Origin of the sequence: Sphaerisporangium siamense (assembly GCF_014205275.1) — a bacterium.
GTDB classification, from domain to species: Bacteria; Actinomycetota; Actinomycetes; order Streptosporangiales; family Streptosporangiaceae; genus Sphaerisporangium; species Sphaerisporangium siamense.
Window position 1 is genome coordinate 5,298,204 of the sequence record NZ_JACHND010000001.1, and the last position, 114,635, is coordinate 5,412,838.

Sequence of the window (114,635 nt, forward strand, 5' to 3'; positions counted from 1 at the left end):
GGCCGCTCGGATGAGCGTGGCGGACGTCCCTATCGGTCGGATGACCGTGGTGGCAGCTGGCCGTTCCAGAAGGACGAGCGCAGGGGCGGGTTCGGTCCGCGCCCGTTCGGCCGGGAAGGGCGTGGTGACGACGCGGGCCGCCGTCCGTACGACCGTGGGGAGCGTGGCGACCGGGAGGCCCGTTACCGCGATGACCGCGGGGCCTCCGGCGAGGGCCGCCAGGGCCGTGACGACCGTGGCGCCCCGGGCGGTCGCCGCCAGTTCCAGAGGGACGACCGGCGGGACGACCGCTTCAAGCGTGAGGATCGTGGCGGATCGGACCGTGGAGAGCACGGTGGGTTCGACCGCGAGGGGCGTGGTGGCCCGGCGGGTCGGTTCGCCGGCGGCGACCGGGCGTCCTATCGCGACGAGGGCCGCGGCGGTCGTGAGGACCGCAGGGGCCCGGGCGCGCGTCCATTCGCCCGCGAGGGTCGCGACGAGCGGGCCGGTCGAGGGGATCGTGGCGGCTACGGTGACCGCCCCGCCTACCGTCGTGACGACCGTCCGCAGGGACGTGACGACCGCGGCGGCCGCTTCGAGCGCGAGGACCGCCGTGGCGCGGGGCCGCGTCCGTTCAGCCGCGAGGGCCGCGAAGCGCGGGACGAGCGCTCGCCGCGCGGCGGCCGGGCGTTCGGCGATGACCGTCGCCCTCAGTCCGGTGAGCGCGGCACGGGTGACCTGCACGGATCGCCGTCCGAGGGCGGGGGCACCCGTGCCCGGTACGGACGTGAGCGTGGCCGTCCCTTCGAGCGCGAGACGCCGCGCGGCACGAGCAACGTGGAGCACGCGCCGATTCCCGAGCTGGCCGCGGACATCACGCCCGACGAGCTGGACAAGGAGATCCGCGACGAGCTCCGTTCCCTGCCGAACGACCTCGCGGACAAGATCGCGAGCCATCTGGTCGCCGCCGAGCGGGCGCTGGGCGATGACGACCCGGGGCTGGCCTACGAGCACGCGAAGGTGGCACGCAGGTTCGCGGCCCGGATCGGCGTCGTCCGTGAGGCCGTCGGGCTGGCCGCCTACCGCGCCGGGCAGTACGCGGAGGCGCTCAGCGACCTGCGCGCGGCGCGGCGCCTGACCGGCTCGGACGCCTTCCTGCCGATCATGGCGGACTGCGAGCGCGGCCTCGGCAGGCCGGAGCGCGCGCTCGACCTGGTCCGCTCGCCCGAGGCCGAGCGCCTTGACCGGGAGGCGCGCATCGAGCTCGCCATCGTCGAATCCGGAGCGCGGCGCGATCTCGGGCAGCACGACGCCGCCGTGATCACTCTGCAGCGGCTGCCCGAGCTGCGCGTGCAGGAGTCCCGTCCGTGGTCGGCCCGCCTGACCTTCGCGTACGCGGACGCTCTCGCTCAAGCCGGTCACACCGAGGCGGCGACCGACTGGTTCGAGCGGGCGATGACGTTCGACGAGGACGGTGAGACGGACGCCGCCGAGCGGTACGCCGAGCTGACCGGCGCGGTGATCGAGGACGTCGAGGAACTCGACGACGAGGACCTGGACGAACTGGACTTCGCCGACTTCGGTGACCTGGGCGAGACCGGCGATGAGGGGGAGCGGGTCGTTGACGACGCCGACGCCGACGCCGCAGCCGGGGATCTCGACGACGCCGAGGACGTCGACGCGGACGAAGACGTTGACGATGATCTCCAGGAGACCGGAGTGGTCGACGAGGACGCTTCCGACGTGACGCCGCGGCCAGGCGCTGAGGCGGCGGACGCGGACCCAGGCGAGGCCGATGACGCCTCCGCCGTGGCCGTGCGGGACGCGGGCGAGCGCGCGTCCGAGGCCGGACCGCCGTCCGGCATGGATGTCGCCGGCGATGTCCTGAGCCCCGAGCCGGGCGATTCCTCCGTGGGCGGCGCCCTGGGTCCCTCCGGCGACAAGCCCGATGACGTTCCCGGCGACCGGACGGCCGGTGCCGCTGGCGCGTCCCCGGCGGTCAAGGCCGAGACGAAGATCTCGGGGTTGGAGCCGGGCATGGCTCCGGCGTTCATCGAGCCTGATTTCGGCGACGTGGACCCCGGCGACCCGGACGACGGCCTGGACGAGCGCGACATTCCCGCCGCGGACGAGCAGGGCAAGCGCAAGGCCTGAAAGACCTGGTAAAGGGGTTGGTGGGCGCCGCCTAGCGTGAAGGCGCGCGGCGCCCACCGTTCATCATTCCCCCGTCGCGTCGTTTTTATGCGCGCCCATGCGAATTCGAGTGCGGCGCGGGTGTTTAACCAGTCCTTATTCGCGACGCGCTCATGTGGCGGCCGGGCGGGTGCGCTCCAGCCAGTGCATGATTCCCGCCACGTTCGACGGCGCGCCGCTGAGCAGTTCGAACCGCTCGGCCGTTTCCTCGTTCTCCGTGGCGAGGGCGGCGTAGCGCTCGCGGGTCCTGTCGCGCACCATCGCGACGGCATGGTCGAGGTCCATGCCCGCCGTGTGGGCTTGCGTCGTGAGATCAACCCAGATGCGAAGTTCCTCCGCCGACCGCTCCAGCGTCGAGTCGACATCGGTTACCGGTCCATAGTGGCTGAAAAGCAGCCGCTGGGGGCCGAGCTCGCCGAACAGCGCAACGGAGTTCAGCGCCGTCTGGAGGTCGAAGTCCGGCGGTGGCGTGGCGGGCCGCAGGTCGCCGGTCTCCGGCAGGTAGACGCCGGCGGCGTCGCCCACGTACAGGTCTCCGGTGAAGGAGTCCAGCAGGCCCACGTGGTGCTTGGCGTGGCCGGGGGAGTAGTGGCCGGAGAGGGTTCTGCCGCCGCCGAGGTCGATCGACCCGGTGTCGCCGAGGGTACGGATGCGGGCCGCGTCGGTCGGGGCGAGCCGGCCGAAAAGCCGGTCGAGCTGGTCGCCCCAGACCATGCGCGCGCTGGCCATCAGACGGGAGGGGTCGGCGAGGTGCCGCGCGCCCTTCTCGTGGACGACGATCTCCGCGGCCGGGTAGTGGCCGGCGATGTCGCCGACGCCTCCGGCGTGGTCCAGGTGGATGTGGGTGACCACGACCGTGGCGAGGTCGTTCGGGCCGACCCCCAGGGACGTGAGGGCCTCACGGACCACGGGCGCGGAGGTGGAGGTGCCGGTCTCGACGAGACAGGGACGGTCGCCGAGGATCAGGTAGCCGGCGGTGATCCCGGAGTATCCGGCCATCCGCGTGTCGATCTCGTAGACGTCACCGCCGAGCGGCGTCACGTTGTCCACAGGTCACTCCCTTGCAGGCCGACGGGGTCGGGCGTGGTCCGTTCACGAGCGTAGGGCACGGCTCGGACGGGACCTATGCCGGTTCGGCGGATCGCCGCCTTGCGCGGCGTGGGGTGATGTGGTGGTTCGTGCGCTCTCATCTGGTGTCTTTTCCCGGGCTTGCTCGGTGTCACCGGGAGGGGGAAATCTGGATGAACGTCATTCGACTGCTGTAAGGCAGCGATTTCGCGATTTTTCTACTATTAGCTGGATATGTCGACTATAGGGATATCGAGTTATCCACAGAACGACGCTCGGCCGCCGTGCGCGTCGTCCGCGGTCCGAAGAATGGTGCCCGAACCGATCCGGCCAAATCGAGGGGGCATTCCGATGGAAGCGATTCCGCACCGCAACATGGTCACGTTGGTGGGGCGCGTGTCCAAGGTTCCCACCATGAGAGAGCTGCCCAGTGGCGACCGGGTGACGAGCTGGGGGCTCGCCGTCCGGCGGCCCGCCGGGCATCCGAGCAACAAGAAGTCCGACGGCATCGCCTGCGTGGCCTTCGACTGCGAGGTGTCGGCCGTCGTGACCCATTGGGAACTGAACGACGTCGTCAGCGTCGAGGGAGCGCTGCATCACCGTTTCCGAGGGACCTCCGGCATGGGCGCCAGCACCTACGAGGTCGAGGTCCATCGGGCCCGAAGGGTCCAACAGGCCCCGACCTCCCGCAGGACCACCACGGGAGCCGGTGCCATGGCCGAGTCCGAGGTCGCGGCGGCTGCTGCGCGTGAGGTGGCCTCGGCCAGGAGGGCCGGCTCGTGGGCGCCGCTACCGGTCGCCATCGAGGTCGGGGCAGGTCAGGGACTGATCGCGGGGACGGGCAAGGGGTTAGTCGGTGGTGAAGGTACGGAGGATCAACCCGGTGCGAGGCTTGGGGCCGAATGACGTGGACTTGCGGGGCACGCGTTCGCCCCCGGCGGCGATGGCGTACACGTCCTCGACGGTGAGCGAGGGCACGATCACGGCGGTCCCCGATTCCCGGCGGGCCATCTGGGCGGCGAGCAGGGGGTCGTGGTGGACGATGCGCACGGTTCGTTCGTCGTCGTGCAGGCCCCAGACCTTCGGAAGGAGGAATTCGGACAAGATGGACGTGTTCAACGACTTCCAGCGCGTCGATCGCGACGGGGGCATCGCGTGGGTGACCTGCACGGGGTCAGGGTCGGTGAGAAGGTGGCTCGGCCCGGCGCCCGCCAGCACGAAGGCCGGCCCCTCCACCGTGGCCAGGGCCGCCAGGGCGTCCTCCAGGCGGGCGTGTTCGTGCACCTGCCAGGAGCCTTTGGCGCGCGCCGCCGCCTCCTTCAAGGGCAGCCCGGGGATGACCCGGTGAATCGCCTGCAGTTGCGGCGGGTAGGCCGTCGAGTCGACCAGCAGGGCGAGACCGTAGTCCCAGGGCCCCTGGCCGCGTCCCTGGGCGTGGTAGTCGCGCTGCAGCGCCAGGTAGGTCGCGTAGCGGTGATGACCGTCGGCGATCAACGCTTTGTGCGGACGCAGCCCGGTGGCGACGACGTCCAGCTCGGCGGAGTCCGTGAGGGCCCAGAGGCGGTGGTCGATGCCGTCGTCGGTACGGACGTTGACGAGCGGCGGACGTGTGGCGGTCTCCGCGATGAGCCGTGCCAAAGCCCCACCCCTGAGACCTCCCTCGCCCGCGTCGCGTCCGCCCCTCTCGCGTCCGCCCTCGTCGTGTTCGATACCCCCGGCATCCCGATGGCTGCGATCGAGGGTGTCGTGGCTGACTGCGGGGCGGTCGGGGCTGAGGTGATCGACGTTGCGCTGGGGAGTGGTGCTGTTGCCGTCGTAGAGGAGGAAGATCGGTTCCAGGTTGCTCTCGGTCGTCCTCATGAGGGCGAGCCTGTCGGCGACCGTGCCGGGCATCACGTCCTCGTGGGGGAGCACGATCCCGTCCTTGGGGTCGGAGAGGGCGAGGTCGCCGATGAGGCCGCGCAGCAGGAGACCGGGCCCGCTCTGCTCGTACACGTACACGGCCGGGGCCTCGTCCACGGCGAGCACGCCGGATCGCAGCCACGCGAGCAAGGTCTCGCGGGCCTCGCCGTATCGCTGCTGGTCGGTGCCGGGAAGGATCAGCCGCACCACGTTGTTCGAGTGAACGTCAAGAAGAGGCCGCACGTCTTCCCGCGTGATCAGGTCATACGGCGGGGAGGTGACGGCGGCCAAATCGTCGACGGCGAAACGCACGCCGCGGAATGGCCGTAGGACCAGTCCGTCCGGCGACGGCAGTTCAGAAATCGCCATACCGGGCATGGTGCCATAAGGTCCTTGGTCGCTCAGAGACTGCCCCGACATCGATTGCGTTGCCCGGCTCGCAGGAAAGCCGGTAATGACAGGTCGCCTGAAGGAGGCTTCGAGGAAATGACGCAGGGACGAAGCGGCCCGTCTGATCCCCCCGGCAACGAGCCGAGCGCTCCCGCGGGTGATGTCTACGAGTGGTTCCAGCGAGGAATCAAGCTGCTGAAGGACGGCAGTCCCGCGGCGGCGGCGGCCATCCTCGCACGGGCGGCCGACGCTGAGCCCGAATCCCGCAGCATTCGCGAGGCCCTCGCCAGGGCGCAGTTCAACTCGCGTCGCTACGAGGACGCCGCCGACAGTTTCCGCTGGATCGTCGCCGCGAACCCTACTGAGGACTACGCGTACTTCGGCCTCGGCATGTCCCTGTGGCGCACCGGCGACATGGAGGCCGCCCAGGAACCCCTGGCCATCGCGGTGGCCATGCGCCCCGACTTGCGGGACTACGTCTCGGCCCTGAAACAGGTAAGAGCCACCCTACGAGCAAGAGGCGCGTAACAGCCGTTAACCACCCTGGACCCGCGAATCCGGAGCAGATACGTGGCTCCCCCGCCGAATCACATACCAGCGAAGTGCTGCGAGACCGTCTGCCTTTCCACCTGTGGTCCCGGCACTTATGACCTTGGCCGGCTCTGCGCTCAGCGTCCCGCTGGTCACGCACCGGTTTTCCGATGGTTCCGCACGGTCACACACCCCGCGCCAGGCGTGGCCGGCGTCGGCATCGCGGTGACTGGAGCGTGGAGCGACGACCCCAACGTCTGCCTGCCTCTGCGCCTGTGACCTTGGCTGGGCTGTCACGGCTCTCGTAGCGGGCACGTTATGGGGCGGGGCTGGGGTGGTTGTTCACGGTCGCGGGTTGTGGGCCGGTGGGGCGGCTGAAGTGTGATCGGAGTTGGCATTCGGAGATAGTGGGGGCATGGATTCTGTGTTGATCGGGTCTTATGACACGTTGTTGCTTGATCTGGACGGGGTCGTCTATTTGGGAGGGCAGGCCGTGCCCGGGGCGCCGGAGGCGCTGGTTCGGGCGCGGGATGCCGGTGTGCGCCTGGCATATGTCACGAACAACGCGTCGCGTACCCCGGCCGCGATCGCCGCGCACCTGGCCTCGCTGGGTGCGCCCGCGTCCCCTGACGACGTGGTGACCTCCTCGCAGGCCGCCGCGCGGTTGGTCGCCGAGCGGATGCCCGCGGGGTCGGCCGTGCTCGTGGTCGGGGGGATGGGATTGCGGACGGCCGTGCGGGCGCAGGGCCTGCGGCCGGTGTCGACGGCGGCCGAGGAGCCGGTCGCGGTGGTACAGGGCATCTCGCCGGATCTTTCGTATGGACTTCTGAGGGAGGGTGCGCTCGCCGTGCGCCAGGGGGCGTGGTTCGTCGCCGCCAACGCCGACATCACCATGCCGACGAACCAAGGGCAGGTTCCGGGCAACGGAGCGATGACGCGGGTGATCGCCACCGCGACCGGCGTGGAGCCCGTGGTGGCGGGGAAGCCCGAGCCTCCTCTGCACAGGGAGTCGATCCTGCGGACCGGGGCCGAGCGGCCGCTGATCGTGGGGGACCGGCTCGACACCGACATCGAGGCGGCGACGCGCGCGAAGGTGGACAGCCTGCTCGTGCTGACGGGAGTGACCGGGCCGATGGATCTGCTGACGGCGCCGCCGGAGCACCGTCCCACGCATATCGGGGCCGACCTGTCCGCACTCCTGCAGCCGCCCGCGCCCGTCGCCCATGAGGGGGATCGGTGGACCAGGGAGGACTGGACAGCGCGATGGGAGGACGGTCGTCTGCGTCTAACAGGGCAAGGGCAGACCCTGGACGGCCTGCGGGTCGCCTGCGCGGCGGTCTGGGCCCACACGACCGCGGACAGGCCTGACGAGGACACCCTCAAACAGGCCGCAGAAGCACTGGACCTCTGAGGACCGGAGATTATCCGGCGGACCACCTTGGCGGGAGGATGACGCTGCACGGCGGGACAGCGGCAACGCACAGCGGGGTAGCGACGCGCTCGGCGGGGCCGGGGAGTGTCTGGCGGACCACCTGGTACGAAGGTGACACAGCACGGCGGGACAGCGACAACGTATGCGAGGACGCGCGATGGGACGGCGGCAGCACTCGGCGGGGTAGTGACGGCGCTCAATGGGCCGGCGAGTTCTTCGGGTGCTGTGAGCTGCTGGGGGCTTCGGGCGGTGGATGGGCGACTGTGGTTCGGTTCGGCTTACGTGGTCACAGGAGTTTTCTGAGGCGGAGGAGGTCGCCGAGGCTGGCGTCGATCTTCACGCGGCCGCCGAACAGCGCTCTTCCCATGTCCAGTTCGCCGTTCACCAGGGAGAGCAGGTCGTCGCTGGAGATGCGGATGCGGACCTCGGCGGGCCGCCCGTTGTCGGGGGGCACGTCGGTGAACGGTTCGAGGCCGTCCTGGTGGATTCTGCCGTAGAAGGTCACGTCCAGATCGGTGATGCGGCAGCTCAGGCTCCTGTCGACCACATGCTTGGCGCGTGCCTCGTCGTCCAGCTCGCCGAACTGCTCGGTGAGCTTGTCCAACGCCGCCCGGCACTCATCGACGGTCGCCATGCGTCCTACCCCTTCTCATGCGCCGAACTCCTCTGACCAACGGAAGGTAGCGTCTCCCTTGAGTACTACGCGAAATTCGGCGCGCGAGAGCGCCCTGGAAGAGAAGAGCATCGCACTGGTCGCGGCTTCCGATACGGTCAGGGTCCGACGGCGGTGGCGCGGGCGGCGGTTCGCCCGCGCGTGAGCACACCATAATGGCCGGAATCCGTGCCGCGACCAAGAGCGACACCGCTATATGGACGCTCTCGGACGGTGGATTTGCCCGTCCAACGGGTGAGCGTCGAGCCGGAGGGACGCCGGAGCGCCCGGCATGGCGACGTGGCCGTACCGGCGGCACGGACGTGGCCACGAGGCGACGTTCTGCCGACGGCAGTAGGCCGCGGTGAGAGGGCGGATCCGGCAAGGTCACGGGGTCGTGAGGGCCGGGACGCGGGTGGACGGCGTCCATGGCAGGCTCGACACCACGTCGGCCGGGTCACCGGCCTGGCCGTACGGGAAGGCAGACCGCCACGCGATACGCGGTGGTGGACGAGGCAGGGCGGTGGAGAAGGCGGATGACGGAGAACGGCGAAGCGCGCGTGGCGGCCGCCCTGGGTCGGCTCGGCACCCTGGGCGACCTTCCCGTGCGAGAGCACGTGCCGGTGTTCGAGGAGGCGCTGGGCGGACTGGAGGCGATCCTGGCATCGGCGGACGACACCTCGCCCGACCCTGCTCGTACGGACCATGCGCAGCCGAACTCGGGAAGGGAACACGGCACCTCTCCCCACCCTGCCCTAACGGACCATGTGCAGCCGAATGCGGGAGGGGAACACGGCGCTCCCGCCGACCTCGCCGGCGGTAAGGACGTTTCCGCTGACCGTCGAGAGGACGACCATGCCTCCGCCCCTTTTAGGAGGGGAGAGGGTGGGGCCGCTGACAGTGGACAGACCAATCCCGATCACGGAAAGGGCGACTACGGGCGCGCTGACCATTGGGAACGGACGGTGGGGCGGTGAGAAGAGAACCCGCTCGTCCTGGAGCGGCTGGACACGCGGCTGTCCGCCTCAGGCAGGTCGGCCCTCATGAGGACGCGCAGAGCACGCCGGGCGGTCTTGGAGACGTGAACCCGCGAGGTCACGACCCTTTCAGAGGACGACGCACCGCGGGCGGGTCGCCGGGCGCGCGCGATGCGCACCGGCAGACGCTCGTGGACGGCCGGACATGGACCGCCCGAGCACGAGACGTGTGCTGGCGGGCGTCGCCGAGCGGCCAAGTGCAGGGCATGCATGCGTGAGGGTCTGCGGGTGCTCAGGCCTGGAATGTGGGGTGGGCCGGTGTTGGGGTGGCCCGGTTGGCGGGGCGCGCGGCCCGGACTTCGTGGGCGGCCGACTGTGGCGCGCGCATGGGTGAAGATTTGTGGGGCTTAGGCCAGAGATGTGTGTGGGGTGTTGGCGGGTGAGCCGACTCGCGGGGTGCGTGGCCGGGCCTTGGCGGGCGGCTGGGTGTGGGGCGTGCATGGTGGAGGCTCGCGGGTGTTCGGGGCCGGGATGTGTGTGGGCGGGTGTTGGCGAGTGAGCGGACGTGTGGCGCCGGGGCTTCGCGGGCGTGGGTGCTCGTGCGGAGGCGACGTCGGGCACGGGGGCTTTTGCGGGGGCGACGTCGGGCGCGGGGGGTTGTGGGGGGATTGGTGAGTCGGAGGGTGCGGCTGGACAGGGAGCTTGTGCGGCGGGGGTTGGCGCGGTCGCGGGAGCATGCGGCGGACCTGATCACCGGTGGACGGGTGAGCGTGGGCGGGCGTACGGCGGACAAGCCGGCCACGCAGGTCGACACGGCCTCGGCGATCATCGTGGCCGAGATGGCCGAGGGGCCGGACTACGTCTCGCGTGGCGCCCACAAGCTGATCGGCGCCCTGGAGGCGTTCGGCCCGCGCGGCCTGGCCGTCGAGGGACGGCGCTGCCTGGACGCGGGCGCTTCGACCGGCGGCTTCACCGACGTCCTGCTGCGCGCCGGCGTGGCGCACGTCCTGGCCGTGGACGTCGGGTACGGCCAGCTCGCCTGGTCGCTCCGCACCGACGACCGGGTCACGGTGATGGAGCGCGTCAACGTCCGCGAGTTGACGCCGGACATGGTGGGCGAGCCGCCGAGCCTGGTGGTGGGCGACCTGTCGTTCATCTCCCTTCGGCTGGTGCTGCCCGCGCTCGCCGCCTGCGCGGCCCCCGCCGCCGATTTCGTCATGCTGGTGAAACCGCAGTTCGAGGTGGGCAAGGAGCGGGTGGGGGCGGGTGGCGTCGTGCGGGACCCGGCGCTGCGGGCGGGCGCCGTGCGCGACGTCGCGGCGGCGGCGTCCGCACTGTCCCTGGAGGTGCGCGGCGTGACAGCGAGCCCGCTGCCCGGCCCCTCGGGCAACGTCGAGTACCTGATCTGGCTCGGGCGCGGTCCCGGACCCGCGCGAGTGGGCGATCTCGACACCGAGATCGAGCGCGCCGTCGCGGAAGGTCCCCAGTAGTGCGCAGGGTGTCCGCGGGGGAAGCGTGGAAGATCCGTAGTAGTGCGCGGTGTGTCCGCCGGGGGAGCGGGGGCGAGTGTGGAAGGTCTGCAGTAGTGCGTGGAGTGTCCGCCGGAGGGGCGGGGCGAGCGTGGAAGGGGCCCGGTAGTGCGTGGGTGCCCGTGGGGGAGTGGAGTTGAGCGCGGGAGGTTTCCAGTAGTGGGTGGGGTGTCCGGCGGGGGAGCGGGAGTGGACGTGGGAGGGGCCCGGTGATGGGCGGGGTGTCCGCCGGAGGGGCGGGGGCGAGCGTGGAAGGTTCGCGGTAGTGCGTGGGGTGCCCGCTGGAGGAGCGGAGTCGAGCATGGATGCGGTCAAGCGGACGGTGCTGGTCACCGCGCACACCGGGCGCGCGCCCGCGGTCGAGAGCGCCCGTAGGGTGATCCAGCGCTTCCTGGAGGCGGGCTTCACGGTCCGGGTCATGGAGCAGGAGGCCGAGGAGATCGCGGCCCCGGGCGTGGACGTGGTGCCCGCGCGCCCGTCGGCCGCCGAGGACGCCGAGGTGATGATGGTGCTCGGCGGTGACGGGACCCTGCTGCGGGCCGCCGAGCTGGCCCGTCCCGCCGGGACGCCGCTGCTCGGCGTGAACCTCGGGCACGTGGGGTTCCTGGCCGAGGCGGAGATGAGCGACCTCGCCGAGGCGGTGGACCGTGTCGTGAACGGCCACTACACGGTCGAGGAACGGATGACGATCGAGGTGCGGGTCCGCGCCAACGGCGAGGTGCTCGCCGAGACGTGGGCGCTGAACGAGGCGAGCGTCGAGAAGCGGGACCGCATGCTGGAGGTCGTCGCGGAGATCGACGGCCGCCCCTTGTCACGGTGGGGATGTGACGGCGTGATCTGCGCCACGCCCACCGGCTCGACGGCCTACGCCTTCTCGGCGGGCGGCCCGGTGGTCTGGCCGGAGGTCGAGGCGCTTCTGCTGGTGCCGAACAGCGCGCACGCCCTGTTCGCCCGGCCGCTCGTGGTCTCGCCGCGCTCGGTCATCGCCCTGGAGATCCTGCCCGGCACGACGGGCGCGGTGCTGTGGTGCGACGGCAGGCGGCGCTTCGACCTGCCGCCGGGCGTGCGGGTCGAGGTGCGCAGGGACGCGCTACCGGTCCGGCTGGCGCGCCTGCACGGCGCCGACACCACCGGGGCCCCGTTCACCGACCGCCTGGTGGCCAAGTTCGACCTGCCCGTGCAGGGCTGGCGGGGACGCGCGCGCCGGTAGCGCGTCGACATCTTCGGGGTTGCGTTCACTGACTGGCTGGTGGCCGAGTTCGATCTGCCCGTGCAGGGGTGGCGGGGGCGCGCGCCTCGGTAGCGCGTCGACATCTTCGGGGTTGCGTGCGCTGACTGGCTGGCGGCCTAGGTCGACCTGCCTGGGCAAGGGGGCGGGGGCGGGCGTGCTGGTCGGAGGTCGCGACACGGGGGCTGGTTGTGGAGGCCCGTGCTCGTGGGGTTTACGCCCCTGGTAGGGCCCTTGTGCGAGGGTAGTCATCGAAAACCTTGGCGATTTCCGCGTAGGATCGGCTCCGCACGGAGAGGTGACCGAGCCATGCCCCATACGGTCGGCGAGGTGCCCGATCGGGAGGCGGCAAGGCGATACGGCGGGAGGGACCCAGTGCGGCCACGGGTCGATGAGGTCCGGATCAAAGGCCTCGGCGTGATCGATGAGGCTGTCCTGAAGCTCTCGCCCGGGCTGACCGTCGTCACGGGCGAGACCGGCGCGGGCAAGACGATGGTCGTGACCGGGCTGGGGCTGCTGTTCGGCGGCCGGGCCGACCCCGCGCGCGTCCGGCCGGGGGCCGACCGGGCGACCGTCGAGGGCACGCTGGTCGTCGAGGCCGGCGGCCGGGTGGCCCAGCAGGTCGAGGACGTGGGCGGCGACGTCGAGGACGGCGAGCTGATCATCGCGCGCACCGTCTCCGGTGAGGGCCGGTCGCGGGCCTGGCTCGGCGGCCGGTCGGTGCCGGTCGGCACGCTCACCTACCTCGCCGAGGACCTCGTGGCCGTCCACGGCCAGATGGACCAGCAGCGGCTGCTCCAGCCGGGCCGCCAGCGCGCCGCCCTCGACCGCTACGCCGGGGAGGACCTGGTCAAGCCCCTGCGGGCCTACACCCAGACCTACAAGCGTCACAAAGAGGTCGCCGCGCTGCTCGACGAGCTGACCACGCGGGCCCGCGAACGCGAGGAGGAGGCGGACCGCCTGCGCTTCGGCCTGGAGGAGATCGAGAAGGTCGATCCCAAGCCGGGCGAAGAGGCCGAGCTCAAGCAGGAGGAGGAGCGCCTGGCGCACGCCGACTCGCTGAAGAGCGCCGCTGTCTCCGCGCACACCGCCCTGCTCGGCGACCCGATGGCGAGCGCCCAGGGCGCGCAGGACGCGGTGTCCCTGCTCGGGCAGGCCCGCGCCGCGGTGGAGGCGGTGCGCGAGTTCGACACGGCGCTGGGTGGCATCGGTGACCGCGTGGCCGAGGCGGGCTACCTGGTCTCCGACGTCGCCACCGAGCTGGCCGCCTACGCCGAGTCGGTGGACGCCGACCCGGCGAGGCTGGCGGCCGTGCAGGAGCGCAGGGCGGTGCTGACCGGGCTGCTGCGCAAGTACGGCGAGGACTCCGCCGCCGTGCTCGCCTGGGCGAGGGACGCCGCCGCCCGGCTCACCGAGCTGGAGGGCGACGACGACCGCATCGCCGAGCTCACCCGCGAGCGCGACGAGCTGGCCGTGCGCCTGACGGAGGTGGCCGGCGAGGTCACCCGCATCCGCACCGCGGCGGCCGAGCGTTTCGGGGAGGCCGTGACGGCCGAGCTGGCGGCGCTGGCCATGCCGCACGCCCGGGTGGTCGTGGTCGTCTCGCCGGCGGGCCAGTTCGGCCCGGATGGCGCCGACGAGATCGAGTTGCGCATGATGTCCCACCCGGGGGCTCCGGCGCTGCCGTTGAACAAGGGCGCCTCCGGGGGCGAGCTCAGCCGGGTCATGCTCGCCATCGAGGTCGTGTTCGCGGGGGCCGACCCGGTGCCGACGTTCGTGTTCGACGAGGTCGACGCGGGGGTGGGCGGCAAGGCGGCCGTCGAGATCGGGCGGCGCCTGGCCCGCCTGGCGAGGACGGCGCAGGTGATCGTGGTCACCCACCTGCCCCAGGTCGCGGCCTTCGCCGACCAGCATCTGGTGGTCGAGAAGGCGAGCGACGGCAGCGTGGTGCGCAGCGGGGTGACCGCGCTGGACCGGGAGGCGCGCGCCCGCGAGCTGTCGCGCATGCTGGCCGGCCTGGAGGACTCCGAGCTGGGGCGGGCGCACGCCGAGGAGCTTCTGGAGATCGCAGCGGCCGACAAGGCCGCCGATTGATGCGTGTTTCCACGGGTAAGTGAGCAGCCTCCGGCATCTCGGGGGCCGCGGGGACAGGGGTGGATCCTCCTTGTCCGTGCGCAGTGACAAATCTGACACGCCGTGAAGCGAGCCCGTCTTGGTCTCAGCCTCTGGCAGGATGGTTCGTGATGAAGGTGCCGACCTTGAAGGTTCAGGGCCTCCGCCGCAGGAAGGTGTCAGACCTTCCCGGGGTGACGGCAGTGGCGAGGATCGATCGGCGGACCAAGAGGCTGACCAAACGTCTCAGGCCCGGAGAGATCGCGATCATCGATCACGTCGATGTCGACCGGGTGAGCGCGGAGGCTCTTGTCGCGTGCGGCGCGTCCGTCGTGGTGAACGTGGCCTCCAGCATCAGCGGGCGCTACCCCAACCTCGGGCCGCAGATCCTGCTCGCCGCCGGGATCACGCTGGTCGACAACGCCACGCCCGACCTGTTCGACCGGGTGCGCGACGGCGATGTCGTCCGCGTGCACGACGGCGCGGTCTATCTGGAGGACGAGCTCGCCGGCAAGGGCGAGCCCGCGACGGCCGAGTCCGTGGACGCCGCGATGACCGAGGCGCGGGCGGGTCTGTCGATCCAGATCGAAGACTTCGCCATGAACACCATGGAGTACATCCGCCGCGAGCGCGACCTGCTCATCGACGGCGTCGGCGTGCCGGACATCCGCACCGACATGGACGGCAGGCACGTCCTGGTGGTCGTGCGCGGCTACCACTACAAAGAGGACATCGCGGTCCTGCGTCCGTACATCCGCGAGTACCGGCCGATCCTGATCGCCGTGGACGGCGGCGCGGACGCCCTCATCGAGGCCGGCTACCTGCCCGACCTGATCGTGGGCGACTTCGACTCGGTGTCGGAGCGCGCGCTGTCGTGTGGCGCCGAGCTGGTCGTGCACGCCTACCGCGACGGCCGCGCGCCCGGCCTGGAACGGGTGCAGCAACTCGGCCTGCCGGCGGTGGTGTTCCCGGCGACCGGCACCAGCGAGGACATCGCGATGCTCCTGGCCGACGAGAAGGGCGCGAGCCTCATCGTGGCCGTCGGCACGCACGGCACGCTGGTGGAGTTCCTGGACAAGGGACGCTCCGGCATGGCGAGCACCTTCCTCACCCGGCTGCGCGTCGGCGGCAAGCTCGTCGAGGCCAAGGGCGTCAGCCGGCTCTACCGCAGCCGCATCTCGATCGGCTCGCTGCTTCTCCTGGTCGCCACCGCCGTCGTCACCATGGGCGTGGTGCTCTGGTTCTCCCCGATGGGCAAGGTCTGGCTGAACGGACTTCGTGACGCCTGGAACGGTTTCGTCTTCTGGTTGGTCGGGCTCTTCTCGTGATCGATTTCCGCTACCACATCGTCTCCATCGTCGCGATCTTCCTCGCGCTCGCCATCGGCATCGTGCTCGGCAGCACGGTGCTGAACGCGCCGCTGGTCGCCTCGACCGAGAAGGTCACCGCGCAGCTCCGCGGCAACAACGCCGAACTGCAGGACCGGATCGTCCTCGCGCAGACGCGCGGCGGCGCCAGCGACACCTTCGTCGCCGACCGGCTGCCCCAGCTCGTCCAGGGCGCGCTGGCGGGCGAGCGCGTCGTGGTGGTGGAGGCGCCCGGCGCCGACACCAAGCTGCGCGAGCCGGTCGAGAAGGTGCTCGCCGACGCCGGCGCCGTGATCAGCGGCCGGGTGACGCTCACCGAGAAGTACCTCACCACCGGCCCGGCCACGGCCGTCGAGCAGCTCGCCACGGTGACCGGACCCACCCCGTCGATCTTCCCCTCCGACGCCACCCCCTACGACAAGGCGGCGGCCATGCTCGCCGGCGCGATCGTCACCACCGACAGGACGCAGGCGGGCAAGGAGAACCCGGCCGCCGCGGGCGTCCTCGACGGCTTCGAGCGGGACGGGCTCGTGTCCCTGGAGGGCGAGCCCGGCAAGCGCGCGACGCTGGCCCTGCTCATGGCGCCGGCCTCCGCCTACGAGGGCAAGGAGGCCGAGGCCCAGACCGCCGCCGTCGTCGCGCTCGCCACCGGCCTGGACACCGTGAGCGAGGGCGCCGTCGTGGCCGGGATCGTCCCGACCTCCACCGCCGCCGGGGTCATCGCCGCCGTCCGCGCGGACGCCGAGGCGGCCTCCGACGTGTCCACCGTCGACAACGCCGATATGGCCTTCGGCAAGGCCGCCGTGGTCTACGCTCTGCGGGAGCAGGTGGCGGGGGACACCGGGCAGTACGGCCTCGCCTCGGACGCCGCGGCGATCGGCCCGTCCCCCGAGCCCACCCCGCCCCCCACGCCCACCCCCACGGCGGGCGCGGGCGGCTGACCTGCCCCGACGACCACGCGTCCGCGCCCCGGCGCGGGCGCTTCCCGACGAAGAGGGATCCGCTGTGGCCCATCGCACCTGGCTCGGCGCCCTGGCCGGCGCCGCCATCGGCGCCGTCGCCGCCCGCGCCGCGTACGCCGCGTTCACCCGCCGCCCCCCGGTCGGCGACGAGAAGACCTGGACGCGTACCAACCACCGCGGCGAGCCGATCACGCTGCTGGAAGGCCCGGCGTTCGTGGCCGGGGCCGGCGCGGCGGCCGCCCTGGCGCCCGGCCTGCCCGCGCGGGTGCGCGCCGCGGCCGTCGTTGCGGGGCTCGGCGGCGGCGCGCTCGGCGCCTACGACGACCTGCGCGAGACCGGTTCTTCCAAGGGCTTCAAGGGCCACCTGACCGCCCTGGCCAGGGGAGAGGTCACCAGCGGGGCAGTGAAGATCCTCGGCATCGGCGCCGCGGGCCTGGCCGCCGCGGCGCTGCTGCCCGGGAAGCCGGGCCCGCGCGGCGGGGGCGTCGTGACGCGCCTGGCCGACACGCTGATCGACGGCGCGCTGATCGCCGGCGGCGCGAACCTGGCCAACCTGTTCGACCTGCGGCCGGGCCGCGCGGTCAAGGCGGGGCTGCTCGCGGGCGGCCCACTGCTCGCGGCGTCGCTGGTCAAGGACGCCCCCGTGGGCGCCGCGCTCGCCGCCGTGCCGCTCGGCGCGGGCGTCGCCCTCCTCCCCGAGGACCTCGGCGAGCGCGCGATGCTCGGCGACGCGGGGGCCAACGCCCTCGGCGCGCTGCTCGGCGTCGCCGCCGCGGCCACCCTCGGCCGTCCCGCCCGCCTGGCGGCGCTCGGCGCGGTGGCAGGGCTCACCGCCGCGTCGGAGAAGGTCAGCTTCACCAAGGTGATCGCCGGGAACCGCGTGCTGCACCGCCTCGACATGCTGGGCCGCCGGCCGCGATGATCAGGCGCGCGGGCCAGGGGGTCGCGGCGGCCGCGGTGGTGATCGGGGCCGTCACGGTCCTCGCGCGCGTGGTCGGCTTCGCCAAACAACTGGTCCTGGCCCGCGTCGTCGGCACCAACTGCCTGACCACGGCCTACTTCACGGCCAACGGCCTGCCGAACATCGTCTTCGAGATCGTCGCCGGCGGCGCGCTCGCCGGCATGGTGGTCCCGGTGATCGCGGGCGCGTCGCGCGACGGCCGCCCCGACCCCGAGGCGGCCGGGCGGATCGCCTCGGCGCTGCTGACCTGGGTGGTGGTGCTGCTCGTGCCGCTGGCCGCGCTCACCGCGCTGGCCGCGGGCCCGCTCGTCGCCCTGTTCGCCGGAGACGTCCCCGGCTGCGACCCCGGCACGTTCGCCGCCGTCGCCACGCGCATGCTCGTGGTGTTCGCGCCGCAGATCCCGCTGTACGGGGTGGCGGTCGTGCTGTACGGCGTGCTGCAGGCCCACCGCCGGTTCGTCGGCCCGGCCGTGGCGCCGCTGGTGTCCAGCCTGGTCGTCATCGCGGCCTACCTGACTTATGTGCCGCTCGGCGGGGGCGCGGGCGCCGACCCGCTCGGCGTGCCCCGCCCCGCCGAGCTGGCCCTGTCCGTGGGCACCACGCTCGGGGTGCTGGCCCTGGTCGTCACCGTGATCGGCCCCTCCTCCCGGCTGGGCCTGCGCCTGCGGCCCACGCTGCGCTTCCCCGGCGGGGTGGCGCGGCAGGTGCGCGCCCTGGCGCTGGCCGGTCTGGCCGCGCTGGTGGCCCAGCAGGTCGCCACGGCGCTGGTGATCTGGCTGGCCAACCACCGGGCCGGCGGCGGCGCGCTCACGGCCTACAACTACGCCTGGGCGATCTACCAGGTGCCGTACGCGGTGCTGGCCGTGCCGATCGCCACCAGCGCGTTCCCCGCACTCGCCGCCCGCGTCGGCGACCGGGAGGGGTTCGCCGCGCTGTCCGCGCGCACCACCCGCGCCGTCCTGCTCGTGTCCGGGCTGGCCGCGGGCGTGCTGGCGGCGGTCGCGGCGCCGGTGGCCGCCGTCTTCGTGGAGGGTCTGGCCGGGGGTGCGCGCGCCACCGTCCCCGCTGGGGAGCTCGCCTGGGCGATCGCGCTGTTCGCGCCGGGCCTGGTCGGATACGGGCTGATCGCCCATCTCGGCCGGGTGCTGTACGCCACCGGGCAGGGGCGTGCGGCCGCGGCGGGGACCGTCGGCGGCTGGCTGGTCGTCATGGCGGCGCAGGCCGTCCTCACGGTGGTCCTGCCGGCCCCGTGGCGGCTGGCCGGGCTCGCGCTGGGCAGCGCGATCGGCATGACGGCCGGGGGAGCGCTGCTGCTCGCGGCGGTCGCCCGTTCGCGCGGCGGCGCGGCGCTGGCGGGGGCCGGGCGCGCGGCTCCGGCCGCGGTGCTGGGCGGGGCGGCGGGGTTCCTGGCGGGACACCTGGTCGCCGCGGCGCTGCCGGTCCACGGGACGGTCGCGAACGCCGGCGTCGCGGCCCTGTCCGGTGTCGCGGCGGCGGTGGCGGCGCTGGCGGTCGCCGCGCTGGCCGACCGGCCCGACCTGGCCTGGCTCATGGCCCGGCGCCGCGGCTCCGGCGACGATCCGCGCAAGGTCCCCGCGCCCGCGGGGGCGGGCCATGAGAGGGAGGACGCCGATGGCTGAGACGGCGTGCCGCGTGCTGCTGGTGCTGGGGACGAGCGCGGGAGGCGTCGGCCGCCACGTGCGCATGCTCGCCGAGGGGCTGGCCGCCGCGGGCCACCGCGTGGTGGTGGCAGGGCCGGCGAGCACCGACCGGGCGTTCGGCTTCTCCGGCGTGGCCCGGTTCGCCGAGGTCCCGATCTCCGACCGGCCCCGCCCGGCGAGCGACCTGCGCGCCGTGGCGCGGCTGCGGGCGCTGGCCGCCGGGGCGGACGTCGTGCACGCCCACGGGCTGCGCGCGGGCGCGCTCGCGGCGCTGGCGCCGGGGCGGCGCGCCGGGCTGGTGGTCACCCTGCACAACGCCCTGACCGCCTCCGGGGCGGTCGGCGCCGTCTACGGCGTCCTGGAGCGCGTCGTGGCCCGCAGGGCCGACCGGGTGCTGGTCGTCTCGCCCGACCTCGGGGAGCGCATGGCCGCCCTCGGCGCGCGCCACGTCGCCCCCGCCGTCGTGCCCGCGCCGCCCCTGCCCCCGCCGGGCAGGACGCCCGCCGAGGTGCGGGCCGAGCTCGGCGCGGGGGAACGCCCGATTCTGCTCACCGTGGCGCGCCTGGCCCAGCAGAAGGGCCTGGAGACCTTACTCGACGCGGCGCGGGGGCCGTTCGAGGGCGAGGCCCCGCTGTTCGTGGTCGCGGGGGAGGGGCCGCTGCGGGAGCCGCTGCAGGCCCGCATCGACGCCGAGGGGCTGCCGGTGCGGCTGCTCGGCGACCGCGCCGACGTCGCCGACCTGCTGGGCGCGGCGGCCTCGCTGGTCCTGGCCAGCAGATGGGAGGGCCAGCCCCTGATCGTGCAGGAGGCGCTGCGGGCGGGACGGCCGGTCGTCGCGACCGCGGTCGGGGGCGTCCCCGGCATGGTGGGGGAGGCCGGGCTGCTGGTGCCGCCCGGCGACGCCGGGGCCCTGCGCGACGCCGTCCGGCGGCTGCTCGCCGAGCCCGGCCTGGCCGCCCGGCTCGCGGCCGCCGCGCCGCGCCGTCCCCTGCCGGGCCCGGAGGACGCCGTCCGTGCCGTGCTGGACGCCTACGAGGACGCCCGCCGGTAGTGGCGCGCCCGGCCCTCAGGGGCCGGGTGTGACGTGGATCTCCTCCGGTGGGACGCGGCGCGCCGGGCGAGGCCGTGACCTGCGCCGTACGGGCGCGCCTGGCGCCGCCTCCGCCGCTCGTGGGGCCGGGGACGGCCGGTGATCCGCCGTGTCCCCCCGGCGCGATTAGGTGAGGCTTATGTGCTCCCTTATACTCCTGGTCGAGGGGGGGAGTATCCCTTCGCGACAGCCTCGTCATCACGGACCGCCCCGGAGCTGGGCGGCCCCGGGGCTGCCGGTCCGCGGCCCTCGCCGCGGGCGGGAGAGACCTCCGGCACTTTGACGCGGGCCGGAGGTTTTGTCGTGGATGTTTCTGTGTGGGTGTGGGCCGCGGTCATCGCGGGGCTCCTCGCCGTCCTCGCCGTCGACCTCTGGATCGTCGACCGTGGCGAGCCACGGGAGTTCTCCCTGCGGCAGGCGGGGTTCTGGGTCGGCTTCTACGTGGGTCTGGCCGTCCTGTTCGGCATCGGCCTGTTCTTCGTGGCGGGCGCGGACAAGTCGGGAGAGTTCTTCGCCGGCTATCTCACCGAGTACAGCCTGAGCGTGGACAACCTGTTCATCTTCTACATCATCATGGGCCGTTTCGCCGTGCCCAAGATCTACCAGCACAAGGTGCTGCTGGTGGGAATCCTGCTCGCCCTGGTCATGCGCGGGTTCTTCATCCTTATCGGCGCCGCAGCGCTCGAACGTTTCAGCTGGTTGTTCTACGTGTTCGGGGCGTTTCTCATCTACACCGGCGTGAACATGCTGCGCGGCCACGACGAGGAGGAATTCAAGGAGAACCTGCTGCTCCGCTGGGTGCGGCGGATGTTCCCCACCACGGACGGCTTCGTCGGCTCCAAGGTCATGACCAGGGTGGACGGCCGCCGCATGGTCACGCCCATGCTGATCGTCATGGTCGCCATCGGCACCACCGACCTGTTGTTCGCCCTGGACTCGATCCCGGCCATCTTCGGCCTCACCAAGGACGCCTTCATCGTCTTCACCGCCAACGCGTTCGCCCTGATGGGACTGCGGCAGCTCTACTTCCTGCTCGGCGGCCTGCTCCAGCGGTTGGTCTACATCAGCTACGGTCTGTCGTTCATTCTGGGCTTCATCGGCGTTAAGCTCATCCTGGAGGCTTTGCACGCCGGTGGCGTCTCGTGGGCGCCAGAGGTCCCCATCTGGGTCTCCCTCTCGGTGATCGGCGTGACCATGGTGGTGACCACCGTGGCCAGCCTGATCAAGGCTCGGCTGGACAAGAAGCGGTCCGGCGAGCCCACGCCTCCCGCGAAGGTGTCCCAGGGGTAGCGAAACGGTGCGAGACCCGATTTGCTTATCCCATATTGCTATGCAGGGGCCCCGTCGTGGGTAGCATTCGGCGATAAGTCACAAACCGGTCTCTGGCCGCAATCATCACAAAAGGTTCCCTGTGTCCAACGATTCGCCAAGCCACGGCCGCCGACGCGTACGGCTGGCCCGTGGTGTCTCCCCGTGGGTGGCCCCCACCGCCGCGGCCGCCGTCGTCACGACGGCGCTGGCCCGGCGGTCCCGCCCCTGGGTGCTGGCGGCGGCTCCGCTGACCGCCCTGACCGGCGCCATGCTCTGGTTCTTCCGCGACCCCGAGCGCGACCTCGGCCCCGGCCTGGTCCTCAGCCCCGCCGACGGCGTGGTGCAGAGCGTCGACCCCCAGCCGGACGGGCGTACCCGCGTCGCCATCTTCATGAGCCCGCTGAACGTCCACGTGAACCGCGCGCCGCTCGACGGCACGGTCACCTCGCTGGAGCACGTGGCCGGCGGGTTCCGCCCGGCCTTCGACAAGGACAGTGACCAGAACGAGCGGGTGGTCTGGCATTTCGCCACGGCCCTCGGCGACATCGAGCTGTGGCAGATCGCCGGAGCCGTGGCCCGTCGCATCGTGCCGTACCTCGGCATGGGCGCCAAGGTCTCGCGGGGCGAGCGGATCGGGCTGATCCGCTTCGGCTCGCGGGTGGACATCTACCTTCCAGAAGGGATCGCCCCCGCGGTCAGCGTGGGGCAGAGGACGACGGCGGGAGTGACTCGCATTGACCATGGCTGACGCCGGGTGGTCCATGGACGACCTGGACGAGGACGAAGCGCCGAGAGGACCGGTCGGGAAGGCGTTCCGCCTTTCCGCCGCCGACTCCCTGTCCATCGGCAACGCGGTCTGCGGGTTCCTGGCGGTCTGCGTGCTGGCGTGGTCGGCGATCGCCCAGCTCCAGCAATCGCGTGAGTTCCACCCCGACCCGCGCTACTTCGCCACGGCGGTCGTCCTGCTGCTGATCGGCGCCACCTGCGACCTGTTCGACGGCCTCGTGGCCCGGCGGTTCCGCGCCTCGGCCATGGGCGCCGAGCTGGACAACCTCGCCGACGTGATCAGCTTCGGCTTCGCCCCCGCCTTCATGGTGGTGGCGTGGGCGGGCTTCTCCCACAGGCTCCCGCTGTGGCTGGTGCTGTGCGCGGCGGTGTCCGTGCTGGTCGCGGGCGTCGTGCGGCTGGCGCGGTTCGCCTGTGTGAAGACCAAGAGCGGCGACTTCATGGGCCTGCCCATCCCCATGGGCGCCATGACCGTGGTGTCGATCGTGCTGCTGTTCCAGCCGTCGTACCCGACGGTGATCGGCATCTTCGCGGTGGCCTGGCTCATGGTCAGCCGCATCGAGTACCCCAAGCCCAAGGGCAACCTGGCGGCGGTCGTGCTGGCCTGGATCATGGTCAACGTCGCCTGCCTGATCATCTGGGCGGCGGACCTCGCCGGCGGCGACATCCTCATCCAGATCGGCGCCTGCATGCAGATCGCGCTGGTCTCGGCGATCCCGCTGCGCGTGCTGATGTTCAAGCGCGAGCAGCGCAAGGAGCGCAAGCTCACCGGCAGCGTGCGCTAGCGCCGCGCCCGGCGGCCCGGCATCCCCGCGGTGCCGGGCCGGGTGCGGGAGCGTGCCTCACCAGCCCCGCGCGCGCCACTCCGGCAGCGCGGGGCGCTCGGTCCCGAGCGTGGTGTCCTTGCCGTGTCCCGGGTACACCCAGGTGTCGTCGGGCAGCCGATCGAAGATCCGCTCCACCACGTCGGTGTAGAGCCGGTCGAACCGGGCGGCGTCCCCCTGGGTGTTGCCGACCCCGCCCGGGAAGAGCGAGTCGCCGGTGAACAGGTGGGAGTCGCCGTACAGCAGGGCGATCGAGCCGGGCGTGTGCCCCCGCAGGTGGATCACCTCGATCGTCACCACGCCCACGCTGACGCGCTCGCCGTGCTCGACCGGCCGGGTCACCGGCACGGGGAGCTCGGGGGCGTCCAAGGGGTGGGCGATCGTCTCCGCCCCCGTCGCCTTCGCCACCTCGGCCAGGGCCATCCAGTGGTCCGGATGCCGGTGCGTAGTGATGATCTTGCTGATGGGCATGTCCCCGATCAGCTCAAGAAGGCGCGGGGCGTCGGCGGCCGCGTCGATCAGCGCGCCGTCCCCGGTCTCCCGGCACCGCAGCAGGTAGGCGTTGTTCCCGAACTCGCCGACCTCGACCTTGCTGATCGTCAGGTCGGGCAGCTCGCGCACGTCGGCGGGGCCGCCGGCGGTCACATCACCGGTGTAGGTCACGGGTACTCCTCGGCAGGTGTCGTTGGAAGGCCGGGCGGGATGGGCGCCGCCGGCCGGGGTGGCGCCGCGGGTGCCCGCTCCGTCACCTTAAGGCCGTGATACCCCGGTCCCGTGGCTTCGCCGTCCCCGACCGGCCGGGCGGGGATGGCGCCCCACGCCCGGCGGGATCCGGCCTCCCCGGACGCGGGGGTTGGGTACTGTGGGGTGAGCACACCCGTCCTGGCCCAGGCAGCAGGTCGCCATGACCCGTCCGCGCCGTGGGCGTCGTCCCGGCCCGCGCGGACCCGCGCCGCCCGTCCACCGGCCCGCGGGGGCACCTTCCCGGACCGGAAGAAAACTGTCGGACCCCGTCGTTAGAGTGGCGGCGACTAGTCAGAGGTGGCCCTAGCTCGGCTGCCGTGGATCATGAACGGACATGAGAGATCTGCTGTGGCCGACCGCTTGATCGTTCGTGGCGCCCGCGAACACAACCTCAAAGACGTCTCGCTGGACCTGCCGCGAGACGCTCTGATCGTCTTCACCGGGCTGTCCGGCTCGGGCAAGTCCAGCCTGGCCTTCGACACCATCTTCGCCGAGGGCCAGCGCCGCTACGTCGAGTCCCTGTCGGCGTACGCCAGGCAGTTCCTCGGGCAGATGGACAAGCCCGACGTCGACTTCATCGAGGGCCTGTCCCCGGCCGTCTCGATCGACCAGAAGTCCACCTCCCGCAACCCCCGGTCCACGGTCGGCACCATCACCGAGGTCTACGACTACCTGCGCCTGCTGTGGGCCCGCATCGGCAAGCCCCACTGCCCGGCCTGCGGGCGCCCCATCGCCCGCCAGACGCCCCAGCAGATCGTCGACCGCGTGCTCGAACTGCCCGAGGGCACGCGTTTCCAGGTCATGGCCCCGGTCGTCCGAGGCCGCAAGGGTGAGTACGCCGAGCTGTTCCGCGAGCTGCAGACCAAGGGCTTCGCGCGCGCCAGGGTCGACGGCACCGTCGTCAGGCTGGAAGAGCCGCCCACCCTGAAGAAGTACGAGAAGCACGACATCGAGGTCATCGTCGACCGCCTCTCGGTGAAAGAGGGCGCGCGCCGCCGGCTCACCGACTCGGTCGAGACCGCGCTCCAGCTCTCCGGCGGCACGATCACCCTCGACTTCGTCGACCTCCCCGAGGACGACCCGGGCCGCGAGCGCTTCTACTCCGAGCACCTGTACTGCCCCTACGACGACCTGTCGTTCGAGGAGCTGGAGCCGAGGTCGTTCTCGTTCAACTCGCCCTTCGGCGCCTGCCCCGAGTGCACCGGCCTCGGCACCCGCATGGAGGTCGACCCCGAGCTCGTCGTGCCCGACCCCGAGAAGAGCCTCGGCGACGGCGCGATCGCCCCGTGGGCCGGCGGCCACACCAGCGACTACTTCATCCGCCTCGTCGAGGCCCTCGGCCACGCCATCGGCTTCGACCTCGACACCCCGTGGGAGCGCCTGCCCAAGCAGGCGCAGAAGGCGCTGCTGCGCGGCCACGACCAGCAGGTCCACGTCCGCTACAGCAACCGGTACGGCAGGCAGCGGTCCTACTACACCTCCTTCGAGGGCGTCATCCCGTGGGTGCAGCGGCGCCACTCCGAGGCCGAGAGCGACTCCAGCCGTGAGCGCTTCGAGGGCTTCATGCGCGAGATCCCCTGCCCCACCTGCAAGGGGGCGCGGCTCAAGCCGGTCTCCCTGGCGGTGACCGTCGCCGACCGGTCGATCGCCGAGGTCTCGTCGCTGTCGATCGGCGAGTGCGCCAAGTTCCTCGGCGACCTCAGCCTGTCCGAGCGCGACATGCACATCGCCGAGCGGGTCGTCAAAGAGATCAACGCCCGGCTCGGGTTCCTGCTGGACGTCGGCCTGGACTACCTCACCCTCAACCGCGCGGCGGGCACGCTCGCGGGCGGCGAGGCCCAGCGCATCCGCCTGGCCACCCAGATCGGCTCCGGCCTCGTCGGCGTCCTGTACGTGCTGGACGAGCCGTCGATCGGCCTGCACCAGCGCGACAACCAGCGCCTGCTCGACACGCTGATCCGCCTGCGCGACATGGGCAACACCCTCATCGTCGTCGAGCACGACGAGGACACCATCGCCGCCGCCGACTGGGTGGTCGACATCGGCCCCGGCGCGGGCGAGCACGGCGGCCAGGTCGTGGTCTCCGGCACCGTCGAGGACCTGCTCGCCTGCGAGGACTCGCTGACCGGCGCCTACCTGTCCGGCCGCGCGAGCATCACGGTGCCCTCCGCCCGCCGCCGGCGCGACTCCAAGCGGAAGCTCACCGTGAAGGGCGCCCGCGAGCACAACCTCAAGGGCGTGGACGTCGAGTTCCCCCTCGGCGTGTTCACCGCCGTCACGGGCGTGTCGGGCTCGGGCAAGTCCACGCTGGTCAACGACATCCTCTACAGCGCCCTGGCCAAGGAGCTGAACGGCGCCAAGACCGTCCCCGGCCGCCACTCCCGCGTGACCGGCACCGATCTGGTGGACAAGGTGGTCCACGTCGACCAGAGCCCGATCGGCCGTACGCCGAGGTCCAACCCGGCCACCTACACCGGGGTCTTCGACCACGTGCGCAAGCTGTTCGCGCAGACCACCGAGGCGAAGATCCGCGGCTACCAGCCGGGCCGGTTCAGCTTCAACGTCAAGGGCGGCCGCTGCGAGGCGTGCTCGGGCGACGGCACCATCAAGATCGAGATGAACTTCCTGCCGGACGTCTACGTCCCCTGCGAGGTCTGCCACGGCGCCCGCTACAACCGGGAGACCCTGGAGGTCCACTACAAGGGCAAGACCATCTCCGAGGTCCTCGACATGCCGATCGAGGAGGCGCTGGAGTTCTTCGACGCGATCCCGGCGATCAAGCGTCACCTCAAGACCCTCAACGACGTCGGCCTCGGGTACGTCCGGCTGGGCCAGCCCGCCACCACGCTGTCCGGCGGCGAGGCCCAGCGGGTCAAGCTCGCCTCCGAGCTGCAGCGCCGCTCCACCGGCCGCACGGTCTACGTCCTGGACGAGCCGACCACCGGCCTGCACTTCGAGGACATCAACAAGCTGCTCGGCGTGCTCGGCCGCCTGGTCGACGGCGGTAACACGGTCATCGTCATCGAGCACAACCTCGACGTGATCAAGACCGCCGACTGGCTCATCGACATGGGCCCCGAGGGCGGCTCGCGCGGCGGGCGCGTGCTCGCGACCGGCACCCCCGAGCAGGTCGCCGGTGTGGAGGAGAGCCACACCGGCCACTTCCTGCGCAAGATCCTCGGCACCTGAGGCCGTGTGCCTCGTGCCCCCTTCCTGGGGGCGCGAGGCGTCCCGCCGCTCCGGCGGGTACGGGGCGCGGGGGGCCCTTTGACCTGCACGTTACGTGGAATTGTTCATACTTCCTCAGTTAGTTGCCGTGCGTAGTGAACCAACCGGGCCCCGGAGACGTAGCACGGGTAAGAAAGATCTCTAGGAAGGCGAACATGACCGATTCGGAAACCACACGACGTTCGATGATGCTGGGTGCGGGTGGCGCGGGCCTGGCCGTGGTGCTCACCGCCTGCGGCGGCACCGACTCCGCGGCGCCGGTGGACGGCGGCGCGTCCTCGCAGCCCGCCCCGGCGTCGTCGGCGGCGGAGGGCTCGGGGGGCTCCGGTGGCGGGGCGGCGGACGTCCTGGCGAAGACGGCCGACATCCCCAAGGGCGGCGGCAAGATCTTCAAGGAGCAGAAGATCGTCGTCACGCAGCCCAGTGACGGGCAGTTCAAGGCCTTCAGCGCCATCTGCCCGCACCAGGGATGCTCCTGCAACGCGGTCTCCAACGGCACCATCAACTGTCCGTGCCACGGCAGCAAGTTCAGCATCAGCGACGGTTCGGTGACCGCCGGCCCGGCGAAGCAGCCGCTCGAAGAGAAGCAGATCAAGGTCGACGGCGACTCGATCAGCCTCGCGTGACGCCGCGGCCGTGACGCAGCGCGCACGGCTGGCCCCGCCGGGCGGGGGTGAAGGGGGCGGTGCCCTTCACCCTCGCCCGTAGTGATGTCACACCTGGTATTCGCGAGATTCGACCGATATAGCGGGCTTAATGCGTCTCTGCTGATTAACAACGCCATTTACTCTCAAACCCGCGCCACGGCTTCCGCCCGGCATGAGGACGCCCGCGGAAAGCGCGGGGTGTCCGGCCGCGGCGGCACGCGGGCCCCGGCCCGGATCCGTCCGGGAGCGGCCCCGCGCACGCCACCGGGCGCGGGCGGACACCGCCGGAACCCCTGATCGCCCCCGGCCCCCGCGCGCCACTGGGGAGCGTCCGATCGCCCTATTCTGTCGGCGGGTCCGGATAGGCTTTGAAGTGTGGTGAGACCCGTGAACAGCCCTTTGAGTTTCCGGCCCGAGCCCGGGTCGATCCCGGAGTCCCCGGGGGTCTACCGGTTCAGGGACGCCGGCGGCCGGGTCATTTACGTGGGCAAGGCCAAGAGCCTGCGCCAGCGGCTGAACTCCTATTTCGCCGACTTCGCCGGGCTGCACCCCCGCACGCAGACCATGCTCACCACCGCCGCCTCCGTCGACTGGACGGTCGTCGGCACCGAGGTCGAGGCCCTCCAGCTCGAATACTCCTGGATCAAGGAGTTCGACCCCCGCTTCAACGTCAAGTACCGCGACGACAAGTCCTATCCCTACCTGGCCCTCACCATGGGCGAGGACTACCCCCGCGTCCAGGTCATGCGCGGCGCCAAGCGCAAGGGCACCCGCTATTTCGGGCCCTATTCCCACGCCTGGGCGATCCGCGAGACCGTCGACCTGCTGCTGCGGGTGTTCCCGGTGCGCACCTGCTCGGCGGGGGTGTTCAAGCGCGCCGGCCAGATCGGCCGCCCCTGCCTCCTCGGGTACATCGACAAGTGCTCGGCGCCGTGCGTCGGCCGGGTCAGCGAAGAGGAGCACCGCCGCCTCGCCGAGGACTTCTGCGACTTCATGGCGGGCAACACCGGCCGGTTCATCAAGCGCCTGGAGCGCGAGATGCGCGAGGCCGCCGCGGCCGAGGAGTTCGAGCGGGCCGCCCGCCTGCGCGACGACGTCCAGGCGCTGCAGCGGGCGCTGGAGAAGCAGGCCGTGGTGCTCGGCGAGAGCATCGACTGCGACGTCGTCGCCCTCGCCGAAGATCCTCTGGAGGCCGCCGTCCAGGTCTTCTACGTCCGGGGCGGCCGCATCCGCGGCCAGCGCGGCTGGGTGGTCGACAAGGTCGAAGAGGCCTCGCCCGGCGAGCTCGTCGAGCATTTCCTGCTCCAGATGTACGGCGAGGCCGCGCCCGAGGCGGTGCCGCGCGAGGTGCTGGTGCCCGCGCTGCCGCCCGAGACCGGCGCGGTGGCCGAGCTGCTCACCGAGCAGCGCGGCGGCCGGGTCGAGGTGCGGGTGCCCCAGCGCGGCGACAAGAAGACGTTGATGGAGACCGTCGAGCGCAACGCCAAGGAGGCCCTCGCCCAGCACAAGCTGCGCAGGGCCAGCGACCTCACCACCCGCAGCCGCGCGCTCCAGGAGATCGCCGACGCCCTCGACCTCGACCAGGCGCCGCTGCGCATCGAGTGCTACGACGTCTCCCACCTCCAGGGAGACGACGTCGTCGCCTCGATGGTCGTCTTCGAGGACGGCCTGGCCCGCAAGAGCGAGTACCGCCGCTTCGCGATCCGCGGCACGGCCGGGCAGGGCGACGTCGCCTCCATCTACGAGGTCATCTGCCGGCGCTTCAAGCGCCACCTGGAGGAACGCTCCGCCACCGGCGAGCTGGACCCCGAGCCGATCGACCCCGAGACGGGCAGGCCGCGCAGGTTCGCCTACCCGCCGAACCTGGTCGTCGTGGACGGCGGCCCGGCGCAGGTCGCCGCGGCCCAGCGGGCGCTCGACGAGCTCGGCGTGGACGACGTCGCGGTCAGCGGGCTGGCCAAGCGGCTGGAGGAAGTGTGGCTTCCCGGCGACGACCAGCCTGTCATCCTGCCGCGGAGCAGCGAGGGGCTCTATCTTCTGCAGAGGGTGCGCGATGAGGCCCATCGGTTCGCCATCGCCTACCATCGATCAAAACGCGCGAAATCGCTCAAAGAGAGCGCTCTTGACGACATTCGCGGGCTCGGCGCCGCACGAAAGCAGGCTCTGCTCAAGCGGTTCGGGTCCGTCAAGCGGTTACGCGGGGCCACCGTCGACGAGATCTGCGAGGTTCCCGGCATCGGCCTGTCCACGGCCGAGGCGATCGTCGCGGCGCTGAAGGGGGAGGGGACGTGAACGAGCACCACAACGGCGGACGCGACGACGGCCACGCCGCCCCGCCGCCGCCGCGCGGCGGCCGGAACGCCGCGGGCGCGGCGGGCCGGGCGGGGGACACCGCGTTCGTCATCGTCACCGGCATGTCCGGAGCGGGCCGGAGCACCGCCGCCAAGGCCCTGGAGGACCTCGGCTGGTTCGTGATCGACAACCTGCCGCCGGGCATGCTGTTCGCCATGGCCGAGGAGGCCGGGCGGGTCAAGCTGAACACCGACAAGGTCGCCGCGGTGGTCGACGTGCGCAGCCTCGCCTTCACCACCGACCTCAACTCCGCCATCGAAGAGCTGGACGCCCGCGGCGTGGCCGTGCGGGTGGTGTTCCTGGAGGCCAGCGACGAGACGCTCGTCCGCCGCTTCGAGAACGTCCGCCGCCCGCACCCCCTGCAGGGCGAGGGGCGCCTGGTCGACGGCATCGCCCGGGAGCGCGGCATCCTGCGCGAGGTCCGCGCCAACGCCGACCTGGTCATCGACACCTCCTCGCTCAACGTGCACGAGCTGCGCGGCAAGATCGTCTCGTTCTTCGGCGGCGAGGACCGTCCGGGCCTGCGCGTCAACGTGGTGTCCTTCGGGTTCAAGTACGGCCTGCCCGTCGACGCCGACCTGGTGGTCGACTGCCGCTTCCTGCCCAACCCGCACTGGGTGCCCGAGCTGCGCCCGATGAACGGCCTGGACTCCTCCGTCCGCGAGTACGTGCTGAGCCAGCCGGGCGCCAAGGAGTTCCTGGACGGCTACGACGAGGTCCTCGGCGTGGTGGCCGCGGGCTACGTCCGCGAGGGCAAAGGCTACGCCACCCTCGCCGTCGGCTGTACGGGCGGCAAGCACCGCAGCGTGGCCATGGCCGAGCAGATCGCCGTCCGCCTGCGCGATCGCGGCATGGAGGTGCAGGTGAGCCATCGGGACGTGGGCCGCGAGTGACCGAGGAAGGCGAGGCGTCCCCGGCATCCGGCGGGGATGAGGCCCGGGCGGGCGGTCCGGGCGTCGCCGGCACGGCCGGGCGCCCCCGCCGCGCGGCCACCGGTCCCTTTCCGTCCGTCATGGATGCGGCCAGACTGGGCAGTGACGTCGATGCCGCCGTGCCTTCGCGTGGCGCGGGGGCGGCCGGGGGAGCGGGCACGCACGACACGGCGGGCGCGGCCTTCCCCGGCGCGGCGGGGCTCGCGTGGCAGGGGCAGGCGGTCCAGGACCGGGAACGGTCCGGGCGCGGCCGCCCAGAACCGAGAGGAGATCGCGTGGGCCAGGACGTGAAGGTGGTCGCGTTCGGTGGCGGGCACGGCCTGTACGCCTCCCTGTCGGCGCTGCGCAGGGTCACCGGCGAGCTGACGGCCGTGGTGACCGTCGCCGACGACGGCGGCTCCAGCGGCCGTCTCAGGCGCGAGCTCGGCGTCCTTCCCCCCGGTGACCTGCGCATGGCGCTGGCGGCGCTGTGCGGCGACGACGACTGGGGCCAGACCTGGAGCAAGGTGGTCCAGCACCGCTTCCGCAGCGAGGGCGGGTTACACGGGCACGCGGTCGGGAACCTGCTGATCGTCGCGCTGTGGGAGCTCCTGGACGACCCGGTGGCCGGGCTCGACTGGGTGGGCCGCCTGCTCGGGGCGCACGGCCGGGTGCTGCCGATGGCGTCGGTGCCGATCGACATCGAGGCCGAGGTCGAGCTGGACGGCCGGGTGACCATCGTGCGCGGCCAGGTCGCCTGCGCGGTGACGCCGGGCACCGTCCAGGCCATCTCGCTGGTGCCCGCCGACCCTCCCGCCTGCCCCGAGGCCGTGGCGGCGGTGGCCGAGGCCGACTGGGTCGTGTTCGGCCCCGGCTCGTGGTTCACCAGCGTCATGCCCCATTTCAAGGTGCCGAGGCTCGCCGGGGCCCTGCACGGCACCGCCGCGCGCCGGCTCGTCACGCTCAACCTGGCGCCCCAGCCGGGCGAGACCGACGGCTTCTCGGCGGGCAAGCACCTGCAGGTCCTGCGCGAGCACGCCCCCGACCTGACGATCGACGTGGTCCTGGCCGACGCGGGCGCGGCCGGGGACCGCGACGAGCTGGAGAAGGCCGCCGACGCGCTCGGCGCGCGCCTGGTGCTGGCCGACGTGGCCGCCGCCGACGGCTCGCCGAAGCACGACGCACGACGGCTTGCCCTGGTCCTGGACGAGATTTTCCGTGGGAAGCGTTGATCCTGGTCAGCGCGCCCACAGGGTGCGAGAGACTTGCCGGGGGCCAGTGGAGCCGCCCCGTGCGCCCGTGTGGCGCCGCGCGACGGCTCCGATCAGAGGACGGGTCTGTATGGGGGAGGACACACGCACATGGCCATGACGGGTGTGGTGAAGGACGAGCTGAGCCGGCTGTCGGTGCTGAAGCCTTGCTGCCGCAAGGCCGAGGTCTCGACGCTGCTGCGCTTCGCGAGCGGGCTTCACCTGGTGGGCGGGCGCATCGTCATCGAGGCCGAGCTGGACACCAATGCCACCGCCCGGCGTCTGATCAAGGACATCGGCGAGGTCTTCGGGCACAAGGCCGAGGTGCTCGTGCTGGCGCCCGCGGGCCTGCGCAAGGGGTCGCGGTACGTCGTGCGGGTGTACCGGGACGGCGAGGCGCTGGCCCGCCAGACCGGGCTGATCGACAACCACGGGCGGCCGGTGCGCGGCCTGCCGCGGCAGGTGGTGTCGGGTGCCACCTGTGACGCGGAGGCCGCCTGGCGCGGCGCGTTCCTGGCCCACGGCTCGCTCACCGAGCCGGGCCGGTCGATGTCGCTGGAGGTCACCTGCCCCGGGCCGGAGGCGGCCCTGGCCCTGGTCGGCTCGGCGCGGCGGCTGAAGATCCACGCCAAGGCGCGCGAGGTGCGCGGCGTCGACCGCGTGGTGGTCAGGGACGGCGACGCGATCAGCGCGCTGCTGACCCGCCTCGGCGCGCACGACAGCGTGCTGGCCTGGGAGGAGCGCCGCATGCGCCGCGAGGTGCGCGCGACCGCCCACCGGCTGGCCAACTTCGACGACGCCAACCTGCGCCGGTCGGCGCGCGCCGCGGTGGCCGCCGGGGCGCGGGTGCAGCGGGCGCTGGAGATCCTCGGCGACGACGCCCCCGAGCACCTGGTGATCGCCGGGCGGCTGCGGGTGGAGCACAAGCAGGCGTCGCTGGAGGAGCTCGGCCAGATCGCCGATCCGCCGCTGACCAAGGACGCCATCGCCGGGCGCATCCGCCGCCTGCTGGCCATGGCCGACAAGCGCGCCTCCGACCTCGGCATGGCCGGCACCGACGCCAACCTGACCGCCGACATGCTGGCCCCCTGAGCCCCGGCGGACGGCATGGGGGAGGGCCGGTCGTTCGGGCGGGCACGTGGTGGTTCGCGGGGGGCGGCGAGGCGGCGCCGTGGCGGCGCGGAAAAATTGATCAGGGCTTTGACCAGGGAGGACGTTGACCTTACGTGGACGCCTGCCCGAAGGGTGGGACCACGTGGTCTACACCAATTATGACCCGGTAGGGTTGTTTGAGGTTTCAGCCCGCCACGACGCCGGCGGCCTGCCGGCGTACGACGTTCGAGGAGATCTGTTTCCGTGAGCATCCGCGTAGGCATCAACGGCTTCGGCCGTATCGGCCGTAACTTCTGGCGTGCCGTGGCGGCCAGCGGCAAGGACATCGAGGTCGTCGCGGTCAACGACCTGACCGACAACGCCACCCTCGCCCACCTGCTGAAGTACGACAGCATCCTCGGCCGCCTGCCGTACGAGGTGAAGAGCACGGCCGACGAGATCACGGTCGACGGCAAGGCCATCAAGGTGTTCGCCGAGCGCGACCCGGCCAAGCTCCCCTGGGGCGACCTCGGCGTGGACGTCGTGCTGGAGTCGACCGGCCTGTTCACCGACGCCGCCAAGGCCAAGGTGCACGCCGACAACGGCGCCAAGAAGGTGATCATCTCCGCGCCCGCCAAGGGTGAGGACATCACCATCGTGATGGGCGTCAACGACGACAAGTACGACGCGGCGGCGCACACGATCATCTCCAACGCGTCCTGCACCACCAACTGCCTGGCCCCCATGGCGAAGGTCATCAACGACACCTTCGGCATCGAGAAGGGCCTGATGACCACGATCCACGCCTACACCCAGGACCAGAACCTCCAGGACGGCCCGCACAAGGACCTGCGCCGCGCCCGCGCCGCCGCGCTGAACATCGTGCCGACCTCCACCGGCGCCGCCAAGGCCATCGGCCTGGTCCTGCCCGAGCTCAAGGGCAAGCTGGACGGCTTCGCGCTCCGCGTGCCGATCCCCACCGGCTCGGCCACCGACCTCACCGTCGACCTCGCCCGCGAGACCACCGTCGAAGAGGTCAACGCGGCGCTGAAGGCCGCCGCCGAGGGCCCGCTGCGCGGCGTCCTCAGCTACACCGAGGACGACATCGTCTCCTCCGACATCGTCACCGACCCGGCGTCCTGCATCTTCGACTCCGGCCTGACCAAGGTCATCGGCAACCAGGTCAAGGTCGTGGGCTGGTACGACAACGAGTGGGGCTACTCCAACCGTCTCGGCGACCTCATCGAGCTGGTGGGTTCCCGGCTCTGATGCGCACCATCGACTCCCTCGACGTCAAGGGGCGGCGCGTCCTGGTGCGCGCCGACCTCAACGTCCCCCTCGACGGGGACACGATCACCGACGACGGCCGCATCCGCGCCTCGGTGCCGACGATCGCCGAGCTGGCGGGCCGGGGTGCGCGGGTGATCGTCTGCGCCCACCTCGGCCGCCCCAAGGGCAAGGTGGCGCCGCAGTTCTCCCTGGCGCCCGTCGCCGCCCGGCTCGGCGAGCTGCTCGGCGCCCCGGTGCGGTTCGCCACCGACGTCGTCGGCGACTCGGCGCGTGAGACCGCCGAGGGGCTGGGCGACGGCGAGGTCGCCCTGCTGGAGAACCTCCGGTTCGAGCCGGGCGAGGAGTCCAAGGACGACGAGGCGCGCGCGGCGTTCGCCGAGAAGCTGGCGGGGCTGGCCGAGCTGTACGTCGGCGACGGCTTCGGCGCGGTGCACCGCAAGCACGCCAGCGTCTACGACGTGCCGAAGCTGCTGCCGCACGCGGCCGGCGGCCTGGTCGTGGCCGAGGTCGAGGTGCTCAAGAAGCTCACCGAGGACCCCGCCCGCCCGTACGCCGTCGTGCTCGGCGGCGCCAAGGTCTCCGACAAGCTCGGCGTGATCGCCAACCTGCTCGCCAAGGTCGACCGCCTGGTCATCGGCGGCGGCATGGCCTACACCTTCCTCAAGGCCCAGGGCCACGAGGTCGGCAGGTCGCTGCTGCAGGAGGACCAGCTCGACCAGGTGCGCGGCTTCATCGCCGAGGCCGCCGAGCGCGGCGTCGAGCTCGTGCTGCCGGTGGACGTCCTCGCGGCCACCGAGTTCGCCGAGGACGCCGAGCACGAGGCCGTCGAGGCCACCGCGATCCCCGCCGACCGCGAGGGCCTGGACATCGGCCCGAAGAGCCGCGAGCTGTTCGCCGCCAAGCTGGCCGACGCCGCCACCGTCTTCTGGAACGGCCCCATGGGCGTGTTCGAGTTCGACGCGTTCGCGGGCGGCACGCGGGCCGTGGCCGAGGCGCTGGTCGCCTCCGGCGCCTTCACCGTCGTGGGTGGTGGCGACTCGGCGGCCGCGGTGCGTAAGCTCGGTCTCCCCGAGGACGGCTTCTCCCACATCTCCACAGGTGGCGGGGCCAGTCTCGAATACTTGGAGGGCAAGACCCTGCCCGGACTCGCCGCGCTGGAGGACTGAGCGACCCATGAGCACCGCCCGCAAGCCGCTCTTCGCCGGTAACTGGAAGATGAACCTCAACCACCTTGAGGCCATCGCGCTGGTCCAGAAGCTGGCGTTCTCACTGACCGACAAGGATTTCGACCGCGCCGACGTCGCGGTGCTGCCTCCGTTCACCGACCTGCGCAGCGTGCAGACCCTGGTGGACGGCGACAAGCTCCGCATCGTCTACGGCGCGCAGGACCTGTCGGTGCACGACAGCGGGGCCTACACCGGAGAGATCTCCGGCACGATGCTCGCCAAGCTGGGCTGCACGTACGTGCTGGCCGGCCACTCCGAGCGCCGGCAGTACCACCGCGAGGACGACCAGGTGGTCGGCGCCAAGGTGCAGGCGGCCTACCGGCACTCGCTCACGCCGATCCTGTGCGTGGGCGAGGGCCTGCCCGTCCGGCAGGCCGGCGGGCACGTCGCCTACGCGGTGTCCCAGCTCGACGCGGCGCTGAACGGCGTGAAGACCGAGCAGGCCAGGTCGCTGGTCCTGGCCTACGAGCCGGTCTGGGCCATCGGCACCGGCGAGGTCGCCACCCCGGACGACGCGCAGGAGGTCTGCACGGCGTTGCGGGCGCGACTCGCCGAGCTGTACGACGCCGAGGTGGCCGCCGCCGTCCGTATCCTTTACGGTGGGTCGGTCAAGTCCGACAACATCGCCGGCATCATGGCACAGCCCGATGTCGACGGGGCGCTGGTGGGAGGCGCGAGCCTCGATCCGGCCGACTTCGTCAAGATCTGCCGTTTTGGCGAAATATCGGGCTAGCTGAGCTGTTTCGGAGGTGCGAGTTGACATTACGACGTACCCTCGAAGAGATAGTTTGAATCGTCACCCGGCTATGGTCGGGGCAGGTCAGGTCGCGCTGCGGCGCGCGTAACAGGGAACAGGTCAACGGTGACTATTGGCATCTCGATCGCCCTCATTCTGTCGAGCGCACTCATGGTGCTGCTCGTGTTGCTCCACAAGGGCAAGGGCGGAGGCCTTTCGGACCTCTTCGGCGGCGGGTTCACGTCGTCGTTCGGCGGGTCCTCGGTGGTGGAGCGGAACCTCGACCGCCTCACGATCATCACCGGGACGGTCTGGTTCGTCTGCATCATCGCCCTCGGCCTGATCCTCAAACCGTAACCCGCCCGCCCGTGGCCGGGCCTGACAGTGATTCTTTCCCCCGCTCCAGAGCGGGGGCGATCGAGCGAGGAGTTCATCCGTGGGTAGTGGCAACGCGATCCGTGGTAGCCGTGTCGGCGCCGGGCCGATGGGCGAGGCCGAGCGTGGCGAGGCGGCCCCTCGAGTGCGGGTCTCGTTCTGGTGCGCCAACATGCACGAGACGCGTCCGAGTTTCGCCAGCGACGCCGCCGTTCCCGAGTACTGGGACTGCCCGCGGTGCGGTCTCCCGGCCGGCCAGGACGAGTCTGCCCCGCCCGCGCCCCCGCGAAACGAGCCGTACAAGACGCACCTGGCCTACGTGAAGGAGCGGCGCAGCGACACGGACGGCGCCGCGATCCTCGCCGAGGCCCTGGAGCGTCTGCGCAGCAGCAACCGCACTCCCTGGTAGACCCCGCGCCGCAGTCCGGCGCGTGCGAAGGCCCCCGCGGATCCGTCCGCGGGGGCCTTCGTCACCTTCGGGGCGGGGCGGGTGCTCAGGCGTGCCGCTCGTACACCGCCTCGCCGCCGACGAAGGTCAGGTCCACCTGGGTCGTCCAGATGTCGCCGGGCGCCAGCGCGTACGGGTCGCGGTCGAGCACGACCAGGTCCGCGCGGTTGCCCGCCGCGATGACGCCCGCCTCCTCGTCGTGGTTGATCCACGCCGACCCCGCGGTGTAGGCGGTCATGACCGTGGCCAGGTCCAGGCTCTGGTGCGGCAGGAACGGCGTCTGCGCCGTGGGGTAACTCGCGTGCACCGACCCTCCGGGCTCGGTGCGGTTCACCGCCACGTGCATGGCCTGCAGCGGGTCGGCCGACGACACCGGCCAGTCGCTGCCCGCGCACAGCCGGGCGCCGGTGCGCACCAGGTCGGCGAACGGGTACTGCCAGCCGGCGCGCTCCTCGCCGAGGAACGGGATGCACAGCTCGTCCATCTGCATGTGGTGGGTGGCCCACAGCGGCTGCAGGTTCGCGGTCACGCCGAGCGCGGCGAAGCGCGGGACGTCGGACGGCTCGATGATCTGCACGTGCGCGATGTGGTGCCGGTTGGCGGGGGAGGTGCCCTCCAGGGAGTCCAGCGCCTCGCGGACGGCGCGCTCGCCGATGGCGTGGAAGTGCACCTGGAAGCCGCGCCGGTCCAGCTCGGCGACGTACCCCTTCAGCAGCGCGGGGTCCACGTACGACAGGCCGCGCTGGTCGGGGCCGCAGTGGCAGTACGGCTCGATCACCGCGGCGGTGAAGTTCTCCGGGATGCCGTCCTGCATGATCTTCACCGACCCGGCGGTGAACGTGCCCCCGGCCCCGGCGCGCCGCGCGGCCATCTCCTCGATCTGGTCGGCCCCGCGGGTGCGGTCCCACCACAGCGCGCCGACCACGCGCGCCTTCAGCCGCCCGGCCCCGGCGGCCGAGACGTAGGCGGGGTACTGGTCGTCGGAGCCCGCGTAGGAGCCGACGATGGCGTCCTGCCAGCCGGTGACGCCGAGCGAGAACAGGTGGGACTGGGCGTCCATGAGCGCGGCGTCGATGTCGGCGCCGGTGGGCCGGGGGGTGAGCAGGCCGACCAGGTCCATGGCGCCCTCGTGCAGGACGCCGCTCGGCGTGCCGTCGGGGTCGCGCTCGATGCGGCCGTCGGCGGGGTCGGGCGTGCCGGCGGTGATCCCGGCGATCTCCAGGGCGCGCGTGTTGACCCAGGCGGCGTGGTGGTCGCGCTGGATGAGGTAGACGGGCCGGTCTGCGAAGTCGATCTGGCGGCGGTGCGGCAGCCCGCCGGCGAAGGCGGACATGTCCCAGCCGCCGCCGTCGATCCAGGCGGCGTCCGGGCGGGCCGCGGCGTAGGCGGCGATCTTCTCCACGTAGGCGTCCAGGCCGTAGACCTGGGACAGGTCGCACTTGGCCCGCTCCAGCCCGGCCTGCACCGGGTGGATGTGGGCGTCGGTGAAGCCGGGCGTGAGGAGCCTGCCGGCCAGGTCCACCGTCTCGTGCCCGGGGCGGGCCTGCCTCGCGACCTCGTCCTCCTCGCCGACGGCGGCGACGCGCCCGTCGCGGACGAGCACCGCCCGTGCGAAGGCCGGGGCGGCGTGGGGGACGGCGCGGGGGGAGGCGGTGAACACCGGGCCGCCGCGGAAGAGCAGATCGGTCATCGAGAATCCGGGGCCGCCGCGACGGGCCGCCCCTCCTCCTGCCTGTTGTGGGGTCGGGGACTTCGCACCGCCATATCCTGCTATATCCGTCGAAGCCCCGCAGCGTGCCGACCGAGCACGCCGGCAAGACACGGCGTAACCCGCGAAAACGCCTGTTCGTCGACAAAGCGCGTAGATGAAACGGGCGGCTCATCCCTGTGTAGCAGTTCTGTAACAGGACGGCGGCACTCTGGCATCCAGACACACCAGGGGAGATGTGAATGGGCTTCTTGCGGATCCGCACGACCGTGGACGAACGGCCGGGACGGCTCGCGTCCCTCACCGCGGCGCTCGCCGCCAAGGGCGGCAACATCCTCGGGCTGACCGTCCAGCCCGACGCCGACGGCACGGTCGACGAGTTCGTCGCCGACATCCCCGCCTCCGCCGACGCCGTGCGCGCGGCGCTGGAGGCGGCAGGGGGGCGCCGCGTCCAGGTGGTGCCGGCCACGGCCCACGAGCTGACCGACGAGCCCACGCGCGTGCTGCTGCTGGCCTCACGCCTGCGCGCCGCGCCGTGGCGGCTACCGGAGGTGCTGGCCGACCTGCTGCGCGCCGACGACGCGCGCTGGGTCTACGGCGCCGAGCTGTCCGACCTGCCCGACCCGACGCTGCTGACCGTGCCCGTCGCCCCGCGCCGCGCCGTCCGGCTGCGCCGCATCGGCCTGCCGTTCACGCTCACCGAGTCCGCCCGCGCCGCCGCGCTGGTGCGCCTGGCCCAGCCGCCCGCCGAGACTCTGCCCGCCGAGCGGCCGGTGGTGCTGAACGACGGCGTCGAGGTGCGGGTGCGCCCGCTCACCCCGCTCTACCGCGAGGCCGTCCGCGACCTGCACGACCGCTGCTCGCCGGACTCGCGCAGGTTCCGGTACTTCACGGCCGCGCCGTCGCCACGCCCGGGCATGTTCGACCGGCTGTGCGACCGCGGCCGGTGCCACTCGCTGGTCGCGGGGTACGACGGCCAGGTGGTGGCCATGGCGAACCTGCTGTTCAGCCCCGACCCCGGCACCGCCGAGATGGCGTTCCTGGTGGAGGACCGCTGGCAGGGCCGCGGCCTCGGTGGCGCGCTCGCGCGCATGCTGCTGGGCGAGGCGCGCGACCTCGGCTTCGCGGAGGTCCGCGCGACCCTGCTGTCGGACAACGCGCGCATGCGCCGCCTGCTGCTGTCCCTCGGCGCGACGCCGGCCTACACCGAGGACCCGGGTGTGCTGGAGGCGCGCATCGCCGCCGGGGCGGCGGTGCCCGCGCCCCGGAAGGCCTGACGCGGCCGGTCGCTACTCGGCGCGGCGCCGGGGGTGCGGCCCGGAGTCGCCGTCGCCGCCCTCCGGGCCCTGCGGCTCGGCGTCCGGCGCGGGCGGGATCCCGAAGGCGTCCAGGCGCCGCTCGATGCGGTCCAGGCTGGTCTGGATGCGCTCCAGGCGGGCGATGTGGGACGGCCTGGGGTTGAAGAGCAGCGCCCCCTCGGTGAGCGTCCCGATGGGACGGCCCGCGCGCTCCTCCTGCTCCTCGCCGACGCGGGCGCGCAGGGTCACGGGGTCGGCGCCGTGCCGCTCCAGCACCTGGGCGGCGACCCCGCTCGGGTCGCGCAGCAGGGCGAGCAGGATGTGCTCGGTGCCGATGTACCCGGCCTGCACCTGCAGGGCCTCGCGCAGGGAGAGTTCGAGCAGCTTCTTGGCGTCCGCGGTGAAGGGGATGTGCCCGAGCGGCGCGGAGGAGCCACGGCCCTCGAACTCCTCGACGCCGGCCCTGGCCGCCTCCAGGGTGAGGCCGGACTCCCGAAGGACGGTTCCGCCGAGCCCCTCGGTGTCGCCGAGCAGGCCGAGCAGCACGTGCTCGGGGCCGATGTGGCGGTGGTCGAGCCGCCGCGCCTCCTCCTGCGCGAGGACCACGACACGACGGGCGGAATCGCTGAAGCGCTCGAACACAGGGGGCCTCCGCAAGCGTTTGGGTGAAGATCCGGGCGAGGGGGCGGCCCGGCGTGCGGCACCTTCCACTATGCGCCAATTCCCGCGGTCGCGGCGGACCCTTTTCGCCGCGGGCGCACCGCTCCGCCGGTCCCTGGGGGACGGGTCTGGAGCGCACGGCCGGCGCGGGCTACCCTGAGTTCGATTACTGAACCCAAGTGGCGGCGGAGAGGCGACATGGACACCGAATGGCGGCCCACGGCCTGCGTGCTGTGCGCGAGCAACTGCGGCATCGAGGTCCGGCTCGACGGCAGGCGGTTCGATCGCGTCCGCGGCGACCGGGCGCACCCGTCCTCCCAGGGGTACACCTGCGAGAAGCCGCTGCGCCTCGACCACTACCAGAACGCGGCCGACCGCCTCACCCACCCGCTCCGGCGGCGGCCGGACGGCACCTTCGAGCGCGTCGGCTGGGACGTCGCCATCGCCGACGTCGCCGCCGCCCTCTCCCGGGTCCGCGACGCGCACGGCGGGGAGTCGATCTTCTACTTCGGCGGCGGAGGCCAGGGCAACCACCTCGGCGGCTCCTACGCGGGCGCGCTCATGCGCGCGCTCGGCGCCCGCTACCGCTCCAACGCCCTGGCCCAGGAGAAGACCGGCCTGTACTGGGTGTCGGACCGCATGCTCGGCACCATGGTCACCGGCGACTTCGAGCACTGCGAGGTCGCGCTGTTCGTCGGCAAGAACCCCTGGCAGTCCCACGGCATCCCGCGCACCCGCCCCACCCTGCGCGAGATCGCCCGCGACCCCCGCCGCTGCCTGATCGTCATCGACCCGCGGCGCACCGAGACCGCCGAGCTGGCCGACATCCACCTGCGCCCCCGGCCGGGCGCCGACGCCTGGCTGCTGGCCGCCCTCGCGGCGGTGCTCGTCCAGGAGGACCTGATCGCCCGCGACTGGCTCGCCGCCCACACGACCGGGCTGGAGGAGGTGCGCGCGGCCCTGGAACAGGTGCCCGTCGCCGGGTACTGCGCGACGGCCGGGGCGCCCGAGGAGCAGGTCCGGCGGGCCGCCCGCCGGATCGCCGCCGCGGCCGGCGTCGCGGTGTTCGAGGACCTCGGCGTGCAGATGAACCGGCACTCGACGCTCAACAGCTACCTGGACAACCTGCTGTGGCTGCTCACCGGCAACTTCGGCCGTCCCGGCGCCAACAACCCGCCCATCCTGTTCGCCCCGTTCATCTCGTTCTCGCACCACGGCGCCAAGCGCGACCGCGTCAGCCCGGTGGCCGGGGCGCGGATCATCTCCGGGCTGGTCCCCGCCAACGTGATCGCCGAGGAGATCCTCACCGACCATCCCCGCCGCTACCGCGCGATGCTCGTCGAGTCCGCCAACCCCGCCCACTCGATCGCCGACTCCCCGCGCACGCGCGAGGCGCTCGCCGCGCTCGACCTGCTCGTGGTCGTCGACGTCGCCATGACCGAGACGGCCAGGCTCGCCCACTACGTCCTGCCCGCGCCCTCGCAGTTCGAGAAGTGGGAGGCGACGTTCTTCACCCTGGAGACCCCCGTCAACCAGTTCCACCTGCGCCGCCCCGTGCTGGACCCGCCGCCCGGCGCCGACCTGCTGCCCGAGCCGGAGATCTACGCCCGGCTGTGCGAGGCGATCGGCGCCCTCCCCGAGGAGCGGGTGCGGCCGCTGCGCGAGGCGGCCGGACGCGGCCGGCCGGAGTTCGCGCGGGCCTTCCTCGCCGCCCTGGAGGACCCGGATCAGGCGGCCGTCGCGGCGGTGCTGCTCTACCGCGCCCTCGGCCCCACGCTGCCCGGCGGCGCGGCGGCCGCCGCCTCGCTGTGGGCGCACGCCGTCCGGGTGGCGCGGGCCCACCCCGAGGCCGTCCGGCGCGCGGGCGTCGACGGCGAGGGCGTCCGGCGCGGGGGCGTCGACGGCGAGGGCGTCCGGCACGCGGCTATCGACGGGGAGGGCGTGGACCTGGGGAACCGGCTGTTCGACGCGATCCTCGCCGCGCCGTCCGGGCGCGTCTTCGCCGTCGACGCGCCCGGCGACGCCTGGCGGCGCCTCGGCACCCCCGACAAGAAGATCCACCTGGCGCTCCCCGACCTGCTGGAGGAGCTGGCGGGCCTCGGAGCGGGCCCGGCGGCGTCCCCCGGCTACCCGTTCGTGCTCTCGGCGGGGGAGCGGCGCTCCTTCACGGCCAACACCATCGTCCGCGATCCCGCCTGGCGCAGGCGCGACCCGCACGGGACGCTGCGGATCAGCCCGCAGGACGCCTCGGGCCTCGGCCTGGCCGACGGGTCACGGGCCCGGGTCACCACCCGGCGCGGGTCGGCCGAGGCGACCGTGGAGATCACCGACACCCTGCTCCCCGGCCACATCTCCCTGCCGAACGGCCTCGGGCTCGCCTACCCGGGCGAGTCGGGGGAGGTGACGACGGGCGCCGCCCCGAACGAGCTGACCTCCTCCGGCGACCGCGACCCGTACGCGGGCACGCCGTGGCACAAACACGTCCCGGCCCGCGTGGAGGCCGTGACCTGAGGTCGCGTCCACGAGGCCCCGACGCCCGGGGTCGGCGCAGACGGCCGGAGTCGCGGCGGGCACTGCTGGGTCAGCACAGGGGCCGGAGCGGCGGCGGGTACCGCCCGGTCAGCGGAGGCGGTCGGTGAGGCGGCGGGCGGCGCGGGCGAGGCGTGCGCTCCAGCCGTCCGCCCGTGGCGGCGGTTCCCGTACGGCCTGGGGGCGCGCCGCCACCTCGGTGGACGGGGCCGGCAGCACCTGGCGGCGGGTGACGTCGTCGGCCGCCGCGTGCGTGAGGCCGAGGCGGCGCGCCCTGCGGGAGAACCGCAGGCCGGCGACCGCGGTGACCGGCCCGGCGGACGCGGCGGCCGAGGCCCACAGCACCGCGGCCTCCTCGGGCGGCCACAGTTCCACGCCGCCGCCCGTCCGCAGCGGCACCGGCGCGGGCCCGGCGGCCGTCCCGTCCCACGGCGGCGGCGCGGCCGGGGCCGGGTGGGTGCGCGGGGTCTCGTGGGCGGGCAGCGTCCAGTCCAGGCCGACCCAGCGCGCGTACTCCGGACCCGCCCACGCGCGGTACCGTGCGCGCAGCTCCCCGAGCGGAGGCGGCGCGGACCGGTCCCGGGCCTCCTGCAGCCAGCCGACGAAGCAGTACAGCGGCCGTCCGCCGTCGGTGTCCATGCCCGCGCCGAGCTCCGCGGCCTGGCAGGCCACGCCCACCAGCCGGGGGCCGCCCCGGTGGGCGATGAGGAAGCGCGGGCCGAGGTCCAGGTCCTGCCCGCGGTCGACGACCGCGCGCACCGCCTCCCGCACCCAGCCGAGCCCGTCCGGCCCCGCGGGCCCGGCCCGCCACCAGTGGTCGTGGTGCAGCGTCCGGCCGTACACCACCGGCGCCCACTCTCCCGCGCTCACCTCAGCCGACCCCCACCCCTGCACCGCGCCGGGCCGTCACGGCGCCCCGCTCACAGGTCGTCGCTTTCCACGCGGGCGCCGTCGCGGAAGACCGGCAGTTCCTTGATCTCCTCGCGGAGTGTGGCGCCCCAATGATCGGTCATTCTCCGCCTCCCGTCGGCGACCCACCAGGCCTCTTCCACCTGGGCCCGCTCCGATTCCAGGCCCCGTAGCTCCGCGCGGCGCAGCAGCCGCCCCAGCCGTTCCCCGTTCACCCGGTCGAGCTCGGCGGTGAGATGCCGGTGCCGCGCGCCCAGGGACCCCAGCTCGGCGTCCAGCAGCCGCCGCTCCTCGCGCAGCCGGTGGAACATGGTGAACATGACCGGCTTGTGGAGCCAGAAGGGCCGCACCGTCGCCGGATCCACCCGGCCCCGCGTGGGCGCGCCGAACCCGCCGACCGTCACCGGGCACAGCGCGGCGGTCATCCCCGGCTGGCGCATCACCGGCAGCAGGCCGAGGATCGTCTCCAGCGCCCGGTCCAGCCGCTGGGTGATCGTCAGGTGCTGGGGCAGCTCGGCCAGCAGCCGGTCCGCCTTGGTGAGCAGCACGACGACCGACAGGGCGGGCCGCGCGGGCTCCCGTTCCAGCAGGGCGGAGCGCACCAGCGCGGTCATCCTGCGCGTCTCCAGCGCCTGCGGCGACGCGCCGAGCCGGCTCCCGTCCAGCACCAGGTAGACGCTGTCGGTCGCGGCCAGGCGCTGGACGAGCCGGCGCGCGTCCGGCGACTCGATGAAGCCGTTCGCCTCGCCGAGCGGGGTGGTCATCGCCCCGCCTCGGAAGTCGGTCCAGTCCAGGCGCAGCAGCGGGTCCTTGCCGTGCAGGAACGTGAAGCGGTACTCGAAGGGCTCCTCGGGGGTGGGCGGCGGCAGCACCCCCTCGGCGCACAGCCGGTCCCAGGCGCGGCCGAGCTCGAAGTCCTTGTCCTGATCCTTCTCCAGCAGCGCGTACGCGCGCTCGCCGAGCGACATCGTCGCGTACATGCCGAGCAGGAACGTCGTCTTGCCGGACATGGGGGCGCCCAGCATGGTCACGACGATGGGCCGAATCCAGTCCACGGCTCGTCCTCCGTTGTCCGGTGTTCCCGGTCCCATGCCAGGCCGGTGAGGGCGGGCGCCACCTGCGCGGGCAGGGGCGCCGCCGCCGCGAGGCACCACAGCAGGCAGTCCTGCGGGCGGTTGACGTCTCCCTCTCCCAGCCGCACGGCCACCGCGGGCGTCCCGGTCCGCGCGGCCAGCGACCACAGCGCGTGGAACGGCGCGGGGACCTCGCCGGGCGCGGCGGCCCCGGTCAGCGCGACCAGCAGTGCGAACGGCCCGGCGGCCGGGGCGAGCAGGCGGCGCCGGACCAGCACCGCCAGCGGGCGCACCCGGCTCTCGGCGTAGGCGGCGCCGCGCGTCAGGTCGGCGGCGTCCACCAGCGCGATCACGGCCCGGGCCGCGAGGACGTCGGCCAGCAGCGCGGGCGCGGTGCCCGCGGCGCCGGTGCCGGTCAGCGCGCCGCCCGGGTGGTCGTGCCAGCTCATCCGCGTCGCCCGCCCGTCCGCGGGCCTGAGCCGGAAGCGGTAGGCGTGCCCGCGGACGGTCGGCGCGGGCGCGCGCCCCCGGGCCAGGCGCCGTTCGGCCCGCCGCAGCCGCAGGTGGTCGCGGTACCCGGCCCGCAGGCCGAGCGGGGTGATCCGGCGCAGCGCCGCGTACGCGCCGGCGAGGAAGGCGGTCTTGCCCGCGCCCGGGTGCCCGATCACCACGATGCGCGTCGGCGTCATTCGCGCCCGTAGATCACGCGGCCCGGCAGCCTGTCCTCGCCCACCCGCAGCCAGGTGCGCAGGCAGGCGAGGATCTCGCCGCTGCGCGGGTCCCCGGCCCGGTAGGCGATGTCCCGGTTGCCGGTGTACCCCTGCAGGTCGGCGTACGGCCTGATCTCCAGGACCTTCACCTCGGCGTCCACGCCCGTGGCCCTGGCCCGCAGGACGTGCTCCTCCAGCAGCCGCCGCGACCGGTCGGCCACGCCGCCCCACCAGCTCGCCGGGTGGGCGGGCGGCCGGTGGACGATCGAGCAGAGCGCCTCGTCCACCAGGCGGTGCGCGCGCAGCGCGGCCGGGGTCCCCGGCTCGGCGCCGGCCAGCGCGCCGAGCCGCCGGTGCAGCTCGGTGCGGTAGGCGTTCCAGGTGCGCGGGTCGTCCAGCGGGTGCAGCCCGGAGGTGCGCAGTCCTTCCAGCGCGTGGCAGGTCGTGGGGTCGACCTGGGCGATCCGCACGACCTGGGTGGCCAGCACCGCGAGCCCGTCGTCGCCGTCCGGGCCGAGGGCCTCGGCGACGTCGGGGTCACGCGGCCCCCCGGGCGCCTCCCTGATGCCCGGGGTCGCGAGGGCGGGGGCGGGCTCCACCAGGACGCGCGGCACGGCGCCGGGCAGCTCCAGCCACGTGGCCGGCCCCGCGCCGTTGAGACGCTCGTCGCGGATCGCGCGCGCCCGGTCCCGCCACTCGTCGGCCACCGCCGGGTCCAGCCGCAGGCAGGCCGTCCACAGCGCCCGCCAGGTGTCGACGTCGGCGTGCTTGACCACGCTGGACCGGCCCAGATACGCGGCCACGCGCGGGTCGGCCATGAACGCGTGCGCCAGCTCGGCGAGCGGCCCGGAACCCCGGTCGTGCGGCTCCGCGGGCGCGACGGACAGGGCGATGGACGGCGCCATGGAGTGGGCGGCGGACGGTATGGCGGGCGCGCCCGCGAGCAGGGCGGCCAGCTCGTCGGCCAGCGCGGCGCAGGCGGCGCGCGCCGGGTCGCCGGGCCCGGCCGCCCCCGCCCCGGACGCCAGCGCGGCCTGCGTCCCGGTCAGCACGGCCCTGGCCAGGGCCGTCAGCGGCGAGTCGGGCCCGTCCAGCACCGCGCGCAGACGCTCCTCCAGCCCTCCGCCCATCAGTGCACACCCGCGAACGGGTCGTACGCCTCGCGGTAGTCCAGGTCGCCGGAGAACATGTGGGCGCGGAACACCGTCCCGGGGACACGCTCCACCTCCCGCAGCCCGGAGGCGGCGCGGAACGGCGGGTCGCCCCGGTGTACGCGCAGGTCGCCGCGCTCGTCCAGGCTCACCGTGAACCGCGGCGCGACCCCGGGCACGTCCCGGCCCGTCACCTGGGACGGCGACACGGTCGCCACCAGCGTGTCCGCGCCCGCGTCGTTCGTCCCCGCGCCGTTCGTCCCCGCGCCGTGCGGGCGCAGGTAGAAGCGCCAGCCGTACGGCGCGGGGGGCGGCAGCTCGGCGAACGCGCCGCGGAACGTCTCGGCGTCCTCGCCGGACTCGATGACGAACGTGGCCGTCAACAGCGCGTCGGGGTCGCTCAGGTCGAACACGGCCTCGCCGACGCCGTCGGTCATGCTGCCCGGGATGCCGGGGTTGACGACGATCGAGGCGGGCGTGCCGAGGTGCCGCTCGTCCGGCGGCGCGTCCAAGACGCCGTGCCGGTCGTCCGGCGGCGCGTCCAAGACGCCGTGCCGGTCGTCCGGCGGCGCGTCCAGGACGCCGTGCCGGTCGCGGCCGACCGCGTAGTGCGGCGCGAGGCCCCGGCACAGCAGCACGTGCATGTCCATGTCGGTGTCGGCCTCCACCATGGCCCGCATCTCGGTGCGCCACACCTCCTCGTCGTAGGCGAACCCGGGCTCGGGGTTGGCCTGCAGGTAGTCGGCGACGCGGAAGAACGTCCAGTACACCGGCTCGCTCGTGCTCTTCTGCCGGTACACCTGGAAGCTCTCGGTCAGGCCGATCCACCGGTCGTTCCTGATGATGAGCTGGCCGTCACCGCCGATCAGGGGCAGGCGGTCGCCGGAGGAGAACAGGGGAGTGGTGCCCGCGCTGCCCGACCCGGTCTGGCCGCCGGCGGTGAAGGTGCCGCGCAGGAAGAAGAACAGGTTCTCCACGTCGACCTGCAGCCACACCGCGCCGCGCCGCAGGTGGTCCTGCACCTCCTTGGGGTCGGGGTGGACCTCCTGGCGCAGGCTCTCGGCCCAGCACGACCCGATCGAGGCGGCGTGCTTGGCGTACTCGTCCTCGATCCAGACGCTGCTCGGATCCCAGTCGATCTGCCCGCGCTCGTCCGGCCGCCGCTCGGAGAACGCGGTGATCAGCTCCTCCCTGACCAGGTTCATCCGCGAGCTGCGGCCGGTGAAGATGACCCGGTCCAGCGCGGCGCCCTCCCGTTCGCTGAGCTGGCCGCGCACCAGGTCGGCGGCCAGGCGCATGATGTCGGCGAGCACGGGCCTGATCAGCCCCGCGAAGTCCTCGTGGCCCAGTTCCTCGCCCGGCCCGCCGGGGTCGCCGGCGTACCCGAGCGCGCTCATGATCTGGTCCACCTCCTCCTGGGGGAGGGCGAAGGACTTCTCCGCGCCCAGCGTGATCTTCGCCCGCTCGGCCAGGTCCCACAGCAGGTCGAACACCTGGCGGGCCTGCTCGGCCGTCGCGCCGTCCTTGTCCTTCCACTGGGTCGGCACCAGGAGCTGGACGTTCTCGCGGGCCGTCTCGCGCGTGCCCGGCTTCGGGCTGAGGATCGCCGCCAGCAGCGACCCCGGCACGTACTGGCCGGCGGAGTCCTTGAAACGGTCGTCGAAGACGGCGATGACCTTGCGCGGGTCCTGCCCGCGCGGGCCGTCCTGGGCGGGGGTCCTGATGATCCGCTCGGCGATCACGGCCTTCAGCCAGTTGAACACCAGCAGGGTGAGGTAGTCGCCGCCGCGCTGCGTCTCGCCCGTCGTGCCGAGCAGCCACGGGGTCAGCCGGTAGTAGCGCCCGTAGTGCGGGTCGCCGTCGGCGCCCGCCGCCGGGGTGCGGTCGGCCAGTTCCAGCCGCAGCAGCGCGATGTCGGTGGTGCCGCCGCCGATGTCGACGATCAGCACGTGCTGCTCCCACTCGGCGCGGTTGGCGTTCTCCCGGGGCGGCACCACCGGCCTGCTGCGCGCCGCGAACGCCTCCACGCTGAGGTCGAAGACGCCGCCGAACTCGCGCATCAGGAAGAACATGGCCGCGCCGATGGCCTCGTCGAACCGGGTGATGACCCGGCCGACGCCGTCGGCCTCCACCATCTTCTGCAGCGCCTGCCGCACCCGGGGCGGTGACATGGTCGGGTAGGTGACCAGGACGTTGTTCACCTCGCCGGGCGCGAAGCCCTCGCTGTTGCGCCGCCTGGCCAGGTACTGGTCGGTGCGCGCGAGCAGGTCGCTCAGCACGCCCCGGATCAGGTCCTCGACCGCGAACTCGCCGTCGGGCCCCGTGCGCGCGTCGGGGCGGCCGAGCCGCTGCTTGAGCCCGCGGTGCTCGCGCCGGGCGTCCTCGCCCGCCTCGTCGCCCTCCGACGGCGGCAGCATGGACACGGTGAGCGGCCGCCTGCGCACGACGTAGGCGGCGCTGCGCAGCTCGGTGGCGCGCGTGGAGGGGTCCAGCTCGACGCGGAACAGGCGCAGGCTGTCCAGGGGCGGCTCGCGGAAGGCGGCGTCGTACGCCTCGCTCAGCCGCGTCGTCACCAGGCGGCGCAGCGGCGGCGAGCACAGGGGCCGCGAGCGTTCCAGCTCCAGGATCAGCCGGTCGCCGATGGTGGAGTCGGTGTCGGAGCGCAGCAGCGCGACCAGCCGTTCCGCCGACGGCGGGCCCGAGCCGTCCGACCTCAGCAGTCGTTCGGCGAGGTTCTGCACGAAACGGTTCCACTCCGCGCTGAGCGCCGTGTTCCCGCGGCCGGGGTCGTCGCGCAGCAGCGACGACAGCTCGCCGAGCAGGCGGCGCTGCTGCTGGGGGGAGAAGAGCATCCAGTCCCTGCGGCCGATGTCGTACAGGGTGGCGGTCGAGCTGGAGGTGCCGAAGTCCACCGCGACCAGCCCCGGGTGCGGCTGGGTGACCCGGCGCGAGCGCGTCGCCTCCTCCTCCGCTTTCTCCCCGGGGTCCGTGGCGGGGTCGGCGGCGGGCGGCTCGGGGGCCGGCACTTCATGCGCGCGGGTGTCCCCGTCGCGCGGCGGCGGCTGCTCGGCGCGAGGACGCGGCCGGGTGAACGGCTGCGTGACCGGCTCGGGCTCCCAGCCCGGCTCCGGCTCGGGTCTGCGGTGCTGCTGCCGCGGCTGCGGCGAGGTGTAGTCGCGGGCGAACTCGTTCCAGTCCGCCCAGGGGTTCGACGGCCGCTCCGCGTCCGGTCGCTCCTCACGCATGCGTGCCTCCCGCGTCCTCACCGGTCTCGCGTGCCGAGATGATCTCCGACAGTTTGTCGGGCCAGACGAGCCGCGACCCGATCTCGGCCAGCCTCCTGTCCAGCACCCGGCAGGCGCGGGTCTGCAGCGCCGCCAGGTGCTGCCCGACGTGCCCGGAGGCCGCCTCGCCGAGCTCGCGGCGCAGCCGGAACACCTGGATCATGTCGCAGTACTCGCGCTTGCCGCGCCGGGGCGAGCCCGGATGCCAGGCCAGCGACCGCGTCGGGTCGAACGGGAAGGAGTCGTCCAGCTCCTGCTCCGCGGGCGGGCTCACCGAAGCCAGCCGGCCTTCCACCCGCTTGACCAGGGCCTTCTCGCCGAGCAGCCAGTCCAGGGCCTGGAACAGCGCCAGGACGTACTGCGCGGCCGGGTCGCGCAGCGCCTCCTGGGCGGCGGCCTCGCGTAGCCGCTGGTCCACCACTTCCTCCACCACGAGCCGCTGCTCGGCGAAGGCGCGGCGCCGGCCGCCCACCCAGTCGGCCACCGCCCGCGTCAGCCGGTCGTTGACGCTGCCGTACAGCGAGCGGCAGGTCTCCTGGTACGGGGCCAGGAAGTCGCGCACGTTCACCGGGGCCGTGGGCAGCGGCACCAGCGGCTCGTCGTCCTCGTCGTCGAGGTCGTCCCAGTCGTCGTCGCCGGGCCCCGCGTGCGGCCCGCCGGGGACGTCCCTGACGACGATCATGCCGTTGTCGACCGAGCCGAGCAGCACCAGCCACAGCGGCCACTCCGCGACGCCGTTCGCCGCGTCCTGCCGGATGCGGTCGTACAGCGACGGGGCCCCGTCCTGCCGGTGGCGCGGGTCGCCGAGCGTGCCCCACAGTTCGGCGCGCATGTCGCTGACGTGGCTGGACAGCGCGGCGACCGCGGCGCGCAGCCGGGCGGCGGTCTCGCGCTCGGTGACCTCCAGCGGGCCGAGCCCGGCCTGGACGCTCGCCAGCTCGGCCTCGTGCTCGGCGAGCGCGGCGACGTCCCGGGCGACCTGACGGACGTGCAGGTCGAGGCCGCGGCCGCGCGCGTGGGCGAACAGCTTCTCCCTCAGCCGGGCGATGCCGCCGTCCTCGGTGAACGCCCGCAGCGCCGCGCCGATCTCCCCGGGCGGGAAGCCGATCCTGGCCCAGCCGTCGGCCTTCTCGCGGGCCTCGTCGACCTCCTTGCGCCGCGACAGCTTGGCGGTGACGTCCCTCGCCCACTGCTCGGTCGGCGCGGCGTCGGCGGCCCTGGCCAGGTGGACCAGCGAGGAGATCACCACGATGCGGTCGTCCCTGCCCGCGGGCAGCAGCTCGCGGGCCGCGGTGAAGATGCCGCGGATGTCGCCCGCCGCGTCGAAGAGCTGCGCCTCGGTCGGCGGCGAGGGCAGCAGGGAAGTGCGCTCGTCCTCTGACAGCAGCAGCCAGGGCAGGCCGGGGACGGCGTCGAACTTGCCGACGGACGCGAACAGGCAGTCCTCGAAGTCCTCCGGCAGCCGGCCGGTGTGGTAGATCAGGTTGCTGAGCGTCAGCCGCTCGGCGGTGCGGGCGCGGTCGGCGCTGAACATCACCATCGCGACCGTGACGTCGCCGATCTCCAGGCCGGTCAGGAACTCGTGCCGGGCCCAGTCCTCGCCGCCGCCCCGCCCCGGCACGTCGACGAACTCGACCTCGGCGCCGTGCAGTTCGGCCAGGTTCCAGGTGGTGACCGGGACCGACACCTCCAGAACCAGGCGGCGCACCATCGCGCGGCGCACCCCGAGCCCGGACGGCGCGTCCTGCGGGCCGTCCCTGCCCTCCGCCTGGGTGAGCAGCTCCATCAGGCCGTTGGGGTCCAGGTCCTCGGCGGTGCCGGGCGTGACCGCCTCCAGGGCGTCGCGCAGTTTGTCGATCTCGGCCAGCAGCAGGGAGAGGGAGCTGTGCGGGCGGGCGGCGGCCTGGTCGCGGACGAAGTCCCGCAGGGCGGGCAGCGCGCGCGGCTCGCGGGGGAGCGTGCGCAGCCGCGCGGACTCCTCCTTCGGCACGTTGGCCTGGTCGGCGGCCTCGGCCGCGTGGTCGAGCAGCCGGGCGACGTACCCGGCCAGCTCGGCGTCGCCGAGGTACTCGGCCCGGCCGCCGGTGATCCGGGCCGTGTCGCCGTCGCTCTGGGTCAGCCGCAGCACGGCGACGTTGGCCGTGGTGGCCTGGTTGTGGACGGGCAGCAGCAGGGGGTTGCCGAGGAGCGTGCCGAGCAGGAGGGACTTTCCCACCGAGAACCCGCCGAACAGCCCGATTCTTACTTTCTTCTCGGCGTTCTCGATGACCTTGGCGGCCAGCTTCTCCGCCGCGAGCCGGAGCGCGTCCAGTTCCGGGTGCGCCGGGACCTGCTGCAGCCGCAGCAGCGCATCTTTGGCCTGAAGCGCCAGGTCGGGAAGGTCTCCGCCGCGATTCTCAGGCATGGGTCATCGGCCCCTCCCGGGTGTCCGGCACGGTACAACGGTCACAAAACCCCCAAACAATCCGCCATCCGGACAGGTCAGTGATTTCACGCGTCCTGCGCGGTGGAAATCCCGCCCTTGCCCTCCGATGGTAGATCGTCGGGAAAGTTGGAACGTTTCAGATGCTATGCGGATTGATCGCATCCTGGTGGGCCGTCGGCGGAGAAACGGGCGGCCGACGCGTGGTGTCCGTGGCGGGATGGCGGGAGGCGGACGCCAGGGGAGGAGTCAGCGGGGGAGGTGGACGACGACGTGCTTGCCGCCCCCGGGCGCCGGCTCGACCGAGTGCCGGCCCCCCGCCTCCTCGGCCAGCAGCATGACCATGCGCAGCCCCCGGCCGCCGTCGTCGTCGCGCGGGGACGCCAGAGCGCGGGGCAGGCGCGGATGGGTGTCGTGGACGGCCACGGTGACCCAGTGCCGGTCGGCGGCGAGCATCACGGTCGCGGACGGCGACTCCGCCGCGGCGTGCTCGGCCACGTTCGTCACCAGCTCCGTCACGATCAGACCCGCCGTGAAGACGATCTCGTCGTCCACGCCCCACGCGGCCAGCGTCCCGCGTGCCCGGTGCCGGGCGAGAGGCACCTGGTCGATCGCCGAGACCACGGAGAAGACCTCGCTCACACGCTCCCCGGAATGCATATCGCTCCCTTCCCGTCCCTTCTCGCCGCCGCGCCTTTCGCGCGCGAGGCGGCAGCCAGGGTCCGGGCGGGAAGCGCCGCCGGAAAATGTCGGAGGGTCATCGTATGCTCGCTGAGAGTTAGGACGATCTGGCATCGCCCGTTACCTGCGGCCCGGCCGTACGGTGACGCGCGTCGCCGGAATCCATCCGATTACCGGAGTCCGCCGTATTTCGGAAATCGGATGGATTCATCGGGTTTGTGAGGGTTCGTCGAATTGGTGATACGTGGAAAGGAGCGGGCTCATGGGCGAGCGGATGTGCCCGGGGTGCCGGAAGACCCTGTTGAGCCGTTACAGCGGCGATCCGATCTGTGCTCCCTGTGCGCGGTCGAGCCGTGGAGCCCTGCCGGCCGCACCCGTGTGGCTGTGGGATTCCGCCGAGATCCGCGAAGCCCTGGCGTCCGCCGACCTTCCCGCCTTCCTGTTGCGCGTCCGCTCCGCCATGGGCCTCAGCCAGCTCGAACTGGCCAGCCTCGTCGGCTGGTCCCAGAGCACGGTCAACCGCGTCGAGAACGGCGAGCGCAACACCCTGTACGACATCCGAGAACTCCTCCGCTTCGCCGACGCCATCGACATGCCGCGTCACGCCTTGGCGCCTTTGTTCACGGGCGACGAGGGGGCGATCTTGGCTTTGCCGGGAACGAATGATGATGTGGAGATCGACCGACGACATTTCACCGGCATGCTCGCGGGAACGCTGGCGGCGGGTGCGGGATGGGGCTCGGCAGCCGTTCCCTCCAGAGTCGACACGGCTCATGTCAAGCACCTCGAATCCGCGATGGCACGACTGGGGGCCGAGGATCAGCGAGTGGGGGGCGCCCTGGTGCTCCCCTCGGCGCTCCGTCTCCTCGCGAGGGCGCGCCGCATGCTGGACGAAGCCTCCTACAGTGAGGAGGTCGGCCGCCGGTTGCTGTCGCTTGCCGGAACTCTGAGCGTGGACGCGGGCTGGTACGCCTACGACTCCGGCGACCAGCGGTTGGCCCGCCACCTGTACGGCGAGGCGCTCATCTGCGCCGATCACGCTGGAGACCAAGAGGTCCGCGTGCATGCCGCGTCGTTGCTCGCCATGCAATACGTGCGTCTCGCGCAAGAGGGTCCGGGACGCGCGCGTGAGGCCCTGCGCTTCGCCGCCATGGCGAAGGAGGCGGCGCGACACTGGGCCTCTCCGCGCACGTACGCATTGCTCGCGCTCCGCGAGACGTCCGCGCACGCCGTTCTCGGCGATCGAACCGCATGGCGCAAGTCCATCTCGACCGCGTGGCGGGAGTTCGAACGGGGACCCTGCGAAGATGATCTGACGTGGACGGGCTTCGTCAGCGAGGGGGAGATGTTCAGCTTCGAGGCCCGTTCCGCCATGGCGTTGGGCAGGCCCGCCGCAGCGGTGGACCTGTACCAGCGCGCGATCGCCGCCCGGAAGGCAGAGCACGCCGCGCAGGCGGACGAGCGACGCAACCGGTCGTACGGTCGTGCCTGCCTGGCCGACGCGCTCCTCGCCTCCGGTGCGCGCTCAGAGGCCCTCGCCGAAGGGTTGGCGCTTCTGCCGGATATCGGTGGGTCCCGGCGCACCCTTCAGGAACTCACCGGGCTTCGCGAGGCCGCCGACGAATCATCGGAGTTCGCCTATCGGTATGACCGGCTCCTGGCCGCCTGAACCCGAAGATACGAATCGCGGCGGGCGGGTCCTTGGAGAGCGGCTCAGCCGGAGCCGTAGACGGTCAGGGATCCGGTGGCCGAGCGGGTGACGCTGGCCGTCGTGGCGGTGACCACGAACACGTACGTGCCCGCCGGCATGGTGTACGCGGTCATGAGCGTGAGCGTGGCCCCGTAGGGGAGGGGATCGAGCGTCGCGGCGGTGAAGCTGGGGAGCCCCTTGACCGCCAAGGTGAAGGGGGAGAGGGTGGTGCCGGACGCCGGGACGAGGGCGATGGCGTACTGCGCGCTCGCCCCGGCCGTGACGATCCGGCCGGCCGGCTGAATGCTGATGGAGAAGTCGTCGGCGGCCACGACGGCGGCGACGTTGCGGACCTCCAGGGAAACCTGCCCGGCCGGTGCCCCGGCGGGGGTGAAGGTGGCGCCCAGAAGCGTGAGCAACAGCCCCCCGAGCACGCCGAATCGGACGGCATTCCTCAGTGTGTTCGCGAGCATGCGATTCTCCGATCAACCGGATGGGAAACGCGAAATCAGCGCGCGGCCGACTCATATTAGATTCGGATATCAGGCGAGTCAATGAACGCCTGTTCTGAGCCGTCGTTAACGCCGGTTCCGTGAATCCGTATATCCGGCGTCATCCCAGAAGCCGGGGCGGCTGACTCGCGACAGGACCTCGGGTGAGCGGAACCGGGGCTACTCGGGGCCGAGCACGGTCAGTTGGCCGAGGGCCGAGCGGGTGAGCATGCCCATCGTGGCGGTGACCACAAAGGAATACGTGCCGCCCGGGGTGGTGGGGGCGGTCATGAGGGTGAGCGTCGAGCTGGAGCCCGGGGGGACCGGGTTGGGGTTGAACGTGTGGATGACCGAGGCGGGAAGCTGGTTGACCACCACGCTGAAGGGCGCGGGGTTGCCGGACAGCATCACCAGGGCGACGGTGTACTGCGCGTTCCCCCCGGCCACGACCGTACGGCTGAGCGGGGAGATCGTGAGGTAGTAGTCGTCGGCCGGCCTGGCGCCGTCCACGACGGCGGCCACCTGGCGAACCTCCGGGGGAGCCTGCCCGGCCGGAGGGAAGGTGGTGCCCAGCAGCGCGAGCACCAAGCCCCCGAGCACGCCGAATCGGATGGCGTTCCTTTGTGTGTTCGCTGGCACGCATATCTCCGATCGACTGGACGGGGCCACGGAATTCGCCGTGCAACCGGCCCAGATTAGAAGCGGATATCAGACGAGTCAAGATAAACAATTTATGAACCGCTGCTAATGCCGTTCGAGGGAATCCGTATATCCGGCGAGGCCTTGTCCGTCCGGGTCACCGGGCCGTCAATTGGACGGCCGGTCTCCATCGGACGGCACAATTGCGGCGGCGCAGGCGCATATTCCACCTCCGTCGCCGAACGTTTTTCCCTTCCGCGCGGGAGGTCACGACAGCAGGCCGTCATGGACGGCGAAGAGGAGGCCGAGGGCGCGGTCGTCGCCGATGGAGCCGTTGTCGAGCATCTGGTTCATCGCGTACGCGACCGTCACGCGGTTGTCGAGGTCGATAACGACGAGGGAGCCGCCGAGGCCACCCAAGAACCAAGGCCCCGAGGGTGACCGGCCGAGGTCGCGTCCGTCTGATCATAGTTGACATCAACTAGTCGGTGTCTGATAGTTGATGTCAACTATCCGTGGCGGAGGTTCGGTGGAGAAGCGACGTAAGGTGTCCAACCCGTTGGCGCTGGCTGCGATGGCGTGGCTGGTGCGGGGGCCGATGCATCCCTATGAGCTGGGACGGCGGCTGCAGGAGACCGGGATGGACCGCAGCATCAAGTACAACCGGGGCTCGCTCTACATGGTGGTGGAGCAGCTCAGGAAGGCGGGCTTCGTCGCCGAGCAGGAGACGGTGCGTGAAGGGCAGCGGCCCGAGCGGACGGTCTACGCGCTCACCGAGCAGGGGCGCGCGGAGCTGTACGACTGGATGCGCGAGCTGGTGACCGAGCCACGCCACGAGTATCCGTACTTCGGCGTCGCGCTGTCGCTGCTCAGCGTCCTCGAACCGGGGGAGGCCGCCGAGCTGCTCGGCAGGCGGCTGGAGACCCTGACCGCCGAGGTGGAGGAGACGCGGGCGAGCATGCAGGCCCTCCTCGACGGCGGCCTGCTGTGGATCTTCCAGATCGAGGAGGAGTACCGCCTCACCGTGCTGGAGGCCGAGCAGCGCTTCGTGGCCAAGCTCATCGACTCTCTCAGGCGGCCCGGCCACGCCGAGGCGTGGCACGAGCTGTTCAGGAGCGACACATGACGGGGATCAGAACGGCACTGGTCATCGGCGGCGGCATCGCGGGGCCGGTGGCCGCGGTGGCACTGCGCCAGGCGGGCATCGAGGCCACCGTGTACGAGGCGTACGCCGCGAGCGCGGACGGCGTGGGCGCGACGCTGGTGATCGCGCCGAACGGCCTGGACGCGCTCGGCGCGATCGGCGCGGGGGAGGCGGTCCTCGCCATCGGCCTGCCGATCTCGCACAACCTGGTGGTGGACGGCCGGGGTCGGCCGATCGGCGAGTTCCCACGGCTCGCCGACCTGCCGCCGAGCCGGGCGATGTGGCGGCCGGACCTGTACCGGGTGCTGCACGAGCACGCCAAGGCGCGGGGCGTCGCCTTCGAGTACGGCAAGCGGCTCGTCGGCGCGGAGGAGACCCCGGACGGCGTCCTGGCGCGCTTCGCCGACGGGTCCACCGCCGTCGCCGACGTGCTCGTCGGCGCGGACGGCGTCGGCTCGGCGGTGCGGTCCCTCATAGACCCGCACGCCCCGGATCCCGAGCACGTCCCGCTGCTGAACTTCGGCGGCCTCGCCGACCTGAAGGTGCCGGCCAGGCCGGACGCGGTCTACTTCGTGTACGGCAACAAGGGCTTCCTCGGGTACTGGGTGCAGCCCGACGGCCGTACCGCCTGGTGGAGCAACCTGCCGCATGGTGCGCCGATGACCGCCGCCCAGGCCCGCGAGACCGCGCCCGAGGAATGGCTGCGCCGCCTGGCCGAGGTCTACGCCGGCGATGTCCCCGGCCGCGACCTGGTCCGGCACACGAGCCCCCGCGACCTGTCCGTGCTCGGCACCATGCACATCATGCCGTCCACGCCGCGCTGGCATCGCGGCCGGATGGTCCTGGTAGGGGACTCGGTGCACGCCCCGTCGTCCAGCTCGGGGCAGGGGGCGTCGCTGGCCGTCGAGAGCGCGATCGAACTGGCCCGCTGCCTGCGCGACCTGCCCGACGCGCCGGCCGCGTTCGCCGCCTACGAGCGGCTGCGCCGCCCCCGCGTCGAGAGCGTCGCCGCCCGCGCGGCCAGGACCAACAACACCAAGACGCTCGGACCGGTGGGCCGCACCATGATGAAGTTGATGATGCCCCTGGCGATGAAGACCTTCCTCACCCCGGAGAAGACCCTCGGCCCCGAACAGCGCCACCACATCGACTGGGACGCCCCGGCGGCGTAGCACGGCGGCGGGAGGCGGTCAGAAGGTGAGGGTCCAGCCTTCGCGGCGGGCCTGGTCGGCGGTGTAGGCCACGCCGTGGACCTTCAGCCCGGCCGGGTCCAGCAAGGTGATCGCGCCGCCGCCGTTGCCGAGCTGGAGCTCCGGGCCCGCCGGCAGGGTCAGGAACGCGCCGGCGGCGAGCGGCCCCGGCGGGAGCGGCCGCAGGTGCTTGGCGCGGTCGCTCAGGCTCCACCCGGCCAGGTCGACGGGGGCGGCGGAGGCGTTGAGCACGGTGACCGTCTCGTTCTCCGGCGCGGGACCCACGGGGTTGGCCAGCGCGGCCACGATCCGCACGGGCTCCTCCCCGGCGGCCGGACGGCCAGGGGCGGCGACCAGGGAGTGGCCGGTGACGTCGTCGGTGTGCCAGGCCTGCGACTGGAACGCCAGAAAGATCGCGATCCATCGGGACTCGCCCGGCAGGTGGATCAGCAGCCCGCCGTCCTGCCACACCCCGTCGTCCTGGTGGAACCGGCCGCTGTTGCCCTGGTTCATGTGGACGTCGTGCACGCCGTTGCCGGGCAGGAACCCGAAGATCTTGTCCCGGGTGGACGGCTCGGGGCCCCAGCGCTCGCCGAAGACGTACACCGACGCCCCCGGGTCGCCGATCGCCCGCCGCACGTAGTGGTCGAGCTTGTCGCCGAGGTCGTTGTCGTCCCCGGTGACCTCGGGCGGCAGCGGGCGCATCAGCGCGGGGTCGAACAGGTTGCCGCGGATGAAGTCCAGGGCCGCGCCGCCGGGCCCGGAGGCGAGCGGCGTCCAGCCCGCGCCGGGGGCGGGCAGGGTCTGGAGGAGCGGATGGGCGAAGTCCTCGACGGCCAGGTACAGCAGCTCGGAGGGGGCCTGCTGCGACAGCACGTTCACCGCGGCGCGGTAGGCCGTCCCCGCCTGGTCGGCCAGGTGGATCTGGTAGTGCGGCGTCTCGGACGCGCCCTCGCGCCGCCGCGCGACCGCGCGCGCGGCCAGCACCCCGTACGAGCGCAGTGGCATGGGAGACCTCCGAAGGCAGCGGATCCGGCGCGACGCCGTCCGGGCCCGGATCGCGCGGCGCGCGGGCCCAGAGGCAAACCTCCTCCAGGACGCGATCGTTGTCCATCACCAGGTACGCACTGGGTGAGGTGTGTCTCGGGCCGCGCCGCCCACCCGGCCCGCGGCGGGCGGTCACCGTTCCGCGGCGGGCGGCGGGCGGCGGGTGAGAACGGACGTGACCTCCGCGCCTTCATGCGGGGGCCGCCGAAAGTGGCGGATTTCCGGGTATTTCACGACCGCCATGACCTGGTTAGCCTGAAGGAGACCCTCTCCCGCGACTCCCGTCCCCCGAGGAGTTCAGATGCGCAGAGCGATCACCGTCATCGGCGTGGCCGCCGCCGTGTTCTCGGTCGTGCTTCCGATGAGCGCGGCCGGTGCGTGGTCCGCCGTCCCGGCCCAGGCGCGGTCCGGCGCCGCCGCGGACCTCCCGGACGGGTGGACCTGCTACCGGCAAGGAGAGATCGCCTACTTCGGCGGCCTCCCGTACCGGGCCAGGATCGGCTTCTGCGGGTCCGGCCTCGACCCGGCCACGGTGCCCGCGCTGTGGGAGCCCGCCTGATAGAGGCGTCCGCGAGCCGCCCCCGGAGGGTGGCTCGCGGGAAGGTCAGCCGGCGCCCGGGACGGTGACGGGCTGCTCCTTGAACTCGAAGCCGCGCTTGGCGGCGTCCTGTTGCAGGCTGTCGATGGAGTTCTTGCTGCGGGCCAGGTCGGCCTCGGTGGCGGTGCCGCCCTTCAGCTTGTCGGTGAGGCTCTGGAACTTGGTGCTCACGCCTTCGACCGCCTTGCACAGTGTGGGATTGGCCTGGGCGAAGCGCTTGGCGACCTTCAGCTCGTGCAGGGCGAACACGCCCGCGATCGCCGCCTTGACGAACGTGCGCTTGCGCTTCTCCGCGCCCTCCTTGAACCCGCCGGCGCGCAGCGGCTTGTAGATGTACCGGTGGAAGGCGCCGAGGGCGAGGCCCGCGTGCAGCGCGAAGCGGGTCTTGGCGAACCTCCGGGTGTTGCCCTCGGTCGGGCACGCGCCGTTGTACTCGGTGTCGCCGGTCGCCGTGGGCGCCACCGCGGCCGGGCTCGTGGCCACCACGGCGCCCTGCGGCGTGGGCGTGGCGGACTTGCCGCCGCAGCCGCCGACCAGGGCGGCCGACACCGCCGCCGACAGGGCCAGCGCCACCACCGTGGTCCGCGCCCGGCGCGGCACCGCCCCCGGGCGCGCGCCGCCCTCGCTCTCCGCAGCCATCAGGTCCCCCCAAGGACGTCACGGCGCCCGATCCGCGCCCCCTTCTCCCTGTTCCCGCCGTGCTTGATCCAACACTCTCCGTGACGAAATGGGGGCGGTCAGGCGCGGCGGGCGCGGAAGGCGGCGGTCTTGACCCGGTTCTGGCAGGTCGTGGAGCAGAAGCGGCGGGTGCCGTTGCGCGAGGTGTCGATGTAGACACGGTCGCAGTGCGGGGCGGTGCAGACGCCGAGCCGGTCGTACAGCTCACCGCCGAGCACGATCGCCAGGCCGGTGGCGCAGGCGGCGGCCCAGTCGTCGCCCACGGTGCCGGCGGGGCCGTGGAAGTGCAGGTGCCAGGGCTCGCCGTCGTGGCGTTCGAGGCGGGGGCGGGCCTGGGTGCGGTCGAGCAGCCGGTTCACCTGGAGGGCCGCGGTGTCGACGTCCCCGGCCTCGACGGCGTCGAACACCACGCGCAACTCGGCGGCGACCCGCGCGAGCCGGCAGGCCGTGTCGTCGGAGACCTCGCGGTCGCGCCCGCCCCCGGCCCGCAGTGCTTCGCGGGCCGCGTCGCGCCGGGCCGGTCCCTCGGGCGGGGAGGGGTGGGGCCTGCCGTGCGCCTCGCCGGGGGTCAGGCGGTTGACCAGCGCGGCCGCCACCGCCACCACGGCATCGGAGTGACTGTTGAAGTTCACTTGACCGGTTACACCCTTCGGTTCTAGCCTGTCACTATCCATAGGGTAGACGACAGTTACCAGGAGGCTTTCGTGTCCATTCTCACGCGTGAGGCGGCCCAGAACTGGATCACCCGCTGGGACCGGCAGCAGGAGGGCTACCTGCCCGACCGCGAGGAGCGGTTCACCGCCCTGATCGACGCCGTCGAGGCGGGCGCCGGACGGCCCGACCCGCTCGTCCTGGACCTCGGGTGCGGACCCGGCTCCCTGTCCTCCCGCCTGCTGGACCGGCTGCCCGGCGCGACCGTCGTCGCCATCGACGCCGACCCGCTGCTGCTGGCCCTCGGCGGCGCCGTCAACGCCGGACGACCCGGCCTGCGCTTCGCCGACCACGACCTGCGTGAGCCCGGGTGGGCGGCGGCGCTCGGCCTGCCGCGCGCGGCCGACGTCGCCGTGAGCACGACGGCCCTGCACTGGCTGTCGGCGGAGGGGCTGCGCGCGATGCTGGCCGAGCTGACGTCGGTGCTGCGCCCGGGCGGGCTGTTCCTCAACGGCGACCACATGGAGGCCGGCGACGTCGCGCCCCGCCTCGGCGAGCTGGAGCGCGCCGTCCACGACCGGGCCACCGCCAGGCGGTTCGCCGCGGGCATGCCCGAGGACTGGCGCGAGTGGTGGGACGCCGCGGGCGCCGACCCGGAGCTGGCCGAGCTGTGCCACGCGCGTGAGCGCAGGGTCGCCGGCGCCGACCACCACGGCTCGGAGTCGCTCTTCCTGTCCACGCACGTCGCCGCGCTGCGCGAGGCCGGTTTCGGGGAGATCGGCACGCTGTGGCAGAACGGCCACAACCGCCTGCTGGGCGCCGTCTACGGCTGAGCGCGGGCCGAATCTGCCAAGATGGTGTCAGATTCCGGGTAATTCGCTCGCCGGGATCGGGCCGGGCTGCCTAGGGTCGGGCGTCATGAGTACCCCATCGGCCCCATCCGCCGGCGCGTTCATCGCGGCCCTCCCGAAGGTCGAGCTGCACGTTCACCTGGTCGGGTCCGCCTCGGTGCCCACGGTGCTGGATCTGGCCCGGCGGCACCCCGGCGGCCCGGTCCCCACCACCGAGGAGGAACTGCGGGAGTTCTACGTCTTCCGCGACTTCGCGCACTTCACCACCGTCTACGAGGGTGTCAACGGCCTGGTCCGCGAACCCGAGGACGTCGCCACCCTCGTCACCGGCGCGGCCCGCGACCTGGCCGCGCAGAACGCCCGCTACGTCGAGCTCACCGTCACCCCGTACTCCCACCACCGCATGGGCATGACCCCGCGGGCGGTCACCGAGGCGCTCGACCTGGCCGCCCGCGAGGCCGCCGGGTTCGGCGTGCGCGTCGCCTACATCTTCGACATCCCGGGCGAGTACGGCGTCGACGCCGCGCGGGCCACCCTGGACCACGCGCTGGCGGAGCCGCCGCGGGACCTCGTCGGCCTCGGGCTCGCCGGCCTGGAGGAGGTCCGGGCGCGCCACCGCGACACGTTCCGTGACGCCTTCCGCGCCGCCACCGCGGCCGGGCTGCACAGCCTGCCGCACGCCGGGGAGGTCGGCGGCCCGCCCATCATCTGGGAGGCCGTCGAGGGCCTGCGGGCCGAGCGCATCGGCCACGGCATCCGCTGCCTGGACGACCCGCGGCTGGTCGCCCACCTGCGCGAGACCCGGCTGCCCCTGGAGGTCTGCCCGACCTCCAACGTCCGCACCCGCCAGGTGCCCGACCTCGCCTCCCACCCGCTGCCCCGGCTGCTGGAGGAGGGCCTGTACGTCACGCTCAACAGCGACGACCCGCCCATGTTCGGCACCACGCTGGACCAGGAGTACCGCGTGGCCGCCGAGGTCTTCGGCCTCGGCCCCGCCGCGCTCGCCGACCTGGCCCGCGCCGCGGTCCTGGCGTCGTTCCTCGACGAGGACGGCAAGCGCGAGATCATCGACGAGATCGGCCGGGTGCCGATCCCGGCCTAGGCGCGGGCGCTGCGCACAGGTGGCCCAGGCCGGTGGCCGCGCGAAGAACGGTCAGGGGGACGCGAGCCGGCCGAGGTCCGGCGGGATCTTGGCCGCCGCGCCCCTGTCCAGCAGGAACACCGTGCGCAGCCGTCCCCGCGCGCCCGCGCCCGGCACCTGGAACGGCCCCGAACCCTGGAGCGCCAGCCGCACCGCGCCCGCCTTCTCCTCGCCCGCCGCGATCACCCACACCTCGCGCGCGGCCCCGATCGTGGGCAGCGTCAGCGTGATCCGGGTCGGTGGCGGCTTCGGCGCCCCGTGCACGGCGACCACCGGCCGCTCGTCGTACAGGGCGGGCATCTCGGGGAACAGCGAGGCCACGTGGCCGTCCGGGCCGAGGCCCAGCATGAGCACGTCGAACGACGGCACCGGCCCGTGGTCCTCCGGCCGGGACGCCGCGCGCAGCTCGGCCGCGTACCGGTCGGCCGCCTCCTCGGCGGTCAGGCCCGAGTCCGGGCCCGCGATCGGGTGGACCCGCTCGGGGTCGGTCTCGACGTGGTCGAGCAGCGCCCGCCGGGCCGCGGTCTCGTTGCGCTCGGCGTCGCCGGTGGGGAGGAAGCGCTCGTCGCCCCACCAGATGTCCAGCCGCGGCCACTCCACCGCGTCGTGCGCCGGGTTGGCCGCCACCTCGGCCAGGGCGGCGGTGCCGATGCCGCCACCGGTCAGCACCAGGTGCGCCGAGCCCTTGGCGGCCAGCGCGTCGGCCAGCCCGGTGATCAGCCGGGCGGCGACCGCCTTGGCCAGCACCGTGGCGTCCCGGTGCACCAGGACCGTGGGAACACTCACGACAAGAACCGTCCTTCTGCTAGGGATGCGCCCCGGCGCGCGCCGCGGGACGGGCGCCGGGGGCGGGGACCTCAGAGGGCGGCGACGCCCCTGATCGTCTCCTCGTACACCTCGTCGGGATCCAGGCGGCGCAGCTCCTCGGCCAGCAGCTCGGCGGTCGACCTGCGGGCCAGCGCCACCTGCCGGTCCGGCTGCCCGGGTCGCTTGAGCGTGGCCGTGCGCGAGTCGTGCCGCTCCACGACCACCTCGCCGTCCTTCGTGCGCAGCCGCACCGTCGTCAGGCCAGGCCCCTTGGACTCGGTCACGCCGATCGGCGCGTCCAGCTTCGCCGACAGCCACACCGCGAGCAGGCAGGCGCTCGGGTGACCGGCCTCGCCCTCGACGTGGCCGTCGATCACCTCGCCGACGGGCTGGTCGAACGCCGCCGCCAGCAGGCTGCGCCACGTCGTGATGCGCGTCCAGGTCAGGTCGGTGTCGCCGGGGGAGTAGCCGTGGATCCTGCTCTTGATCGCGGCGACCTGGTCCGGCGCGGAGCGCGCGTCGGTGACCCGGCGCTGGCCGAACGCGCCCACCGGGTCCTTGGCCGGGGCCTGCGGCGCGTCGCCCGGCCACCACACCACCACCGGGATGTCGGTGAGCAGCAGGGGCGCGAGCACCGAGTCCGCGTGCTCGGTCAGCTCGCCGTACAGGCGCAGCAGCACGACCTCGCCCGTCGTGAGCTCGCCGACCCGCAGCTCGGCGTCCAGGCGGGTCGCCTCCTCGCGCTCTCTCGGGATGACCGCGAGGATGCGCGAGGGATGCTCACGCGAGGCCTCGGAGGCGGCGCGCACCGCGTCGTACTGGTGGCTCTCGTCGCACACCACGACGATGGTGAGCACCATGCCGACGGCCGGGGCGCCGAGCTGGTGCCGCAGGCGGGTGAGCTGCGCGGCCACCTCGGAGGCCGTGGTGCTGCTCATGAGGAAACTGGTCACGGCGCCGCCCCTTCCAAGCGCGTCCTGACTGTGGTCATCGAAGGGGCCACGGGAAGGATCACAGCCGCCTCCAGGCGCGCCCGTCGCGGGCCATCATCGCGTCGGCCGACGCCGGGCCGCCGGTGCCGGCGGCGTAGCCCTCGGGGCGCCGCCCGCTCTCGGCCCAGAGCTTCTCGATCGGGTCGATGATGCTCCACTGGAGCTCGACCTCCCGCTGGTGCGGGAACAGCGGCGGATCGCCGATGAGCACGTCCAGCAGCAGCCGCTCGTAGGCCTCGGGGGAGGACTCCAGGAACGCCTCGCCGTAGGCGAAGTCCATGTTGACGTCCCGGACCTCCATGGCCGTGCCCGGCACCTTGGAGCCGAACCTGACCGTGATGCCCTCGTCCGGCTGGACGCGGATCACCAGCGCGTTCTGCCCGAGGATCTCGGTGTCGGTCTTGCTGAACGGCAGGTGCGGCGCCCGCTGGAACACCACGGCCACCTCGGTCATGCGCCGGCCGAGCCGCTTGCCGGTGCGCAGGTAGAACGGCACGCCCGCCCAGCGCCGGTTGGCGATCTCCAGCTTGACCGCGGCGTAGGTCTCGGTCCTGGAGTCCGGCGGGATGCCCTCCTCCTCCAGGAAGCCCGGCACCGGCACGCCGCCCTGCCAGCCCTCGGTGTACTGGCCGATGGCCGTGGAGGTCTCCAGGTCCGCGGGCAGCTTGATGGCCTCCAGGACCTTCTCCTTCTCGCGGCGCAGGGCCGAGGCGCCGAAGGCGGTCGGGTCCTCCATGGCGACCAGCGCCATGAGCTGCAGCAGATGGTTCTGGATGACGTCGCGCGCCGCGCCGATGCCGTCGTAGTACCCGGCCCGCGTGCCGACGCCGATGTCCTCGGCCATCGTGATCTGCACGTGGTCGACGTAGCCGCGGTTCCAGATCGGCTCCCACAGCGTGTTGGCGAACCGCAGCGCCAGGATGTTCTGGACGGTCTCCTTGCCCAGGTAGTGGTCGATGCGGAAGACCGAGTCGGGCCGGAACGCCGAGTCGACGATCCGGTTGAGCTCCTTGGCGCTCTCCAGGTCGTGGCCGAACGGCTTCTCGATCACCACGCGCCGCCACGCCCCCGGCGGCGGCTTGTGCAGGCCGGTCCGCTTGAGCTGCTCGATGATGACCGGGAAGAACTTCGGCGGGGTGGAGGTGTAGAACGCGTAGTTCCCGCCGGTGCCGCGGGTCTCGTCGATCTCCTTCAGCACCATCGCCAGCGCGTCGAAGGCGCCGTCGTCGTCGAACGAGCCCGGCACGAAGTGCAGGCCCTCGCAGATCTGCTTCCACACCTCCTCGCGGAACGGCGTGCGGGCGTGCTCCTTCACCGCGTCATGGGTGATCTTGGCGAAGTCCTGGGAGGCCCAGTCGCGCCGGGCGAAGCCGACCAGGGAGAAGCCGGGCGGCAGCAGCCCCCGGTTGCCCAGGTCGTAGATCGCCGGCAGGAGCTTGCGCCGCGACAGGTCGCCGGTCACCCCGAAGAGCACCAGCACGGACGGCCCCGCCACCCGCGGCAGCCGCTTGTCGCGGGGGTCGCGCAGCGGGTTGGCCTCGGCGACCTCCAGCGTGGTGGTCGTGCTCGCCGCCGCCTGGGCGGCGGCGACCGGCTCGCCCGGCGCCGCGGCCTCGGGGGACGCCGACGGCTCGCTCTGGTTCATCAGACCTCCCGTGCGGCGTCCAGCAGGTGCCTGACGCCGGCCTTGCGATCGGTGAGGTGCAGCCGCACCACCGGACGCCCGCGGCCGCGCAGCGCGTCCAGGTCGCCGAGCGCCTGCGCGAGCTGCAGCCGTCCCAGGGTGTACGGCCTGCCCGGGACCTGAAGATCCTCCTCGACGGCGCCGGTGATCTCCAGGAAGACGCCGTTCTGCGGGCCGCCCTTGTGGTACTGGCCGGTCGAGTGCAGGTAGCGCGGACCCCACCCGAACGTCACCGGGTGGTCGGTCCGGAACGCCAGCAGGCCCTGCAGGGTCGCCGGGTCGTGCGCGGCCCAGATGTCGGTGATCTCCTCGAACGACGCCTCCTGCGGCACCGGCACGTCGAAGGCGGCCTCGCGGTCCAGGAACGCCAGGATCGCCAGGTAGCCGCGGTCGGGGATCTGCTCCAGCAGCGCGGTGAAAACCCCCGGCAGGTCCTTCACGTCGGCGGGGAGGTCGCCGTAGACCTCCACCGGCCCGTCGACCAGCGCCGGCGCGCCCGTCGGCGGCGCGCCGCCGCCGTCGCCCAGGATGCGGGCGGTGTTCTCCTTGGACTCGGCGACGTTCGGCTGGTCGAAGGGGTTGATGCCGAGCATCCGCCCCGCCACGGCGGTGGCGTACTCCCAGATCAGGAACTGCGCGCCGAGCGGCCCGTCGACCTGGACGCCCGCCTCGGTGTCGATGCCGGCGACGAGCTCGTCATCGGCCTCGTTGGGGTCGGCGCCGACGACGGGCAGGATGCCCTTGCCCTGCTTGCCGGTGGACTCGGCGACGAGCTGCTCGATCCAGTCGGGCAGGCCGTTGATCGCGGACAGGCTGTCCTCCAGGACGAGCTTGTCGCGGCCGGCCAGCGCGGCGGCGCCGAGGGCCGCGCCGAGCTCCAGGCCCGGGTTGCCCTCGCCGCCGGCGAGCTGCGGGCGCACCTCGGCGGCCTGGTCGAGCAGCCGCCCGATGTCGGCCCCGGCCAGCGCGCTCGGCACCAGCCCGAAGGCGGTCAGGGCGCTGTAGCGGCCGCCCACGTTCGGGTCGGCGAGGATCACGGTGTAGCCGGACTCGATCGCCGTCTGCTCCAGAGGGGAGCCGGGGTCGGTGACCACGACGATGCGGTCGGCCGGGTCGATGCCGGCGTCGCGGAACGCCTGCTCGTAGATGCGGCGGTGGCTGTCGGTCTCGACGGTCGAGCCGCTCTTGCTGGACACGACGAGGATCGTGCGGTCGAGGCGGTCGGCGAGCGCGCGCCGCACCTGGCCGGGATCGGTGGTGTCCAGGACGGTGAGCGCCACGTCGGAGGTGGCGCAGATGACCTCGGGGGCCAGGGAGGAGCCGCCCATGCCCGCGAGCACGACGTGCTCCAGGTTCTCCGCGCGGGCGCGCTCGACGAGCTTGGAGATCTCGGGCAGCAGCTCGCGCGAGGTGGTGGCGAGGTCGAGCCAGCCGAGGCGTACGCGCGCCTCGGACTCGGCCTCCCCGCCCCACAACGACGCGTCGCCGCGGGACAGCGCCTCGGGCACGCCTTCCTCGGCGAGCTTCCGCACGGCCGCGGCGGCCTCCGCGGCCACCGCCTCGTCACCGAACGTTATAGACATATCCATCCTTGAAGTCGTCTTCTCGCGCGAGGGCGGGCCGCGCGGTCCCGAGGACGTCCGGGGCGGCCCCGTGCTGCGGGCCGCCCCCGGGGAGGCCGCCGGTCGCTCAGCTCGCCTTTCCGAGCTCGGACTCGACGGTTCCGAGCAGCTCGTTCCACGAGGTGACGAACTTCTCGACGCCTTCGTCCTCCAATGCCCTCACCACGTCGTCGTAGTCGATGCCGGCCTGCTTGAGCGCGGCCATGGTGTTCCACGCCTGCTCGTAGTGCGGCCGGACGGTGTCGCCGTCGATGTTGCCATGATCGGCGACCGCGTCGAGCGTCTTCTCGGGCATGGTGTTGACCGTGCCGGAAGTGACGAGCTGGTCGACGTACAAGGTGTCGGGATACTCCGGGTTCTTCACCCCGGTGGACGCCCACAGCGGCCGCTGGGGGCGCGCCCCCGCCGCGCGCAGCGCCTGCCAGCGCGGCCCGCTCATGACCTCCTCGTAGGCGGCGTAGGCCAGGCGGGCGTTGGCGACCGCCGCCTTGCCCTTCAGCTCCAGGGCCTCCGGCGTGCCGATCTTCTCCAGCCGCTTGTCCACCTCGGTGTCGAACCGGCTGACGAAGAACGACGCCACCGACTCGATCGTCGACACGTCCAGGCCGTTCGCCCTGGCCTGCTCCAGGCCGGTCAGCCAGGCGTCCAGGACCGCCCGGTAACGCTCCAGCGAGAAGATCAGCGTGACGTTGACGCTGATGCCCTCGGCCAGCGCCTGCGTGATCGCCGGCAGGCCCGCCAGCGTGGCGGGGATCTTGATGAAGACGTTCGGGCGGTCGACCAGCCACCACAGCGCGCGGGCCTCGGCCACGGTCTTCTCGGCCGACTCGTTGGCCAGGCGCGGGTCCACCTCGATGGACACCCGGCCGTCCACGCCGCCGGTCGCCTCGAACACCGGCCGCAGCACGTCGGCCGCCCAGCGGATGTCGAAGGTCGTGATCGCCCGGACCGCCTCGCCGACGTCCACGCCGCGGACCACCAGGTCACGGAGCTGGGGATCGTAGGCGTCGCCCTTGCTCAGGGCGGAGGCGAAGATCGTGGGGTTGGAGGTGACGCCGGCGACGTGCTTGTCGCGGATCAGCGACTGCAGGTCGCCGGTGCGCAGGCGCTCGCGGCTGATGTCGTCCAGCCAGATCGAGACGCCCTGCTCGGTGAGGCGCTTCAGGTTTTCGCTCATGACGGTGAGTCCTCTAGTTTCCGGTCGTCTGGCCCTTGTCGGCCCCGGTCTTGGCGAGGCTGCCCTTGGCGGCGGTCGCCACACGCTCGGCGGTGAGGCCGAACTGCTCGTACAGCGTCTTGTACGGCGCCGACGCGCCGAAGTGCTCAAGGCTCACGACCTCTCCCTCCTCACCTACGAACTGCCGCCAGCCGAGCGCGATTCCCGCCTCCACCGCGACCCGCGCCCGGACCGACGGGGGCAGCACGAGCTGCTTGTAGGCGTCGTCCTGGGCGTTGAACCACTCCACGCACGGCATCGAGACCACGCGGGCCGGGATGCCCTCGTCCTCCAGGATCCGGCGCGCGCCCACGGCCAGTTCGACCTCGCTGCCCGTGGCGATGAGAATCACCTTCGGCTGCCCGGTGGAGGCCTCCTCCAGGATGTAGGCGCCCTTGGCGACCTTGTCGAAGTCGCGGGTGCCCTCGTAGACGGGGAGGTTCTGCCGGCTCAGCGCCAGCGCCGCCGGGCGGTCGGTGTGCTCCAGCACGGCCTTCCACGCCGCCGAGGTCTCGTTGGCGTCGGCGGGCCGCACCACGTCCAGGCCCGGGATGGCGCGCAGCGCCCACAGGTGCTCCACCGGCTGGTGGGTGGGGCCGTCCTCGCCGAGGCCGATCGAGTCGTGCGTCCAGACGTAGGTGACCGGCAGGCCCATCAGCGCGGCCAGGCGCACCGCGGGGCGCATGTAGTCGCTGAAGACCAGGAACGTGCCGCCGTAGGGCCGGGTGCCGTCGTGCAGAGCGATGCCGTTGAGGATCGCGCCCATGCCGTGCTCGCGGATGCCGAAGTGCAGCGTGCGGCCGTAGCGGTTCCCCGGGAACAGCTTGGTCTGGTACTCCTCGGGGATGAAGGACGGCTCGCCCTCCATGGTCGTGTTGTTGGACTCGGCCAGGTCCGCCGAGCCGCCCCACAGCTCGGGCAGCACCGGGGCCAGCGCGTTCAGCACCGTGCCCGACGCCTTGCGGGTCGCCATGGCCTTGCCCGGCTCGAAGACCGGCAGGGCCTCCTCCCAGCCCGGCGGCAGCTTGCGCACGGCCATCCGGTCGAACAGGGCGGCGTTGTCGGGGTTGGCGGCCCGCCAGCGCTCGTAGTCCTCGTTCCACTCGGCATGCTCGGCGCGGCCGCGCGCGGCGACCTCGCGGGCGTGGGCGAGCACCTCCTCGGGGACCTGGAAGTTCTTCGCCGGGTCGAGCCCGAGGATCTCCTTGGTGGCGGCGACCTCCTCGGCGCCGATGGCCGCGCCGTGGATCTTGCCGGTGTTCTGCTTGTTCGGCGCGGGCCAGCCGATGATCGTGCGCAGCTTGATCAGCGTCGGCCGGTCGGTCTCGGCCGCGGCCGCGCGGTACGCCTCGTACAGCTTCTCGACGTTCTCGACGTACTCGCCGGTCTCGGTCCAGTCCACGCTGATCACGTGCCAGCCGTACGCCTCGTACCGCGCGGCGACGTCCTCCGACAGCGAGATCGCGGTGTCGTCCTCGATCGAGATGTGGTTGGCGTCGTAGATCACGTTGAGGTTGCCGAGCTTCTGGTGGCCCGCGAGCGCGCTGACCTCGTGGCTGATGCCCTCCTCGATGTCGCCGTCGGAGGCGATGCACCAGATGCGGTGGTCGAAGGGGCTGTCGCCCGGCGCCGCGCCCGGGTCGAACAGGCCGCGCTCGCGGCGCTGGGCCATGGCCATGCCGACGGCGTTGCCGATGCCCTGCCCGAGCGGGCCCGTGGTCGTCTCCACGCCCAGGGTGTGGCCGTGCTCGGGGTGGCCGGGGGTCAGGCTGCCCCACTGGCGCAGCCCGGACAGATCCTCCACGGTCAGGCCGTAGCCGGACAGGAAGAGCTGGATGTACAAGGTGAGGCTGGAGTGGCCGGCCGACAGCACGAAGCGGTCGCGGCCCACCCAGTTCGGGTCGGTGGGATCATGGCGAAGCACGCGCTGGAACAGCAGGTACGCGGCGGGCGCCAGGCTCATCGCGGTACCCGGGTGCCCCGACCCGGCCTTCTCCACCGCGTCCATGGCCAGAGCGCGTATGACGTCGACCGCGCGCCGATCGAGGTCGCTCCACTCAAGGTCTGGCACGAGTTCGCTGCTCAACTGCTCGATCTCCTCATTCGGCTATTCGGCGCCGGCCGGGTTCCGCCGCCCGTCCGGTCTGGTTTTGCACCCCACACCGGACCTTAACGGGTCGATCCCCTCACCGTAGATGCATCGCGCGTCTGGCACGTGACCGGGGAATGCAGGGCTGACATCGGTAGAACCATCCCCATGAGAAGCCGTGTCGAACGCGATGCGGCACAGGGACCGCGACGGGGCGGCGCGCCCGGCGGGAACCGCGCCGCGACCTCGCCGGCCAGGCTGCGGCGCACGTGGCATTCGCCCCCGATGCCGGGACCGGCGACCCCGCGCACTACAGTGAGACCTCGAAGTCTGGCTCATGCCCGCAATCACGGACCCGCTCCAACTCAAAGGTTACGCGTTGACCCCGCACCCGCTGGAAGCGCCTTGACGGTGCTCACGACCAAGCCGCCGGCCGTTCCGCTCGCCGGCGCGCGCCGAACGCCGCTCGCGGTCGTGCGCGCGTACGTCGCACTGACCAAGCCGCGCATCATCGAGCTGCTGCTGATCACGACGCTGCCGGTGATGTTCCTCGCCGCCCGGGGCTTCCCGCCCCTGTGGACGGCCGTCGCCACGCTGGTCTTCGGCACGCTGTCCGCGGGCAGCGCCAACGTCCTCAACTGCTACATCGACCGCGACATCGACGCGACCATGCGCCGCACCCGGCGGCGCCCGCTGGCGATGGCCGCGGTCGCGCCGAGGAACGCGCTGATCTTCGGCGTCGTGCTCGGCGTGTTGTCGACCCTCGGGCTGGCGGTCACGGTGAACGCCCTGGCGGCCGGGCTGTCCCTCGCGGCGATCCTGTTCTACGTCTTCGTGTACTCGATGCTGCTCAAGCGCCGCACCTCCCAGAACGTCGTCTGGGGCGGCATCGCGGGCTGCATGCCCGTGCTGATCGGCTGGGCGGGCATCACCGGGCGCGTCGACTGGGCGCCGGTCGTGCTGTTCGGCGTGGTGTTCTTCTGGACGCCCCCGCACACCTGGACGCTCGCCATGCGCTACCGCGAGGACTACGCCGCCGCCGCGGTCCCCATGCTGCCGGTGGTCGCCACCGAGCGGCGCGTGGCGCGGGAGTGCGTCGCCTACACCTGGGCCACGGTGGCCTGCTCGCTGCTGCTCTGGCCGATCGCGGGCACGACCCCGGTGTACGGCGTGGTCGCGGCCGTGCTCGGCGCCGTGTGCCTGTGGGAGGTCTACCGGCTGCTCGGCAGGGTCAACGCCGGCAAGACCGGCGTCGCCCTGCGGCCGATGCGCTTCTTCCACTGGTCCAACGCCTACCTGGCGCTGCTGTTCCTGGCCGTGGCGGTCGACTCCCTGCTGTGAGCCCCTGTCGGCGCCCCGGCCCGCGCGGGCCGGGGCGTTGTCGTGTCAGGAGGAGGGCAGGCAGCCGTACACGCCGTACCTGGCGCCCTGGGTGAACGAGGAGACCCGCTGGGTGGCGTTGCCGTGGTCGCCCACGTCGGTCCACGGGGTCTCGTCCGCCAGCTCGGTCAGCGCGTCGGCGAGCTCCTCCACGTCCCCCGACTCGAAGCGCAGCGTTCCGTCGTAGGCGGCCCCGTACAGCACCGCCCCGGCCAGGCAGTCCGCCTGGAGCTCCTTGGCCCGGGAGACCAGCCCCGCGTTCAGCCGCGCCTGGACGGCGTGGCCCCACTCGTGGGCGATGATCAGGTACACCCAGGCGTCGCCCGAGGAGTAGCCGTCGCGCATCAGCCCGAGGTCCCAGGCGATGTAGTCGCCCGGACGGCAGTAGAAGGCGTTCATGTACGCGAGCCGCTTCCCGCCGCAGACCGGGGGCCTGCGGTAGCCGCGCGCGTAGCCCCCGAAGACCGTGGGGCGGGTGTAGCGGCCGGTGAAGAATTGCCGCCAATGGGAGGACCAGTAGCGGTTCACGACATACAGGGCGGTGGAAATGTCCTGATTCATATCGTCCGCCCTGGACCGGGAGACCTCCCACGTTCTTGCCGTGCTCGTGCTGCCGGCCGTACTCGTCGTCCCGGCCGTGCCCGTCGTGCCTGCACCGGTTCCGGTCTCCCCGGTGGAGGCCAGACCGGTCTCCCCGGTCGCCGCCACGGCAAGGCAGGAAACGATCGCGATCGTCAGGACGCTTTTCGCCCCTCGTCCCACGCGAGGACCACCTCTCGTATCCGGACCCCCGCGAGAATGGTAAATATCGGTGTTCGTCGGTGGAAGTTGTCAAATGAAATCTGAATTACTGGCACGATCCGCGTGAGGAATCCGGTTCGGCGCCTGGGGCGAAAAGGGCCGGGTGCGGCCCGGGGTGTATGAGGGAGCGAACCGTTCAGCGGCCCGAGATCAGCTCCGCGATGCGGGCGTAGGCCGAGGTGCGGCTCATCCGCGCGTTCTCGTGGCGGTCGGCCGCGCGGAACAACGTGTAGATCGTCTGGACGCCGATCCAGCGCAGCGGCTCCGGCTCCCACTGCCGCACCCGGCGCCCCACCCACGGCAGCGCGGTCAGCTCGGTATCGCGCCGCAGCACGAGGTCGCGCAGCGTCCGCCCGGCCAGGTTCGTGGTGGTCACGCCGCTGCCCACGTAGCCGCCCGCCCAGCCGAGGCCGGTCGCGTGGTCCAGGTGGACGGTCGGGCACCAGTCGCGCGGTACGCCGAGCACCCCGCACCAGGCGTGCTGGATCCTCGCCCCGGCCGCCGCGGGGAACAGGGCCGTGAGGATCTCGCGCAGCGCCGCGACGGTCCGCCCCTGGGTGGCGCCCCGGTGGTCGGTGCGGGACCCGAAGCGGTACGGCACGCCGCGCCCGCCGATGGCGATGCGCCCGTCGGCCGTCCGCTGCGCGTAGCAGTACGCGTGCGCCTCGTCGCCGAGCAGCTCGTTGTTCCGCCAGCCGACGCGCTCCCACACCTCCTCGCCCAGCGGCTCGGTCACGATCATCGAGCTGTTCATCGGCAGCCACTGGCGGCGCTGCCCCTTGATGCCCGCGGTGAACCCCTCGGTGGCCCGGATCACGTACTCGGCGGTGACCGTCCCCCGGCCGGTGACCGCGCTCGCCCGGCCCGCCGCCGTCCGCGGGCGGATCTCGCGCACCGTGGTGCCCTCGAAGACGTCCACCCCCAGCGCCTCCACCGCCCGCGCCAGGCCGACCGCGAGCTTGGCGGGCTGGATGCGGGCGCAGTGCGGGCTGTAGACGGCCGCGTACGCGCCGGCGACCCGGATGCGGTCCTCCTGCTCCTCGCGGGTCAGCAGCCGCGCGTCCTCCTCGCCGAACCCCCACCGGCGCAGGTAGGCCAGTCCGGCGCGCAGGCGGCGGTTCTGGGCCGGATTGGTGGCGACCTGCATGAGCCCGCCCTTGTGGACGTCGGCGTCGATGCCCTCCGCGCCCGCGACCGCGATCACCTCGTCCACGGCGGCGAACATGGCGTGCTGCAGGTCGATCATGGCCTGCCGCCCACGCGCCCGCGCGTACCGCTCCCGCGCCCCGGCGAACTCCGCCGACAGCCACCCCCCGTTGCGCCCCGAGGCCCCGAACCCGGCGAACTCCTTCTCCAGGATCGCGATCCGCAGGTCCGGCTGCGCCTTCTTCAGGTAGTAGGCCGTCCACAGGCCGGTGTAGCCGCCCCCGACGATGGCCACGTCATAGTCCCGGCCACCGGGCAGGGTGGCCCGGCGGCCCGGCAGCCCGATCTGCCGATACCAGAACGAGACCCCGCCATTGGCGAAGTCCCGGCTCAGCGGAATGCCGTCCAGCCGCCTGCCACCGTTGCCGTCCACGCCGAAACCTCCACTTATCCGCCTCTGAACTGTACGAACCCCCTCTTGAGTCAACAACCACGACAAACCTCACGGCCCGCACTCCTTCCCCCACACCTCAGGCGCTCCGGCGACCATGTCACGGGTGACCGAAGGGGATGGGTGATTCGGCGGATGGTGGGAAGGATGCCGGGGGTTCCGGGGATTGTTCGGGTGTGGGAGCGTTGTTCCGGGGGAAGACCTGAATGCTCGGCGAGCCGTTCTGGTGCGGGGTGGTGCGGTGATGGCGGGGTGCCGGCCTTGCGGATCCGGTGGGGGCACGGCGCGCGCCGTGCCGGGCGAATACGCTCACGGCCATGACAGACCGTGATCCGCGCAGCGTGCTGCAAGAGCGGCCCTCGGTCGGGCTGATCGTCGGCCTTGTCGCGGCCGGCATCTGCGCGCTGGTGTCGTTCTCGTTCGACGTCTTCAACGGCGAGCCGGTGCAGTTCTTCATCGCCCTGACGCTGGCCCTGGCCCCGGTGCCGCTGCTGCTCGCCGGGCTCCTCGCCCTGGACCGCCTGGAGCCGGAGCCGCGCAAGGACCTGGCGTTCGCGTTCATGTGGGGCGCGGGCGTCGCCGTGCTGGTCGCCGGGGTCCTGAACAGCCTCAACCTGAGGTACTTCACCATCGCCACCCAGGACCCGGCGGGGGCGCGCAACTTCGTGGCGACCTTCCTCGCCCCCGTCGTCGAGGAGACGATGAAGGGCCTGGTGCTGCTCGGGCTGCTGCGCTGGCGCAGGCAGGAACTGGACGGCCCCACCGACGGCATCATCTACGCGGGCATGGTCGGCCTCGGCTTCGCCATGAGCGAGAACGTCAGCTACTACATCATGGCCCAGGACCAGCACGGCGTGCAGGGCCTGGCGGTCACCGTGGTGCTGCGCGGCGTCCTGTCGCCGTTCGCCCACCCGCTGTTCACCTCGATGATCGGCATCGCGGTCGCCGCGGCGGCGCAGAGCCGCGGGCCGACCCGCACCGGGCTCGTCGTCCTGGGCTGGATCGGCGCGATCATCCTGCACGGCATCTGGAACGGGTTCACCTCCTACGGCGGGCTGCCCGGCCTGAGCGCGGCCTACCTGCTGCTGATGATCCTGTTCTTCGTCGAGCTCGGCGTCGTCGTCAGGGACCGCAAGCGCATCGTGGGCTTCATCCAGTACTACCTGCCGCCGTACGGGGGCCTCGGCCTGGTCACCGACGTGGACGTGTACATGCTCTCCTCGCTGCAGGGGCGAAGACAGGCGCGGCAGTGGGCCAAGGCGTACGGCGGGGCGCGCGGGCTGCGCGCCATGCGCGACTACCAGGTCGCCGCGACCGAGCTCGGCCTGCTGCACGAGCGCGGACGGCGCGGCGCGATGTCCAGGGACGCCTTCGAGCGGCAGCGCGAGGCCCTGCTGGCCTGCATGAGCGCGGCCAAGGCGGCCTTCCCCGTCCCCGACAGGCACCAGGACACGATCGCCAGGGGGCAGGCGCCGCCCGGGTACGCCCCGGGGCACGACACCCGCCACTCGGCCTCGCCCTACCCGCCGCCGGACGGCATCCCGCGCGACCCGCGCCGGCCCGCCTAGCCGGGGCGGGTCACGGCCGCGCGCCGACGATCGCGTCCAGCGATGTCTCCCGCGGGCCGGGGAAGACCGGCGCGGACCGCAGCACCACCGCGTCCAGGAAACCCTTCGCCGTCGCGCCGAACTCCCGCACCGCGTACGCCGTCGTCGGGCCCGGCCACACGGGGAAGGAGTCGTCGCCGACCCCGAACGCCTCGATGCCCGCCGTCCGGCACAGCGCCACCGCGCGCGGCAGGTGGAAGTCCTGCGTGACCACGGTCGCGCGCCGGGCGCCGAACACCTCCCGGGCCCGCACACAGGAATCCCAGGTGTCGAAGCCCGCGTAGTCCAGGACCAGCACCCCGGCGGGCACCCCGCGCGCCAGCAGGTAGTCGCGCATCGCGGTCGGCTCGTCGTAGCCCACCCGGCCGTTGTCGCCGGACAGCAGCAGCGCGCGCACCTTGCCGGCCCGGTACAGCGCGGCGGCGATCTCCAGCCGCGTGGCCAGCATCGGCGACGGCGAACCGTGGAACAGGCCCGCGCCGAAGACCAGCGCCACCGGGGCGGCCGGCACCTCGCGCAGCCACCCGCCGCCCGGGGCCGCCGTGACGCGGTGGCCGAGCGCGGACGCCCAGGCCCAGGTCATCGGCGCGAACGGGAGCAGGCTGAGCGCGACGGCCGACAGGAACAGGCGGCGGCGCACTCGTGGCGGCCGCCGCGACCACCACGTCCGCGGCGCCCGCAGGGCCGATCGTGATCGTTCTGAGAGGCTCGGCACGCAGGCTTAGACGCCGGCCGCGCTCACTTCGTTCGCGCCGGGAGCGGCCGGCGGGGCGGAGGAGGGCTCCGTGCCGCGGGAGCGCATGAGGAACACCACGCGCAGGGCGGCGATCCACACCAGCGTCGAGCCGAGCACGTGCAGGCCGACCAGCAGGGCGGGCACGGCCAGGAAGTACTGCACGTAGCCGATGACGCCCTGGGCCAGCTCCACCCCGAGCAGCACCAGCGCGCCGCGCCGGGCCCGGCCGGGGGAGTCGGTCACGTGCAGGGCGAACAGCAGGGCGAACGTCAGCCCCAGCACCACCCACACCGCGTCGGCGTGCAGGCGGGCCATCGCCTCGATGTCGAAGGAGAAACGCGAGGCGGCGTCGTCGCCCGAGTGCGGACCGGTGCCGGTGACCACGACGCCCGCCACCAGTAGCACGAACACCGCCGCGACCAGCACGAACCCGAGCGTGCGGATGTCACGGTGCACCAGGCGCCGCGGCGGGGCGTCCCCCTCGCCCGCGCGGGCGTACAGGGCGAGCGCCGCGGCGATCATGCCGATGGACAGCAGGAAGTGGACGCTCACGGTGACCGGGTTGAGCATGGTGCGCACCACGATGCCGCCCCACACCGCCTGCACGGCGACCCCGAGCGGCTGGATCAGGGCGATGGCCACCAGCGGGCGGCGGCGCGGCACCCGGCGGAAGGCCGCCACCAGGCAGGCCACCGCCACCGCCAGGACCAGGAAGGACAGCAGGCGGTTGCCGAACTCGATCGCCATGTTGAGCGGTGAGTGATCGTCGTGCGGGGCGGGGACGAAGCTGCCGGGCGTGCAGCGCGGCCAGCTCGGGCAGCCGAGGCCCGAGCCGGTGAGGCGAACCGCGGCCCCGGTGACGGAGATGCCCACGTTGACCACGACGGCGGTCAGCGCCCACCGCCTCATCGTCACGGCGGTGGGCGACCACACGGAGTGGAACAGCCCGAGCGCCCCGCTCCGCAGCCGCCCGGGCACCCCGCCCGCCCGCCCGCCGTCGACCCTCGTCTCCTGCTCTGTTGCCGTCACGCCACACATGGTAGGCCGTGCCTATGGTGCTCTCTCCGTTCGCACGGGGTGAGGGCGCGGGGGTTCGAGGAGGCCATCCGGGTGTTGATAGGGATACTGGATATGTGACATATTACTGGCGGCGGGTGGAGCGCCGGAGGTGGGAGGGTGGATGGCGGACGTCGTGGTCGTCGGCGCGGGGGTCGTCGGGGCGGCGTGCGCTTACTACGCCGCGCGGGCCGGGATGTCGGTGACCGTGGTGGACCGGGGGGCGGTCGCGGCGGGCACCACCGGGGCCGGTGAGGGGAACATCCTGGTCTCCGACAAGGAGCCCGGCCCCGAACTGGAGCTGGCCCTGCTGTCCGGCCGCCTGTGGCGCGAGCTGGCCGGGCTCGGCGGGTTCGAGTACGAGCCCAAGGGCGGCCTGGTCGTCGCCGAGACGCCCGAGGTGACGCGCTCGCTGGCCGCGCTCGCCGACGCGCAGGCCGCGCACGGCGTCGACGCCAGGCCCGTCGCCGCCGGAGAACTGCGGGAATTCGAGCCCCACCTGCGCGAGGGCCTCGCCGGAGGCGTCCACTACCCGCAGGACGCCCAGGTGCAGCCGATGCTGGCCGCCGCCCGGCTGATCCGGTACGCCCCCGGCGCCGTCCTGCGCACCGGCGTCCGCGTCACCGGCCTGCTGCGCGACGGCGACCGCGTCACCGGCGTCCGCACCGACAAGGGCGACATCCCGGCCGGGGCCGTGGTCAACGCCGCGGGCACGTGGAGCGGCGAGGTGGCCGCGCTCGCCGGGATCGACCTGCCGATCCTGCCCCGCCGCGGGTTCATCCTGGTCACCGAGCCGGTCGGCGGGCGCCTCGGGCCCCCGGTCATCCGGCACAAGGTGTACACCGCCGCCTATGTCACCGCGGTGGCCAGCGACTCGGCCGGCCTGGAGACGAGCGCGGTGATCGAGGGCACCCCGGCCGGGACCGTGCTCATCGGCGCCAGCCGCGAGCGCGTCGGCTTCGACCGCACGACCTCGATCCCCGTCCTGGCCGCGCTGGCACGCCAGGCGGTCGCGCTGTTCCCCGGCCTCGCCGCCCGCCGGGCGATCAGGTCCTACTGCGGTTTCCGCCCGTACTGCCCGGACCACCTCCCCGTCATCGGGGCCGGCCCCCGCGCGCCCGGCCTGTACCACGCGTGCGGCCACGAGGGCGCGGGCATCGGCCTCGCCCCCGCCACCGGCCACCTCGTCGCGGCCCTGCTCACCGGGACCGCGCCCGGCCTGGACCTCAGCCCCTTCCGCCCGGAAAGGTTCGCCGCGTGAGCGCCTCACCACCTCCGCACGCCGGCCGTCTCGTCGGCGCGCGGCCCGAGCCCGCCTTCGAGATCACCGTGGACGGCCGCCCCCTCTCCGCCGTGCCCGGCCAGACGATCGGCGCCGTCCTGCACGCGGCGGGCGTCGTCTCCTGGCGCACCACGCGGATCGGGGGACGCCCGCGCGGCCTGTTCTGCGGCATCGGCGTGTGCTTCGACTGCCTGGTCACCGTCAACGGCACGCCGTCCCTGCGCGCCTGCCAGACCGAGGCCCTGCCCGGCGACCGGGTGAGCACCGGATGAGGGACCTGGCCATCGTCGGCGGCGGGCCGGCGGGCATGGCGGCGGCCGTCGCCGCCTCCCGCGCGGGCCTGGACGTCGTGCTGATCGATTCTCAGCCGCGGCTCGGCGGCCAGTACTTCCGCCACGCCCCCGCCGGTTTCCGCGCCCGCCGTCCCGGCGCCCTGCACCACGGGTTCGGCCGCTTCGCCCGCCTGGCCGCCGCGCTGCGGGACGCCGACGTCCGGCTCGGCCACCGGGTGTGGGCCGTGGAACGGGCGCGAGACGACGGCGAGGAGGCGTTCGCCGTGCACTGCCTGGCGGGCGCCCGGGAGGAGCGGCCCGTGACCGTCCGCGCCCGGCGCCTGCTGATCGCCACGGGGGCGCACGACCGGCCGCTGCCGTTCCCCGGCTGGGACCTGCCGGGCGTGCTCACCGCAGGGGGCGCGCAGGCGCTGCTCAAGGGCGACCTGGTCGTGGCCGGGCGCACGGTCGTCGTCGCCGGGACCGGTCCCTTCCTGCTGCCCGTCGCGGCGGGCCTGGCCGAGGCGGGCGCGCGGGTGGCGGGGGTGTTCGAGGCGGGCGGCGGATACGGCCTGGCGTCCGCGCTGGCCGCCGATCCCGCCAAGATCGCCGAAGGCGCCGGGTACGCGCTGCGCCTGGCCCGGCGCCGCGTGCCGTACGCCGTGCGGCACGCCGTGGTCGAGGCGCACGGCGCGGACCGGCTCACCCACGTGACCGTGGCGCGGCTCGGCCGCGACTGGGCGCCGGGGGAGCGGCGCACGATCGCCTGCGACGCGCTCGCCGTCGGCTACGGCTTCGTCCCCCAGATCGACCTGGCCGTCCAGCTCGGCTGCCCCACCCGGGCGGGCCGCGACGGCGAGCCGGTCGTCGTGGTGGACGCCGGGATGCGCGCCGGCGTGCCCGGGGTGTACGCGGCGGGCGAGCCGACCGGCGTGGGCGGCGCCGAGCTGGCCGAGGTGGAGGGCTGGATCGCCGGCCGCGCCGCCGCCGCGGACCTGGGCCGCCCGGTGCGTCCCGCGCCCGCCCTGGCGAGAAGGCGGAGCCGCCTGGCCGCCTTCGGCGCCGCCGTGCTGGACGCCTACCCTGTCCAGGACGGCTGGAAGGGATGGCTGCGCGGCGACACCCTGGTCTGCCGCTGCGAGGAGGTGCCGTACGCGCGGGTGCGCGAGGCGCTGGAGCTGGGCGCGGCGGACGCGCGGTCGGTGAAGCTGCTGTCCCGAGCGGGGATGGGCTGGTGCCAGGGCCGGATCTGCGGCCACGCGGTGGCGCGCCTGGCCGGAGAGGAGCCCCCGCCCCCGCGCAGGCCGCTCGCCCAGCCCGTACGGCTCGGCGACCTGGCGGCGTGCCTGGCGGCGGACACGGCCACGGACCGAGCGAGGGACCCGATGACGGACCCCATGACGGACACGGCGACGGATGCGGTGGCGGGCCCGGCGAGAGGCCCGGTGACGGAGACGGCAAGCGACCCTGCAGGACATCCCGGAGGAGAGGACCCCCGATGACGACCCGTGAGAAGCCCTGGCACGGTGTGATGGTGGCGACCGCGCTGCCGCTGCGCGAGGACCTGAGCGTCGACGAGGACCGCTACGCCGAGCACTGCCGCCGTCTGGTGGCCGAGGGATGCGACGGCGTGGTGCCGAACGGCTCGCTCGGCGAGTACCAGACGCTGACCCCGCGGGAACGCGCCCGCGTGATCGAGACCGCGGTCGCGGCCGTGGGCGGCGCCCGCGTGATGCCGGGCGTGGCCGCCTACGGCGCGGCCGAGGCGCGCCGCTGGGCCGAGCAGGCCGCCGAGGCGGGCTGCCGCGCGGTCATGCTGCTCCCCCCGAACGCCTACCGCGCCGACGCGCGGGCGGTGCTCGGCCACTACCGCGAGGTCGCCAGGGCGGGCCTGCCGATCGTCGCCTACAACAACCCCTACGACACCAAGGTGGACCTGGTGCCGCCGCTGCTGGCGGAGCTGCACGCCGAGGGCCTGATCGCCGGGGTCAAGGAGTTCACCGGCGACGTGCGGCGCGCCTACGAGATCGCCGAGCTGGCCCCGGACCTGGACGTGCTGATCGGCTCGGACGACGTGGTGCTCGAACTCGCCCTCGCCGGCGCGGTCGGCTGGGTCGCCGGATACCCGAACGCGCTGCCCGCCTCGTGCGTGGCGCTGTACCGCGCGGCGGTTGAGGGGGACCTGGCCGCCGCGCTGCCGCTGTACCGCGCGCTGCACCCGCTGCTGCGCTGGGACTCCAAGACCGAGTTCGTCCAGGCCATCAAGCTGTCCATGGACATCGCCGGCCTGTACGGCGGCCCGTGCCGCCCGCCGCGGGTGCCGCTGGCCCCCGAGCACGAGGCCGTGGTGCGGACCGCGACCGAGAAGGCGCTCGCCGGAGGGCTGAGGTAGCCGATGCGGACCAAGAGGATCTTCCACGTGGTCGACTCCCACACCGAGGGCATGCCCACGCGGGTGGTCACCGGGGGAGTCGGGGTGATTCCGGGCGCGACCATGGCCGAGCGCCGCGAACATTTCATGGCCCACATGGACCACATCCGCAAGCTCCTGATGTTCGAGCCGCACGGCCACGCGGCGATGAGCGGCGCGATCCTGCAGCCGCCCACGCGCCCGGACGCCGACGTCGGGGTGGTCTACATCGAGGTGTCCGGCTGCCTGCCGATGTGCGGCCACGGCACGATCGGCGTGGCGACGGTCCTGGTGGAGACCGGGATGGTCGAGGTCACCGAGCCGGTCACCACCGTGCGCCTGGACACCCCGGCCGGGCTGGTCGTGGCGTCGGTGCGGGTGGAGGACGGCGCGGCGGCCGCGGTGACGATCACCAACGTGCCGTCCTTCAGCGCCGGGCTCGGCCGCACGGTCAAGGTGCCCGGCTTCGGCGAGGTGACCTACGACCTGGCCTACGGAGGGAACTTCTACGCGATCCTGCCGATCGAGTCGGTCGGGCTGCCGTTCGACCGGGCCAGCGGCAGGGACATCCTGGACGCGGGCCTGGCGATCGCGGCGGCGATCAACGAGGCGGACGAGCCGGCGCACCCGCTGGACCCGGGCATCCGGGGCGTCCACCACGTGCAGTTCGTCGCCCCGGGGTCGGACGCGCGGCTGTCGCGGCACGCGATGGCCATCTACCCCGGCTGGTTCGACCGTTCGCCGTGCGGGACGGGCACCTCCGCCCGCATGGCCCAGTTGCACGCGCGGGGCGAGCTGGCGGTGGGGGAGGACTTCGTCAACGAGTCCTTCATCGGCACCCGCTTCACCGGTCGCCTGCTGGAGGAGATCGAGGTGGCCGGGCTGCCCGCCGTGGTGCCCGCGATCACCGGGCGCGCGTGGGTCACGGGCACCGCGCAGCACTTCCTCGACCCGTCGGACCCGTTCCCCGAGGGCTTCCAGTTGTGAGAGGCGTTCGGCGCGGCGGGACGACCGCCGCGCCGGCGCCGGAGAGGGATTGACGATGGACGTTGTGGTGAGCCGCTCGCCGCAGAACCCCGCCGACGTGGTGGCGAGCGCCCCCGCGGCCGGCGGGCCGGGCGTCACGGAGGCGGTGCGGCGGGCGCGGGCGGCGCAGGCGCGGTGGGCCGGGTCCGGCGCCGCCGGGCGGGCCGCCGCGCTGACCCGCGCCGCCGAGGCCGTCGCCGCGAACGCGGGCGAGTTGGCCGCGCTGGTGGTGCGGGAGGCCGGCAAGCCGGTGACCGAGGCGCGGGGCGAGGTGGCCAGGTCGGAGGCGATCCTGCGCTACTACGCCCAGCAGGTGTTCGACCCGGTGGGCGCGGTGCACGAGCCGTCCGGCGCCGGGCTGGCCTTCACGCGCAGACGGCCGCGGGGCGTGGCGGGGCTGATCACCCCCTGGAACTTCCCGCTGGCCATCCCGCTGTGGAAGGCCGCCCCCGCGCTGGCCTTCGGCAACGCGGTCGTGCTCAAGCCGTCCCCGCACGCGCTGGGCTGCGCGCTGCGGCTGGCCGAGCTGCTGGCCCTGCCCGAGGACCTGTTCCAGGTGACGCCCGGCGGGGCCGATGAGGGCGCGGCGCTGGTGGAGGCGTGCGACGTCGTCTCCTTCACCGGCTCGGCCGCCGTGGGCCGCGCGGTGAGCGTGGCGGCGGCGGGCGCGGGCGTCCCCGCGCAGGCCGAGATGGGCGGGCAGAACGCGAGCATCGTCCTGCCCGACGCCGACCTGGAGGCCGTGGCCGCGCAGGTCGCCGCCGCCGCGTTCGGGTACGCCGGGCAGAAGTGCACGGCGACCCGGCGGGTGATCGCGGTGGACGGCGGCGCGGAGGTCCGCGAGGCGCTGGTGGCCGCGATCGCCAAGCTCGGGGTGGGCGACCCGTCCGACCCGGGCACCGCGGTCGGGCCGCTGATCGACGAGGCCGCCCGCGACCGCGCCGTCGCGGCGGCGCGGGGCGGCCGGGTGCTCGCCGGGGGGACCGCCCTGGACCGCGAGGGCTGGTTCGCCGCCCCCACGCTGGTCGACGACGTGCCCGGCGGGCACGTCCTGGCCCGCGAGGAGGTGTTCGGGCCGGTCTGCCTGGTGCAGGACGCCGCGTCCGTGGACGAGGCCGTGGCACTGGCGAACGGAGTGCGCTACGGCCTGGTCTCGGCCGTCTACACCCGCGACCTGGACCGCGCGCTGGAGGTCTCCGCGCGCCTGGACACCGGCCTGGTGAAGGTCAACGCGCCGACCACCGGCGTGGACTTCTACCTGCCGTTCGGCGGTGAGAAGGACTCCAGCCACGGCCCGCGCGAACAGGGCAAGGCGGCGCAGGACTTCTACACCTCGATCCGGACGGTCGCGATCGCCCCGGCCGGGGGCTGACGGCCCCGCCGCTCCCTTCCGCCTGACCCGCGCGGGGAGCGGCGCCCGCGCCCGCCCGAGGGCCCCGGGACCCCGGTCTTACTCCTCGCCTAACGGTCTGATATCGGATCTTGACGCTGCCCTGGCCGACGTGTGCAATGTCACACATCATCTGAGACGGCGCTGTTCCGCGAGGAGAGACACGATGGGCAGATCGCGCATATCGGTGCTCGGCACGCTGCTTGCGGCCGTCACCCTCCTGACCGCCGGCTGCGGCCAGGGCATCCTCGGCGACCAGTCCTCCGCCGGAGGAGGCGGGAACGAGGGCCCCATCACCCTCGGCATGCTGATCCCGCAGTCCGGCAGCGAGGCCGCCATCGGCCCGTACATGCAGAACGCCGCGCAGCTCGCGGTGGACGAGATCAACGCCAAGGGCGGCGTGCTCGGGCGCAAGCTCCAGCTCAAGGTCGCCGACGACGCCTGCGACGCCCAGACGGCGGTGTCCGGCGCGAACAAGCTGGTCACCGAGGGCGTCAAGGTGTCGGTGGGCGGCTACTGCTCCGGCGCCACGCTTCCCACCCTGCCGGTCTTCGGCAAGGCGAACATCCCCATGATCATTCCGGCGGCCAACTCCCAGGAACTCGTCGATCAGCACCTCAAGCACGTCTTCCTGATCAACGGCACCGGCACGCAGCAGGCGACCGCGGCCATGGCCTGGATGACCAAGCAGGGCGCCAAGAGCGTCGCGCTGGTGCACGACAACACCAGTTACTCCAAGGACATCGCCGTCCGCACGCAGAACCTGCTCGACGAGGCGGGCGGCGCGGAGACCGCGATCCTGGAGGCCGTGACCCCCAAGGAGAGCGACTACAGCGCGAACATCCACAACATCCTGGCCAAGAAGCCGGACTTCGTCTACTGGACCGGCTACTTCCAGGAGGGCGGCCTGATCACCCGCCAGCTCAGGCAGGCCGGTTACACCGGGAAGATCATGGTCGGCGACGGGTCGGTGTCGGAGAAGCTCGCCGACATCGCGGGCGGCGAGGCCGCCGAGGGCGTGTACGCGACCATGACCCAGACGCCGGACACGCTGCAGGGCGCCGAGGGCTGGATCGACGCCTACAAGAAGAAGTTCGGCGCCGCGCCGGGCCCGTACTCCAACCAGGCCTACGACGGCGTCCGGCTGGCCGCGGAGGCGCTCACCAAGGCCGGGTCCACCGACAGCGCCAAGGTCATCGCGGCGCTGGAGGCCATCGACGGGTTCCAGATGTTCTCCGGCCCGCTCAAGTTCACCCCCGACCACACCCTGGCCACCGGCGGCTTCCAGATCCTCGTCGTCAAGGACGGCAAGTTCGCCTTGCAGGACGCGCTCAAGTGAGCGTGCCCGAGACCGCGCCCGTGGCGGCCGGCGCTCCGCACGCGCCCGGCCGCCACGGCTCGCCGGGCGCGCGGCGTCCGGCGGCGGCCAGGGGACGGGTCCGGAACGCCGGAACCGCCGGCGAGATCGGCGAAGGACACTGAAGGTGAAATGGCACAACTGATCTGGAACGGGCTGTTCGTCGGCTCGTTCTACGCGCTGGTGGCGCTGGGCTACAGCATGGTCTACGGGATCATGAAGCTCCTGAACTTCGCCCACGGCGACCTGTACATGCTGGGCGCCTTCACCGGCTTCGCGGTGCTCGGCGCGGTGGGCGGCGTCTCCCCGGGCATGGCGCTGCCCGTGCTGCTCGGCGTCATGGTGGTCACGATGGCCGTCACCGGCCTGTCCGGCGTCGTGCTGGAACGCGTGGCCTACCGTCCCCTGCGGGGCGCGCCGCGGCTGTCCCTGCTGATCACGGCGGTGGGAGCCTCGTTCGCGCTGGAGTACGGCATGCGCACCGCCGCGGGCGCCGACCCGCAGGTCTACCCGGTGCGGCTCGGCGGCACCTCCCTGGAGGTGCTGGGCGCCCGGGTCACCGTCCAGCAGGTCGCGCTGATCGTCGTGGCGGTCGCGCTCATGATCGGGCTGAACCTGCTGGTGACCCGCACCCGCGAGGGCCGCGCCATGCGGGCCATCGCCCTGGACCCGCGCACCAGCGCGCTGATGGGCATCAACGTCAACGCGGTGATCTCGCGCACGTTCTTCCTCGGCTCCGCGCTGGCGGGCGCGGCCGGCGTCATGGCCGGGGCCTACTACGGCAAGATCGACTTCCTGATGGGCTTCCTCATCGGGCTGAAGGCGTTCACCTCCGCCGTCATCGGCGGGATCGGCAACATCCCCGGCACCATGCTCGGCGGCCTGGTGCTCGGCCTGCTGGAGTCCTTCGGCACCTACTGGCTGGGCGGCGAGTGGCGCGACGTGTTCGCCTTCGGCGTGCTGATCCTGTTCCTGACCGTGCGGCCCACCGGCCTGCTCGGCGAGCGCGTCACGGAGCGCGTATGACCGCCCCCGCCAAGGCGCCCGGCGCGCGCCGGCCGCGGCACGGCACCCCGCTCGGCCGCGCGGTCACCCGGCTGTTCGACGACAAGTGGGCCGGCGCGGCCGGGCTCGCCGTCGCGGTGCTGGCCCCGTTCGTGATCGCCACCCCCTACGCGCTGTCGGTCATGACCAGCGCGGCGATCTTCGTGATGCTGGCCTCCGGCCTCAACATCGTCGTCGGCTTCTGCGGCCTGCTCGACCTCGGGTACGTCGCCTTCTACGCCGTCGGCGCCTACACCAGCGGCGTGCTCGCCACCCGGCTGGACCTGCCGCTCTGGGCGACCGTGCCCGTCGTCGTCGTGGTGACCGCCCTGGCGGGCGTGGTGATCGGCGCGCCCACGCTGCGGCTGCGCAGCGACTACCTGGCCATCGTGACCCTCGGCTTCGGCGAGATCATCCGCATCACCGCCAACAACCTGGAGATCACCGGAGGCCCCTCGGGCATCTACGGCATCCCCGGCCTGACGAGCAGCCCGGTGGTCTTCTACTACATCACCGTGGCCGTCGTCGCCCTCGCCGTGGCGGGGGCGTCCCGCCTCGGCCGCTCCCGGCTCGGCCGGGCCTGGCGGTTCGTGCGCGAGGACGAGGACGCCGCCGAGGCCATGGGCGTGCACACCTACCGCGTCAAGCTCGCCGCCTACATCGCCGGGGCCGTCTGGGGCGGCCTCGCCGGGGTGCTGTTCGCCGCGCAGGTCTCGGCGATCTCGCCGGGCAGCTTCACGTTCCTGTCGTCGGCGCTCGTGCTGATGGCGGTCGTGCTCGGCGGCATGGGCTCCTCGCCCGGCGTGGTGATCGGCGCCGTCGTCATCAGCGTGCTGCCCGAGGTGCTGCGGGACTTCGCCGACTACCGGTTCTTCCTGTTCGGCGTGCTGCTCATCGTCGTCATGCTGCTACGGCCCCAGGGGCTGTGGCCGCACCGCTCCAGGGAGGCGGGCTCATGACCCTGCTCGCGGTCCGCGACCTGCGGCTGTCCTTCGGCGGCCTGCTCGCCATCGACGGCTTGACCTTCTCCGTCGGGCGCGCCGAGATCGTCTCGGTGATCGGGCCCAACGGCGCGGGCAAGACCTCGGCCTTCAACTGCGTCACCGGCTTCTACCGGCCCACCGCCGGGCGGATCACCCTGGCCGGCAAGGACGTCACCGGCATGCGCCCCTCCAAGATCGCACGGCTCGGCGTGGCCCGCACGTTCCAGAACCTGCGCCTGTTCGGCGAGATGTCGGTGCTGGACAACGTCCGCGCGGGCGCCCACCTGTGGCTGCGGCAGAGCGTCGCCGACGCCCTGCTGCACACCCCGCGCTACCGGCGCACCGAACGCGAGTGCACCGAGCAGGCCCACCACTGGCTGGACTTCGTCGGCCTGCGCGGCGACCGCTTCGGCCGGGCCCGCGCCCTGCCGTACGGCGAGCAGCGGCGGGTCGAGATCGCCCGCGCGCTGGCCCGCAAGCCCGAGCTGCTGCTGCTCGACGAGCCCGCGGCCGGGCTCAACCACGGCGAGAAGGCCGAGATGCTCGACCTGATCCGCAGGATCCGCGGCCTCGGCGTCGCGACCGTGCTCATCGAGCACGACATGGGGCTGGTCATGGAGGTGTCCGAGCGCGTGGTCGTGCTCAACTTCGGCCGCGAGATCGCCGACGGCCGCCCCGAGGACGTCCGCCGCGACCCCGCCGTCATCGAGGCGTACCTGGGCAGGGACGACGATGACGACGACGAGGACGACGACGAGGACGACGGCGGGCGCGCGGCGGACGTCCGGGACGCCGCGGCGGCGCCGCGGGACCGCGACGAGCACCGGGGAGGACGCGATGGCCGCGCTTGAGGTGGACGCGCTCGACGTCCACTACGGCGGCGTGCACGCCCTGCGCGGCATGTCCCTGACCGTCGGGGAGGGCGAGATCGTCGCGCTGCTCGGCAACAACGGCGCGGGCAAGACCACCACCCTGTCGGCGGTCTCCGGCCTGGTGCGCCCGAGCGGCGGGCGCGTGATCTTCGACGGCGCCGACCTCACCCGGGCCAGGCCCGAGGCCGTCGTCCGGGCCGGCCTGGTGCACGTCCCCGAGGGCCGCCGCGTCTTCGGCACGCTCAGCGTGCACGAGAACCTCCTGATCGGCGGGTACCTCGTCCGGGACAAGGCCGAGACGCGCCGGCGCGTCGAACGGGTCTACGGCCTGCTGCCGCGCCTGGCCGAACGCCGCGGCCAGCAGGGCGGCACGCTGTCGGGCGGCGAGCAGCAGATGCTCGCCATCGGCCGTGCCCTGGTCTCCGGCCCGCGTCTGCTCCTGCTGGACGAGCCGTCCATGGGCCTCGCGCCGCTCGTCGTCGCCTCGGTCATGGAGCTGGTCCGCGAGATCAACCGGGAAGGGGTCTCGGTGCTGCTGGTGGAGCAGAACGCCAAGGCCGCGCTGAGGATCGCCCACCGCGGGTACGTCATCGAGAACGGGGCCTGCGTGCTCGGCGGCCCGGCGCGGGAGCTGCGCGGCGACCCCCGGGTCGTCGAGGCCTACCTGGGAGGGGTCCGATGAGCGCCGCGCCGCCGGAGATCCGCACCGTGGACTACCACACCGGCGGCGAGCCGTTCCGTATCGTCACGGCGGGCGCGCCCGAGATCCCCGGGGCCACGGTCCTGGAGCGCAGGACCGCCGCCGCCGCGCCGGAGATCGACCGGGTGCGGCGGCTGCTGTGCCACGAGCCGCGCGGGCACGCCGACATGTACGGCTGCTTCCTGGTGCCCCCGGACGACGCGGGCGCGCACCTCGGCGTGCTGTTCTGGCACAAGGACGGCTACTCCACCGCCTGCGGCCACGGCACGATCGCCCTCGGCGTCCACGCCGTGGAGACCGGCCTGGTGGCGGCCGGCCCCGACGGCGACACCGACGTCGTCGTGGACGTGCCCTCCGGCCGGGTCACGGCCCGGGTGCGCAGCGCGGGCGGCGTCATCGAGTCGGTGACGTTCAGGAACGTGCCCTCCCGCGTGGTGGCGAGGGACGTGCCGGTCACCGTCCCGCACCGCGGCGGCGCCGTCGAGGCCCGGGTGGACGTCGCCTACGGCGGGGCGATCTACGCCTCGGTGCCCGCGGGCGCGTTCGGGCTGGCCGTCGAGCCCGGGCACCTCACCGAGCTGATCGCGCTCGGCCGCGCGGTCAAGGCCGCGCTGGCCGGCCACCCGGCAGCCCGGCATCCCTCCGACGACCGGCTGTCGGGGATCTACGGCGTCATCTTCCACGAGGACGTCGCCCCCGGCCACCAGCGCAACGTCACGGTGTTCGCCGACGGCGAGGTGGACCGCTCGCCGTGCGGGTCGGGCACCGCCGCCCGGCTGGCCCTGCTCTACGCCGACGGGTTCACCGGCGAGCTGACCCACGAGAGCATCGTCGGCAGCGTCTTCACCGGGCGGGTCGCCGAGACGCGCGGCGACGCCGTGATCCCCGAGATCACCGGCATGGCCTACCGCACCGGCGCCCACGCCTTCACCCTGGACCCCCGCGACCCCGTCGGCGCCGGGTTCACGCTCCGATGACGGCCGCCGCCGTCATCGGCGGGGAGGCCGTGCGCGCCCTGGTCTCGATGGAGGCCGCCGTGACGGCGCTGGCGGACGCGCTGCGCGGCGGCCTCGACCCGGACGCGGACCCGCCCCGCCCGGTCGTGGAGGTGCCCGCCGGGCAGCTCCTGCTCATGCCCGCCGCCCACGGCCGCCACGCGGGCGTCAAGATCGCCGGCGTCGCCCCGGCCAACCCCGCGCGCGGGCTGCCGCGCGTCCAGGGCGTCTACCTGCTGCTGGACGGCGTGACGCTGGCGACGCTCGCCGTGATCGACGGGGCCGCGCTCACGGCGCTGCGCACCCCCGCCGTCTCGGCCCTGGCCGTGCGCCGCCTGGCCCGGCCGGACGCGCGCACGCTCACCGTCTTCGGCACCGGGCCGCAGGCGTGGGGACACGTCGAGGCGCTGCGCGCGGTGCGCCCGGTGGAGCGGGTCACCGTCGTGGGCCGCGACCGGGCCCGCGCCGAGGCCCTGGCGGCCCGCTGCGCCGCCGCGGGACTGCGCGCGGTGGCCGTGCCCGCCGCCGGACGCGCGGAGGTGGAGCGCGCCGTGGCCGCGGCGGACCTGATCGCCTGCTGCACGAGCGCCAGGGAGCCGCTGTTCCCGGGCGCGCTGGTCGCTCCCGGCGCCACGGTCGTCGCCGTCGGCTCCCACGAGCCCGAGGCGCGCGAGGTGGACGGCACGCTGGTCGCCCGCGCCACCGTCGCGGTCGAGACGCGGGCCGTCGCGCTGGCCGAGGCCGGAGACCTGATCCTGCCCCTCCGCGAGGGGGTGATCGGCGCGGATCACCTGGTCGCGGACCTGCGTGAGCTGGAACGCGGCAACCTGCGGCCGGGACCGGGCCCCCGGCTGTTCAAGAGTGTCGGGATGGCCTGGGAGGATCTGGTGGTGGCCGCCGCGGTGCACGACGCGTGGCGGGGCGGATCTGGAGGGGATGCGAAGATGGCGAGCGGGCCTGAGCGGAGCGGGCCGTGAGCGAGGAGGGCAGGCTTCACCTGCCCGTCATGAGCGGGCGCCAGAGCCTGCGCGAGCAGGTCGCGCAGGCCTTGCGGGACGCCCTGGTGGCCGCCGAGATGCGGCCGGGCGTGGTCTACTCGGCCCCCGTGCTGGCCGCGCAGTTCGGCGTGTCGGCCACGCCGGTGCGTGAGGCCATGCTCGACCTGGCCAAAGAGGGGCTGGTCGAGGCCGTGCGCAACAAGGGGTTCCGGGTCACCGAGCTGTCCGAGCGCGACCTGGACGAGCTCACCGAGATCCGCGCGCTGCTGGAGGTCCCCACGGTGGCCCGGCTGGCCGACGCCTCGCGCGCCGAGGAGTTCGAGCGGCTGCGGCCCGTGGCCGCCGAGATCGTCGCGGCCGCCGAGGCCGGCGACCTGCTCACCTACGTCAACGCCGACCTGCGCTTCCACGTCGAGCTGCTCAGCCTCGCGGGCAACGCGCACCTGGTCGAGATCGCCCGCGACCTGCGCTACCGCGCGCGGCTGTACGGCCTGAAGGGCATGTCCGAGCGGGGCACCCTCGTCCACTCCGCGCGCGAGCACCTCGACGTCCTGGACGCCCTGGTGCGCGGCGACGCCGAGGTGGCCCGACGGGTGATGGAGCACCACATCCGGCACGTCCGCGGCATCTGGGCCGACCGTCCCGAGTAGCCGTCCGGCCCCGGGCGCGGCGGACCCGCGCCCGGACGGTCCCGGGGGCGAAGACGACACCTGAGGTGGATGTTCTTCCCTCCGGACGTAAATGTCACATCTCATTACCCTATTGACTCGGTAGGTAATGCGGACAATCCTGGGTCAGCGACAGCAGAGTCACCGACCTCGGAGGGCCGCATGAGCGTCACCGACGATCTTCTCGCCAACGCCCGGCGCTACGCGGAGCACTTCGACAAGGGACACCTCCCGCTGCCGCCGGCCAAGGGCGTCGCCGTGCTCGCCTGCATGGACGCCCGGCTCAACGTCTACGGCCTGCTCGGCCTGTCCGAGGGCGACGCCCACGTGATCCGCAACGCCGGCGGAGTGGTCACCGCCGACGAGCGCCGCAGCCTCGCCATCAGCCAGCGCCTGCTCGGCACCCGCGAGATCATCCTCATCCACCACACCGACTGCGGCATGCTGACGTTCACCGACGACGGCTTCAAGCACACCATCGAGTCCGAGCTCGGCATCAAGCCCGACTGGCCCGCCGAGGCGTTCGCCGACCTCGACGAGGACGTCGCGCAGTCCATCAACCGCATCAAGGCCGACCCGTTCATCCCGATCAAGGATTCGGTGCGCGGCTTCGTGTACGAGGTCGAGACCGGGCGCCTGCGCGAGGTCAAGGCCTGACAAGCCGGCCGCCGCGCCCGCTCACGCCCCGGGCGCGGCGGCCCGCCGGCTCTCAGCTCGTGCGCGTGGCGCCCACCGAGGCGACGACCACGCAGCCGATCGCCGCCCACTCCCGCAGACCCAGGATCTCGCCGAGCACGAGCAGCCCCACCAGCGCGGCGGCGGCGGGCTCCAGGCTCATCAGGATGCCGAAGACCCGCTTCGGCATGCGCCGCAGCGCCTCCAGCTCCAGGCTGTAGGGGATCACCGAGGACAGCAGGCCGACGCCCGCCCCCAGCAGGAGCAGCTCCGGGCGCAGCAGCTCCGCGCCGCCCGCCGCCACGCCCGCGGGCGCGCTCACCGCCACCGCCACGATCATGGCGAACGACAGCCCGGTCGTCCCCGGGAACCTCTTGCCCACCGCGGCCGACAACAGGATGTAGGCCGCCCAGCAGGCCCCCGCGATCGCGGCGAAGGCGACGCCGAGCCAGTCCAGCCCGGTGCCGCCGTCCCACGGGGCCAGCAGCGCGATGCCCGCGGCGGCCAGCGCCACCCACACCAGGTCGAGCCGGCGCCGGGACGCCGCCACCGCCACCCCGAGCGGGCCGAGGAACTCGATCGTCACGCAGATGCCCATCGGCAGCCGGGCCAGCCCCTCGTAGAACGCGAGGTTCATGACGCCGAGCGTCACGCCGAAGGCCAGCCCGGCCGCCAGGTCGCGCCGCGTCAGCCCCCGCAGCCGGGGCCGGGCCACCACGCCAAGGATCAGCGCGCCCGTGGCGATGCGCAGGAACACCACCGCGCTCGGCGGCAGCGCGGCGAACAGATTCTTGGCGATCCCGGCGCCGAGCTGCACCGACAGGATGGCCAGCACCACCAGGCCCGAGGGCGGCACGGCGCCCGCGGCGGCCCGCACCAGCGCGCCGGGCCGCGCCCGGCCCGGGGGGAAGGGGGCGTCGGAGGCGGACAAGATCGGCGGGGACGGCATCGGCACGGTCATGGCGTCTCTCACGTTCCTCGCACGTGCCCGTGCGGTCGGGGGACATCGGGGGACCGCTCGGCCCTCCCCGGCGATACAGGAATACAACCCCGGCGCGCGCTCACCACGAGAGGGGTCCGCGCGCGTCACGCCCGCAGGGGGACGCTCACTCCCAGCGGAAGGTGCGGGAGGCCAGGGCCAGGGTTCCCGCGGCCCAGGCGAGCAGGATCAGGAGCTGCCCGACCGGCAGCCCGCCGCCGTCGGCGAGCACCTCGCGCAGCCCTCCGGTCAGCGCCGTGATCGGCAAAGCCTCGGCCACCGCGCGCAGCGGCCCGGGGAACGCGGTCACCGGCAGCACCACCCCGCCGATCCCCAGCAGCACCAGGTACACGAGGTTGGCCGCCGCGAGCGTGGCCTCGGCGCGCAGCGTGCCCGCCATCAAGAGCGCGAGCCCGCTGAACGCGGCCGTGCCCGCGAGGACCAGCGCGAGCGCGGGCAGCGCGCCGCCGGCGTGCGGACGCCAGCCGAGACCCAGGGCCACGGCGACGATCACGACGACCTGCAGCGCCTCGACCGTGATCACCGCGAGGGTCTTGGCCAGCATCAGCCCCGTGCGGGACAGCGGCGTGGCGCCGAGGCGCTTGAGCACGCCGTACCGGCGCTCGAACCCCGTGCCGATGGCCTGGCCCGTGAACGCCGTCGACATGATCGCCAGCGCGAGCACCCCGGGGGTGACGAAGTCGACGCGGTGTCCGGGGACCTCCAGCAGCGGCGCGGCGGAGAAGCCCACCAGCACCAGGATCGGGATGATCAGCGTGAGCAGGAGCTGCTCGCCGTTGCGCAGCACCGCGCGCACCTCGGCGCCGGCCTGGGCGAGCACCATGCGCCGCAGCGGGGCCGCGCCCGGGCGGGGGGTGAAGTCGAGGGCGGCGCTCACCGCAGCTCCCTTCCCGTCAGTTCGAGGAAGACGTCCTCCAGCGTGCGGCGTTCGACGCTGAGGTCGTCGGCGGTGACGCCCTCGGCGGCGCACCAGGCGGTGACCGTGCCGAGCAGCTCGGGCCCGACGTGCCCCTCGATGACGTAGTGGCCGCTCGGCGACTCCTTGGCCGTGCTGCCCGCCGGCAGGGCCTTGAGCAGCTCGTCCAGGTCGAGCCCCGGCCGGGCGCGGAAGCGGAGCTGCCGCTCGGCGCCGGTGAGCGCGCGCGGGCTGCCCTCGGCCACCACCGTGCCCCGGTCGATGATGACGACCTTGTCGGCGAGCCGCTCGGCCTCGTCCATGTGGTGGGTGGTCAGCACCGTGGAGACCCCGCGGGCGCGCAGCTCGCCCACCACGTCCCAGCAGGCGTGCCTGGCCTGCGGGTCCAGCCCCGCGGTCGGCTCGTCCAGGAAGACCAGCTCGGGACGGCCGATGACGGCCGCGGCGAGCGAGAGGCGCTGCTGCTGGCCGCCCGACAGGCGGCGGTAGGGGGTGCGGGCGTGCTCGGCCAGCCCCAGGCGCTCCAGCAGCGCGCCGGGGTCGAGCGGGTGGGCGTGGAAGCGGGCGACCAGCCGCAGCCACTCCCCGGCGCGCACGGCCGGGGGCACGCCGCCGGACTGCAGCATGACGCCGACGCGGGGCTTGAGCGCGGCGGCGTCCCGTGCGGGGTCGAGCCCGAGCACGCGCACGGTGCCGCCGTCGGCCTTGCGGAACCCCTCGCAGATCTCGACCGTGGAGGTCTTGCCGGCGCCGTTCGGGCCGAGGATCGCGGTCACCGCGCCCCGCTCGGCGCTCAGCGTCAGGCCGTCGACGGCCACGGTACGGCCGTACCGCTTGACCAGGCCGGTGAGCGCGACGGCTGGGGAGTCCATGGTGACGAGTCTAGGGACCGGGGCGGGCGCTCCCTTCGCCGGACCGCGCCGTGCGTGCCCGCTCGCGGTAAAGGTTGCGGGCGCCTCCCGCCAAGACGGGCCCGCCGCCCGGCCCGCGGGGCCGGCCGCCGTGTGAGGCTGTCCCTGTCCTCCCGCCCTGCGCCGGAAGGACCGGGCGCGCAGCGTACGCAAGGAGGTCGCGGATGCCGGCCCGTAGCGGTTACAAGCCCGGCGTGCCCTGCTGGGTGGATCTCTCCTGTCCCGACACCCGCGCCGCCGCGGCGTTCTACGCCGAGCTGTTCGGCTGGCGCGCCGAGTTCGACCCCGACCCCGAGGCCGGCGGCTACGGCCGCTTCCTGCGCGACGGCAAACCGGTCGCGGGGGTGGGCGCGACCTTCGCCGCGGACCTCCCCGCGGTCTGGAACACCTACGTCGCCACCGACGACGCCCAGTCGGTCGCCGACCGGGTCAAGGAGGCCGGGGGACAGGTGTGCACGGGCCCGGTGCAGGTGTTCGACGAGGGCGCCATGGCGGTCTTCCGCGACCCGGCGGGCGCGTCGTTCATGGTCTGGCAGCCCGGGCGGCACTACGGGGCCGGGCTGGTCGGCGAGCCGGGCTCGCCGTGCTGGTACGAGCTGGACTCCTGCGACCCCGAGGGCGCGAAGGCGTTCTACCCGGAGGTCTTCGGCTGGGAGCGGCGCGGCTCGGCCGACCCGGCGGGCGGGGAGTACACCGAGTGGCTGCAGGACGGCAGGCCGGTCGCGGGCATGCCCCCGGCCGGCGACAAGCTGCCTCCGGACGTGCCGTCCCGCTGGCTGGTCTTCTTCGCGGTCGCCGACTGCGACGCCGCCGTGGCCGCGACGACCGGCCTCGGGGGCGCGCTGATCCGCCCGGCCCGCGACCTTCCGCTCGGCCGCTGCGCCGTCCTCGCCGATCCCCAGGGCGCGGTCTTCGCCGCGCTCGCCCTCAGGGCCCCGGCGTAGGCCGCCGGAGGCCGTCCCCGCCGGGCGCTCATGTGCCCTCTGAGCTGGGGTTAGGTAAGCCTAACCTGCGTGACGGACTGCATTCCGGAGGCGTGCCTCCCAAGTTGTGCGGCGGGAAGGAATTACGGCACACTGATGTTGTGAAAAACATGGCCGGGATGACGAACGCCGAGAAGGGCGCCGAGCGTGGTACACGCGCGCGCGTCGCTCGGCTCATCCTGGAACACGGCCCGGTCGACGCCGCCGCCCTGGGCGAGCGGCTCGGGCTCACGCCCGCGGCGGTCCGCCGTCATCTGGACGCGCTGGTCGCCGAGGGAATGATAGAGCCACGCACGGCGCGCCCACGCGGGCAGCGCGGGCGCGGCAGGCCGGCGAAGCTGTTCATCATCACCGACGCCGGCCGCAGCGCCTTCGAGCACGCCTACGACGGCCTGGCGGGCAGCGCCCTGCGCTTCCTCGCCGAGCACATGGGCGAGGACGCCGTGGCGAGGTTCGCCAGGTCGCAGGTCAGCGGCCTGGTCCGGCGTCTTGAGCCCCAGATGCGCGAGGTGCCCGCCGAGCAGCGGGTGCGCGTGCTCGCCGAGGCCCTGACCGCCGACGGCTACGCCGCCTCGGCCAGCACGGCCAAGTCCGGCGGGGAGCAGCTGTGCCAGCACCACTGCCCCGTCGCGCACGTGGCGGCGGAGTTCCCGCAGCTCTGCGAGGCCGAGACCGAGGCCTTCGGGCAGCTGCTCGGCACGCCGGTGCAACGCCTGGCGACGATCGCCCACGGCGACGGGGTGTGCACGACCCACGTGAGCCCGAGGGTCCTGGCGGCGCAGCGCCCGCCGCGGCACGGCGACGCCGACCCTGACGACGGCAACTCGCGCAACGCGATCGAGAAGAACAAGGAGACCGGAAGGTGACTGTCACCGACCGCCCGGAGCTCGAGGGCCTCGGGAACTATAAGTTCGGCTGGGCCGATCCCGACGTGGCCGGCGCGACCGCGCGCCGGGGTCTGTCCGAGGAGGTCGTGCGGAACATCTCCGCGCTCAAGGGCGAGCCGGAGTGGATGCTCGACCTGCGCCTGAAGGGCCTCCGCCTGTTCGGCAAGAAGCCCCTGCCCACCTGGGGCTCCGACCTCACGGGCATCGACTTCGACAACATCAAGTACTTCGTCCGCTCCACCGAGAAGCAGGCCGCCTCCTGGGAGGACCTGCCCGCGGACATCAAGAACACCTACGACAAGCTCGGCATCCCCGAGGCGGAGAAGCAGCGCCTGATCGCCGGCGTCGCCGCCCAGTACGAGTCCGAGGTCGTCTACCACAAGATCCGCGAGGACCTTGAGGAGAAGGGCGTCATCTTCCTCGACACCGACACCGGCCTCAAGGAGCACCCCGAGCTCTTCAAGGAGTACTTCGGGTCGGTCATCCCCGTGGGCGACAACAAGTTCGCCTCGCTGAACACGGCGGTGTGGTCGGGCGGCTCGTTCATCTACGTGCCGCCGAACGTCAACGTCGAGATCCCGCTCCAGGCCTACTTCCGGATCAACACCGAGAACATGGGCCAGTTCGAGCGCACGCTGATCATCGTCGACGAGGGCTCCTACGTCCACTACGTCGAGGGCTGCACCGCGCCGATCTACTCCTCCGACTCGCTGCACAGCGCGGTCGTCGAGATCATCGTGAAGAAGAACGCCCGCTGCCGGTACACGACCATCCAGAACTGGTCGAACAACGTCTACAACCTGGTCACCAAGCGCGCCGTCGCCTACGAGGGCGCCACCATGGAGTGGATCGACGGCAACATCGGCTCCAAGGTCACGATGAAGTACCCGGCGGTCTACCTCATGGGCGAGCACGCCAAGGGCGAGACCCTGAGCGTCGCGTTCGCCGGCGAGGGCCAGCACCAGGACGCGGGCGCCAAGATGGTGCACCTCGCGCCGAAGACCTCCTCCACGATCATCTCCAAGTCGGTCGCGCGGGGCGGCGGGCGCACGTCCTACCGCGGCCTGGTCCAGATCGAGGAGGGCGCCGCCGGGTCGGCCTCGACCGTCAAGTGCGACGCGCTGCTCATCGACCAGATCAGCCGCTCGGACACCTACCCCTACGTCGACGTCCGCGAGGACGACGTCTCCATGGGGCACGAGGCCACGGTCTCCAAGGTCTCCGACGACCAGCTCTTCTACCTCATGAGCCGCGGCCTGACCGAGGACGAGGCCATGGCGATGATCGTCCGCGGCTTCGTCGAGCCGATCGCGCGCGAGCTGCCGATGGAGTACGCCCTGGAGCTCAACCGCCTGATCGAGCTGCAGATGGAAGGGGCGGTGGGCTGACCATGGGCCTGGACACCAAACCTCTCTCCAGCCTGCACGGGAAGTCCTCCTACGACCTGGCGGACTTTCCCGTGCCGACCGGGCGTGAGGAGTCCTGGAGGTTCACCCCGCTCTCGCGCCTGCGCGGCCTGCACGACGGCACCGCCCCGGTCGCGGGCACCGTCGTGCTGGAGGTCCACCCCGCGCCGGAGGTCTCCGTCGAGACCGTCGGCCGCGACGACCCCCGCGTCGGCAAGGCGTACGTGCCCGCCGACCGGGTGAGCGTCCAGGCGTACACCTCCTTCGAGAAGGCCACCGTCATCACGGTGCCCAAGGAGGTCGTGACCTCCGAGCCCATCGTGGTCGACGTGCGCGGCAACGGCGCGGCCGGCGCGACCTACGGCCACCTCGTGGTCCGGGTCGAGCCGCTGGCGCAGGCCGTCCTGGTCCTGGACCACCGGGGCAGCGCCGTGTACGCCGACAACGTCGAGTTCGTCCTCGGCGAGGGCGCCTCGCTCAAGGTGGTCAGCCTCCAGGACTGGGACGCCGACGCCGTACACGTCTCTCACCACCACGCGCAGCTCGGCAAGGACGCCACGTTCAAGAGCTTCGTGGTCACCCTCGGCGGCGACCTGGTGCGCCTGTCCCCGTCGGTGGCCTACGCCGGCCGCGGCGGCGAGGCCGACCTGAGCGGCCTGTACTTCGCCGACGCCGGCCAGCACCTGGAGCACCGCCTGCTGGTCGACCACAGCGTGCCGGACTGCCGCAGCAACGTCGACTACCGCGGCGCGCTGCAGGGCGACGACGCCCACGCGGTCTGGATCGGCGACGTGATCATCCGCGTCGAGGCGACCGGCACCGACACCTACGAGCTGAACCGCAACCTCATCCTCACCGACGGCGCCCGCGCCGATTCGGTGCCGAACCTGGAGATCCTCACCGGCGAGGTCGCCGGAGCCGGGCACGCCTCGGCCTCCGGCCGGCTGGACGACGAGCACATCTTCTACCTCCAGGCGCGGGGCATCCCGCACGAGGAGGCGCGCCGCCTGGTCGTGCGGGGCTACTTCGCCCAGCTCATCGAGAAGATCGAGGTCGAGGAGATCCGCGCCCGGGTGCTCGCCGCGGTGGAGGCGGAGCTCGCGCGATGACGTTCCACAAGGTCTGCGTGCTGTCCGACATCCCCGACGGCGGCGTCGCCGGGGTCGAGGTGGGCGGCACGCCCGTGGCGCTGGTCCGCAAGGACGGCGAGGTGTTCGCCCTGCACGACGTCTGCTCGCACGCCGAGGTCCGGCTGAGCGAGGGCGAGGTGTACGACGACACCCTGGAGTGCTGGCTGCACGGCTCGTGCTTCGACATCCGCTCCGGAAAACCGACCGGCCCGCCCGCCACCCGGCCCGTTCCCGTGTACCGCGTGAAGGTCGAGGGCGACGACGTCCTCGTCGCGCTCGGCGCAGACACCGCCCAAGATCAGGAGTCGTAAGTTGTCCACCCTGGAAATTCGTGACCTGCATGTCGCCGTGGAGGACAAGGAGATCCTGCGCGGCGTCGACCTGACCGTCCGCTCCGGCGAGACCCACGCCCTGATGGGGCCGAACGGCTCGGGCAAGTCGACGCTCGCCTACGCGATCGCCGGTCACCCGAAGTACACCGTCACCTCCGGCACGGTCACCCTCGACGGCGAGGACGTCCTGTCGCTCGGCGTCGACGAGCGCGCCCGCGCGGGCCTGTTCCTGGCCATGCAGTACCCGGTCGAGGTCCCCGGCGTCTCGGTGTCCAACTTCCTGCGCAGCGCCGTCACGGCCGTGCGCGGCGAGGCGCCGAAGCTGCGCCTGTTCACCAAGGAGCTCAAGGAGGGCATGGACGCCCTGTCCATCGACGCCTCCTTCGCCCAGCGCAACCTCAACGAGGGCTTCTCCGGCGGCGAGAAGAAGCGCCACGAGATCCTCCAGCTCGAACTGCTCAAGCCGAAGATCGCCATCCTGGACGAGACCGACTCCGGCCTGGACGTCGACGCGCTGCGCGTCGTCTCCGAGGGCGTCAACCGGTTCCGCTCCTCCGGCGAGACCGGCGTGCTGCTGATCACGCACTACACCCGCATCCTGCGCTACGTGAAGCCCGACTTCGTCCACGTCTTCGCGGGCGGCAGGATCGTCGAGGAGGGCGGCCCCGAGCTGGCCGACAAGCTCGAGTCCGAGGGCTACGAGCGCTACACCAAGGCGAGTGCATGACCGACAGCACGTTCGAGGTGGAGAGGATCCGGAAGGACTTCCCGATCCTCTCCCGCGAGCTGCCCGGGGGCCGGCCCCTGATCTACCTGGACTCCGGCAACTCCTCGCAGAAGCCCGCGCACGTGATCAACACCATGCGCGACCATCTGGAGCAGCACTACAGCAACGTCGGCCGGGCGCTGCACGTGCTCGGCAGCGAGTCGACCGAGGCGTACGAGGGCGCCCGCGACGCGGTGGCCGCCTTCGTCGGCGCCCCGAGCCGCGACGAGATCGTCTTCACGAAGAACGCCTCCGAGGCGCTGAACCTCGTGGCGTACGCCTTCGGCAACCCGGCGGGCGAGGACGAGCGCTTCCGGCTCGGCCCGGGCGACGAGATCGTGATCTCCGAGATGGAGCACCACTCCAACATCGTGCCCTGGCAGCTCCTCGTCCAGCGCACGGGCGCCACCCTGCGGTGGTTCCCCGTCACCGACGAGGGCCGGCTCGACCTGTCCGGCCTGGACGAGGTGGTGAACGAGCGCACCAAGATCGTGTCGATCGTCCACCAGTCCAACGTCCTCGGCACGGTCAACCCGGTCGCGCGCGTTCTGGCGCGGGCCCGGGAGGTCGGCGCGCTGATGATGCTCGACGCCTCCCAGTCCGTGCCCCACCGCCCGGTGGACGTGGCCGCGCTCGGCGTCGACTTCGTCGCCTTCACCGGCCACAAGATGGTCGGCCCCTCCGGCATCGGCGTGCTGTGGGGCAGGAGCGAGCTGCTGGAGGCGATGCCCCCGTTCCTGGGCGGCGGCGAGATGATCGAGGCCGTCTGGATGGACCACTCGACGTTCGCGCCGGTGCCGCACAAGTTCGAGGCGGGCACCCCGCCGATCGTCGAGGCCGTCGGGCTCGGCGCCGCGGTCGAGTACCTCACCGGCGTCGGCATGGAGGAGATCCAGCGGCACGAGCACGAGCTCACCGAGTACGCGCTCGGCGCGCTCGCGGAGGTCCCGGGGCTGCGCGTCATCGGCCCCGCCACGGCGGAGGACCGCGGGGGCACGCTGTCGTTCACGATCCCTGACATCCACCCCCACGACGTGGGGCAGATCCTCGACGACCGCTTCGGCATCGCCGTGCGGGTCGGGCACCACTGCGCCCGCCCGCTGCACCTGCGCTTCGGAATACCGGCGACCACACGGGCGTCGTTCTACCTGTACAACACCACGGACGAGGTCGACGCGCTGGTCCGAGGGCTCCACCACGTCCAGAAGGTGTTCGGATAAGAGATGATCGCCGAGTCGCTGTACCAGGAGCTGATCCTGGAGCATTACAAGCACCCGCAGGGCCGGGGCCTGCGCGAGCCGTACGACGCCGAGGTACACCACGTGAACCCGACCTGCGGCGACGAGGTCACCATGCGGGTGAAGCTCGGCGACGGCGGCAAGGTCGAGGACGTCTCCTACGACGGGCAGGGCTGCTCGATCAGCCAGGCCGCGGCGTCGGTGCTGCACGAGCTGGCCACCGGCTCGACCGTCGAGAGCACCCTCGCGGTCGTGGACGAGTTCACCCGGCTGATGCAGGGCCGGGGTCAGATCGAGCCCGACGAGGACGTCCTCGGGGACGCGGTGGCGTTCGCCGGGGTCGCCAAGTACCCGGCGCGGGTCAAGTGCGCCCTGCTGGCCTGGATGGCCTACAAGGACGCCGTGGTGAGGAGCTCGGCGTGACCGGCGTGCGAGCCCTGGAAGACTACCGCCGCGCGTGGGCGCGGCGAGGCGAGGAGGCGGCGTGAGCAAGCCCGTGGAGACCCCGACCGGGGCAGAGTCCGGCTACGACGGCGAGACGACGCTCGAAGAGGTCTTCGAGGCGCTCAAGGACGTCGTGGACCCCGAGCTCGGCGTCAACGTCGTCGACCTCGGCCTGGTGTACGGGGTCAACCTCGACCCGGGGGCGCCCGGCGCCGCGCCCGTGGCCACGCTGGACATGACGCTGACCAGCGCCGCGTGCCCGCTCACCGACGTCATCGAGGAGCAGGCCCACTCCGCCCTGGACGGCATGGTCTCCGACGTGAAGATCAACTGGGTCTGGCTTCCCCCGTGGGGCCCCGACAAGATCACCGACGACGGGCGCGAACAGCTCCGCATGCTCGGCTTCAACGTCTGAACCCGCGATCCGAGCCGGCCGCCCGGGCCACTGCCCGGGTCACCATCGATCCCGGCCAGGGCGACCGCCCGGCCTCACGTCCACGCCGTCCCGGGGGTGCCGGGACGGTGCCGCGGCTCCGCCGTGCGCGCGTCCCGGCCGGCGTCCGTACATCCGCGCCGGTGAGGTGGACCACATCGGCGCGTCGCCACGCCGGATGGCGTCCGCCGCCGGTTCTTCCCGGCGCCCACGCGTGTTTCCCGCAGGCCGGCGTCCGTGCCCTACCGTGCCGTCACGGCCGGTGGCGGGCCCGCGGGGCGCCCGTGATCGCCCGCGTTGATCGCGACCCCGCCCGGGTCGGGTAGACTGACCGTACACCCCTTCATGAGCGGCGCTCCCGTTCGTCGCGAGGCGCCTTCCGGCGTCCCCTCGGGCGCCCTCATGTTCCACTACGGCGCACGCCGTAGGTCCCGGCTCGTCCTTTCGCAGAAGTGACGTGCCATCTCTCGTCGATCGAAAGGCACGTCACTCGTGACCATCAGCAACGCCGCCATGCCCGCGCACGCCCAGGCGGAGCCGCAGGACGCGCCGCCGGCGCGTCAGGGCCGGGCGGCGGCGGAGCCCCCCGTGTCGGAGTTCGCCCTCCTCGGCCTGCCGAGGCCCCTGGTGAGCGCGCTCGCCCGCCAGGGCATCACCAGCCCGTTCCCCATCCAGCGGGCCACCATCCCGGACATCCTCGCCGGCCGCGACGTGCTCGGCCGGGGCCAGACCGGCTCGGGCAAGACCCTGGCCTTCGGCCTCCCCGCCCTGACGCGCGTCGCCGGCACCCGGGCCGCCGCGGGCCGTCCCCTCGCCGTCGTCCTCGTGCCGACCCGCGAGCTCGCCATGCAGGTCACCGACGCGCTGGAGCCGCTCGGCCGCGGCCTGTCCCTGCGCATGAAGACCGTCGTAGGCGGCATGTCCATGGGCAGGCAGATCGACGCGCTGCGGCGCGGCGTCGAGATCGTCGTCGCCACTCCCGGTCGCCTCACCGACCTGGTCCAGCAGGGCGAGTGCTCGCTGGCCGACGTCAGGGTCACCGTGATCGACGAGGCCGACCACATGTGCGACCTCGGCTTCTTCCCCGTGGTCAGCGCGCTGCTCGCCCAGACCCCCGCCGACAGCCAGCGCCTGCTGTTCTCCGCCACCCTGGACGGCGACGTCGACAAGCTCGTCCGCCGCTTCCTGGACGACCCGGTGACGCACTCCCTGGCCCCGGCCACCTCGCCCGTGGACACCATGGAGCACCACATGGTCCAGGTCGCCCGGGACGACAAGTTCGCGGTCACCGCCGAGATCGCCGGTCGTGAGGGCCGCACCATCATGTTCGTGCGCACCCAGCACGGCGTCGACCGTCTCGTGAAGCAGCTCGCCCGGGTCGGCGTCCGCGCGGGCGGCCTGCACGGCGGCAAGCGCCAGAACCAGCGCACCCGCATCCTGTCGGAGTTCCGCGACGGCGCGGTCGGCGTCCTGGTGTGCACCGACGTGGCCGCCCGCGGCATCCACGTCGACGACGTGAGCCTCGTCCTGCACGTGGACCCGCCCATGGACCACAAGAGCTACCTGCACCGCGGCGGCCGTACGGCGCGGGCCGGCGAGCGCGGCACGGTGATGACCCTGGTGCTGCCCGGCGAGCGCCGTTCCGCGGAGTCGATGACCCGCCGCGCCGGGGTCCGGCCGCACCGCCTGAAGGCCGTGCCGGGAGACCCGCAGCTCGCCGAGCTGGCGGGCGCGCGGACGCCGAGCGGTGTCGCCGTCCCGGTCTGGGAGCCGCCGGCCCCGGTCGCCGAGCGGCGCCCGCGCCGCGAGGGGGGCCAGGGCGGCGACCGCCGTCCGCGCCGCTACCACGACCGCTCCCGCGAGGAGGGCGAGCGCCGCGACGGCGACCAGCGGCCGGGCGAGCGCCGTGAGCGCAGGTTCGACGGCGAGCGGCGTCCGGAGGGCCGCTCCGGCTCCCGCGGCGCGGGCCCGCGCGCGCGGCGAGCCACCCAGGGGTGATCTAGGCGGCCCGCGGGGCCGGGCGGCGGCGCGTGATCTCGCCAGGTGGGCGCCTCACGCGTCGCACGCTCCCGGCCGACTACTCTTGACGGGCAGGCACACCCACGTGAGAGAGATCATGAAGACCTTCGAAGAGCTGTTCGCCGAGCTGTCGGACAAGGCGCGCACCCGTCCCGCCGGGTCGGGCACCGTCGCGGCGCTGGACGCCGGTGTCCATGCCATCGGCAAGAAGGTCGTGGAGGAGGCGGCCGAGAGCTGGATGGCCGCCGAGCACGAGTCGGCCGACCGCGCCGCGGAAGAGATCTCCCAGCTCCTCTATCACGTGCAGGTCCTGATGATCGCCCGGGGCATCGGGCTCGACGAGGTCTACAAGCATCTCTAGGCCGGCTTCGACCGGCCTTCGCCGACCGGCCTCGTCCTCTCCGATCCGAAGGAACCATCCGTGACCATGCTGCGCCTGGCCGTGCCCAACAAGGGCGTCCTCACCGAGGCCGCCCAGACCATCCTGAAAGAGGCGGGCTACCGCGCCCGCAAGGACTCCAAAGAGCTCGTCGTCGTCGACCCCGACAACGCCTGCGAGCTGTTCTTCCTGCGCCCCCGCGACATCGCCGTCTACGTCGGCGAGGGCACGCTCGACGCCGGCATCACCGGCCTCGACATGCTGTTCGACTCCGGAGCCCCGGCCGAGGAGGTCATGCCGCTGGGCTTCGGCGTGTCCACCTTCCGCTTCGCCGCCAAGGCCGGGGTGTTCTCCTCGGTCAGGGACCTCGACGGCATGCGCGTGGCCACCTCCTACGCCGGCCTGCTCGGCAAGCACCTCGCCGAGGTCGGCGTCGAGGCCCGGGTGATCAAGCTGGACGGCGCGGTCGAGACCGCGATCCGCCTCGGGGTGGCCGACGCCGTCGCCGACGTCGTCGAGACCGGCACCACGCTGCGCAACGTCGGCCTGGAGGTCTTCGGCGACCCCATCGCCCACTCCCAGGCCGTGCTGATCAAGCGGGCCGGGTCGGAGGAGACCTCGGGCCTGCGCCAGCTCGTCCGCCGCCTGCAGGGCGTCATCGTCGCCCGCGACTACGTGATGATCGACTACGACATCCGGGCCGAGCGCATCGACGAGGCCATCGCGCTCACCCCCGGCATGGAGGGGCCGACGGTGTCCCCGCTGCACCGCGAAGGCTGGGTCGCGGTCCGCGCGATGGTGCCCCGCAAGGGCCACCAGCAGGTGATGGACCAGCTCGGGGAGATCGGCGCCAAGGCCGTCCTCGCCACCGCCATCTTCGCCTGCCGCCTGTAGCGGCCTTCCCGGTCGCGCCGCCTCCGCCCGGCGCGGCCCTCTGATCCTTTCGCGCGGAGTGCACCGGCCGGGACGCGGCGAGATCCGCGTGCCCGGCCCTTTTTTGCGCCTCGCCCTCGGACGAAAATTACTCAACACCTCACCGTTGACGCGTGAAACCTATTGCGCTTAACTAGCCACATGGCTAACACTAGCCATCTGGCTAACCCGGTGGAACGCTACCGATTCCGAGGCTGAGATGACCATCAGCGAAGACCGAGCCACCCGGCTCGCGATCGACGAGATCAACCTGGCAGACCCCGACTTCTGGCTGCGCGACGACTACCACGACGCGTTGACGGTGCTGCGCGAAGAGCGGCCGATCTCCTGGCACGAGCATCCCGAGAGCGGCGCAGGCTTCTGGGCGTTCGTCGACCACGCCGACATCGCCGCCGTCACCCAGGACTGGAAGAACTACTCGAGCAAGTACGGGATGCGGGTGCACCACGACTGGGGCACCGGCCAGCTGCGTCCCGGCACCGGCGTCTTCATCGAGATGGACCCCCCGGAGCACACCGCCAACAGGAAGAACGTGAGCGTCGGGTTCACCCCGCGCCAGATCCGGCGGATGGACGAGTACATCCGCGCCCAGGCCCGCAGGATCGTCTCCCGCTACAGCTCCGGCGACGAGATCGACTTCGTGGCCGAGATCTCCGCGGACCTGCCGATCCAGATCGTCTGCGACCTGATGGGCGTCCCCGACGCGGACCGCCCGTACATGCTGGAGCTGTCCAACAAGACGGTCGGCGACCAGGACCCCGAGTACGGCGTCTCCACCGACGAGGGGGCCCACGCCACGCGCGCCCTGCGCGAGTACGGCGTGGCGCTCGCGGCCGAACGGCGCGACAACCCCGAGGAGGACCTGATCTCCTCGATCGCGCGGTTCGAGGTCGGCGGCGAGCTCTGCCCGCCGGAGATGATCGGCGGCTACTTCGCCCTGCTCGTCGCCGCGGGCAACGAGACGACCCGCACCGCGATCTCCCACGGGATGCACGCCTTCACGCTGTTCCCCGAGGAGCGCCGCCGCTTCCTAGCCGACCCGGTCGGCCTGCAGGCCACGGCCGCGGAGGAGATCGTCCGGTGGGCCACGCCCGTGCGGCACATGGGCCGGGTGCTCGAACACGACTACGAGTTCAAGGGCTTCCAGATGCGTAAGTGGCAGAAGGCCGCCGTCTGGTACGCCGCCTCCAACCGCGACCCCGCGATCTTCGAGAACCCCTTCCGGTTCGACATCGGCCGCGACCCGAACCCGCACCAGAGCTTCGGCGCCGGCGGCCCGCACTTCTGCATGGGCGCGAACCTGGCACGGCGCGAGATCTGGATGCTCTTCCAGGAGCTGTTCGCCCGCTTCCCCGAGTCCGAGGTCGTCGGGGACCCCGTCAAGCTGCGCTCGATCCACGTCAACGGGATCAAGTCGATGAAGGTCGTGCTGCGATGACCGGCGCGGTACGGACCACCCGGCGGCTGTCGGTCGAGACCGACGTGTGCGAGGGCAACGCGGTCTGCGCGCGCATGGCGCCGGACCTGTTCGTGCTCCCCGACGACGTCGAGGTGGTCACCGTCGTCAGGCAGCCGGACACCGCCGAGCTCGTCAGGCGCGCGGAGATGGCCGTCCGCCGGTGCCCCAAACGCGCCCTGCGCTACGACGAGGTGCTCTGACCATGGCGGAGGTGACCCTCATCAACCACTCCGGCACGCAGACCACGCTCGACGTGCCGCCGGGCACCAGCATCATGCGCGCGGCCATCGCCAACGGCGTCCGCGGCATCTACGCCGAATGCGGCGGCGACACCATGTGCGCCACCTGCCACGTCTACGTCGAGCCCGAGTTCTCCGAGCTGTTCCCGCCCGTCAACGAGGACGAGGACGAGATGCTGGAGGCCACCGCCTGCGACCGGCTGCCGACCAGCCGCCTGAGCTGCCGCCTCACCATCCCCGAAGGGTGCGGCGCGGTCGTCGTCCGGCTCCCCGAGTCGCAGCGATGAGCGCGCGCGTCGTCATCGTCGGGGCCGGCCACGCCGGGATCTCCACGGCCCTCGAACTGCGCGAGGCCGGGTTCACCGGCCCGGTGGTCGTGCTCGACCAGGCCGGGCACGACCCCTACGAGCGCCCGCCCCTGTCGAAGGCGTGGCTGGCCGGCGCCGTCTCCACCGGCGAACTGGCCTTCCGCGCCCGCGAGGTGTACGCGCGGCGGCGGATCGAGCTGCGCACCGGCGTGCGGGTGGACGCGATCGACCGCGGGTCCCGCGAGGTGGTCACCGCGGACGGCACGCGCCTGCCCTACGACCACCTGGTGCTGGCCACCGGCGCCCGCCCCCGCGCGCTGCCGGTCCCCGGCGCCGGCCTCGCCGGCGTGCACCGCCTGCACACCCTGACCGACGCGCTGGCGCTGCGCGCCGCCCTGGACACGGCACGCGCCCTGGCCATCGTCGGCGGCGGGTTCATCGGGCTGGAGGTCGCCGCCGCGGCGCGCAAGCGCGGGGTCCCCACGACGGTCGTCGAGGCGGCGCCGCGGTTGATGCGGCGCGTCGTGAGCGAGCCGGTCTCCGCCTTCTACCACCGGCTGCACGAGGACGCGGGCTGCGTGGTCCGCACCGAGGCGGTGGTCGCCGAGCTGACCGGCGAGGACGGGCACGTGACCGGGGTGCGGCTCGCCGGCGGCGCCACGGTGCCGGCCGACATGGTGGTGGCCGGGATCGGCGTGACGCCCGAGACCGGGCTGGCCGGCGCGGCCGGGCTGGCGACCGGTGACGGGGTGCTGGTCGACGAGGCGCTGCGGACCTCGGACCCGGCGGTCTTCGCCGTCGGCGACTGCGCCCGCTTCCCGCTCGGCGACGCGATGGAGCGCCTGGAGTCGGTCCAGAACGCGGCCGACCAGGGACGCGCGGTCGCCGCCGCCGTCACCGGCGACGCCCGGCCCTACCGGGACGTCCCGTGGTTCTGGACCGACCAGCACGGATGCAAGCTGCAGATCGCCGGGATCGCCACCGGCGCCGACGAGTGGGCCGTCGTCGGCAGCGTCCAAGAGCGGCGCTTCACGGTGCTGTGCTGGCGCCGCGGCGCCCTGGTGGCGGGCGAGTCGGTCAACAGGCCGGCCGACCACCTCGCGCTGCGCCGGCTGATCGCCGCCAAGGCGTCGATCTCGCCCGCGGCGGCGCGGGCCGACGGCTTCACGCTCAAGGACCACGCCCGCGCGCTGGCCGGATGAGGCCGCGGCGCCCGCCGAGAAGGGACCACCCATGAAGCCCGATCCCGAGAACGTCCCGGCTCCCGAACGCATCAAGGACGCCGCGATCCGGCTGATGCGCGTCAAGGCGCCGAGCCGGATCACCGGCCGGGAGCTGGCGGCCGAGGCCCAGGTCAACTACGGCCTCGTCCACCACTACTTCGGCGGCAAGAACCAGGCGCTGCGCGAGGCGTTCCGCGAGCTCGCCCGGCAGTACGTCGACGCCGTCAAGACCATGCCCGACCACGAGCGGATCCTGCCCAACGCCGGGCCCGAGCTGAGCGACGTGTGGTTCGTGCTGGCGAACCTGGCGATGGACCCCGACTCCCTGGCCATCGTCGACTGGGACTACCCCCTGCTACGTAACCGGCTCGCCGCCCGCCTGGACGCGGAAGGCGAGAGCGCGGGCGCGGCCCGGGAGCACATCAGGCAGGACATCGCCGTCGCCTTCGCGCTCGCGCTGGGCTGGACGGTCTTCCAGCCCTTCATCTGCGACGCGCTGGAGCTCGACGAGGAGGCCCGCAAGGCCGTCGACCGCGCGACCGCCGACATGGTCGCCGAGCGCTGGTGAGACGGCGATGCCCGCCCCGCACGACGACGGCCACCCCATCTGCGGCGCGCACGCGCGCCGGTCACAACGAGGCGACGGGAAGCGGCGCCGGATATCGGAGGTACACCTGTGAGCGGTCGAGCACGCGACATCGCGATCGTAGGAGCGGGACAGCTCGGGCTCCACCTGGGGATCGGCCTGCTGCGCCAAGGACACCGCGTCCGGCTGATCACCAATCGCACCGGCGAGCAGATCCGCGAGGGCGGAGTGCTCTCCAGCCAGGCGATGCTGGCCCCGAGCCTCGATCTCGAACGGCGCCTGGGCCTGGAGCTCTGGGAGGGCGCCTGCCCGCCCATCCAGGGCGTCCACCTGACCTGGGTGGACCGGTCCGGCGCGGAGGTGACCCGCTTCTCCGCCCCCCGGGCGCGCCCGGCCCTGTCGATCGACCAGCGGGTGAAGATGCCCGCGTGGATGGACAGGTTCACCGCCGCCGGCGGCGACCTGGCCATCGAGGACGTCGACGCCGGCGGGCTGAGCGCCCTGGCCGGCGAGCACGACCTGGTCGTGGTGGCCGCGGGGAAGGGCGACATCTCCGGGCTGTTCCCCCGCGACACCGACGCGACCGAGTTCGACACGCCGCAGCGCCACCTCGCGCTCGCCTACGTCCGCGGCGTGCGCCCGCACGAGGTGTTCGAGGGCAACGACTTCGGCAAGGCCGACGGTGTCGGGGAGATGTTCATGTTCCCCGCGCTCACCGTGTCGGGACCGTGCCACATCATCACCGTCGAGGCCGAGCCGGGCGGCCCCCTGGACGTGTTCGCGCCGCGGACCGCGCCCGAGCGGGTGCTGGACCAGATCAAGGACGCCGCCGCGGCCCACTTCCCGTGGCTGGCGAAGCGGATCGCCGGCGCCGTGGTCACCGACGCGGGCGCCACGCTGGTCGGGCGCTTCGCCCCCACCCGGCGCAGGCCCGTCGCGCACACCGCCTCCGGCCGGGCGATCCTCGGCGGCGGCGACGTGCTGGTGCTCAACGACCCGGTCACCGGGCAGGGCGCGAACAACGCGGCCAAGTGCGCGCAGCTCTACCTGGACGAGATCGCCGGCCACGGCGACGCGCCGTTCGACGAGGCGTGGATGACGCGGACGTTCGAGCGCTTCGAGAGCCTGGTGTCGGCCTCCACGCGCTGGACCAACCAGGTGCTGCGGCCCTGGCCGCCGCACGTGCGCGACCTGCTCGCGGGCGCCCGGGACCGCGGCGACCTCGCGCAGGCGTTCGCGGAGGGCTTCGGGGACCCGGCCTCGATCCTGTCCTGGTGGGAGAGCCCGCGCGAGGCCGCGCGGCTCCTCGGCCGCGAGGGCGACACCGCCGGGCACGCGGTGACGGGCGGCCCGCGATGACGGCCGCGGTCGAGCTGTCCGGCGCCGAGTACCGGGACGTGATCGGGCGCTTCGCCTCCGGGGTGACGATCATCACGACCCGCCACGACGGCGTCGACTACGGGATGACGGCGAGCGCGGTCTGCTCGCTGTCGCTCGACCCGCCCATGGTCGTCGTCTGCGTGAAGCGCGACGCGACGACCGGCGTGGCCATCGCGGCCGGCGGCACCTTCGCCGTGAACGTGATGTCCTCCGAGCAGGGCTGGCTGGCCCACCGGTTCGCCACCCCGCTGCCCGACCGGTTCGCCGGGGTCGGCGTGCGCCGCGAGGCCCCGGAGGGGGACCCGCTGTTCGAGGACTGCCTCGCCTACCTGGAGTGCGAGGTCGAGGAGGAGGTGGCGGGCGGCACCCACCGGGTGTTCCTCGGCCGGGTGCGGCGCGCCGCCGCCGCCGACCTGGAACCGCTGACCTACTTCCGCGGGAAGTTCGGGCGCTTCGAGCTGGAACAGCACGCGCAGGCGTACCGCGACCTGTACCGGATGGTGGTGGAGCGCGCGCTGCCGCTGCACGAGCCGCTGGCGCCGGCCGCGCTCGCCGAGCGGCTCGGCATCCCCGTCTCGGCCGCGTTCCACGCGCTGGTCCGGCTCACCGCCGACGGGCTCGTCCACCGCGACCCCGAGCGCGGGTTCCTGCAGGTGGTGTTCAAGGCCGAGCAGGCGATCGAGAGCTACGAGGTCAAGCGGATCCTGGACATGGCCGTGGTGGAGCTGACGGTCGGCGCGGTGCCCGAGGAGGGGTTGCGCCGGCTGGAGGAGCTCTGCGACCGGGCCAACGAGCTGGTCGACGACGAGCACGGCGTGCTGGACGTCGCCGCCTACCGCGAGCGCGCGCTCAGGTTCCAGGAGGCGATGATCGGGCTGACCGGCAACGCGACCCTGGTCGCGACCTTCCGCACCCTGCGGATCCCCGAGCTGATCTCCCTGCCGCACCAGATCGGCCCCGCCACCGCGCCCAGCATCGCGGCCAACCGCCGCCGCATCGTGGACGGCTACCTGGCCGGCGACCCGGCGCTGGTACGCGCGGCGCTGCTCGACCAGTACGAGCTGTGCAAGAGCCTCACCGTCGCCTACATCGGCCGGTCGGGCGGTGAACTGTGACGGGCGGGGACCGGGTCGCCCTGGTCGCCGGAGGCGCGACCGTGCTCGGCGAGGCCGTGGTGCGCGGGCTGGCCGAGGACGGCTTCACGGTGGTCGTGGCGGACATCGACGCCGAGGCGGGCGAGCGGCTGCGCGAGGCCGTCGGCGGGACCTGCGTGTTCCTGCCCATGGACATCACCGACGAGGACTCCGTCCGCGCGGTGGTGGCCGAGGCCGCGCGGCGGGGGCGGCTGGACGTGGTCGTGACCATGGTCGCCTCCTACGCCGACCCCGGCCTGGCGGCGGACGCGGACGCCTGGGTGCGGAGCCTGCGCGTGAACGTCGTCGGCCCCGCGCTGGTGATCCGCGAGGCGGCGCCGCACCTGGCCGCGTCGGGCCGGGGCGCCGTCGTCAACGTCGCGAGCGTCAGCGCGGACCGCGCGCAGGCGAACAAGCTGCTCTACCCCGCGGGCAAGGCGGCGCTCGGCCAGCTCACCCGCAACCTCGCGCT

At 73.0% G+C, this 114,635-nt stretch carries 105 protein-coding genes and 1 pseudogene (2 of these 106 cut by a window edge); 73 read left to right on the top strand and 33 right to left on the bottom strand.

The window, feature by feature from the left end:
* On the bottom strand, window positions 1-723 hold the 5' portion of the coding sequence (locus tag BJ982_RS24360) for a YML083C domain-containing protein (protein WP_184883718.1). The gene continues 471 nt to the left of window position 1, outside the view; only the first 723 of its 1,194 coding nucleotides appear in the window; the start codon lies at window positions 721-723; its stop codon lies beyond the left edge, outside the window.
* Between the two features lie 93 nt (window positions 724-816).
* On the opposite strand from BJ982_RS24360, the gene BJ982_RS24365 reads away from it, so the two are divergent.
* On the top strand, window positions 817-2,133 hold the full coding sequence (locus BJ982_RS24365; protein WP_184883720.1) for a tetratricopeptide repeat protein: 1,317 nt from the start codon (window positions 817-819) through the stop codon (window positions 2,131-2,133).
* Window positions 2,134-2,283: 150 nt separating this feature from the next.
* Here BJ982_RS24365 and BJ982_RS24370 read toward each other — a convergent pair whose 3' ends face one another.
* On the bottom strand, window positions 2,284-3,222 hold the full coding sequence (locus tag BJ982_RS24370; RefSeq protein WP_239123402.1) for an MBL fold metallo-hydrolase: 939 nt from the start codon (window positions 3,220-3,222) through the stop codon (window positions 2,284-2,286).
* A gap of 369 nt (window positions 3,223-3,591) precedes the next feature.
* Here BJ982_RS24370 and BJ982_RS24375 point away from each other — a divergent pair, with 369 nt between their 5' ends.
* Window positions 3,592-4,146 carry a single-stranded DNA-binding protein gene (locus tag BJ982_RS24375; RefSeq protein ID WP_184883722.1) on the top strand — a complete coding sequence of 185 codons (555 nt, stop codon included), beginning with the start codon at window positions 3,592-3,594 and terminating at the stop codon, window positions 4,144-4,146.
* On the opposite strand, the gene BJ982_RS24380 is transcribed toward BJ982_RS24375, so the two are convergent.
* Window positions 4,090-5,520: a DUF1015 family protein gene (locus BJ982_RS24380; RefSeq protein WP_239123400.1), complete on the bottom strand. Its 1,431-nt coding sequence runs from the start codon at window positions 5,518-5,520 to the stop codon at window positions 4,090-4,092. The genes BJ982_RS24375 and BJ982_RS24380 overlap by 57 nt on opposite strands.
* Window positions 5,521-5,628: 108 nt before the next feature.
* Here BJ982_RS24380 and BJ982_RS24385 point away from each other — a divergent pair, with 108 nt between their 5' ends.
* Together BJ982_RS24385 and BJ982_RS24390 are read left to right on the top strand one after the other, a co-directional pair.
* Window positions 5,629-6,060 (top strand): tetratricopeptide repeat protein, encoded by a 432-nt coding sequence (locus BJ982_RS24385; RefSeq protein WP_184883724.1) that lies wholly within the window; start codon window positions 5,629-5,631, stop codon window positions 6,058-6,060.
* A 418-nt stretch (window positions 6,061-6,478) separates the two neighbouring features.
* Entirely contained in the window at window positions 6,479-7,474 is a 996-nt protein-coding gene (locus BJ982_RS24390; protein ID WP_184883727.1) for an HAD-IIA family hydrolase, read from the top strand.
* A 307-nt stretch (window positions 7,475-7,781) separates the two neighbouring features.
* On the opposite strand, the gene BJ982_RS24395 is transcribed toward BJ982_RS24390, so the two are convergent.
* A complete protein-coding gene (locus tag BJ982_RS24395; protein WP_184883730.1) occupies window positions 7,782-8,129 on the bottom strand; it encodes an SCP2 sterol-binding domain-containing protein in 348 nt (115 codons plus the stop codon).
* A gap of 554 nt (window positions 8,130-8,683) precedes the next feature.
* Between BJ982_RS24395 and BJ982_RS24400 the strand changes: the two genes are divergently transcribed.
* From BJ982_RS24400 to pssA, 12 genes are all read left to right on the top strand, one after another.
* Window positions 8,684-9,124: a hypothetical protein gene (locus BJ982_RS24400; protein ID WP_184883732.1), complete on the top strand. Its 441-nt coding sequence runs from the start codon at window positions 8,684-8,686 to the stop codon at window positions 9,122-9,124.
* 671 nt (window positions 9,125-9,795) lie between these two features.
* A complete protein-coding gene (locus BJ982_RS24405) occupies window positions 9,796-10,614 on the top strand; it encodes a TlyA family RNA methyltransferase (protein WP_275411745.1) in 819 nt (272 codons plus the stop codon).
* Window positions 10,615-10,954: 340 nt separating this feature from the next.
* Entirely contained in the window at window positions 10,955-11,863 is a 909-nt protein-coding gene (locus BJ982_RS24410; RefSeq protein WP_184883736.1) for an NAD kinase, read from the top strand.
* Window positions 11,864-12,256: 393 nt separating this feature from the next.
* Window positions 12,257-13,975 carry a DNA repair protein RecN gene (gene recN, locus BJ982_RS24415; protein ID WP_239123398.1) on the top strand — a complete coding sequence of 573 codons (1,719 nt, stop codon included), beginning with the start codon at window positions 12,257-12,259 and terminating at the stop codon, window positions 13,973-13,975.
* A 149-nt stretch (window positions 13,976-14,124) separates the two neighbouring features.
* Window positions 14,125-15,321, top strand: coding sequence for a putative cytokinetic ring protein SteA (gene steA / locus BJ982_RS24420; protein WP_184883740.1), 1,197 nt, complete (start codon window positions 14,125-14,127; stop codon window positions 15,319-15,321).
* Window positions 15,318-16,301 (top strand): copper transporter, encoded by a 984-nt coding sequence (locus tag BJ982_RS24425; RefSeq protein WP_184883742.1) that lies wholly within the window; start codon window positions 15,318-15,320, stop codon window positions 16,299-16,301. The genes steA and BJ982_RS24425 overlap by 4 nt, the downstream gene beginning before the upstream one ends.
* Window positions 16,302-16,365: 64 nt before the next feature.
* A complete protein-coding gene (locus tag BJ982_RS24430; protein WP_184883744.1) occupies window positions 16,366-17,244 on the top strand; it encodes a hypothetical protein in 879 nt (292 codons plus the stop codon).
* Window positions 17,241-18,923: a murein biosynthesis integral membrane protein MurJ gene (gene murJ, locus BJ982_RS24435; protein WP_184883746.1), complete on the top strand. Its 1,683-nt coding sequence runs from the start codon at window positions 17,241-17,243 to the stop codon at window positions 18,921-18,923. Before BJ982_RS24430 ends, murJ begins: the two co-directional genes overlap by 4 nt.
* Window positions 18,916-19,995 (top strand): glycosyltransferase family 4 protein, encoded by a 1,080-nt coding sequence (locus BJ982_RS24440; protein ID WP_184883748.1) that lies wholly within the window; start codon window positions 18,916-18,918, stop codon window positions 19,993-19,995. Before murJ ends, BJ982_RS24440 begins: the two co-directional genes overlap by 8 nt.
* Before the next feature lie 342 nt (window positions 19,996-20,337).
* Window positions 20,338-21,324: a TerC family protein gene (locus BJ982_RS24445; protein ID WP_184883750.1), complete on the top strand. Its 987-nt coding sequence runs from the start codon at window positions 20,338-20,340 to the stop codon at window positions 21,322-21,324.
* Between the two features lie 121 nt (window positions 21,325-21,445).
* Window positions 21,446-22,093 carry a phosphatidylserine decarboxylase gene (locus tag BJ982_RS24450; protein WP_184883752.1) on the top strand — a complete coding sequence of 216 codons (648 nt, stop codon included), beginning with the start codon at window positions 21,446-21,448 and terminating at the stop codon, window positions 22,091-22,093.
* The gene (gene pssA / locus BJ982_RS24455) at window positions 22,086-22,916 is read left to right on the top strand and encodes a CDP-diacylglycerol--serine O-phosphatidyltransferase (protein ID WP_184889256.1); all 831 of its coding nucleotides are present in this window, start codon (window positions 22,086-22,088) and stop codon (window positions 22,914-22,916) included. The genes BJ982_RS24450 and pssA overlap by 8 nt, the downstream gene beginning before the upstream one ends.
* 57 nt (window positions 22,917-22,973) lie before the next feature.
* Here pssA and BJ982_RS24460 read toward each other — a convergent pair whose 3' ends face one another.
* On the bottom strand, window positions 22,974-23,618 hold the full coding sequence (locus BJ982_RS24460; protein WP_184883754.1) for an MBL fold metallo-hydrolase: 645 nt from the start codon (window positions 23,616-23,618) through the stop codon (window positions 22,974-22,976).
* A gap of 429 nt (window positions 23,619-24,047) precedes the next feature.
* Here BJ982_RS24460 and uvrA point away from each other — a divergent pair, with 429 nt between their 5' ends.
* The 11 genes from uvrA (at window position 24,048) to BJ982_RS24515 (ending at window position 37,215) form a co-directional block, all read left to right on the top strand.
* Entirely contained in the window at window positions 24,048-26,888 is a 2,841-nt protein-coding gene (gene uvrA / locus BJ982_RS24465; protein ID WP_184883756.1) for an excinuclease ABC subunit UvrA, read from the top strand.
* A gap of 194 nt (window positions 26,889-27,082) precedes the next feature.
* Window positions 27,083-27,553 carry a Rieske (2Fe-2S) protein gene (locus BJ982_RS24470; RefSeq protein WP_184883758.1) on the top strand — a complete coding sequence of 157 codons (471 nt, stop codon included), beginning with the start codon at window positions 27,083-27,085 and terminating at the stop codon, window positions 27,551-27,553.
* Window positions 27,554-27,961: 408 nt separating this feature from the next.
* Window positions 27,962-29,866: an excinuclease ABC subunit UvrC gene (gene uvrC, locus BJ982_RS24475; RefSeq protein WP_184883760.1), complete on the top strand. Its 1,905-nt coding sequence runs from the start codon at window positions 27,962-27,964 to the stop codon at window positions 29,864-29,866.
* A 110-nt stretch (window positions 29,867-29,976) separates the two neighbouring features.
* Window positions 29,977-30,819, top strand: a complete 843-nt coding sequence (rapZ, locus tag BJ982_RS24480; protein ID WP_184889258.1) for an RNase adapter RapZ — start codon at window positions 29,977-29,979, stop codon at window positions 30,817-30,819.
* Between the two features lie 332 nt (window positions 30,820-31,151).
* On the top strand, window positions 31,152-32,069 hold the full coding sequence (locus tag BJ982_RS24485) for a gluconeogenesis factor YvcK family protein (RefSeq protein ID WP_184889260.1): 918 nt from the start codon (window positions 31,152-31,154) through the stop codon (window positions 32,067-32,069).
* Window positions 32,070-32,198: 129 nt separating this feature from the next.
* Entirely contained in the window at window positions 32,199-33,179 is a 981-nt protein-coding gene (whiA, locus tag BJ982_RS24490) for a DNA-binding protein WhiA (RefSeq protein ID WP_184617319.1), read from the top strand.
* 264 nt (window positions 33,180-33,443) lie between these two features.
* Window positions 33,444-34,448: a type I glyceraldehyde-3-phosphate dehydrogenase gene (gap, locus tag BJ982_RS24495; RefSeq protein WP_184883762.1), complete on the top strand. Its 1,005-nt coding sequence runs from the start codon at window positions 33,444-33,446 to the stop codon at window positions 34,446-34,448.
* Window positions 34,448-35,635: a phosphoglycerate kinase gene (locus tag BJ982_RS24500; protein ID WP_184883764.1), complete on the top strand. Its 1,188-nt coding sequence runs from the start codon at window positions 34,448-34,450 to the stop codon at window positions 35,633-35,635. Before gap ends, BJ982_RS24500 begins: the two co-directional genes overlap by 1 nt.
* 7 nt (window positions 35,636-35,642) lie before the next feature.
* On the top strand, window positions 35,643-36,428 hold the full coding sequence (gene tpiA, locus BJ982_RS24505) for a triose-phosphate isomerase (RefSeq protein ID WP_184883766.1): 786 nt from the start codon (window positions 35,643-35,645) through the stop codon (window positions 36,426-36,428).
* A gap of 129 nt (window positions 36,429-36,557) precedes the next feature.
* On the top strand, window positions 36,558-36,788 hold the full coding sequence (gene secG, locus BJ982_RS24510) for a preprotein translocase subunit SecG (protein WP_184883768.1): 231 nt from the start codon (window positions 36,558-36,560) through the stop codon (window positions 36,786-36,788).
* 79 nt (window positions 36,789-36,867) lie between these two features.
* Window positions 36,868-37,215, top strand: coding sequence for an RNA polymerase-binding protein RbpA (locus BJ982_RS24515; RefSeq protein WP_184617324.1), 348 nt, complete (start codon window positions 36,868-36,870; stop codon window positions 37,213-37,215).
* A gap of 85 nt (window positions 37,216-37,300) precedes the next feature.
* On the opposite strand, the gene BJ982_RS24520 is transcribed toward BJ982_RS24515, so the two are convergent.
* The gene (locus BJ982_RS24520; protein ID WP_184883771.1) at window positions 37,301-38,944 is read right to left on the bottom strand and encodes an amidohydrolase; all 1,644 of its coding nucleotides are present in this window, start codon (window positions 38,942-38,944) and stop codon (window positions 37,301-37,303) included.
* 260 nt (window positions 38,945-39,204) lie between these two features.
* On the opposite strand from BJ982_RS24520, the gene BJ982_RS24525 reads away from it, so the two are divergent.
* Window positions 39,205-40,239 (top strand): GNAT family N-acetyltransferase, encoded by a 1,035-nt coding sequence (locus BJ982_RS24525; RefSeq protein ID WP_184883773.1) that lies wholly within the window; start codon window positions 39,205-39,207, stop codon window positions 40,237-40,239.
* 249 nt (window positions 40,240-40,488) lie between these two features.
* Here BJ982_RS24525 and BJ982_RS39625 read toward each other — a convergent pair.
* A pseudogene (locus BJ982_RS39625) lies at window positions 40,489-40,902 on the bottom strand (Clp protease N-terminal domain-containing protein); the annotation flags it as partial.
* Between the two features lie 216 nt (window positions 40,903-41,118).
* On the opposite strand from BJ982_RS39625, the gene BJ982_RS24535 reads away from it, so the two are divergent.
* A complete protein-coding gene (locus BJ982_RS24535) occupies window positions 41,119-43,431 on the top strand; it encodes a molybdopterin-dependent oxidoreductase (protein ID WP_184883777.1) in 2,313 nt (770 codons plus the stop codon).
* A 108-nt stretch (window positions 43,432-43,539) separates the two neighbouring features.
* On the opposite strand, the gene BJ982_RS24540 is transcribed toward BJ982_RS24535, so the two are convergent.
* The 7 genes from BJ982_RS24540 to BJ982_RS24570 all read right to left on the bottom strand — a co-directional run bounded on the left by BJ982_RS24540 (window position 43,540) and on the right by BJ982_RS24570 (window position 53,640).
* Window positions 43,540-44,319 (bottom strand): hypothetical protein, encoded by a 780-nt coding sequence (locus tag BJ982_RS24540; RefSeq protein ID WP_184883779.1) that lies wholly within the window; start codon window positions 44,317-44,319, stop codon window positions 43,540-43,542.
* Window positions 44,320-44,369: 50 nt separating this feature from the next.
* The gene (locus BJ982_RS24545; protein WP_184883781.1) at window positions 44,370-45,413 is read right to left on the bottom strand and encodes a TRAFAC clade GTPase domain-containing protein; all 1,044 of its coding nucleotides are present in this window, start codon (window positions 45,411-45,413) and stop codon (window positions 44,370-44,372) included.
* Complete coding sequence (locus BJ982_RS24550; protein WP_184883783.1) at window positions 45,386-46,120, bottom strand: TRAFAC clade GTPase domain-containing protein; 735 nt, start codon at window positions 46,118-46,120, stop codon at window positions 45,386-45,388. Before BJ982_RS24550 ends, BJ982_RS24545 begins: the two co-directional genes overlap by 28 nt.
* On the bottom strand, window positions 46,117-47,271 hold the full coding sequence (locus BJ982_RS24555; protein WP_184883785.1) for a hypothetical protein: 1,155 nt from the start codon (window positions 47,269-47,271) through the stop codon (window positions 46,117-46,119). The genes BJ982_RS24550 and BJ982_RS24555 overlap by 4 nt, the downstream gene beginning before the upstream one ends.
* Window positions 47,271-50,537, bottom strand: coding sequence for an acetate and sugar kinases/Hsc70/actin family protein (locus BJ982_RS24560; protein WP_184883787.1), 3,267 nt, complete (start codon window positions 50,535-50,537; stop codon window positions 47,271-47,273). Before BJ982_RS24560 ends, BJ982_RS24555 begins: the two co-directional genes overlap by 1 nt.
* Complete coding sequence (locus BJ982_RS24565) at window positions 50,530-52,980, bottom strand: P-loop NTPase family protein (RefSeq protein WP_184883789.1); 2,451 nt, start codon at window positions 52,978-52,980, stop codon at window positions 50,530-50,532. The genes BJ982_RS24560 and BJ982_RS24565 overlap by 8 nt, the downstream gene beginning before the upstream one ends.
* A gap of 267 nt (window positions 52,981-53,247) precedes the next feature.
* Complete coding sequence (locus BJ982_RS24570; protein ID WP_184883790.1) at window positions 53,248-53,640, bottom strand: ATP-binding protein; 393 nt, start codon at window positions 53,638-53,640, stop codon at window positions 53,248-53,250.
* 301 nt (window positions 53,641-53,941) lie between these two features.
* Here BJ982_RS24570 and BJ982_RS24575 point away from each other — a divergent pair, with 301 nt between their 5' ends.
* Entirely contained in the window at window positions 53,942-55,348 is a 1,407-nt protein-coding gene (locus BJ982_RS24575; protein ID WP_184883792.1) for a helix-turn-helix domain-containing protein, read from the top strand.
* A 44-nt stretch (window positions 55,349-55,392) separates the two neighbouring features.
* Here BJ982_RS24575 and BJ982_RS24580 read toward each other — a convergent pair whose 3' ends face one another.
* From BJ982_RS24580 to BJ982_RS24590, 3 genes are all read right to left on the bottom strand, one after another.
* Window positions 55,393-55,842, bottom strand: a complete 450-nt coding sequence (locus BJ982_RS24580; protein ID WP_184883794.1) for a hypothetical protein — start codon at window positions 55,840-55,842, stop codon at window positions 55,393-55,395.
* 198 nt (window positions 55,843-56,040) lie between these two features.
* Complete coding sequence (locus BJ982_RS24585; protein WP_184883796.1) at window positions 56,041-56,460, bottom strand: hypothetical protein; 420 nt, start codon at window positions 56,458-56,460, stop codon at window positions 56,041-56,043.
* A 306-nt stretch (window positions 56,461-56,766) separates the two neighbouring features.
* Window positions 56,767-56,919 carry a hypothetical protein gene (locus BJ982_RS24590; RefSeq protein WP_184883798.1) on the bottom strand — a complete coding sequence of 51 codons (153 nt, stop codon included), beginning with the start codon at window positions 56,917-56,919 and terminating at the stop codon, window positions 56,767-56,769.
* A gap of 109 nt (window positions 56,920-57,028) precedes the next feature.
* On the opposite strand from BJ982_RS24590, the gene BJ982_RS24595 reads away from it, so the two are divergent.
* Window positions 57,029-57,625, top strand: a complete 597-nt coding sequence (locus BJ982_RS24595) for a PadR family transcriptional regulator (protein ID WP_184883799.1) — start codon at window positions 57,029-57,031, stop codon at window positions 57,623-57,625.
* On the top strand, window positions 57,622-58,815 hold the full coding sequence (locus tag BJ982_RS24600; RefSeq protein ID WP_184883801.1) for an FAD-dependent oxidoreductase: 1,194 nt from the start codon (window positions 57,622-57,624) through the stop codon (window positions 58,813-58,815). The genes BJ982_RS24595 and BJ982_RS24600 overlap by 4 nt, the downstream gene beginning before the upstream one ends.
* 18 nt (window positions 58,816-58,833) lie before the next feature.
* On the opposite strand, the gene BJ982_RS24605 is transcribed toward BJ982_RS24600, so the two are convergent.
* Window positions 58,834-59,841, bottom strand: coding sequence for a DUF2278 family protein (locus tag BJ982_RS24605; RefSeq protein WP_184883803.1), 1,008 nt, complete (start codon window positions 59,839-59,841; stop codon window positions 58,834-58,836).
* A gap of 340 nt (window positions 59,842-60,181) precedes the next feature.
* Here BJ982_RS24605 and BJ982_RS24610 point away from each other — a divergent pair, with 340 nt between their 5' ends.
* Window positions 60,182-60,439 (top strand): hypothetical protein, encoded by a 258-nt coding sequence (locus BJ982_RS24610; RefSeq protein ID WP_184883805.1) that lies wholly within the window; start codon window positions 60,182-60,184, stop codon window positions 60,437-60,439.
* Between the two features lie 45 nt (window positions 60,440-60,484).
* Here the strand turns inward: BJ982_RS24610 and BJ982_RS24615 are convergent, their stop codons facing one another.
* Both BJ982_RS24615 and BJ982_RS24620 read right to left on the bottom strand, forming a co-directional pair.
* Complete coding sequence (locus tag BJ982_RS24615; RefSeq protein ID WP_239123392.1) at window positions 60,485-61,117, bottom strand: hypothetical protein; 633 nt, start codon at window positions 61,115-61,117, stop codon at window positions 60,485-60,487.
* A 98-nt stretch (window positions 61,118-61,215) separates the two neighbouring features.
* Entirely contained in the window at window positions 61,216-61,788 is a 573-nt protein-coding gene (locus tag BJ982_RS24620; protein WP_184883807.1) for a CGNR zinc finger domain-containing protein, read from the bottom strand.
* A gap of 72 nt (window positions 61,789-61,860) precedes the next feature.
* Here BJ982_RS24620 and BJ982_RS24625 point away from each other — a divergent pair, with 72 nt between their 5' ends.
* Both BJ982_RS24625 and add read left to right on the top strand, forming a co-directional pair.
* Complete coding sequence (locus BJ982_RS24625; RefSeq protein WP_239123391.1) at window positions 61,861-62,640, top strand: class I SAM-dependent methyltransferase; 780 nt, start codon at window positions 61,861-61,863, stop codon at window positions 62,638-62,640.
* A gap of 85 nt (window positions 62,641-62,725) precedes the next feature.
* Window positions 62,726-63,760 carry an adenosine deaminase gene (gene add, locus BJ982_RS24630; protein ID WP_184883809.1) on the top strand — a complete coding sequence of 345 codons (1,035 nt, stop codon included), beginning with the start codon at window positions 62,726-62,728 and terminating at the stop codon, window positions 63,758-63,760.
* Window positions 63,761-63,811: 51 nt separating this feature from the next.
* Here the strand turns inward: add and pgl are convergent, their stop codons facing one another.
* The 6 genes from pgl to tkt all read right to left on the bottom strand — a co-directional run bounded on the left by pgl (window position 63,812) and on the right by tkt (window position 72,206).
* Window positions 63,812-64,585, bottom strand: coding sequence for a 6-phosphogluconolactonase (gene pgl, locus BJ982_RS24635; RefSeq protein WP_184883811.1), 774 nt, complete (start codon window positions 64,583-64,585; stop codon window positions 63,812-63,814).
* A 71-nt stretch (window positions 64,586-64,656) separates the two neighbouring features.
* Complete coding sequence (locus tag BJ982_RS24640; protein WP_184883813.1) at window positions 64,657-65,559, bottom strand: glucose-6-phosphate dehydrogenase assembly protein OpcA; 903 nt, start codon at window positions 65,557-65,559, stop codon at window positions 64,657-64,659.
* A 58-nt stretch (window positions 65,560-65,617) separates the two neighbouring features.
* On the bottom strand, window positions 65,618-67,243 hold the full coding sequence (zwf, locus tag BJ982_RS24645; protein WP_184883815.1) for a glucose-6-phosphate dehydrogenase: 1,626 nt from the start codon (window positions 67,241-67,243) through the stop codon (window positions 65,618-65,620).
* Window positions 67,243-68,871: a phosphoglucose isomerase-related protein gene (locus BJ982_RS24650; RefSeq protein WP_184883817.1), complete on the bottom strand. Its 1,629-nt coding sequence runs from the start codon at window positions 68,869-68,871 to the stop codon at window positions 67,243-67,245. Before BJ982_RS24650 ends, zwf begins: the two co-directional genes overlap by 1 nt.
* A gap of 100 nt (window positions 68,872-68,971) precedes the next feature.
* Window positions 68,972-70,081, bottom strand: a complete 1,110-nt coding sequence (tal, locus tag BJ982_RS24655) for a transaldolase (RefSeq protein ID WP_184883819.1) — start codon at window positions 70,079-70,081, stop codon at window positions 68,972-68,974.
* A gap of 13 nt (window positions 70,082-70,094) precedes the next feature.
* Complete coding sequence (gene tkt, locus BJ982_RS24660; RefSeq protein WP_184883821.1) at window positions 70,095-72,206, bottom strand: transketolase; 2,112 nt, start codon at window positions 72,204-72,206, stop codon at window positions 70,095-70,097.
* Window positions 72,207-72,620: 414 nt separating this feature from the next.
* Between tkt and BJ982_RS24665 the strand changes: the two genes are divergently transcribed.
* A complete protein-coding gene (locus BJ982_RS24665) occupies window positions 72,621-73,550 on the top strand; it encodes a heme o synthase (RefSeq protein WP_239123407.1) in 930 nt (309 codons plus the stop codon).
* Between the two features lie 45 nt (window positions 73,551-73,595).
* Here BJ982_RS24665 and BJ982_RS24670 read toward each other — a convergent pair whose 3' ends face one another.
* Together BJ982_RS24670 and BJ982_RS24675 are read right to left on the bottom strand one after the other, a co-directional pair.
* Window positions 73,596-74,396, bottom strand: coding sequence for a neutral zinc metallopeptidase (locus BJ982_RS24670; RefSeq protein WP_184889265.1), 801 nt, complete (start codon window positions 74,394-74,396; stop codon window positions 73,596-73,598).
* A gap of 130 nt (window positions 74,397-74,526) precedes the next feature.
* A complete protein-coding gene (locus tag BJ982_RS24675; protein ID WP_239123389.1) occupies window positions 74,527-75,969 on the bottom strand; it encodes an NAD(P)/FAD-dependent oxidoreductase in 1,443 nt (480 codons plus the stop codon).
* 335 nt (window positions 75,970-76,304) lie between these two features.
* Between BJ982_RS24675 and BJ982_RS24680 the strand changes: the two genes are divergently transcribed.
* Window positions 76,305-77,555 (top strand): PrsW family intramembrane metalloprotease, encoded by a 1,251-nt coding sequence (locus BJ982_RS24680; RefSeq protein ID WP_184883823.1) that lies wholly within the window; start codon window positions 76,305-76,307, stop codon window positions 77,553-77,555.
* Between the two features lie 10 nt (window positions 77,556-77,565).
* Here the strand turns inward: BJ982_RS24680 and BJ982_RS24685 are convergent, their stop codons facing one another.
* Entirely contained in the window at window positions 77,566-78,234 is a 669-nt protein-coding gene (locus tag BJ982_RS24685; protein WP_373869683.1) for a SanA/YdcF family protein, read from the bottom strand.
* Between the two features lie 81 nt (window positions 78,235-78,315).
* Window positions 78,316-79,359 (bottom strand): COX15/CtaA family protein, encoded by a 1,044-nt coding sequence (locus BJ982_RS24690; RefSeq protein ID WP_239123388.1) that lies wholly within the window; start codon window positions 79,357-79,359, stop codon window positions 78,316-78,318.
* Window positions 79,360-79,510: 151 nt separating this feature from the next.
* Between BJ982_RS24690 and BJ982_RS24695 the strand changes: the two genes are divergently transcribed.
* The 16 genes from BJ982_RS24695 (at window position 79,511) to BJ982_RS24770 (ending at window position 94,040) form a co-directional block, all read left to right on the top strand.
* Complete coding sequence (locus BJ982_RS24695; RefSeq protein WP_184883828.1) at window positions 79,511-80,647, top strand: NAD(P)/FAD-dependent oxidoreductase; 1,137 nt, start codon at window positions 79,511-79,513, stop codon at window positions 80,645-80,647.
* A complete protein-coding gene (locus BJ982_RS24700) occupies window positions 80,644-80,940 on the top strand; it encodes a (2Fe-2S)-binding protein (protein ID WP_184883830.1) in 297 nt (98 codons plus the stop codon). Before BJ982_RS24695 ends, BJ982_RS24700 begins: the two co-directional genes overlap by 4 nt.
* Entirely contained in the window at window positions 80,937-82,442 is a 1,506-nt protein-coding gene (locus BJ982_RS24705) for an FAD/NAD(P)-dependent oxidoreductase (RefSeq protein ID WP_184883832.1), read from the top strand. Before BJ982_RS24700 ends, BJ982_RS24705 begins: the two co-directional genes overlap by 4 nt.
* Complete coding sequence (locus BJ982_RS24710) at window positions 82,439-83,332, top strand: dihydrodipicolinate synthase family protein (RefSeq protein WP_184883834.1); 894 nt, start codon at window positions 82,439-82,441, stop codon at window positions 83,330-83,332. Before BJ982_RS24705 ends, BJ982_RS24710 begins: the two co-directional genes overlap by 4 nt.
* Window positions 83,333-83,335: 3 nt before the next feature.
* Window positions 83,336-84,337 (top strand): proline racemase family protein, encoded by a 1,002-nt coding sequence (locus BJ982_RS24715; protein WP_184883836.1) that lies wholly within the window; start codon window positions 83,336-83,338, stop codon window positions 84,335-84,337.
* A gap of 55 nt (window positions 84,338-84,392) precedes the next feature.
* The gene (locus tag BJ982_RS24720) at window positions 84,393-85,748 is read left to right on the top strand and encodes an aldehyde dehydrogenase family protein (protein WP_184883838.1); all 1,356 of its coding nucleotides are present in this window, start codon (window positions 84,393-84,395) and stop codon (window positions 85,746-85,748) included.
* Between the two features lie 184 nt (window positions 85,749-85,932).
* A complete protein-coding gene (locus BJ982_RS24725) occupies window positions 85,933-87,105 on the top strand; it encodes a branched-chain amino acid ABC transporter substrate-binding protein (protein ID WP_184883840.1) in 1,173 nt (390 codons plus the stop codon).
* On the top strand, window positions 87,102-87,248 hold the full coding sequence (locus BJ982_RS24730; RefSeq protein WP_184883842.1) for a hypothetical protein: 147 nt from the start codon (window positions 87,102-87,104) through the stop codon (window positions 87,246-87,248). The genes BJ982_RS24725 and BJ982_RS24730 overlap by 4 nt, the downstream gene beginning before the upstream one ends.
* Window positions 87,249-87,255: 7 nt before the next feature.
* A complete protein-coding gene (locus BJ982_RS24735) occupies window positions 87,256-88,149 on the top strand; it encodes a branched-chain amino acid ABC transporter permease (RefSeq protein WP_184883844.1) in 894 nt (297 codons plus the stop codon).
* Window positions 88,146-89,126, top strand: a complete 981-nt coding sequence (locus BJ982_RS24740) for a branched-chain amino acid ABC transporter permease (protein WP_184883845.1) — start codon at window positions 88,146-88,148, stop codon at window positions 89,124-89,126. The genes BJ982_RS24735 and BJ982_RS24740 overlap by 4 nt, the downstream gene beginning before the upstream one ends.
* The gene (locus BJ982_RS24745; protein ID WP_184883847.1) at window positions 89,123-90,001 is read left to right on the top strand and encodes an ABC transporter ATP-binding protein; all 879 of its coding nucleotides are present in this window, start codon (window positions 89,123-89,125) and stop codon (window positions 89,999-90,001) included. The genes BJ982_RS24740 and BJ982_RS24745 overlap by 4 nt, the downstream gene beginning before the upstream one ends.
* Window positions 89,988-90,704: an ABC transporter ATP-binding protein gene (locus tag BJ982_RS24750; protein ID WP_184883849.1), complete on the top strand. Its 717-nt coding sequence runs from the start codon at window positions 89,988-89,990 to the stop codon at window positions 90,702-90,704. Before BJ982_RS24745 ends, BJ982_RS24750 begins: the two co-directional genes overlap by 14 nt.
* Complete coding sequence (locus BJ982_RS24755) at window positions 90,701-91,699, top strand: proline racemase family protein (protein WP_184883851.1); 999 nt, start codon at window positions 90,701-90,703, stop codon at window positions 91,697-91,699. Before BJ982_RS24750 ends, BJ982_RS24755 begins: the two co-directional genes overlap by 4 nt.
* Window positions 91,696-92,694 (top strand): ornithine cyclodeaminase family protein, encoded by a 999-nt coding sequence (locus BJ982_RS24760; protein WP_184883853.1) that lies wholly within the window; start codon window positions 91,696-91,698, stop codon window positions 92,692-92,694. Before BJ982_RS24755 ends, BJ982_RS24760 begins: the two co-directional genes overlap by 4 nt.
* Window positions 92,691-93,365, top strand: a complete 675-nt coding sequence (locus tag BJ982_RS24765) for a GntR family transcriptional regulator (protein WP_239123387.1) — start codon at window positions 92,691-92,693, stop codon at window positions 93,363-93,365. The genes BJ982_RS24760 and BJ982_RS24765 overlap by 4 nt, the downstream gene beginning before the upstream one ends.
* Before the next feature lie 180 nt (window positions 93,366-93,545).
* Entirely contained in the window at window positions 93,546-94,040 is a 495-nt protein-coding gene (locus tag BJ982_RS24770) for a beta-class carbonic anhydrase (protein ID WP_184883855.1), read from the top strand.
* A gap of 52 nt (window positions 94,041-94,092) precedes the next feature.
* Here BJ982_RS24770 and BJ982_RS24775 read toward each other — a convergent pair whose 3' ends face one another.
* From BJ982_RS24775 to BJ982_RS24785, 3 genes are all read right to left on the bottom strand, one after another.
* A complete protein-coding gene (locus BJ982_RS24775; RefSeq protein ID WP_239123386.1) occupies window positions 94,093-95,019 on the bottom strand; it encodes an EamA family transporter in 927 nt (308 codons plus the stop codon).
* A 145-nt stretch (window positions 95,020-95,164) separates the two neighbouring features.
* Window positions 95,165-95,881 (bottom strand): ABC transporter permease, encoded by a 717-nt coding sequence (locus BJ982_RS24780; protein ID WP_184889276.1) that lies wholly within the window; start codon window positions 95,879-95,881, stop codon window positions 95,165-95,167.
* A gap of 50 nt (window positions 95,882-95,931) precedes the next feature.
* A complete protein-coding gene (locus BJ982_RS24785) occupies window positions 95,932-96,846 on the bottom strand; it encodes an ABC transporter ATP-binding protein (RefSeq protein WP_184883857.1) in 915 nt (304 codons plus the stop codon).
* A gap of 203 nt (window positions 96,847-97,049) precedes the next feature.
* Between BJ982_RS24785 and BJ982_RS24790 the strand changes: the two genes are divergently transcribed.
* From BJ982_RS24790 to BJ982_RS24885, 20 genes are all read left to right on the top strand, one after another.
* Window positions 97,050-97,829, top strand: coding sequence for a VOC family protein (locus BJ982_RS24790; protein WP_184883860.1), 780 nt, complete (start codon window positions 97,050-97,052; stop codon window positions 97,827-97,829).
* Window positions 97,830-97,987: 158 nt separating this feature from the next.
* On the top strand, window positions 97,988-98,734 hold the full coding sequence (locus BJ982_RS24795; RefSeq protein WP_184883862.1) for a helix-turn-helix transcriptional regulator: 747 nt from the start codon (window positions 97,988-97,990) through the stop codon (window positions 98,732-98,734).
* Window positions 98,731-100,143, top strand: a complete 1,413-nt coding sequence (sufB, locus tag BJ982_RS24800) for a Fe-S cluster assembly protein SufB (protein ID WP_184883864.1) — start codon at window positions 98,731-98,733, stop codon at window positions 100,141-100,143. The genes BJ982_RS24795 and sufB overlap by 4 nt, the downstream gene beginning before the upstream one ends.
* Window positions 100,144-100,145: 2 nt before the next feature.
* Complete coding sequence (gene sufD, locus BJ982_RS24805) at window positions 100,146-101,270, top strand: Fe-S cluster assembly protein SufD (protein ID WP_184883866.1); 1,125 nt, start codon at window positions 100,146-100,148, stop codon at window positions 101,268-101,270.
* The gene (locus BJ982_RS24810) at window positions 101,267-101,602 is read left to right on the top strand and encodes a non-heme iron oxygenase ferredoxin subunit (RefSeq protein WP_184883869.1); all 336 of its coding nucleotides are present in this window, start codon (window positions 101,267-101,269) and stop codon (window positions 101,600-101,602) included. The genes sufD and BJ982_RS24810 overlap by 4 nt, the downstream gene beginning before the upstream one ends.
* A gap of 1 nt (window position 101,603) precedes the next feature.
* Window positions 101,604-102,350 carry a Fe-S cluster assembly ATPase SufC gene (gene sufC / locus BJ982_RS24815; protein ID WP_184883871.1) on the top strand — a complete coding sequence of 249 codons (747 nt, stop codon included), beginning with the start codon at window positions 101,604-101,606 and terminating at the stop codon, window positions 102,348-102,350.
* On the top strand, window positions 102,347-103,609 hold the full coding sequence (locus tag BJ982_RS24820) for a cysteine desulfurase (RefSeq protein WP_184883873.1): 1,263 nt from the start codon (window positions 102,347-102,349) through the stop codon (window positions 103,607-103,609). The genes sufC and BJ982_RS24820 overlap by 4 nt, the downstream gene beginning before the upstream one ends.
* Window positions 103,610-103,612: 3 nt before the next feature.
* The gene (gene sufU, locus BJ982_RS24825) at window positions 103,613-104,050 is read left to right on the top strand and encodes a Fe-S cluster assembly sulfur transfer protein SufU (RefSeq protein ID WP_184883875.1); all 438 of its coding nucleotides are present in this window, start codon (window positions 103,613-103,615) and stop codon (window positions 104,048-104,050) included.
* A gap of 61 nt (window positions 104,051-104,111) precedes the next feature.
* Window positions 104,112-104,486 carry a metal-sulfur cluster assembly factor gene (locus BJ982_RS24830; RefSeq protein WP_184883877.1) on the top strand — a complete coding sequence of 125 codons (375 nt, stop codon included), beginning with the start codon at window positions 104,112-104,114 and terminating at the stop codon, window positions 104,484-104,486.
* Between the two features lie 510 nt (window positions 104,487-104,996).
* Complete coding sequence (locus tag BJ982_RS24835) at window positions 104,997-106,502, top strand: DEAD/DEAH box helicase (protein WP_239123385.1); 1,506 nt, start codon at window positions 104,997-104,999, stop codon at window positions 106,500-106,502.
* 118 nt (window positions 106,503-106,620) lie between these two features.
* The gene (locus tag BJ982_RS24840) at window positions 106,621-106,884 is read left to right on the top strand and encodes a phosphoribosyl-ATP diphosphatase (RefSeq protein ID WP_114030187.1); all 264 of its coding nucleotides are present in this window, start codon (window positions 106,621-106,623) and stop codon (window positions 106,882-106,884) included.
* Between the two features lie 66 nt (window positions 106,885-106,950).
* Window positions 106,951-107,796, top strand: a complete 846-nt coding sequence (hisG, locus tag BJ982_RS24845; RefSeq protein ID WP_184889279.1) for an ATP phosphoribosyltransferase — start codon at window positions 106,951-106,953, stop codon at window positions 107,794-107,796.
* A gap of 238 nt (window positions 107,797-108,034) precedes the next feature.
* Window positions 108,035-109,273: a cytochrome P450 gene (locus BJ982_RS24850; protein WP_184883879.1), complete on the top strand. Its 1,239-nt coding sequence runs from the start codon at window positions 108,035-108,037 to the stop codon at window positions 109,271-109,273.
* Complete coding sequence (locus BJ982_RS24855) at window positions 109,270-109,494, top strand: ferredoxin (RefSeq protein ID WP_184883881.1); 225 nt, start codon at window positions 109,270-109,272, stop codon at window positions 109,492-109,494. Before BJ982_RS24850 ends, BJ982_RS24855 begins: the two co-directional genes overlap by 4 nt.
* A gap of 2 nt (window positions 109,495-109,496) precedes the next feature.
* Window positions 109,497-109,820 carry a 2Fe-2S iron-sulfur cluster-binding protein gene (locus BJ982_RS24860; RefSeq protein ID WP_184883884.1) on the top strand — a complete coding sequence of 108 codons (324 nt, stop codon included), beginning with the start codon at window positions 109,497-109,499 and terminating at the stop codon, window positions 109,818-109,820.
* Window positions 109,817-111,043, top strand: coding sequence for an NAD(P)/FAD-dependent oxidoreductase (locus tag BJ982_RS24865; RefSeq protein WP_184883886.1), 1,227 nt, complete (start codon window positions 109,817-109,819; stop codon window positions 111,041-111,043). Before BJ982_RS24860 ends, BJ982_RS24865 begins: the two co-directional genes overlap by 4 nt.
* 31 nt (window positions 111,044-111,074) lie before the next feature.
* On the top strand, window positions 111,075-111,632 hold the full coding sequence (locus BJ982_RS24870; protein ID WP_184883888.1) for a TetR/AcrR family transcriptional regulator: 558 nt from the start codon (window positions 111,075-111,077) through the stop codon (window positions 111,630-111,632).
* A gap of 108 nt (window positions 111,633-111,740) precedes the next feature.
* Window positions 111,741-113,009 carry a styrene monooxygenase/indole monooxygenase family protein gene (locus tag BJ982_RS24875; RefSeq protein WP_184883890.1) on the top strand — a complete coding sequence of 423 codons (1,269 nt, stop codon included), beginning with the start codon at window positions 111,741-111,743 and terminating at the stop codon, window positions 113,007-113,009.
* Entirely contained in the window at window positions 113,006-114,145 is a 1,140-nt protein-coding gene (locus BJ982_RS24880) for a flavin reductase (protein WP_184883892.1), read from the top strand. The genes BJ982_RS24875 and BJ982_RS24880 overlap by 4 nt, the downstream gene beginning before the upstream one ends.
* Window positions 114,142-114,635, top strand: partial view of an SDR family oxidoreductase gene (locus tag BJ982_RS24885; RefSeq protein WP_184883894.1) — the 5' portion only. Its footprint extends 310 nt past the window's final position; the window shows 494 of its 804 coding nt (coding positions 1-494); its start codon is at window positions 114,142-114,144; its stop codon lies beyond the right edge, outside the window. The genes BJ982_RS24880 and BJ982_RS24885 overlap by 4 nt, the downstream gene beginning before the upstream one ends.

Coding starts and splice junctions, on each gene's coding strand:
- BJ982_RS24375 (WP_184883722.1), top strand. CDS start 3,592: ATGGAAGCGATTCCGCACCGCAACATGGTCACGTTGGTGGGGCGCGTG.
- BJ982_RS24380 (WP_239123400.1), bottom strand. CDS start 5,520: ATGCCCGGTATGGCGATTTCTGAACTGCCGTCGCCGGACGGACTGGTC.
- BJ982_RS24385 (WP_184883724.1), top strand. CDS start 5,629: ATGACGCAGGGACGAAGCGGCCCGTCTGATCCCCCCGGCAACGAGCCG.
- BJ982_RS24390 (WP_184883727.1), top strand. CDS start 6,479: ATGGATTCTGTGTTGATCGGGTCTTATGACACGTTGTTGCTTGATCTG.
- BJ982_RS24395 (WP_184883730.1), bottom strand. CDS start 8,129: ATGGCGACCGTCGATGAGTGCCGGGCGGCGTTGGACAAGCTCACCGAG.
- BJ982_RS24400 (WP_184883732.1), top strand. CDS start 8,684: ATGACGGAGAACGGCGAAGCGCGCGTGGCGGCCGCCCTGGGTCGGCTC.
- BJ982_RS24410 (WP_184883736.1), top strand. CDS start 10,955: ATGGATGCGGTCAAGCGGACGGTGCTGGTCACCGCGCACACCGGGCGC.
- steA (WP_184883740.1), top strand. CDS start 14,125: ATGAAGGTGCCGACCTTGAAGGTTCAGGGCCTCCGCCGCAGGAAGGTG.
- murJ (WP_184883746.1), top strand. CDS start 17,241: ATGATCAGGCGCGCGGGCCAGGGGGTCGCGGCGGCCGCGGTGGTGATC.
- BJ982_RS24440 (WP_184883748.1), top strand. CDS start 18,916: ATGGCTGAGACGGCGTGCCGCGTGCTGCTGGTGCTGGGGACGAGCGCG.
- pssA (WP_184889256.1), top strand. CDS start 22,086: ATGGCTGACGCCGGGTGGTCCATGGACGACCTGGACGAGGACGAAGCG.
- BJ982_RS24470 (WP_184883758.1), top strand. CDS start 27,083: ATGACCGATTCGGAAACCACACGACGTTCGATGATGCTGGGTGCGGGT.
- whiA (WP_184617319.1), top strand. CDS start 32,199: ATGGCCATGACGGGTGTGGTGAAGGACGAGCTGAGCCGGCTGTCGGTG.
- BJ982_RS24500 (WP_184883764.1), top strand. CDS start 34,448: ATGCGCACCATCGACTCCCTCGACGTCAAGGGGCGGCGCGTCCTGGTG.
- tpiA (WP_184883766.1), top strand. CDS start 35,643: ATGAGCACCGCCCGCAAGCCGCTCTTCGCCGGTAACTGGAAGATGAAC.
- BJ982_RS24520 (WP_184883771.1), bottom strand. CDS start 38,944: ATGACCGATCTGCTCTTCCGCGGCGGCCCGGTGTTCACCGCCTCCCCC.
- BJ982_RS24525 (WP_184883773.1), top strand. CDS start 39,205: ATGGGCTTCTTGCGGATCCGCACGACCGTGGACGAACGGCCGGGACGG.
- BJ982_RS24535 (WP_184883777.1), top strand. CDS start 41,119: ATGGACACCGAATGGCGGCCCACGGCCTGCGTGCTGTGCGCGAGCAAC.
- BJ982_RS24550 (WP_184883783.1), bottom strand. CDS start 46,120: ATGACGCCGACGCGCATCGTGGTGATCGGGCACCCGGGCGCGGGCAAG.
- BJ982_RS24555 (WP_184883785.1), bottom strand. CDS start 47,271: ATGGGCGGAGGGCTGGAGGAGCGTCTGCGCGCGGTGCTGGACGGGCCC.
- BJ982_RS24560 (WP_184883787.1), bottom strand. CDS start 50,537: ATGCGTGAGGAGCGACCGGACGCGGAGCGGCCGTCGAACCCCTGGGCG.
- BJ982_RS24565 (WP_184883789.1), bottom strand. CDS start 52,980: ATGCCTGAGAATCGCGGCGGAGACCTTCCCGACCTGGCGCTTCAGGCC.
- BJ982_RS24575 (WP_184883792.1), top strand. CDS start 53,942: ATGGGCGAGCGGATGTGCCCGGGGTGCCGGAAGACCCTGTTGAGCCGT.
- BJ982_RS24580 (WP_184883794.1), bottom strand. CDS start 55,842: ATGCTCGCGAACACACTGAGGAATGCCGTCCGATTCGGCGTGCTCGGG.
- BJ982_RS24600 (WP_184883801.1), top strand. CDS start 57,622: ATGACGGGGATCAGAACGGCACTGGTCATCGGCGGCGGCATCGCGGGG.
- BJ982_RS24605 (WP_184883803.1), bottom strand. CDS start 59,841: ATGCCACTGCGCTCGTACGGGGTGCTGGCCGCGCGCGCGGTCGCGCGG.
- BJ982_RS24610 (WP_184883805.1), top strand. CDS start 60,182: ATGCGCAGAGCGATCACCGTCATCGGCGTGGCCGCCGCCGTGTTCTCG.
- BJ982_RS24615 (WP_239123392.1), bottom strand. CDS start 61,117: ATGGCTGCGGAGAGCGAGGGCGGCGCGCGCCCGGGGGCGGTGCCGCGC.
- add (WP_184883809.1), top strand. CDS start 62,726: ATGAGTACCCCATCGGCCCCATCCGCCGGCGCGTTCATCGCGGCCCTC.
- zwf (WP_184883815.1), bottom strand. CDS start 67,243: ATGAACCAGAGCGAGCCGTCGGCGTCCCCCGAGGCCGCGGCGCCGGGC.
- BJ982_RS24650 (WP_184883817.1), bottom strand. CDS start 68,871: ATGGATATGTCTATAACGTTCGGTGACGAGGCGGTGGCCGCGGAGGCC.
- tal (WP_184883819.1), bottom strand. CDS start 70,081: ATGAGCGAAAACCTGAAGCGCCTCACCGAGCAGGGCGTCTCGATCTGG.
- BJ982_RS24680 (WP_184883823.1), top strand. CDS start 76,305: ATGACAGACCGTGATCCGCGCAGCGTGCTGCAAGAGCGGCCCTCGGTC.
- BJ982_RS24695 (WP_184883828.1), top strand. CDS start 79,511: ATGGCGGACGTCGTGGTCGTCGGCGCGGGGGTCGTCGGGGCGGCGTGC.
- BJ982_RS24705 (WP_184883832.1), top strand. CDS start 80,937: ATGAGGGACCTGGCCATCGTCGGCGGCGGGCCGGCGGGCATGGCGGCG.
- BJ982_RS24710 (WP_184883834.1), top strand. CDS start 82,439: ATGACGACCCGTGAGAAGCCCTGGCACGGTGTGATGGTGGCGACCGCG.
- BJ982_RS24715 (WP_184883836.1), top strand. CDS start 83,336: ATGCGGACCAAGAGGATCTTCCACGTGGTCGACTCCCACACCGAGGGC.
- BJ982_RS24720 (WP_184883838.1), top strand. CDS start 84,393: ATGGACGTTGTGGTGAGCCGCTCGCCGCAGAACCCCGCCGACGTGGTG.
- BJ982_RS24725 (WP_184883840.1), top strand. CDS start 85,933: ATGGGCAGATCGCGCATATCGGTGCTCGGCACGCTGCTTGCGGCCGTC.
- BJ982_RS24735 (WP_184883844.1), top strand. CDS start 87,256: ATGGCACAACTGATCTGGAACGGGCTGTTCGTCGGCTCGTTCTACGCG.
- BJ982_RS24740 (WP_184883845.1), top strand. CDS start 88,146: ATGACCGCCCCCGCCAAGGCGCCCGGCGCGCGCCGGCCGCGGCACGGC.
- BJ982_RS24745 (WP_184883847.1), top strand. CDS start 89,123: ATGACCCTGCTCGCGGTCCGCGACCTGCGGCTGTCCTTCGGCGGCCTG.
- BJ982_RS24750 (WP_184883849.1), top strand. CDS start 89,988: ATGGCCGCGCTTGAGGTGGACGCGCTCGACGTCCACTACGGCGGCGTG.
- BJ982_RS24755 (WP_184883851.1), top strand. CDS start 90,701: ATGAGCGCCGCGCCGCCGGAGATCCGCACCGTGGACTACCACACCGGC.
- BJ982_RS24760 (WP_184883853.1), top strand. CDS start 91,696: ATGACGGCCGCCGCCGTCATCGGCGGGGAGGCCGTGCGCGCCCTGGTC.
- BJ982_RS24770 (WP_184883855.1), top strand. CDS start 93,546: ATGAGCGTCACCGACGATCTTCTCGCCAACGCCCGGCGCTACGCGGAG.
- BJ982_RS24775 (WP_239123386.1), bottom strand. CDS start 95,019: ATGACCGTGCCGATGCCGTCCCCGCCGATCTTGTCCGCCTCCGACGCC.
- BJ982_RS24780 (WP_184889276.1), bottom strand. CDS start 95,881: ATGGTGCTCGCCCAGGCCGGCGCCGAGGTGCGCGCGGTGCTGCGCAAC.
- BJ982_RS24785 (WP_184883857.1), bottom strand. CDS start 96,846: ATGGACTCCCCAGCCGTCGCGCTCACCGGCCTGGTCAAGCGGTACGGC.
- BJ982_RS24790 (WP_184883860.1), top strand. CDS start 97,050: ATGCCGGCCCGTAGCGGTTACAAGCCCGGCGTGCCCTGCTGGGTGGAT.
- BJ982_RS24795 (WP_184883862.1), top strand. CDS start 97,988: ATGACGAACGCCGAGAAGGGCGCCGAGCGTGGTACACGCGCGCGCGTC.
- sufD (WP_184883866.1), top strand. CDS start 100,146: ATGGGCCTGGACACCAAACCTCTCTCCAGCCTGCACGGGAAGTCCTCC.
- BJ982_RS24810 (WP_184883869.1), top strand. CDS start 101,267: ATGACGTTCCACAAGGTCTGCGTGCTGTCCGACATCCCCGACGGCGGC.
- BJ982_RS24820 (WP_184883873.1), top strand. CDS start 102,347: ATGACCGACAGCACGTTCGAGGTGGAGAGGATCCGGAAGGACTTCCCG.
- sufU (WP_184883875.1), top strand. CDS start 103,613: ATGATCGCCGAGTCGCTGTACCAGGAGCTGATCCTGGAGCATTACAAG.
- BJ982_RS24840 (WP_114030187.1), top strand. CDS start 106,621: ATGAAGACCTTCGAAGAGCTGTTCGCCGAGCTGTCGGACAAGGCGCGC.
- hisG (WP_184889279.1), top strand. CDS start 106,951: ATGCTGCGCCTGGCCGTGCCCAACAAGGGCGTCCTCACCGAGGCCGCC.
- BJ982_RS24850 (WP_184883879.1), top strand. CDS start 108,035: ATGACCATCAGCGAAGACCGAGCCACCCGGCTCGCGATCGACGAGATC.
- BJ982_RS24855 (WP_184883881.1), top strand. CDS start 109,270: ATGACCGGCGCGGTACGGACCACCCGGCGGCTGTCGGTCGAGACCGAC.
- BJ982_RS24860 (WP_184883884.1), top strand. CDS start 109,497: ATGGCGGAGGTGACCCTCATCAACCACTCCGGCACGCAGACCACGCTC.
- BJ982_RS24865 (WP_184883886.1), top strand. CDS start 109,817: ATGAGCGCGCGCGTCGTCATCGTCGGGGCCGGCCACGCCGGGATCTCC.
- BJ982_RS24870 (WP_184883888.1), top strand. CDS start 111,075: ATGAAGCCCGATCCCGAGAACGTCCCGGCTCCCGAACGCATCAAGGAC.
- BJ982_RS24880 (WP_184883892.1), top strand. CDS start 113,006: ATGACGGCCGCGGTCGAGCTGTCCGGCGCCGAGTACCGGGACGTGATC.